The sequence below is a fragment of the Caenispirillum salinarum AK4 genome, from assembly GCF_000315795.1.
GTDB classification, from domain to species: Bacteria; Pseudomonadota; Alphaproteobacteria; order Rhodospirillales; family Rhodospirillaceae; genus Caenispirillum; species Caenispirillum salinarum.
In genome coordinates, this window is sequence record NZ_ANHY01000013.1 from 56342 (window position 1) to 171684 (window position 115343).

A 115343-nucleotide genomic window follows, 5' to 3' on the forward strand; every position below is an offset into this window, starting at 1 on the left:
CAGGATTTCCGCCTCCAGCTCGTCGGCGACGCGACGCCCGTAATCCTCCAGGCTCTCGCCCTCGGCACGGTCGCGGTACTCGTAGCAGGGGGCGATGTGGCTGACGTCCACCAGCATGGGCTCGAACTGCGCGCGGCGCCACTGGTTGCCGCCGGTCGCCAGCGCGCCGAGCGTGTTGCCGTGATAGCTCTGCCGCCGGGCGATGAGGCGCGAGCGCGCCGGCTGGCCGATCTCCAGGAAGTACTGGCGCGCCATCTTCAGCGCCGCCTCAATGGCCTCTGACCCGCCGGAGACGAAGTAAACATGGTCCAGCGGGCCGGGCGCGGCCGTGGTCAGCATGTCGGCCAGCCGTTCGAGCGGGCGGTTGGTGAAGAAGCCGGTGTGGGCGAACGGCAGCGTCTGAAGCTGCGCCACCACGGCGTCGATCACATGGCGGTCGCTGTGGCCCAGGCACGACACGGCGGCGCCGCCGCTGGCATCCAGGTAGCGCCTGCCGTCCGCGTCGACGATATAGCAGCCGTCGCCGGCGACGGCCGTGGGATAGTCGGCATGGATCTGCCGGTGGAACACATGGGTCATCAGGTTTTCCGTCTGCGCCGGGGTTCCTGCCAATAGGCGTTGAATTTCGCGAGTTGCTCCTCGGCCTCGCTGATGGTGTCGAGCGCCTTGTCGCCGCCGTCGGCGATGACCGCCGCCACCAGGGCCTGCACCAGCCCCATGGCCGGCACGATCGAGTTGAAGAAGCTGGGGCTCGCGTTCTCCACCGCCAGAACGTGCCTCGCCCGCAATGCGATCGGCGACACGACGCTGTCGCTGATGGCGATGATGGAGGCGCCGGCATCGGCGGCGACATCGGCGGCCAGCACCGTCTCGCGCGCATAGGGGCGGAAGCTGAAGCAGATCAGGGCGTCCTCGGGCCCGACGCCGCGCAGGCCGTCGAACACCGTGCCGGCATTGCCGTGGACCAGCCGGCCGTTGTCGTAGGCCATGCCGTAGGCATAGTGGAAGTAGTGCGCCAGCGAGAACATGCTGCGCAGGCCCAGAACGTAGACCCGGCGCGCGTCCACCAGCGTCTTGCGGCAGGCCAGCAGAGCCGAGACGCGGTCGTCGTCGCCCGCCATGCCGCCGATGGCGGCGGCGTCGGCCTCCATCATCTCGCGCACCAGCGACACCGCGCCCTGCTCGCCGCGGGCCTGCAGGTTGCGGGCGCGGGCCACATAGGCCCCTTCGCCGCCGCGCAGCCACTGGCGATAGGGCTCGCGCATCACCTCGAACCCGTCGAAGCCCAGCGCCCGGGCCAGCCGCACCATGGTCGAGGGCTTCACCCCCGCGTGCTGCGCCAGGCGGCGCATGGACGTCAGCGCCACCTCCTCCGGGTGGGCGAGCACATGACGGGCCGCCTGCTTGAGCTGCGGACTGAGTTCCTCGTAGAGCTGCTGGATGCGCTCCTGCACGCGGGCGACGTCCATCTGGTCGGCCGCGGGTCTGTCCTGGACGAGTTCCATGGGTTCCGGCGTCTTCTTTTTTTCTGGGCGTTTCCTGTATGAACGTTAGGCACCCGGCCGCCGGCGCGCAACATTTGATTCACCTTGGCCCAAGCCGCACCACTTCGTCCAGGGGCCAATCCCCACCCGTTCGGGCGTCCCATTCCCTTTGCCGGACGCGATTGGACGGGCTAGGATGAGCCGCGCCGGCACCGGCGCCGGACCGCCTGATTTCTTTACGAGCGAACGAAGAGGCCCCTCGTCCGATGGACATCAAGGACCACATCCGCCAGATCCCCGATTTCCCCAAGCCGGGGATCAACTTCTACGACATCTCCACCCTGCTGGCGCATCCCGATGCGTGGCAGGTGAGCATGGGCCGGCTGGCCAAGAAGGTGGCGGCGTGGCAGCCGGACGTGCTGGCCGGCATCGAGTCGCGCGGGTTCCTTGTGGCGGCGCCGCTGGCGCTCAAGCTGGGCATGGGCTTCGTCATGGTGCGCAAGCCCAACAAGCTGCCCGGCGACGTGAAGAGCCACACCTACGACCTGGAATACGGCTCCGACACCGTGGAAATCCAGGCCGACGCCGTCCAGCCCGGCCAGCGCGTGGTCATCTGCGACGACCTGCTGGCGACCGGCGGCACCGCCCTGGCCGCCATCAACCTGTTCCGCGAGGCCGGTGCCGAGGTGGTGGGCGTCGCCTCCATCATCGAGTTGTCTTTCCTCGAGGGCCGCAAGCGGCTTGACGTTCCCTTCGACGCGCTCATAACCTACGACGAGTAAGGATTCGGGCCAATCCGGCGGTGCGCCGTCGTGCGCGCCCGGACGGTGCCCGTTTCCCCCTTCCCCGCCCGTTCCGGACCCCCGCCCATGATGATGAGCCTGCCCCTCGACGCCGCCACCCTGGGCGCTGTGTTGGGTTCGGCCGTGCTCACCTTCGCCATGGCCCTGGCCCGCACCCTGCCGCAGGCGCCGCGCGCCCTGTCGTGGTGGGCGCCGGCCTTCGCCGCGCAAACAGCCGCCTTCCTGGTGCTGTTCCTGGCGCCGAACCTGGACGACAGGGTCCTGACCCTGGCCGCCGAGGCCCTGCAATCGGCCGCCGGCATTCTGGTGCTGGCCGGCGTCTGGTGCTTCACGGGCCGGCGGGTGGGTCGCCGGGCGCTGGCGCTCGGGGCGCTCGTGATTCTGGCCTGGCCCGCCGTCGCCACCACGCTTCACGGCCCCGACCAGCCGGTGCTCTTCGGGCTTCTGGGGCTGCCGCTGTTCGTCGCCGGCGGCGCCTTCCTGATCGGGCCCGAAAGCCGGGGCGAAGCCGCCTACCGTGTCACCGGGCTGCTGTTCGTCGTCGACGGCCTGCACGGGCTGGTGACGCCCTTCATGCATTCCGGCGTCCTGCTGCCGTGGCTGTTCGTGTCCCATCAGGTGCTGGCGGTGATGCTGGCGGTGGCACTGCTGGTGGTGGTGCTCCGCCGGTTGCAGATCGCCGCCGCCGCCGAGACCGACCGCGCCAACCGCGCGCAGGCGCAGCTCATCGACGCGGTGGAAAGCATCACCGAGGCCTTCAGCCTGTTCGACGCCGACGACCGCCTCGTGCTGTCCAATCGCCGCTACCGCGAGGTCATGGGCCGCGCCGGCATCACCGTTGTACCGGGCATGACCTTCCGCGACCTGTGCGAGCAGACGGCCGACCGGGGTCTCGCCACAGCCAGCCTGGGCCGCCGCGACGCCTGGATCGAAGAGCGGGTCGCCGCCCACCGCGCGCCCAAGGGACCGGTGGAGCAGGAACTGGCCGACGGCAGCGTCATGCTGCTGCGCGAATACATCACCAGCGAGGGCGGCCGCGTCTCGGTGCGGTCCGACATCACCGAGCGCAAGCAGGCCGAACGGGCCCTGCGGGAAAGCGAGCAGCGCTTCAAGGACCTGGCGGAGGCCGCCTCGGACTGGTTCTGGGAGACCGACGCCGGCCTGCGCTTCACCTTCGTCAGCCCGCGCGTGCTGACGGTCATGGGGGTGGACCCGCGCCACTTCCTGGGGCGCACGCTCATGGACCTGGCCGACGACGCGCCGGACCCCCTGCCGCTGCGCCACCAGATGGAGCGCCTGCGTGCCCGCCAGCCGTTCCGGGACGTCGGCCTGGGACAGATGCTGCCCGACGGCCGCGTCAAGCACCTGAAGCTCAGCGGCCGCCCGGTGCATGACCACCACGGCCGTTTCCAGGGCTTCCGCGGCACGGCAACGGACGTCACCGCCGAAGTGGAGGCGCGCGCCGCCGCCCAGTGGGCGCAGCACCAGTTGATGGAAGCCATCAACAGCATTTCCGACGGCTTCGCCCTGTGGGGGCCCGACGACCGGCTGGTGCTGTTCAACGAGAACTATCGCAAGCTGTTCGGACCCGCCGCCGCCAAGGTGCGCGCGGGCATGAGCTTCGAGGACCTGCTGCGCCTCCAGATCGACGCCGGCAACGTGCCGGTGACAGAGGAGGACCGCCCCCTCTGGATGGCGCAGCGCCGCGAAAGCCACCGCCGCGGCGCCAGCGGCATGGAGTTGATGCAGCGCGACGGCCGCTGGCTGCTCATTTCCGAACACCGCACGCCCGACGGCTACGTCGCCGGCGTCTACACCGACGCCACCGCCCTGCGCCGCCGCGAGGAACAGGTGGCGCTGGAAGGCCGGCGCCTGGCCGCCATCTTGGACAACATGCCCCAGGGCATTGCGGTGTTCGACTCCGACACCCGGCTGGTCGACCACAACCGCCTGTTCCGCCGCATGCTGAACCTGCCCGCCGGGCTGACCCGCGACGGCACCGACTACGCCGCGATCATCCGCCATCTGGCCGGGGCCGGCGTATTCGGCGAGTGCGACGTGGAATCCTGCGTGTCGGAAAAGACCGAGGCACTGCGACTGCTCACCCGCGACCGCGCCGAGTGGTCCATGCCCGACGGCACCGTGCTGGAGGTCCGCCGCGCCGCCATGCCCGACGGCGGGGCGCTGACCACCTACATCGACGTCACCAGCCGCAAGCGCAACGAACTGATCCTGCGCGACGCCAAGGAGGCGGCGGAGCGCGGCAATCGCGCCAAGGCCGCCTTCCTCGCCAATGTCAGCCACGAGCTGCGCACGCCGCTGAACGCCATCATCGGCTTTTCCGAAGCCATTTCCGGCGAACTGTTCGGCCCGCTGGAAAACCCCACCTACCGCGAATACGTGGCCGACATTTACGATTCCGGCACGCACCTCCTCAACCTCATCAACGACATCCTCGACATGTCCAAGGCCGAGGCCGGCCGGATCGACCTGAACGAGGAGCCGGTCAACCTGGCCGAGGCCGTCAATACCTGCGTGAAGATGGTCGGCAAGCGGGCGGACAGCGCCGACGTCGCCCTGCACGCCTCCGTGCCCGAGGACCTGCCTCGCCTGTTGGCCGACGACCGGCGCATCAAGCAGATCCTGCTCAACCTGCTGTCCAACGCCGTCAAGTTCACCGACGTCGGCGGGCGCGTCGACCTGTCGTGTCGGGTGGCGGCGGACGGCCGCCTGGCCCTGCGCGTCGCCGACACCGGCATCGGCATGACGGCCGAGGACCTGGACAAGGCCATGGAGCCCTTCGGCCAGGTCGACAGCCGCCTCGCCCGCCGCTACGAGGGAACCGGCCTGGGCCTGCCGCTGACCAAGGCGCTGGTGGAGCATCACGGCGGCGAGCTGGTGGCGGAATCCGAACCGGGCCAGGGCACGGCCATCACGGCCCTGTTCCCCGCCAGCCGGCTTCTGCCGGACGACGGCATGGACCGGCGCGATGCCGAGGACTGCCTGTCGGAACACGGCACGGCCTGACCGCCTCCTACCGGCCGGCCGCCGTGCCTCGTGGCGCGCGTGCCTGCGTGCCGGCCAAAGCCGATGGCCTGCGCGCAAGCACGCACAGCGCACCGCTGATGATGTGAACGCCGATCCAGATCCCATGCGGCATCGGCCGGCCGATCCGCAGCACGGGCCGCTCCGTACACCGGGGCACGATGATGCAACCCGATACCCTCACCGTCTTCTACGACGGCGGCTGTCCGCTCTGCCGGCGGGAGATCGCCACCTACCGCGCGCTGAAGCCGCAGGGCGTGCGATGGATCAACGTCGCCGATGCCCGCCCGGCGGCGGGCGGCGGCACGGGGAGCGCCTGCCCCCTGGACCGCGCGGCCCTGCTGGCGCGCTTCCACGTCCAGCGGCCCGACGGCCGGATGGTCTCGGGCGCGCGGGCCTTCATCCTGCTGTGGCACAGGGTGCCGCGCTTCCGCTGGCTCGGCCGTGTCGCGGGCACGCCGCCGCTGCCGGCACTGCTGGAAGGCGGCTACCGCCTGTTCCTGCGCCTGCGTCCGTGGATCGTGCGGCGCGCCGTACGGGACAAGCGGGCGGCGCCCCCGGGATGAGCGATCAGACGCCGGGCACCACGCGCCCCACGGCGGCCAGCAGCTCCTCGTCCTCGAACGGCTTGAACAGCACCTCCTGCGCGCCGTGGGCCTGCGCCAGGTGCGCCTTGACCTCCAGCGGGGCGCTGGGACCGCCACCCGATATGATGATCACCGGCAGGTCGGCATGAATGGTGCGCACCTCCTTGAGGAAGGAGATGCCATCGACCCTGGGCATCCAGATGTCGACGATCGCCAGGTCATAGGCCGCGCGGCGGGCTGCCGTCAGGCCTTCCTCTCCGTCGGCGGCCTCGGTCACCGCGAACCCGGCGTCCTCTAGCGCCCCCCGCACCGCCTTGCGGACAAGCGGCTGGTCCTCCACCAGAAGTATCTGCTTCACGACAGGATGGTCCTCGTCTGTGGTGTCTGCGTCGTCTCGCGGTCCGCGTCCGCCGTCTTAAGCAGCGGTAGGCGGATTTCAAAGACCGCACCCTCTCCCGGGGTGCTGGCCACCGATACGTCACCACCCCAGTTGCGGGCGATGCCGTAGACCACCGAAAGCCCGAGGCCGCTCCCCTCGCCGACGGGCTTGGTGGTGAAAAAGGGGTCGAACACGCGCTCGTCGACGCCGGTCTGAAGCCCCGGCCCGTTGTCGCGCACGCGCAGGATGGCGCGCGGTGCCGAGTCATCGGCGCGCGAGGGCGCCGGCTCGGCGGCGAGCGAGACCCAGATGGTGCCGCCGGGCCCGCAGGCGTCTGCGGCGTTGCTCATCAGGTTGATGACGACCTGCGACACGTCCGAGGCCGTGACGGCCGCCAGATCCTGCAGCGGCTCGATGGACCGTTCCACCCGCACCGACTGGGTCAGCAGTCCGGCCGCCGTGTCCACCGCCCTGGCGACCACCTCCGACAGCACCACCGGCCCCTGGTCGGCCATGCCCCCGCCGGAATAGGTGAGCACGCCGCCGACCACATCGCGCGCCGCCCGGCCGGCGGCGGTGATGTCGTCGAGCATGGCAAGGATGGCGTCCGGCGGTTCGGGCAGCGCCGCCAGGCGCTTGCGGGCCCGGCGCGACAGCGACACGACGGGCAGCAGCAGGTTGTTCAACTCGTGCGCCAGCCCGCCGGCCATGCGTCCCAGCGCCTCGCGCTTGTGGCGGGCGTACTGCATCTTGATCCAGTTGTGCCGCGCCGTGATGTCCGACGACGTGCCGACGAACCCCAGGAACCGGCCGTCGACGGAGAACCGCGGGTTGCCGCTGATGCGCACGATGCGGCGCGTGCCATCGGGCAGAACCTGCGGATAGACCAGGTCGCGGAAGGGCCTGCGGTCGGCCATGGCGGCATCGATGGCGGCCATGTCCTCGGGCGGCAGGGCGGTGTCGAGCAGATCGCGGCGCGTCATGCCCAGCACGCCCACATTCCGGACCCCGTCGCGCTCGAGCACCAGGTCGAAGGCCACGAAGCGGCCGGTTTCGTCGGTCTTCCAGAACCAGTCGCCCGACAGTTCCGCCAGTTCGCCGAACAGCGCCCGCTCCTGCTCCAGTTGGCTGGCGAGCGTATAGCTCTCGGTGATGTCCAGCGGCGTGCCCATGATGCGGCGGATGACGCCGTCGCCGCCCACCAGCGGGGTCAGGGTCACGCGCAGCCGTCGGCGGCCGGTCTCGGTATCTATGAAGCCCTCGTAGTCCAGCCGCCGGGCCTCGGTCAGGCACTGTTGCAGCCGCGCCGTCAGCCGCCCGGCCAGGTCGGCGGGCAGGGTTTCCGAGGGCGTGCGGCCGCGCAGGTCGGCATCGGAGACGCCGGCCAGGGCCTCAAGGTGATGGTTGAGCGCGGCGAAGCGGAAACCGCCGTCCTCCGTCACCTCGACAACGAAGACCGGTGCGCCGATGGCGTCGATGACGGCGCCCAGCGCTTCCGCCGGAAGCGTGGTGAGCATGGGTATGCGCGTCCCTTTACGTTTCGAAAAGAGTGGGCGAAAGCCCGATGGTTTGCAATGGCAAAAATTCGCGCCGGACCTGTCCTGGCGCCTTGACTGCCACGAAGCGGTTGCCAAGGCCTCCGCGCGGTTTCAAACTCCGCGGGCGCAACGGCCGGGCAGGACCGTTTTCGCCCATCAAGAACCGACCCATCGGATAGAACGAGGAGACCTCCATGTACATCGACGGCCAGTGGACCCAGGGCGAGTCGGGCGCCACCTTCGCGGTGACCAACCCGGCCACCGGCGAGGTGATCGACCGCGTGCCCGACGGGGGAGCGGCGGATGCCGCCGCCGCCATCGCCGCCGCCGAGGCCGCCTTCGCCGACTGGTCCCGCACCACGGCCTACCAGCGCTCCGCCTACCTCTACCGCGCCTGGCAGATCATGACGGAGCGCGCCGAGGACCTGGCGCGCACCATGTCCACCGAGCAGGGCAAGCCGCTGAAAGCCGCCCGCAACGAGGTCAAGTACGGCGCCGACTTCCTGCTGTGGTACGCGGAAGAAGCCAAACGCGTCTACGGCGAGACCATTCCGGCGCCGCGCGGCGACCAGCGCTTCATCGTGCTCAAGCAGGCGGTCGGCGTGGTGGCGGCGGTGACGCCGTGGAACTACCCCATCAGCATGATCACCCGCAAGGTCGGCCCGGCGCTGGCCGCCGGCTGCACCGTGGTGCTCAAGCCGGCGGAAGCGACGCCACTGTGCGCGGTGGAGATGTTCAAGGTGTTCCATGACGCCGGCCTGCCCAAGGGCGTGGTGAACCTGGTCACCGCCAGCGATCCCAAGCCCATCGGGGAAGAGTTCGTTTCCAACCCATTGGTGCGCAAGATCACCTTCACCGGCTCCACACCCGTCGGCAAGATGCTGGCGAGCCGCGCGGCGGCACAGATGAAGCGCGTCTCGCTGGAATTGGGCGGCCACGCACCGTTCATCGTGTTCGACGACGCCGACGCCGAGCACGCCGCCAAGGGGGCGAGCCTGGTGAAGTTCCTCAACACCGGGCAGGCGTGCATCTCGCCCAACCGCTTCTTCGTCCACCGCAGCAAGGTCGACCAGTTCCAGGACGTATTCGCCACCCGCGTCGCCAGGATGAAGGCGGGCTCGGGCCTGGAAGACGGCGTGCAGATCGGCCCCCTGGTCAACGAAGCCGCCGTCGCCAAGGTCGAGGATCAGGTCAACGACGCGGTCGCCAAGGGTGCGACCGCAGTCACCGGCGGCCGGCGGCTGACCGAGGGGGCGCTGGCGAAGGGCCACTTCTTCGCTCCCACCCTGCTGGCCGGTGTGACGCCCGAGATGAAGATCTACCGCGAGGAGACGTTCGGTCCGGTGGCGCCGGTCATTCCCTTCGATGACGAGGCCGAGGTGATGGCCATGGCCAACGACACGACCTACGGTCTGGCGGCCTACGTCTACACCCGCGACATCGGCCGGGCGTGGCGGGCCATGGAGGCGCTGCGGTTCGGCATCGTCGGCATCAACGACATCAACCCGACGGCCGCCGCCGCCCCCTTCGGCGGCATGAAGGAAAGCGGCCTGGGCCGCGAGGGCGGCCACGAGGGCATCGACGAGTACCTGGAGACCAAGCTCGCCGGGTTCTCGGTCTAGGTCAGCGGACCGGGAGTGCTGCCGTCGGGCGGCACTCCCACCGCCCTGCCCTGTTCAGTGCGCCGTTTCCGCCGCCGCGCCGCGGCAGGCGATGTTCAGCATTTCGCAGACCGTGCGGCCGTCGCCGCGTTCCAGGAACAGGCGGTAGCTGCCCAGCCGCGCGCCCAGTTCGCGGGCGAACTCGGCGGCCCGCTGGCGGGTGGGAAAGCGGTGGGCGTGGGGCTCGCCGTCGCGGTGGACGATCCAGTGACCCTCGAACCGGCGCACCCGCAGGACGGGGGCTTCCGGCGCGGCGGCTTCGGGGACAGTCGGCGGATCAGCAGGGGCGGGTGTGCTGTGAAGCATGACGGACACCTCGGCCAGGTTGAGCGGCACGGGTTAGTATCCGCCCCATGGGCGTAGAATTACACCCTTCGGTCAGTGTCGAAAGGCCGATTAAGAAACAGGCGTTGCACGTGCGCCACACATGGATGCAATTCGCGGAAAAGATATGGCGCCTTTGGTGGGCGTGGGGATGGACGCGACGTCAGCGGCAGGATGGCAGACGCCGGTCGCGGACTGCGGCCTGGAGTATGGAAAGACGTCGGTGACCCTTCCCCGACGGGCACGCGGCAGAATGGCCGGCATCGTACGCGGCTTCCTGCTTTCGCAGGAATGACGGGTCATTACATGTTGTAAAACGAAATCTTACAAAGGCCGTCGCCCCTGCAGAAGCGGCGGCCCACCAAAAAAATCGTCGGCCGCCCTTGCACCCCTTCAAATGGGCAAGAGCCGCCGCCGTCCCGCGTCACGCCAGCGCCTCCGACACCTCCGCCAGCCGCGCGAAGGGGCTGTCCGCACCCTCCAGCATCACCGGCGCCACTTTCTTCAGACCCTCGCGGCCGAAGCGTTCGCGGATGAACTCCTCCAGCCATTCCGTGGCCTGGGCGCGGCGGGTTTCGGCCAGCATGTGGCGGTCACGCAGGTGGGCGAGATGCCGGTCCATGGCGCCGATCACGCCGTCCACCCCCTGCTTGCGCATGCTGGAGATTTGCAGGACCGGGATCTCCCAGCCCTCCATGTCCGCCTCCGCCAGGGACAGGGCGCCGTGGACGTCGGCGGCGGCGCGCTCGGCGGCCGCGCCCATGTCCGCCTTGGTCACCAGGACGATGTGCGGAATTTCGGCGATGCCCGCCTTCATGAACTGCAGGCTGTCGCCCGAGCCCGGCTGGACGCAGAACACCACCGTGTCGGCCACGCGCACCACGTCGGTTTCCGACTGGCCGACGCCGACGGTTTCGATCAGCACCACGTCGAACAGCGCCCGCATGAGCACCATGCCGGCCACCGTCAGACCCGCCAGCCCGCCCAGACGGTCGCGCGCGGCCATGGATCGCACATAGACGCCCGTGTCCTCGGGGTCCGTCTGAAGCCGCGTGCGGTCGCCCAGCAGCGCGCCCTTGGACTTGCGCGACGACGGGTCGACGGCGATGACGCCCACCGTCCGCCCGTCCGCCCGCCAGCCGGCGATGAGCGCGTTGATGAGCGTCGATTTGCCCACGCCCGGCGGGCCGGTGATGCCGACCACATGGGCGCGCGGCGCCTTGTAGGCGTCGGAGAGCAGCTGGACAGTCTCCGGCGCGTCGGGCTTCGCCTCCACATGGGCGAGCGCGCGGGCCAATGCGGCCTTGCCGCCCGTCTGCAGGGTCTTCAGGTCCATCCGCCGTTCCCCCGGTGTGACAAGAGGTGAACCACCAAGACACCAAGGCACCAAGACGCCGTCGAGACGCCGTCCGGCCGCGCCAGCGGCACCAATCCTCCCGGTCGGCCTCGCCGATGAAAGGGAATGATGCCGCTGCGTATCAACGGGTACGGACTTCTTGGTGCCTTGGTGCCTTGGTGGTCAATAAAGCAACTAGTCCTTACGCCGTCTCGTCCTGGTGCCGGCCGAGCACCGCCTGCGCGGCGGCCAGGCGGGCGATGGGGACGCGGAAGGGCGAGCACGACACGTAGTCCAGCTTGTTCTTCTCGCAGAACCCGATGGACGCCGGATCGCCGCCGTGCTCGCCGCAGATGCCCAGCTTGATGTCGGGGCGGGTCTTGCGGCCGCGTTCGGCGGCCAGTTCCACCAGTTCGCCGACGCCGTTGATGTCCAGGCTGGCGAAGGGGTCCTTCTCGTAGATGCCCTTCTCGCGGTAGTACTGCAGGAACGGCCCGGAATCGTCGCGCGACATGCCCAGCGTGGTCTGGGTCAGGTCGTTGGTGCCGAAGCTGAAGAAGTGTGCCGTCTCGGCAATTTCGGCGGCACGCAGGGCGGCGCGCGGCAGTTCGATCATGGTGCCGACGATGTAGTCCACCGACGCGCCCGTCGCGTCGAACACCTCCTTCGCGGCGGTGTCGATGACGGCCCGCAGCAGGTCCACCTCCTTCTTGGAGCTGACCAGCGGAATCATCACTTCCGGCACCACCGTCTCGCCCGTGTCCTTGTGAACCTGGACGGCAGCCTCGAAGATGGCGCGCGCCTGCATCTCATAGATCTCGGGGAACGAGACGCCCAGCCGGCAGCCGCGCCAACCCAGCATGGGGTTGGTCTCGTGCAGTCGGGTGATGGCGGCGCGGATGGTCTCCGGCGACACCTCGGCTGCCTGGGCGACGTCGTCGATTTCCTCGTCCGTCGCGGGCAGGAACTCGTGCAGCGGCGGGTCCAGCAGGCGCACCGTCACCGGCAGGCCCTGCATGATCTCGAACAGCTCCACGAAGTCCTGGCGCTGGTAGGGCAGCAGCTTGTCCAGCGCCTTGCGGCGGCCGGCCTCGTCGTCGGCCAGGATCATCTGGCGCATGTGGATGATGCGCTTGGGATCGAAGAACATGTGTTCGGTGCGGCAGAGCCCGATGCCCTCCGCCCCGAACTTGCGGGCGGTCGCCGCGTCTTCCGGTGTTTCCGCGTTGGCGCGCACGCGCAGGCGGCGGATGCCGTCCACCCACTCCATGAGCGTGGCGAAGTCGCCGGTCAGTTCGGGCTGGATGGTGGCGACGGAGCCCAGGATCACCTCGCCCTTGGAGCCGTCGAGCGTGATGACGTCGCCCTCGCCCACCGTGCGGCCGCGGACCGTGAAGGTCTTGGCCTTGTAGTCGACGCGGATGTCGCCGGCACCGGCCACGCAGGGGCGGCCCATGCCGCGCGCCACCACGGCGGCGTGGCTGGTCATGCCGCCGCGCGTGGTCAGGATGCCCTCGGAGCAGTGCATTCCGCCGATGTCCTCCGGCGAGGTCTCCACGCGCACCAGGATCACCTTCTCGCCGCGCTTGACCCAGTCCTCGGCCTCGTCGGCGGAAAACACCACCTTGCCCGACGCGGCACCCGGCGACGCCGGCAGGCCCTTGGTCAGCACGTCCTTCTCGGCCTCGGGGTCGAGCATGGGGTGCAGAAGCTGGTCGAGCTGCGCCGGGTCGATGCGGTCGACGGCCTCGGTTTCGGAAATCAGGCCTTCGCGGCACATGTCCACGGCGATCTTGAGCGACGCCTTGGAGGTGCGCTTGCCCGTGCGGGTCTGGAGCATCCACAGCTTGCCGCTCTGGATGGTGAACTCCATGTCCTGCATGTCCTTATAGTGCGCTTCCAGCTTGGCGCGCACGTCGCACAGGCCGTTGAACAGCTCCGGCATGGTCTCTTCCATGGCCGGCAGGTCGGAGCCGTGGAGCTGCTTGCCGTGGATGGTCAGGTGCTGCGGCGTGCGGATGCCCGCCACCACGTCCTCGCCCTGGGCATTGACCAGGTACTCGCCGTAGAAGACGTTCTCGCCGGTGGACGGGTCGCGGGTGAAGCACACGCCCGTGGCGCAGTCCTCGCCCATGTTGCCGAAGACCATGGCCTGCACGTTGACCGCCGTGCCCCATTCGGCCGGGATGTCGTGGAGGCGGCGGTAGGTGACGGCGCGGTTGTTCATCCAGCTGCCGAACACCGCCCCGATGGCGCCCCACAGCTGTTCCTGCGGGTCTTCCGGGAACGGACGGCCGAGTTCTTCCTCCACGCGGGCCTTGAAGCGCGAGACTAGGTCCTTCCAATCGTCGGCGGAAAGATCGGTGTCCAGGTCGACGCCGCGATCATCCTTGAGGTCCTGGATCAGTTCCTCGAAATGGTGATGCTCCACCCCCAGCACCACGTCGCCGTACATCTGCACGAAGCGGCGGTAGCTGTCGTAGGCGAAGCGTTCGTCGTTGGACTGCCTGATGAGGCCCTTCACGGTGGTGTCGTTCAGGCCCAGGTTCAGCACCGTGTCCATCATGCCCGGCATGGACGCCCGCGCACCGGAGCGCACGGAGACCAGCAGCGGGTTGTCGGGGTCGCCGAAGCGCGCGCCCATCACCTTTTCCACCTGCGCCACGCCGTCGGCCACCTGCTCTTCCAGGCCCGCCGGATAGGTGCGGTCGTTCTGCGTGAAGTGGGTGCAGACCTCGGTGGTGATGGTGAAGCCGGCCGGGACCGGCACGCCCAGGGAGGACATTTCCGCCAGGTTGGCGCCCTTGCCGCCCAGCAGGTTCTTCATGTCGGCACGGCCCTCGGCCTTTCCGTCGCCGAAGGTGTACACCCACTTGCTCATGATCGTCGTTCCCTAGCCTTCGATCTTGCTGAAATCGGCCACCTCGCCCATCACCGCGGTAATGCGGGAGAGCAGGCGCAGACGGTTCTCACGCAGCTTGGAGTCTTCCGCGTTGACGGTGACGTCGTCGAAGAAGGCGTCCACGGGCGCGCGCAGGCGGGCGAGCGCCGCCATGGCGTTTGCGAAATCCTCCTCCGCGATCGCCTGCCGGGCGGCGGGCTCCACGCTGTCCAGTGCGGCGGCCAGCGCCTGCTCCTGGGGGAGCGCGAGCGCATCGGCATTAACCGCGCCGGAGTAGGATACGCCGTCCTTCTTTTCTTCGATGCGAAGAATATTAGAAGATCGCCGATACGCCACCAGCAGGTTGGCGCCGTCCTCGGTCTCCAGGAAGCCCGACAGCGCGTCGACGCGGGCCAGCAGGCGCACCAGATCGTCCTCCCCGCCCAGCGCGAAGACGGCGGTGACGAGGTCGTGCCGCACGCCCTGCTCGCGCAGGTGGACCTTCAGGCGGTCGGCGAAGAAGTCGAGGAAGTCGGAGACGTAACTCTTGATCTTTGCATCAAAATACTCACCAGCCCTTCCTCGCTCTCCAGCATCTTCGGAGAAAAGCCTCATCAGGTTTTCATAAAATTGCCGTAGGAGGCGAGAAGAAATGTTTTGCGCCGCTTCATATTCTTCCTCAGGAATCTCCAAAGCCCTAGATGCAACGATCAGTTGCCGCTCAAGCTCCGTCCCCTTGATCAGCACAGAGGGAGGGGTCTCAAGCCACATCTCCCCGTAGGACTCAGGAGATCCAGCTCCGATTCCAGGATTTGAAGCGTCGGTTGCAATTTCATGCAACAAGCACTCGATGTGCGCCAATAGGGCGTGCCGAGCGATCTGCCCCAAACTGATCCGAAGATTGTTTTCACGGATCAATCTAATGACACCCAACGCAGCCCGGCGAAGCGCATACGGGTCCTTCGACCCCGTCGGCTTCTGGTCAATCGCCCAGAAGCCCGCCAGGGTGTCGATCTTGTCCGCCAGCGCGACGGCCACCGACACCATCGCCTGCGGGCACTCGTCGTTCGGCCCAAGCGGCGAGTAGTGCGACGCGATGGCGTCCGCCACCGCCGGGGCCTCGCCGTCGTGCAGAGCGTAGTAGCGGCCCATGATGCCCTGAAGCTCGGGGAACTCGCCCACCATGCCCGTCGGCAGGTCCGCCTTGCACAGCGCCGCCGCCCGGTCCACCAGCTCCAGCTGGTTGGCGGAGATCATGGGGGCGGCGATCTCTCCGGCCAGCTTGCGGATGCGCTGGACCTTGTCGTACTCCGTGCCCAGCTGGGCGTGGAAGACGCGGTCCTTCAGGCCGTCGACCCGCTTTTCCAGCGGCTGCTTGCGGTCCTGGTCCCAGAAGAACTTGGCGTCCGAGAGCCGCGCGCGCAGCACGCGCTCGTTGCCCGCGATGATGGCCTGGCCGCCGTCCTCGGCGATCATGTTGGAGACCACCACGAAGCGCGGCGCCAGCGCGCCGTCCTTGGTGTTGACCGAGAAATACTTCTGGTGGCTGCGCATGGAGGTGGTCAGCACCTCCTCGGGCACGTCCATGAACTCGTCGTCGATGCGGCCCATCATGACCACCGGCCATTCGACCAGCCCCATGACCTCGCGCAGCAGGCCCTCGTCCTCCTTCAGCTTCAGGCCCTCGGACTCGCAGAGGCGCTGGGCTTCGGTGCGGATGACGCGGCGGCGCTCCTCGGGGTCGAGCATGACGTAGGCGCTGGTCAGCTTCTCGCGGTAGCTGTCAAAGTCGCCCACCGGGAAGGGCTCGGGCGCGAGGAAGCGGTGCCCCTCGGTCTCCGCCCCGGCCTTCACGCCGGCGTATTCCACGTCGATCTGGCGGCCGTTCAGCAACGCCACGATGCGGTGCAGCGGGCGCACCCAGCGCGTCGGGTTGGTGCCCCAGCGCATGGACTTGGGCCACGGCAGGTTCGCCAGAGCCTCGACGATGATCTCGGGCAGGACCTCGATGGTCTCCCGCCCCTTCTTCTCGATGACGGCGAAGTAGACCGGCCCCTTGGGCGTGTCGCGCTGTTCGCACTGGTCGAGCGTCAGGCCGGTGGCGCGCAGGAAGCCCTCGATGGCCTTTTCCGGCGCGTCGACCTTGGGGCCCTTGCGCTCTTCCTTCACGTCGGGCTGGCTGAGCGGCAGCCCCTCCATCACCACCGTCAGGCGGCGCGGGGTGACGAAGCAGCGCGGGTTCTCGGGCGTGATGCCGGCCTTCTCCAGGCCCTTGACCAGCAGGGTCTTGAGGTCCTCGGCGGCCTTGGCCTGCATGCGGGCGGGGATTTCTTCCGAGAAGACTTCCAGCAGGAATTCGGTCATCGGATCAGCCCTCCGCCACGGCATGGCCACGGCTGGCGAGCCAGCCCTCGCAGCACGCCTTCGCCAGCGCGCGGACGCGGCCGATGTAGGCGGCGCGCTCGGTGACGGAGATCACGCCGCGCGCGTCCAGCAGGTTGAAGCGGTGGCTGGCCTTGATGCACTGGTCATAGGCCGGCAGGGCCAGCTTGGCGTCGATGAGCCGCTGGCACTCGGCCTCGGCATCCTTGAAGTGCTGGAACAGCATGTCGGTGTCGGCGTGCTCGAAATTGTGCTTGGAGTATTCCACTTCCGCCTGATGGAAGATGTCGCCGTACTTCACGCCGCGGCCGTTGAAGTCCAGGTCGTAGACGTTCTCCACCCCCTGGATATACATGGCGAGGCGTTCCAGGCCGTAGGTCAGCTCCACCGCGACCGGGTCGCACTCGATGCCGCCGACCTGCTGGAAGTAGGTGAACTGGGTGACCTCCATGCCGTCGCACCAGACCTCCCACCCCAGGCCCCAGGCGCCCAGCGTCGGGCTTTCCCAGTCGTCCTCCACGAAGCGGATGTCGTGCATGTCGGGGTCGATGCCGAGCGCGCGAAGGCTGTCGAGGTACAGCTCCTGCGCATTGGCCGGCGAGGGCTTCATGATGGTCTGGAACTGGTAGTAGTGCTGAAGCCGGTTGGGGTTCTCGCCGTAGCGGCCATCGGTGGGCCGGCGCGAGGGCTGCACGTAGGCGGCGTTCCAGGTCTCGGGACCGAGCGCCCGCAGGGTGGTGGCGGGATGGAAGGTGCCCGCGCCGACCTCCATGTCGTAGGGCTGGAGGATGACACACCCCTTGTCGGCCCAGAACTGCTGGAGGGTCAGGATCAGGTCTTGGAAACTGCGGCGTTGGCTGCCGGGAACGGCCATGGGACTCGGTCTCTTCGAAGCCAGGTGGAAAAGGAGGCTAGAAGCTACCGACCGAGGGGGCGGGATGCAAGCGGGGGGTGGGGGCTTGTAGCGTAACGTTATGCCCAGCACGACTGGAACTGTCGCGCCAAAGTCTACTCGGGACTGCGGGTCAATTTCAGGCTGCAGCAAAGTAGAAGGAACATGCTTTCTCACGGAGTAGAGCGTACGTGTCGCAAAACGGAACACCAAAATCGCGGCATACGTTGGGAAGCGGCACCTTCCTTTTGGACTCAGCGTTGAACACCTCATGTGTCACAACGGAAGCTCCAGTAATAGAAGCTTTTGCTACAAGCCATGGATCAGCACCTGATAAAAAGTGCCGCTTGGCATGTGGCTTGTAACTGCTCGCATTCACAGAGGCCACCACTTGCCGAAACGCCTGCTGCGTTTTGTCGTCGGAGACATCAAGGAACCACTGCCCACCGCGACGGGCCTTAACCCAGGTCGCTAGGTCGTCGTTGCCCCCGATGAGTTCGTCCCGAACCCGGTCTATCGAGCAGACGTCGCCGCCCGTCACCACATGATCCATCCAGGCCCAGAAACCCGGACAGATATCAAAGGCATAATATCTGTTCTTGGCCTCTATGAACACATTGGCATCAAGCAGGAACATTAGGCATCCCCCACCACTTGTAAGCTATAGGCCTTTTGCAACGTCTTGGGCTTCATGTTAAGCAATGCCCCAGCATCACGCAAAAGCAAGCGGCCAGACATCGCAGAACCTAGCACCGCACGAACAAACGGCCCACCATTCCGCACATTGGAAGTTCTGTAATAGTCGCCGCCGCCTTCAGACTGGTCGCGCGCTCTGCGCCACCTCTGCATCTCAGCGCGATAAAACGCATTTACATCGTCTTGTTCGACGAGCCCAAGCCCCTTAGCTCGAATCGCCGCCACTATGCCACTTACCTTGAAGTGCTTAGCGCAAACGAAGGTGTTCTCATTCATGGAGGCTTCGAGCCTCCAAGTCTGAAGAAACTCCTCTCGAGGAGTCAAAAACTGCTCAGCCACGGAATTACAAAGCTTTTCCAGCCTTGCATGTGCCGCGCGCCCGCCACCTGCGGTGAAAGGATTGGAGATTCCGTCCTTGCCCAGCCATATATGAGCAATTTCGTGGATTAGCGTGAATACTTGCGCGCTTGGAGCATCGCGGCCGTTGATAAATACTGTAGGCAACACAGGATCGCTTACCGCAAAACCCCGGAATACCTCAGCGCTTAACGGCCGGCGGTTGTTAGCTCCCACGACGCCATTTCGCAGGACCCAAACGCCTTGATCCTCAGCCAACCGAACAAGAACACGCAGGTAATCATCAGCATTTTTTGCTTGAAGCCTGTTCGCTACCGAGTAGCCGAGTGTTTTTTTTATATCGGCCACAATGGTATCGGCCGGCGCTGTAGCGGGAAAACGGCCAACATAAGGGCGAGGCTTTGCTCCCTGCTCTAGGCGAAAATCCTTAAACCACTCAAATTTGAAAAGGACGTCACTTAACGCATCGCGGAAATCCCCATCCAAATCAGGAGGAGGAGCACCAACCGTCGTCCGAAGATCGGGAATCGGTAGCTCTTCACGGGGAGGATGATCAAGAAAAAGCGCGCCGAATGGAACATGCGTTACACTTGCGATTTTTTCAGCCTGCTTGAACGTCGGACGCGCATCCCCGCTTTCCCAAGCGAGAATTTTTTCGTCAGGAACGTTAAGCTTGGATGCAAAATCACCGCAGGAAAGCCCAGCACGCTCTCGTGCCCAACTGATCATCGCGGGGGTGATAAGAGCTTCGGCCATGAGCTTTAGCCTGAATGGGCTCCTCTAACTTGACTTTCGCCGCAAGAATGGCACCACTACAAAACAAAAGCAATATAGCTCTCGCAATAGTCGCGCATCACCCCTTCCCACAACCACACTCCGTCCCCTTCGGCACATACGCCCCACACTTCGGGCACTGCTCCAGGTCCTCGACCACCGGCCCGTTGCCGCGTTTTTCCATCGTCGCCCGCACGGCCTCGCGCGCCGAGCGGGCGGCGCGTTCGGAGACGCTTTCGCGTGGCGTGCCGGTCATCTGCTGGTGGCGGCGCTGGATGGTCTTGAACATCCACCACACGACCACGACCACCAGAATCGTGAACAGAATCTTCGTCAAGCTAAGCCCCATCATGCCAGTGTTATGACCGCCTCCGATCCGTCGCGTCCAGGAAAAGCGCCGCACCCTCGCGCAGCACCGCCTCCGCCGCATCCGTGTACTTGGTCTCCGTCCCGTGCAGCACCAGCCCGGCGTGCAGCGTGGCCGGAGACCGCACGCCCTTGCGCGCCCGCACGATCACCCGCCGCGCCGGATCGCCCGCGTGGCTCCATATAGGGATGATGGAGACCGCTCCGCAGCGCCCCGCCAGGCCGGCGATCACGTCGTCCACCCGGTCGGCCCGCTGGATGATCGTGATCCACCCCCGCGCGCGCAACAGATAAAGACACCCCCGCAGCCAGTCCTTCAGGTCCACGTCGCCCTCCATGTGGGCCGTGGCCTTGGCGGGGTCGGGCGGCGGGGTGCCTCCGGCGGCGTAGGGCGGGTTGGTGAGCACGTGGTCCACCGAGTCGGGGGGAAAGGGCGGACGGCGGACGTCGCCCGTCACCACCTCGGCGGCGATCTCGTTCAGCACGGCGTTGCGGTGGGCGATGGCGGCGATCTCGGGCCGCACCTCCAGCCCCAGGAACCGCCCCCGCCCGACCCGCCGGGCCAGCGCCAGCAGGGCCGCGCCGGTGCCCACGCCCACGTCCAGCACCGTCTGCCCCGCCATCATCGGGCAGGCGGCGGCGAGCAGGATGGGGTCGACGGCGGCGCGGTAGCCGCTGGCGGGCTGCATCAGGCGCAGGCGGCCGCCGAGCATGCGGTCCTCGGTCAGGTCGGGAATGGGCGGCGGCGGGCTCACTCCCCGGCCTCGGAGCGCAGGGCGCGCAGGATGGAGTCGGCGCGCCAGGCGTCTTCGTCGGCCACCATCAGGCGGCGCGGCAGGACACCCAGCGAGCCCTCGGCGATGCTGGTGTAGGCGTCGAACACCAGGGGCTCGATGTCCGCCTCGGCCAGCGCCGCCTGGAGCGCCGACAGCAGCACCGGATCGTTGGTCCGCAGGATTTCCTTCACCGTGCCTCCCGAAATACCCCCGGCCCGCGCAAGGAAACCGGCGCGACGCCCCGGTAGCGCTTGACCCTGTGCGAAAGCCGCTTCTATTCTCCCGGCGCGCGAGCGGCCGCGCTCAACCCCCGGACCGCGTCCCGCCGCTGACCTTATAGTATAGGAACGATCGTGGAAGAGAACCAGAAGCCGAAGGCCGCGCCCCTGGACGCCCTCGTGGCGCTGGTGAAGGACGACCTGGACGCCGTCAACCGCACCATCGTCGAGCGCATGGACAGCCCCGTGGCGCTGATCCCGCAGCTGGCCGGCCACATCGTCGCCGCCGGCGGCAAGCGTCTGCGCCCGCTGCTGACGCTCGCCAGCGCCCGGATGTGCGGCTACGACGGCGTCGCGGAAGGCCAGATGCGTCACGTCAACCTGGCGACCTGCGTGGAGTTCATCCACACCGCCACCCTGCTGCACGACGACGTGGTGGACGAAAGCGCCCTGCGGCGCGGCAAGCAGTCGGCCAACGCAGTGTGGGGCAACCAGGCCAGCGTGCTGGTGGGCGACTTCCTGTTCTCCCGCGCCTTCGAGCTGATGGTGGAGGACGGCAGCCTGAAGGTGCTGGCGATCCTGTCGCGCGCATCGTCCGTGATTGCCGAGGGCGAGGTCGCCCAGCTCATCACCACCAACGACACCGACACCGACGAGGCCGCCTATCTGGGCGTCGTCCAGGGCAAGACGGCGGAACTGTTCGCCGCCGCCTGCCAGGTGGGCGGCGTGGTGGCCGAGCAGGACGAGACGCGCGAGAAGGCTTTGCGCGACTACGGCATGGCGCTGGGCATCGCCTTCCAGTTGGTGGACGACTTCCTCGACTATTCCGCCAAGCAGGAGGCGCTGGGCAAGACGGTCGGCGACGACTTCCGCGAGGGCAAGCTGACGCTGCCGGTCATCCTGGCGTTCCAGCGGGGCTCGGAAGAGGAGAAGACCTTCTGGCGCCGCTGCCTGGAGGACATGGACCAGACCGACGCCGACCTGGCCCACGCCATGGACCTGATGCGCGCCCACGGCAGCCTGGACGAGACCCTGACGCGCGCCCGCGACTACGGCGCCCAGGCCCGCGCCGCGCTGGAGGTATTCCCCGACAGCCCGGTGCGCCAGTGCCTGCTGGACATCGTTGATTTCACGGTGGAGCGGGCTTATTAGTCGGCCCCTCAGGCGCCGGGCGCGCGCTGACCGCGGGCTTGGCTCACGTGCCTGACCGGCGCGGGGTCGCAGTCGCGACCCTATTCGCCCTTTTCGATCACCTTGATCGACAAGGGCTCCAGTCGGCCCCTCAGGCGCCGGGCGCGCGCTGACCGCGCGCTTGGCTCACGCGCCTGACCGGCGCGGGGTCGCGGTCGCGACCCTGTTCGCCCTTTTCGATCACCTTGATCGACAAGGGCTCCAGTCGGCGGCTTGAATTTGGTCCTTTCGGGCTCCCTCTCATCGCGGGGGAGCCCGCGGGGGACCCCGTTGGTCCCCCTCGGTTTTCCTTACCATTTTCCCGCAAAAAACCTCTTGCAAAGGCCCGGTCCGGGGGTCTATATACCGGGCCTCCAAGGCGAACGGAGTGTAGCTCAGCCTGGTAGAGCACTGTCTTCGGGAGGCAGGGGCCGGAGGTTCGAATCCTCTCACTCCGACCATGTAAAAGGGCGTCGATCCAAAGGGTCGGCGCCCTTTTTCCATATCGGCGCCGCCCATGCCCTTTCCCGGACCATGGCAACACGCCGTCCGGGGCCGGAAACCGGCCGAGGGCGGGGCCACATGAACCGGGCGCACGGAAATCTCGTTTCCGCTTTCATCCAATGGTTTAATCGTGCGCAGGACGCCGCTGCCGTGCATACGGCGCTTGTGCGGGGGGGCCACTTTGGCTAGCCTGAGTGCGCCACTACGGTATTGGTAAGGGGACGGGCTGTCCGTTGGGTGGACCCGCCTCGCCGCAAGATTGCTAAACGGCCGGCCAACGGCCGGCTTAACGCGACCAGGGAGGAAATACTTTATGCTCAAGCGAGTGACGAAGCACGCGCTGGCCATCGGCGTGGCCGCCGCGGTGACCGCCGGCGTGACGGCCGGCGCCCAGGCGCAGGACAAGGTGCGCTGGCAGATGACCATGGGCTTCCCGTCCACGCTGCCCGCCCTGGCCGACACCGGCCCGTGGGTCGCCGAGCAGCTGGACAAGATGTCGGGCGGCAACATCGATCTGCGCGTCTTCGAACCGGGCAAGCTGGTCAAGGGCACCGAGGTCTACGACGCCGTCAGCTCCGGCAAGGTCGACTCGGGCTACGTCTGGGCCGGCTACGAGATCGGCAAGCTGCCGGCCTCCGCCCTGTACGGCGCCGTGCCGTTCGGCATGGAACCGGCGCAGTTCGCCGCCTGGATGCTCGAAAAGGGCGGCCAGGAAATGATGGAGGAGATCTACGCGCCCCAGAACATCGTTCCGCTGTTCTGCGGCACGATCTCGCCGGAATCCGCCGGCTGGTTCACCTTCCCTCTGGAAAGCCTGGATCAGGTCGAGGGCCTGAAGATCCGCTTCGCCGGCCTGGGCGGCGAAATCCTGCAGAAGCTGGGCGCATCGGTCACCCTGCTGCCGGGATCGGAGCTGTTCGAGGCGCTGGAGAAGGGCGTCATCGACGCCACCGAATTCTCGCTGCCGGTGGTGGATGAGCAGCTCGGCTTCTACAAGGTGGCCAAGTTCTACCACCTGCCGGGCTGGCACCAGCCGTCCACCAACCAGTACCTCTACATCAACAAGGAAAAGTGGGACGCCCTGGACGACCAGACCCAGGCCATGTTCCGCACCGCCTGCACCGCCGGCGTCGCCAAGTCGATCGCCCGTGCCGAGGGCACGCAGGGCGCCGCCCTGCAGCGCCTGCAGGAAGAGCACGGCGTCGAGGCCGTCGAGGTCCCCGAAGAGGTCCTGGTCGAGCTGAAGAAGGCCGCCAACGAGGTCATGGCCGAGTACTCCGCCAAGGACGAGAACTTCAAGCGCGTCTACGACAGCATGACGGCGTTCATGGCCGAGAACGCCCAGTGGCACCGCATGGGCTACCTGCCGCGTGACTGGCGCGCCAACCACCCCGAGCTGTACGGTGACGACGCCGCCACCACCGGCAACTGATCGGGTCTCCGATCAGGGGTGAAGACGCCTGACCACCGGTGGCCGGCGCATGCGTCGGCCACCGCCTTTTCCCCTCATCCGGGCGGGGCCGGCTGCCCCGTCGCCTCTACAGCGGAGTCTCCATGAGCGCCAAGCCCGTGGACCGCCAGGACAACGCCGGCGATCACGACGCCCTGCCGGCCGACTTCAACCTGCCGCGCACGCGCGTCTCCAACGTGCTGGACAAGTTCGTGCGGGCGATCGGCCGCGCGACGGCGTGGCTTTGGGTCCTCCTGGTCCTGGTCATCGTCTTGCAGGTGGCCCTGCGCTACCTCTTCAACATGGGCTCCATCCAGTTGGAGGAGCTGCAGTGGCATATCTATGCCGTCGGGTTCATCCTGGGCCTGTCCTACTGTCTGGTGGAGGACCGGCACGTCCGCGTCGACGTCATCGCCGAGCGGCTGCGCCCCAAGACCCGCGCCTGGATCGAGATGCTGGGGCTGACATTCCTGCTGCTGCCGTTCCTGACGACGATCCTGATCCAGTCGGTGCCCTACATCTGGTCCAGCTTCATCCAGAGCGAGACGTCGGCCGCCCCCGGCGGCCTGCCGTACCGCTGGATTCTGAAGTCCTTCATGTTCTGGGGCTTCCTGCTGCTCATCATTGCCGCCCTCGCTCGCTTCCTGCGGTGTACGGCATTCATCTTCGGGCTGCCGCGCCCGATCTGGCCGCGTGACTAGGGCTGAGGCAGGGGAAGAATCGTGGAACAATTTGAAATCATCGTCATCCTCCTGCTGCTCAGCTTCATCACGCTGATCTTCACGGGGTTTCCGCTGGCGTGGGTGCTGGGCGGCGTGTCCTTCCTGTTTACCGTCATCGCCTTTGCCCTGGCGGACTGGTTCAACGTCGACACCTACTTCCTGCGCAGTTGGGACGACTTCGCGGTCATCGTCGACCGCATCTATGCGCAGATGTCGAGCTGGGTGCTGGTCGCCCTGCCCATGTTCATCTTCATGGGCCTGATGCTCGACCGGTCAGGCGTGGCCGAGCGCCTGATGAAAAGCTTCGCCAAGCTGTTCGGCGGCCTGCGCGGCGGCCTGGCCATCACCGTGATCCTCATCGGCGTGCTGCTGGCGGCGTCGACGGGCATCGTCGGGGCGTCGGTGGTGCTGCTGTCCATGCTGGCCCTGCCCATCATGCTGGAGAAGAACTACTCCAAGCCCCTGATGACGGGCGTCGTGGCGTCGTCGGGCACGCTGGGCATCCTGATCCCGCCGTCGATCATGCTGGTCATCATGGCCGACCAGTTGTCGCTGCCCGTCGGCACGCTGTTCATGGGCGCGGTCTTCCCGGGCCTGCTGCTGGGCGTGTGCTATGTGCTTTATGTGGTCGGCGTCGGCCTGTTCAATCCCAGCGCCGCCCCCGCCCCGGCCCAGCACGAGCGCATCACCTGGGCCGACGTGTGGGACACGGTGCTGGCCGTCATTCCGCCCTTCGGCCTGATCCTGGCCGTGCTGGGCACCATTTTCTTCGGCATCGCCACGCCGACGGAGGCCTCGGGCATCGGCGCCATGGGCGCGACCCTTCTGGCGGCCGCCAACAAGCGCCTGAACATGGACGTCATTCGCCAGGTGGCGCGCGAGACCTCGCTGACCACGGCGTTCATCTTCGGCATCTTCCTGGGTGCGACGGCGTTTGCGCTGGTCATGCGGTCCCTGGGCGGTGACGAGTTTATCGGCGATCTGCTCAAGGGCCTGCCCTTCCCCGACTGGGGCGTGGTGGCCTTCATCCTGTTCGTCGCCTTTATTTCCGGCTTTTTCCTGGACTGGCTGGAGATCAGCCTGATCATCCTGCCGCTGGTGGCGCCGGTGGTGGAGGCCCTGGGCTATGACCTGGCGTGGTTCACGGTGCTGTTCGCCGTGTGCCTGCAGACCAGCTTCCTGACGCCGCCCGTCGGCTTCTCGCTGTTCTACCTGAAGGGCGTGGCGCCGCCGGGGATCGAGATCCAGCACATCTACAAGGGCGTCATTCCCTTCGTGCTGATCCAGATTTTCGTGCTGGTGATGGTCTTCCTGTTCGAGGACATCGTCATGTGGCTGCCGGGACAGATGTATTAAGGTTTCAGCCCCTTAACGCCCGCAGTCAGACGCCCCGCCCGGCCTTCCGGCGCGGGGCGTCGCTTTTCCCGGCCGGTGCATGGCAGATGGCATTTTACGGTTGCTTGAGGCGGGGCGGGTTCTGTGTATATTGGCGGGCACCCTGATCAGTCCCCCTGCGAGGTGCCATGTCCTTCCCCGAAGCCCTGACGTTCGACGACGTCCTGCTGGTCCCGGCCGCCAGCGAGGTCCTGCCGGCCACCGCCGACGTCAAGACCCGCCTGACCCGCGGCGTCACCCTGAACATCCCGCTCATGTCCGCCGCCATGGACACCGTGACCGAGAACGCGCTTGCCATCGCCATGGCGCAGATGGGCGGCATCGGCGTCATCCACAAGAACATGGACATCGAGCAGCAGGCCGAGGAAGTCCGCCGCGTCAAGCGCTACGAGTCGGGCATGGTCGTCAACCCGCTGACCATCTATCCCGACGCCACGCTGTCCGACGCCCTGCAGATGATGGCCGACAACCGCATCTCCGGCATTCCGGTGGTGGAGCGCGGCTCCGACAAGCTGGTGGGCATCCTGACCAACCGCGACGTCCGCTTCGCCTCCGACATGGCGCAGCCCGTCGCCAGCCTGATGACCAGCGACAACCTGGTCACCGTGCGCGAGGGCGTCACCCAGGACGAGGCAAAGCGGCTGCTGCACAAGTACCGCATCGAGAAGCTGCTGGTGGTCGACGACGCCTACCGCTGCATCGGGCTTGTGACCGTCAAGGACATCGAGAAGTCGACCACCTACCCGCACGCCTCCAAGGACCCGTCAGGCCGCCTGCGGGTGGCCGCCGCCACCGGTGTCGGCAAGGACGGCCTGGCCCGCGCCGAGGCCCTGCTGGCCGCCGGCGTCGACGTCATCACGGTCGACACGGCCCACGGCCACTCCGCCGGCGTCATGACGGCGGTGCGCGAGATCAAGCGCATCTCCAACGAGGCCCAGGTCATCGCCGGCAACATCGCCACGCCCGAGGCCGCCAAGGCCTTGATCGAGGCGGGCGCCGATGCCGTGAAGGTGGGCATCGGCCCCGGTTCCATCTGCACCACGCGCATCGTGGCCGGTGTCGGCGTGCCGCAGCTGACGGCCATCATGGAAGTGGTGCAAGAGGCCCGCAAGCACGGCGTGCCGGTCATCGGCGACGGCGGCATCAAGTTCTCGGGCGATTTCGCCAAGGCCATCGCCGCGGGGGCGGATTGCGTCATGGTCGGCAGCCTGCTGGCCGGCACCGACGAGGCCCCCGGCGAGGTGGTCCTGTTCCAGGGCCGCAGCTACAAGGCCTACCGCGGCATGGGGTCGGTCGGCGCCATGGCGCGCGGCTCGGCCGACCGCTATTTCCAGCAGGAAGTCAGCGACAACCTCAAGCTGGTGCCGGAAGGCATCGAGGGCCGCGTCCCCTACAAGGGTCCGGCCGGCGGCGTCGTCCACCAGCTGGTCGGCGGCCTGAAGGCGGCCATGGGCTACACCGGCAACGCCACCATCGCCGACATGCAGCGCAACTGCCAGTTCCGCCGCATCTCCAACGCGGGCCTGAGCGAGAGCCACGTCCACGACGTCTCCATCACCGCCGAGGCGCCGAACTACCGCATCAGCCGGTAAGCGCCGCGCTCAAGCTTGCACCGAAGGGAGGGTGTCCGGACCACGTCCGGGCACCCTTTTTCGTGGCCGGTGCCCCAGGGGGTAACACGCCTGCCCGCCGCCGCCCCGCCGCCTGGAGCAATGATCGGGCCGGCGCCCCGTGTTACCTGGAGAGACACGGGGAAAGACATGCCAGGGGCCGCCCCGCGCGGGGCGGAAACCTAGCGGGCACGGCATGGCATCATATCTCATCACCGGCGGCGCCGGCTTTATCGGCTCCCACCTGGCCGACGCGCTATTGGCCGCCGGCCACCGGGTCCATGTGCTGGACGACCTGTCCACGGGGCGGCGCGGGAACCTTCCGGCGGACGCCTGCCTGACGGTGGCGGACGTGAACGACGACGCCGCGCTGGATGCCATCGCGGCCGACGGGCTGGACGGCTGTTTTCACCTGGCCGCCGTGGCGTCGGTGCAGCGCTGCAACGAGGAGTGGGTCGCGACCCACGACGTGAATCTTCGCGGCACGATTTCGGTGCTGGAGGCCGCGCGACGCTTCGGCTTTCCCGTCGTCTACGCCTCGTCCGCCGCCGTCTACGGCGACTGCGACCGGCTGCCCCTGCGCGAGGACGACGCCCCCACCCGTCCGCTGACGGCCTACGGCGCCGACAAGCTGGGATCGGAATTACATGCCCGCGTCGCCGGCGTCGTGCACGGCGTGTCCACCTTCGGGCTGCGGTTCTTCAACGTTTTCGGGCCGCGCCAGGACCCCGCATCGCCTTACTCCGGCGTCGTCAGCATCTTCGCCGACCGCCTGGCCCGCAACGAGCCGGTGACCATCCACGGCGACGGCGGCCAGTCGCGGGACTTCGTGTATGTGGGAGACGTGGTCCGCGCCCTTGTGGCGGCCCTGCGCAAGGCGGACGTCAGCGCCCCCGTCGCCAACGTCTGCACCGGCCGCGCCACCACCGTGCGGACCCTGGCGGAGACACTGGCGACCCTGACCGCCAGCACCGCCGCCATCTCAACGGGGCCGGCGCGGACCGGCGACATCCGCCATTCCCTGGGCGACCCGGGGGTGATGGCGCACGCACTGGGCGTAACCGCCGACGTTTCGCTGGCCGACGGCCTGGGCGCCCTGTTGAGCCACGCCTCTCCCGGCCGCCCGCCGATTCCCGCCGAGTAGGGTTTGGGTTGGGGGCGCTCCGTTCGCCTACTGGGTGGCGGGCTGTCCGGCATCGGCCGACGGGCGGATGCGGGAGACGACCTCGCAGGCCCCCTTGCCCTGAGCCGGGATCACGCTGCCCATGTCCACCACGTGCCGGCTGTGCACCGCCCGCAGCGACGGTCGAAGAATGGTGGTGAAGGTGATCGGCGTGCCCGCACGGTCGTTCTCGATCACTACCAGCGCCGCGTCCGTACGCACCAGCGTCCCCCGGTTGCCGATGCCCGGCGCCAGTCCGACGCGCACGCGATCGGGCTCGGACATGCGGATATACAGGTCCGGCAGGGTGTCGAAGGAACAGCGGTATTCGGTGACGGCAGCGTCCGCGGCGGCGGGCGCGAGAACAAGGCCAAGAGCAACAGCGGCGGCGGCACGACGGAACATCAAGATTCTCCGCAACGAAACAGGTCGACCAGAACCGCTTCATTATCGGAGGCGCAAGAGACTCCGCCCATTCCCCTGCCGTCGGCCATGCCCTGCCGAAAGGATTACATTCAGGTTACCGGATACCGTTTCATGTGAGTTTTGCGAGAAGCCGCATGAAGTGTGCCTTTTCTTCCGCCGACAGCGGGTCCAGCGTGCGGCCGGAAATGTCCAGCGCCGCCGGAAACAGGCGCTCGACCAGGGCCCGCCCCGCCTCGGTCAGGGCGACCAGGTGCATGCGCCGGTCGGCGGGGCTGTCGGTCTTGTCGACCAGCCCGCGCGCCTTCAGCCGTGTGACCACGCCCTTGATGGTGGCGACGTCCATGGCCGTCTGCCGCCCCAGGCTGTTCTGCGAGCACGGCCCCACCTGGTGCAGCTTCGCCAGGGCGGCGAACTGCATGGGCGTCAGGTCTTCGGACATGTGCGCGGAAAAGATGGTCAGGTGCCGCTGCTGGGCCTTGCGCAGCAGGAACCCCACCTGGACGTCCAGGCTGTAACCGGCCGGCGCCTCGGGCGCGTCGGTAAGGGTTTCGGTATCATCGTCCCGGATCGTCATGGCCACTCACATTCACACCGCAAGGTAGGCGTCCCGCACCTGCGGGTTCGCCTCCAGTTCGTCCATGGTGCCTTCATAGCGGATGCGGCCTTTCTCGATGATGTACGCCCGGTCGGAGATCAGCCGCGCGAAATGGAGGTTTTGTTCCGACAGGATGATGGTCAGGCCCTGGCGCTTCATTTCCGTCAGGGCCTCCGCCATCTGCTCGACGATCTTGGGGGCGAGACCCTCGGACGGTTCGTCCAGCAGCACCAGCGACGGGTTGCCCATGAGGGTGCGCGCGATGGTGAGCATCTGCTGCTCCCCGCCCGACATCTGCCCGCCGGGGCGCTTGCGCATCTCGGCCAGGTTGGGAAACAGGGTATAGAGCATGTCGGGCGTCCAGGTGGGCGCGCCCTCGCGCGGGGGCTGGCGGCCGACCATCAGGTTTTCCTCCACCGTCAGGTCGGTGAAGATGCGCCGGTCCTCTGGCACGTAGCCGAGGCCGAGCCGCACGATCTCGTGCGCCTTCCTGCCGCTGACCGTGGTGCCGTCGAACACGATGTCGCCGGTGATGCCCGGCACCAGCCCGACGATGCTGGCGAAGGTGGTCGTCTTCCCCGCCCCGTTGCGGCCGAGGAACGCCACCACCTCGCCGTGGCCGACTCGGGCGTGGACGTCGAACAGGATGTGGGCACGGCCGTACCAGGTGTTCAGGTGATGGATTTCCAGCTTCATTCGCCAGCCTCCGCCCGCGGGGTTGCGTCCGCGCCCTTTTCCTTGCCGTAGACCGCACCGGTGCCCAGGTAGACCGCCTGGACGTCGGGGTTGTTGCGCACCTCCGCCGGGGTGCCTTCCACGATCAGCCTGCCGCGATCGAGCACCATCACCCGGTCGGCGTGGCCGAAGACGACGTCCATGTCGTGCTCGGTGAACAGCACCGAGACGCCGCGCGACTGCACCACGCGGGCGACCAGCTCCATGAGCTGCACGCGCTCCTGCGGGGCCATGCCAGCCGCCGGCTCGTCCATGAGCAGCACGCGCGGATCGTTGGCGAGCGCGATGGCAAGCTCCATGCGCTTGAGGTCGCCATAGGCCAGCATCCCGCAGGCACGCCCCGACTGGTCCTCCATGCCCACCAGTTCCAGCAGGTCATAGGCCTCGTCCTTGTAGAGTGCGCCGGCGAAGGGAAGCATGGCGCGCAGGCGCCGGTGGTGGGAGATCAGCGCCATCTGGACGTTCTCGATCACCGTCATGGAGGTGAAAGTGGCGGTGATCTGAAACGTCCGCCCCACCCCCAGCCGCCAAACCTTGCGCGGCGGCAGGCCCAGGATTTCCGCCCCGAAAAGGCGGATGGAGCCGCCGTCGGGCTTCAATTGCCCGTTCAGCATGTTGAAACAGGTGCTCTTGCCCGCGCCGTTGGGGCCGATGAGCGCCAGCATTTCCCGTTCGCGCAGGGCGAACGACACGCCGTCGACGGCCTTCACGCCGCCGAAGGCCTTGGCGAGGTCGCGGACTTCCAGTGCGTCCGTCATGCCGTGCCCTCCCGCGCCGGTTCCTCGTCACGGCCGTCCCGGTCGGAGAGCAGCGGCTGCACGCGGCGCTGCCAGAAGCCGACGATGCCCTCGGGGAAGGCCACCACCAGCACCACGATCAGGCCGCCCAGGATCAGCTTCCACAGGTCGGTCTCGCTGGTCATGTAGATGGACAGCGCCTCATAGACCGCCGCCCCCACCACCGGGCCGGCGACCGTCTGGATGCCGCCCAGCAGCACCATCACCAGCCCGTCGACGGATGTGGGGATCGCCAGCACGTCGGGGAACACGCTGCCTTTCAGGTAGGCGTAGAGCACGCCCGCGAACCCGGCGAAGGACCCTGCGAGCGTGAAGCATAGCCATTGCAGCGACATGCGGTTCATGCCGATGCTTTCCGCCCGCAGCACCGAATCCCGACAGCCGCGCACGGCATAGCCGAAGGGCGCGAAGACGATGCGGCGGATGGCGAGGATGCCCAGCGTCACGATGCCGAGCGTCAGGTAGTAGAACACCATGGGATCGCTCGCCCAACTGCTCGGCCAGATACCCAGGATACCGTTGTCGCCGCCCGTCACCTCGTACCATTGGAAGACGATGGACCAGACGATCTGGGCGAAGGCGAGCGTCAGCATCGCGAGATACACCCCCGACAACCGCACGCAGAACCACCCGAACAGCGCCGCCCCGGCCACCGCCAGCAGCGGCCCGGCCCAAAGCCCCACCTCCATGGGCGCGCCGGTGAAGCGCACCAGCAGGGCGGCGCCGTAGGCTCCGAGTCCGAAGTACGCCGCGTGGCCGAAGCTCACCATGCCGCCGACGCCCATCATCAGGTGCAGGCTCGCGGCGAACAGGACGAAGATCAGGATTTCGGTGGAGACCGCCAGCAGGTAGTTGCCCGCGAACACCGGCAGCAGGGCCAGCACCAGCAAAAGCCCCAGCGACAGGTTCCGCCCCCGCGCGCCCAGGCGCTTCCAGGGCTGGAGCGCGGTGCCGACGGCCGCCCGCGCCGCCCCCTCGGGCTTGCCAAGCAGTCCCCAGGGGCGCACCACGAGGACGACCGCCATCACCAGGAACACCAGCACGAGGCTGATCTTGGGGAAGAGCAGGATGCCGAAGGCGTTCAGCTCGGCAATGATGAAGGCGGCCAGGAAGGCGCCGAACACGTTGCCGAGGCCGCCGATCACCACGATCACGAAGGCTTCCACGATGATCTGAAGGTCCATCATGTGGTGCACCGCCTCGCGCGGGATCTGCACTGCGCCGCCGAGCGCCGCCAGGAAGATGCCCAGCGTGAAGACCGACGTGAACAGCCACGCCTGATTCACGCCCAGCGCCGCGACCATGGTGCGGTCCTGCGTGGCGGCGCGCACCAGCACGCCCCAGCGCGTCTTGTGGAACAAGAGCCACAGCCCCGCCAGCACGATGGGGCCGAGGGCAATGAGCATCAGGTCATAGGCAGGGAACAGCTGCCCGAAGATGTTCACCGCCCCCTCCAGCCCCGGCGCGCGGGGGCCGAGCAGGTCCTCCGGCCCCCAGATCAGCACCACCAGGTCCTCGACCATCAGCGTCAGGCCGAAGGTGGCGAGCAGCTGGAACAGCTCCGGCGCCTCGTAGATGCGGCGGAGCAGCGTCATTTCCACCAGCGCGCCGAGTGCTGCGACGATGACGGCCGCCAGCGGCAGCGCCACCCAGAAGCCGAGCGGCCCGGTGAGCGTCGTCGTCAGCGTGTAGGCGACGTAGGCGCCCAGCATGTAGAAGGCGCCGTGGGCGAAGTTCACGATGCGGGTGACGCCGAAGATGATCGACAACCCGCTCGCCACCAGGAACAGCGCCGAGGCGCTGGCGAGCCCGTTGAGGAACTGGACGAACAGGAAATCCACCGGCGGGTCCTTTTCACGCTGAGAGCAAGGCGGCAAGGTGGTGCGGCAAGCGGCAGGGTGGCTGGCAGCGGAGGTGGATTCCTGCTTTCGCAGGAATGACGGGTGTTTTCTTTCTCTAGAACAGTTACTTAGGAAAACCCGTCACCCCTGCGAAGGCAGGGGTCCACACATGCCGTCAGCCGCCCTTGCAATACCTCTGCTGGGCAAATTCAGCCCATCAAGACCCCGGCCGCATCGCCTTCGCCTCGTCCGGCGACGGCAGGTAGTTGGCGCCGTCGCGGTAGCCGAAGTCCACCATCACGCCCTTGCCGTCCTGCACGGCCGTGCGGCCAACGTAGGCGCCCAGCGTGCTCTGGTGGTCGGCGGCGCGGTAGGTGATGGGGCCGAGCGGCGTGTCCACCCCAATGCCCTCGGCGGCCGCGATCAGGTCCTCGGTCTCCAGACTCTCGGCCTTTTCCAGGATTTCGGCCACCGAATACATGGTGGCGTAGCCGACGATGGAGCCGAGCCGCGGGTAGTCGTCGAACTTCGCCTGGTAGGCCTCAAGGAACGTGTTGTGCTCGGGCGTGTCGATCTGGTCCCACGGGTAGCCGGTGACGATCCAGCCTTCCGGCGTCTCGGCGCCCAGCGGGTCCATGTACTCGGGCTCGCCGGTCAGCAGGCTGACCACCTCGCGGTCCTGGAACAGGCCGCGCGTGGTGCCCTCGCGCACGAACTTGGTCAGGTCGGGGCCGAAGGTGACGTTGAAGATGGCGTCCGGCTCCGACTGCGCCAGCGCCTGGACGGTGGAGCCCGCGTCGATCTTGCCGAACGGCGGCCATTGCTCGTTCACCCATTCGATGTCGTCGCGGCGGCGGTTCATCGCTTCCTTGAACGCCTCCACGGCCGAGGTGCCGTATTCATAGTTCGGTGCCACCGTGGCCCAGCGCGTCGCGTCCAGTTTGGCCGCTTCCTCGGCCAGCATCTCGGCCTGCATGGTGACGCTGGGGCGCAGGCGGAAGGTGTAGTCGTTGCCCTTGGACCAGACCAGCGCGTCGGTCAGCGGCTCGGCGGCCAGGAAGAACACCTCGCGCTGCTTGGCGTAGTCCGACACCGCCAGCCCGACGTGCGAGAAGAACGTGCCCATCAGAAGCGCCACGTCCTCGCGCTGGGTCAGTTCGTTTGCGGCGGTGACGGCGTCACCGGGCTTGCCGGCGTCGTCCTTGGAGATGACCTCAAGCGGACGCCCGTCGACGCCGCCGGCGGCGTTGATCTCCTCCAGCGCCAGTTGCCAGCCCATGCGGTAGGGCTCGGTGAAGGCCGGCAGGGCCGTGTAACTGTTGATCTCGCCGATCTTGATGGGGTCCTGCGCGAGCGCGCTTCCACCGGCCCCGAGGCCGCTCGCCGCCAGCGCCGCGATGCCGGCCACCGCCGATACCGCCCCGTGCGTCAGTCGCTTGGTCCAAGCCATGGTGATGCCTCCTGTTGTCCCTGTTGCACCGCCGGAAACAGTTCGTCTGTCTTGTTGTGGCGGATCGGCCGGCGGATGGAAAGTCCTTATCTCAGGCCGTCTTCCCCCTTGGCCTCGTTCATTGTCAGCCCGCCGACGCGCGGCAGCGGCCGTCCGCTGTCGGTCACGGCGATGGCGACCATGATCTCGTCGGCGCGCGGGGCGTCATTGATGGACACCTCCATGCCGTCGAAGTGACTGCGGACATACGCCGCGTCCTTGTGGCCGAGCGGAATGTCCAGCACCTGCCCCGGCCCGCCGCGCTTTTTCGACGACGGCACCAGCGCCGCGCCCTTTTCCACTTCCTTGCGCAGCGGCGCGCCCATCTTCGGGTGCAGCAGCGCGGCGGCGTGCTCAAGCTCGCCGTTCTCGCCGACCAGCGCGGCCTTGCCGTAGCTTTCCGCCTGGTCGGGCCGGATGCCCAGCGCCTCCACGCAGCGCCGGCCGAGCAGCGCGCCCAGCTCCGCGCCCGTTTCGATGAGCGGCGTCAGGTCCTCCTCGTACCGCCCGGCGAAGGGATTCCGAATGACCGCCACGGCGGCGGCGCGGCGGGTGGGCGGATCGATAGGCTTGCCCATTTCCTGGTGGATCTCGTCGACCACGACCATCAGTTTGCGGATGTCGGCACTCATCGCAGACCGTCCTCCCCCTTGATGTCCGCCGCCGCCAGGCCGCCGACGCGGGCATGGACGCGCGGGCCGGTGGTCATCACCAGCGCCACCAGCATTTCATCGGCGCGCGGGGCGTCGTTGATCCAGACCTCCATGGCGTCGAAGTGGCTGCGGACGTAGGAGGCGTCGATGTGGGTGACCGGCACGTCCAGCCGCGTGCCCGGCCCGCCCACCTTCTTGGTGGACGGCACGATGGCCTTGGCCCCGCCCAGCGCCTCGCGCATGGCATAGCCGCCGGGAACGTGCCACAGGGCGCCATGCTCAAGCTCTCCGTTCGTGCCCACGATGGCGCCCTTTCCATAGCCTTCGACGGCCTTCGCGTCGCCGCCCAGCGCCTCGATCAGCCGGTTGGCCATGGACAGGCCCAGCGGCTTCAGGTCTTCCATGAAGCCGGCGATCTCCGGCTCATAGCGACCGGCAAAGGGGTTGGCGATGACGCTGAGCATGGCCGCCTTCCTCAGCGGCACATCCGGCGGCGGGCCGCCTTCGTGGAAGATCTCCTCCACGATCAGTTGCTGCTTGCGCACGACCACCTCAGGCATCGGCTGGTTCCTCCCTTGTTTCGTCGCGCTCCGGCGCCGTCAGAACGCCGTCGGGCTGGCCCACGACCCGCATGCGCGCCCCCAGCACCAGGAAGGCGGCCTTGATGAGGCCCTGACGCACCATGCGCGCCGCGACCTGCGTGCCGGCGTCGAGCGCCTTTTCCTCTTCCGCCTCGGTCAGCGGCCCCACCGATACGGTGACCGGCCGGTCGCACAGGTCGCTGTCGGGCGCAAGCTCGCGGGCCGGTACCCGCGTGATACCCGGATGACCCGGCAGGTCCACGGCGTTGGCCACCAGCGTCGCCGCCGCATCGGCCGTCGCGGCATCGCCCGCCAGAACGGTCACCGAATCGGCGATGCCCAGCGTGTGGCTCCGCCCGCCGCGCCCGCTGGTGGCGATGCCGCGCGGGCGCATGGCGTGGGTGATCTCCAGCCCCGCGGGGCGGCGGGGGTTGAGCGGGTCCACCACCACGCCGACGCGCCAGCTCTGCCCCGGTGCGATATACAGCGCCATGTCGCCGCCGTTGTTCACCGCCGCGCGCTCAAGCCGCCGCCCCGCCACCAGGGCGGCCAGGATTTCGTCGGCCACCGCGCCGGCCACCGCCGCCATGGGCGTGATGAAGGTGGGCACATGGGGCACCGCCGCCGCCCACATGCGCCGCGCCACGGGCCCGGCCAGCGGGCACGGCCCGGCGGCGACCATGGTCCGCAGCAGCGGCAGTTCCTCGCACAGTTCCGGCAACAGGTGCCGGAAGCGGGCGGCCGCCTGCTCGTGCGCCGCCGCCACCTCGTCGGGCGCGCCGTCGGCCTGGATGATCAGGTCGATGGGGCCGTGCGACAGGTGCATCCGGTGGCCGTCGGGCAGCATGCTGCGGGTGGGCTGTTCCATATCCTTCCCTATCCGCGCCAGCGGAAGTTGAGGCGGTCCGTGGGCCACGGATTGTCCGTGCTGGCCGCCAGGTTGCGCTTGCGGGCGAGGTCGCGGACCTTTTCCAGCCGCACCACCGCCTCCATGTGCCCGCCGAGCGCCTGATAGTCGGCGAGCCGCATGGTGAATTCGATGGGGGCCACGATGGCAGGAGTCGGCACGTAGCCAAAGGACCGTTCCGGCATTCTGGTGACGTCCACCATGAAGGTGATGCCGCCGCCCGGCCAGACGAACACCGGCGCGCCGCCGCTGGACACATATGTCAGCGTGTCCTTGACGGAGCGCGTCAACTTGACCGGGTTTTCCGTCACGCCCGCCCGCAGCGACCCGCCCGCCCCGCCGATGAACATGACCGAGCACAGCGCCGGCTCGCAGTTCTCCTGAATGCGCTCAACGGAAAACCGCATGGCGTCGGGCAGGTCGCGGCGCCGGGGCTTCAGGTCGTCGTCCAGGACGTAGTAGGCGTAATGGTCGCCGGTGGTGGAGACCATGAGCATGGTCAGCCCCGGCCACGCCTGCTTGGGGTTGAAGTCGCCCAGGATTGTCAGCGGGTCGGTGATGTTGGTTCCGCCCCAGCCGGTGCCGGGCTCGGCCACCTGGAAATAGCGGCCGGGTGTGGAGCGGCGCCCCTTGATCTTGATGCCCGTCGGCGGCACGTCCAGCACCTTGCCCGCCTGATGCTCCGACAGCACGCCGGTGATGTGATCGTCGACCACCACCACCTCGTCCACATGATCGCGCCACTGGCGGGCGAACATGCCGATGGTGGCTGAGCCGCAGCCCACCCGCATCCGGTTCTCGCGCTCGCCGTCCACCACGGGCGCGTGGCCCGCCTGGACGGTGACGGCCGCCCCGCCGTCGATGGTCAGGTCGACGGCTTCCCGGTTGCAGAGGTCCATGATGGCATCGCAGGTGACGCGGCCTTCCTTCTTGCCGCCGCCGGTCAGGTGGTTCACCCCGCCGATGGACAGCATCTGGGAGCCGTACTCGCCCGTCGTCACATGGCCCACGGGCTCCCCGTCCCGGCGCACCAGCGCGCGTTCGGGGCCGAGGTGGCGGTCGGTGTCGATCTTCACCTTGGCGCCGCAGTAGCTGAAGATGCCCTCCGTCACCACGGTCACCATGTCCACGCCCTCGACCTCGCTCGCGACGATGAAGGGGGCGGGCTTGTAGTCGGGGTAGGTGGTGCCGGCGCCGACGGCGGTGACGAAGCGTGCCGCCGTGTTCAGCATGTCGCCGTCCCACTCGGCGTCGGATACCAGGAAGGGCACCACGGCGCGGTCCTCGCCGGCTTCCTCCAGGATCACCAGCGGGTCGACGCGGGTCAGATCGCCGCCGACGTTGGCGTAGCGGTCGCAGGCGCCGGCCTTGCCCTCGGCGATGTAGCACATGACCGGGCAGGCATCGCAGCGGATCTTGCCGTCGGCGGTGGTGGGGCCGGTGTCGGGCATGGTCACCCCCTCCCCTTGATGGCGGCCCGCACACGGTCCGGCGTCGCCGGCAGGTCGCGGATCAAGACCCCGGTGGCGTGACGGATGGCGTTGAGGATCGCCGGTGCCGTCGGGATCAGCACCTGCTCGCCGATGCCCTTGGCGCCATAGGGGCCGTGGGCGTCCGGGTCCTCCACCAGGATGGTCTCCACCTCGGGCATGTCGCCGACGGTGGGGATCAGGTAGTCGTGCAGGTTTTCCGTGCGGCCGGGGATGAACTCCTCCATCAGCGCAAGGCCGAGACCCTGCGCCGAGCCGCCTTCCACCTGCCCCTCGATGAGCGTCGGGTTGACGGCACGACCGACATCGTGGGCGCAGGTGAGCTTGCGGACGAAGACGCGGCCAAGTTCCGTGTCCACCTCCACCTCCGCCACATGGGCGCCCCAGCCGAAGGCGGCGTAGGGCTCGCCCTGGCCGTTCTCGTCGAGCGGGGCGGTGGGCGGATCGAAGGTTTCCTCCGCCTTCAGCACGAAACCGTTTGCGTCGGCTTCCAGGGTAGTGAGGTCCAGTTCCCGGTCGCCGGCGCGCAGGCATGTGCCGTCCAGGTCCAGGCGCGAGTCGTCGCGGGCGTTGAGGCGCTGGAGGATCGCCGCCCGCAGCGCCCGCCCGGCCAGGAACGCCGCCTTGCCGGTGACGAAGGTCTGGCGGCTGGCGGACGTCTTGCCGGCGTCGGGTGTTGCGTCGGTGTCCGCACCCACCAGCGTGAAGCGCTCCACCGGCAGGCCCAGGGCATCGGCGCAGATTTGCGTGATGACGGTGTTGGAGCCCTGGCCGATGTCCACCGCGCCCTGATGCAGCACCAGCGTCCCGTCCGCCTTCAGTCCGACCCGGATGGTCGACGGGTTGGGCAGCGAGGTGTTGCCGCAGCCGTACCACATGCCGGCAACACCGACGCCGCGCCTGGTCCGCCCGTCGGAGGCCGCGTTGAACGCGTCCGCCGCCGCCCGCGCCTTCTCCCAAGCCGGGCGCAGGGCCTCGAAGCAGGCACGGATGCCGACCCCTTGGGCGAACACCTGCCCCGTCACGGTGGGCTGGCCGTTGGTGAGCGCGTTGCGCAGGCGGAACTCCAGCGGGTCGAGGCCGACCGCATCGGCCAGTTCATCGAACAGCGTTTCCTGCGCCACCGCCGACTGCGGCACGCCGAAGCCCCGGAAGGCGCCGGCCGGCGCGCAGTGGGTGTGAACGGCCACCGACCGGCACTCGTAGGCCGGATGCAGGTAGGGGCCGGAGGCATGGACCGGCACGCGGTTCGCCACCGTCGGCCCCCAGGAGGCATAGGCGCCGGTGTTGAAGGTGCCGTGAAACGTCATCCCCGCCAGCTTGCCGTCGCGCGTCGCGACGACGGTGGCGGTGATGCGGGCGGGGTGGCGCTTGGTGGTGGTCGCCATGCTTTCCGGCCGGGTGTAGGCCATGCGCGCCGGCTTGCCCGTCACCCAGGCCGCCAAGGCGAGGTACGGCTGAACCGACAGGTCCAGCTTCGACCCGAAGCCGCCGCCGACGCTTGTGGGCAGGATGCGGACGGCCTCCGGCGCCAGCCCCATGATGGCGGCGGTGTCGTCGCGGTCCATGTAGGGGGCCTGGGTGCAGGCGGCGATCTCCAGCCGGTCGCCGATCCGCCGCGCCCACCCCGCTTCCGGCTCGATGTAGGCGTGTTCGATGAAGCCGGTTGAGTAGGTGCCGGACACCGTCACCACATCGTCGGCCGCCAGCGCGGTTTCCGGCTCCCCCCGCCGGACAAGCCCGCGCACCAGCACGTTGCCCGGCCGCTCCGGGTGGACGGCCTCCGCCCCCTCGGCCAGCGCGGCCTCGGGCGTCAGCAGGGCCGGCTTTTCGGTCCAGGTGACGGGGAAGTCCGACAGGTCCAGCGCCTCCACCACCGCCGCCGGGCCGACGATGGCCGCCACCGCCTCGCCCTTGAAGCGGCAGCGGGTGCGGGCGAAGACGGGCTGGTCGGCCAGCGGCGGGATGACGCCGAAGCAGTTGCGGCCGGGAATGTCGTCGGCGGTCAGCACCGCCTCCACCCCCGGATGGGCGCGGCGCCAGCTTTCCACGTCGCCCAGCTTTACCGCGCAATGATGATGGGGGCTGCGCACCACGCGGACCGTCAGGGCGTCTGCGGGCGGAAAGTCGTCGCCGAACAGGTCCGTGCCCAGCACCTTGGGCAGGCCGTCCACACGGTCCAGACGCGCGCCCACGGCCTGCCCGGCCTCCGCCCGCGCCGCCTCGGGCAGCGCGCCGCCGGCGGCCATGACGGCCTGGACGATCTTGGAATAGCCCGTACAGCGGCAGAGCACTCCGCCGAGCGCGTCCTTGACTTCGGCCTCCGTCGGCCGGGCGTTGCGGCGCAGGAGGGCGCTCGCGCTCATGAGCATTCCCGGCGTGCAGATGCCGCACTGCGCCGCGCCCAGCCGCAGGAAGGCCGATTGCAGGGCGTCGGGCACGCCGTCGCGCGCCAGCCCCTCCACCGTTTCCACCGTCGCGCCGTCCAGCCGGCCGGCGTGGACCATGCAGGCGCAGACGGGCTCGCCGTCCAGCAACACCGTGCAGGCCCCGCAGTCGCCGGCATCGCAGCCGACCTTGGTGCCGCGCAGGCCCAGGTCTTCCCGCAGCACTTGCGTCAGGCGCCGCAGCGGCTGGGTCACAACGCGGGCTGGCCGGCCGTTGAGCGTGAAGGCGACGGTGACGGCGGGGCTGTCAAAGGTCATGCCAGCGCCTCCCGGCAGGTGGACAGCGCCCGGCGCACCAGCGTCCGTGCGGCCTCGCGCCGGTAGCCGGCGGTAGCGCGCACATCGTCGATGGGCGAGAGCGGCGCGAAGTGGTTCTCCTGCGCCAGATCCTCCAGCGGCGCACCGGCATCGGCCTCGCACAGCACGGCCTCCAGCCCGCGCAGGCGGCGGGCGACCGGAGAGCACGACCCCACCGCCACGCCCGCGCGAACGATCCGCCGCGACTCCGGGGCTCGATGCAGCACGACGGCGACCATGGCAATGGAGATCACCAGGTAATGCCGCGCGCCCAGCTTCAGGAAATCCGACACCCCCGGCGCGCCGGCATCGGGGATCAGCAGCGCCGTCACCAGTTCCCCCGGCTGGCGGGTGGTCCGGCGCGGGCCGGTGATGAAGGCATCCAGCGGCTCCACCCGCGTGCCGTCGGCGCCGGAGACCTCCACCGCCGCATCCATGGCCATGAGCGGCACCACGCCGTCGGCGGCGGGGCTGGCGTTGCAGACGTTGCCGGCCACCGTGCCGGCGGTCTGGATCTGCACGCCGCCGACCTCCCGCGCGGCCAGCTTCAGCCCGTCGAACCAGGGTGGCAGGTCGGCGCGCAGAACGTCCGTCCAGGTGGTCAGCGCACCGATGCGCCAGTATCCGTCCGCCTCCCGCGTGATGCCGCGCAACGCAGACAGGCCGGAGATATCCAGGATGGGGTCGCGGATGGGGCCGCCGACGGCCGCCGGATAGACATCGGTCCCGCCCGCCAGGATGCGGAACGGCTTGCGCGCCAGCGCCTCCAGCGCTTCGTCAACCGTTCGGGCACGCAGATACTCGGCCATCCGAAGGCTCCTCGGGACCAGAAAAGAAAAGACGGGGACGCCGGGGCGGGGCGGCTCAGGGCGCCCCCGTCAGGTCCGGGCCGGGGCTGGGAGGGAGTGTGGAGGAGCAGCACCCGGCGCGGGATGGGAAACGGTTTCGGCGGCGGCTATCCGGGCGCAACCACCTCCGCCAGCCGTTCCGCCGGCGGGGTGTTGCGCGACCGGCCGGTGCGCACCACGCCGTCGATGATGGTCATGCTGATGCCCGGCAGGTCGCCGAGCCGCACGCTGTCCAGGATATCCTTGCCGGCGGTGTGCTGGGCGCGGTCCATGATGACGAAGTCCGCCGCCCGGCCGGGCTCGATCAGCCCGCAATCCAGGTCGCGCATGCGGGCGGTGTTGCCGGTGGCGAAGCAGAACGCCACCTCTGCCGGCACGTCCCCCAGGCTGGACAGCATGGAGACCATGCGCAGGATGCCCAGCGGCTGCACGCCCGAGCCCGCCGGGCTGTCGGTGCCCAGGATCACCCGCTCCGGCGCGCCCAGTTCGAAGGCCGTGCGCATGGCGAACAGGGCCATCTTCTCGTTGCCGTTATGCACGATCTCGATCCCGCGCGAGCAGCTTTCGCACAGGCACCGCACCTGATCCTGCGGCAGCGCGGTGTGGCCGCCGTTGATGTGGCCGATGATGTCGGCGTCGGCCTCCAGCACCACGTCGGCGTCAATCAGCCCCGACCCGGGGATGGAGGGGCCGCCGGTGTGGATGGTCGACTGGATGCCGTATTTCCGCGCCCAGGCGACCATCTGGCGGGCTTCCTCGCCCTGCTTGACGCCGCCCAAGCCCACCTCGCCCAGCAGCTTGACGCCCGCGTCGGCGAGGTCCTTGAAGTCCTGCTCCGTCATGCCCTGTTCGATGACCGGCGCGCCGGCGTGCACCTTCACGCCCGCCGGGCGGGCGTTGAGGAAGGAGCGCTGGGCGAAGATCGCCATGGCTTTCAGGCCGGGAATGTCCTTGGGGCGGCCGGGCGTGTGCACCTCCCCGGCGGAGACCATGGTGGTCACCCCGCCATTGAGGAAGCTGTCGATCCAGTTGAACTGGCTCTGGCGCGGGGTCCAGTCGCCCAGCACCGGGTGCACGTGGCTGTCGATGAGGCCCGGCGCGACGGTGGTGCCTTGGGCGTCCACCACCCGGTCGGCGCGGTCGGTGTCCAGGTCCCGCTCCCGACCGACCGCCCGGATGCGGCCGTCGACGCAGACGATGCAGTCGGCGTCCAGGATGGGGTTCGCCAGATCGCCCGACAGCAGCAGTCCGATATTGCGGATCACCAGCGTGCCGGCGGTGGAGGCTTGCGCGGGGGCGGCCATGGGCTGGGGCTCCTGGTTCCGTCCGGCCGGTCATCCCGGAAGAATGCCGCCGGATCGTTAGTACACCCTCATTTACCCGAGAAGTCTCACAGGCTTTTGCAGCCTGCGCAAGCCCCTCCGAAAGGCGTAGACATGCTGCTGCTGTCAGCGCGCCGTGCCCTTCAGCGGCGTCATGAGCGGCCCGCCGCCGCGCCATTGCGCCATGCGGGCGTTGATGCGGTCCTGGTTCTCGGCCCACCAGTCCTCGTCCGCCCACAGGGCGTGGCGGGCATTCTGGGGCGCTGTCGGCAGGTCGGCGCGCTCGTCCTCCGACAGCATGGCCAAGGCCGACTCGCGCACAGGGCCATAGGCGATGTGGCGGGCCTGTTCCGCCATGCGCGCGGGCTGCGAGGCGAAGGCGATGAAGGCCAGGGCGTCCTGCTTGTCGCGGCTGCCCTTGGGAATGCCCCACAGCTCCACGTCGCGCACCGCGCCGTCCCACAGGATTTCGTAGTCGGCGCCGCGGTCCATGGCGTCCTGGACACGCCCGTTGTAGGTCTGGGTCATCACCACCCGGCCGCGGTCCAGCAGGTCCACCGCCTCGTCCGGCGCATCCCACCAGACGATGTTGCCGCGCAGGGACTCCAGCCGATCGAAGGCGCGCTCCAGCCCTTCGTCGGTGCCGAGCGTCGCATAGACGTCTTCCGGCGCCACCCCGTCGGCCAGCAGCGCCCATTCCAGCACCACCCGCGGATTGGAGCGCACGCCGCGCTTGCCGGGATAGTCGTCGGTATTGAAGAACGCGGCCACCGATTCGGGCCGCTGCGGCAGGCGATTGGGGTCGTATCCGATGACCGTGGCGAACACGTTCTGCCCGACGGCGCAGTCCTGAAGCGCGGCCTCCATGAAATCCTCCGCCGCCGGCGTGCCGTCGGGCGCGGGCGGCAGGATTTCGGCGGGGATGGTTTCCAGCAGCCCCTCTCGGCAGCCGCGCACGGCATCGGACAGGTTGAGGTCCACCACGTCCCAGGTGACGTTCAGCGACGCCACCTGGCGGCGCACCTCGTCCAGGCCGCCGGCGTAGGTTTCCACCGTCACCCAGCGGTCGGTGGTGTCGCGGAAGGGGTTCACGTAGGCGCGCATCTGGCTGGCGGTGTAGGCGCCGCCCCAGCTGACGATGGTCAGCGGCCCGCGCGCATCCTGGGCGGCGGCCGGGGCGGCGGTGAGGGCGGCCAGGCCGACAGCGGCAGCGGCGGCGGTAACGGAACGGAACATGGCGGGCTCCCCTCGGCGGTGGTGGTGTCCATGCCGTCAACGCCCGAAACTGGCATCCTGTGCCGCCGGCCCTTGCGAAATGGCCCTTTGCGCCGGCGGCGCGGCATCCCACCTGAGGCCCCTGATCCCGTAGCCAAGGAGGTCCGGATGACCGTGAAGAACCGGCGCATCGTGCTCGCCAGCCGCCCGCAGGGCGCGCCGACCCACGAGAACTTCCGCCTGGAAGAGGTCGATGTCCCCTCGCCCGGCCCCGGCGAGATGCTTCTGCGCACGCTGTGGCTGTCGCTCGACCCCTACATGCGCGGGCGCATGAGCGATGCGCCATCCTACACGCCGCCGGTGGAGGTGGACGCCGTTATGTGCGGCGGCACCGTCTGCCGGGTGGAGGAAAGCAACCTGGACGGTTTCACCGCCGGCGACCTGGTGCTGGCCTACACGGGCTGGCAGGACTATGCGGTGTCCGACAGCACAATGGTGCAGAAGCTGGACCGCGACATGGCACGGCCGTCCTATGCGCTGGGCGTGCTGGGGATGCCGGGGTTCACGGCCTACACGGGACTGCTCGACATCGGCCGGCCCCAGCCGGGCGAGACGGTGGCCGTCGCCGCCGCCACCGGCGCCGTGGGATCGGTGGTCGGACAGATCGCGAAAATGAAGGGCTGTCGCGTCATCGGCATCGCGGGCGGCGCGGAAAAATGCCGCTACGCCACCGAGACGCTCGGCTTCGACGCCTGCGTCGACCACCGCGCCAAGGACTTTGCGAAGACGCTGAAGGACACGGCCGGAGAGGCCGGCATCGACGTCTACTTCGAGAACGTGGGCGGCAAGGTGCTGGACGCCATCCTGCCCTGCCTCAACACGGGTGCGCGCATTCCCCTGTGCGGGCTGATCGCCAACTACAACCTGACCGGCCTGCCGGAGGGCCCGGACCGCACGCCCATCTTCCTGCGCAACGTGCTGGTCAAACGGCTGAAGGTGCAAGGCTTCATCATTTTCGACTACCAGCCGCGCTACCCCGAGTTCCTCAAGGAGATGACACCCTGGGTCGCCAGCGGCGACATCACCTACCGCGAGGACGTGGCCGAGGGGCTGGAGAGCGCGCCCGAGGCCTTCATGGGCCTGCTGGAGGGCAGGAACTTCGGCAAGCTGGTGGTCAAGGTGGCCGACTGACGCCGGCACGCCTGACGGAAAAGGCCCGCCGGAGCACCTCCGGCGGGCCGTCCCAGCACCCCGTGCGGGTATGCGCTGCGGGGTTTACTGCGCCTCGTACTCGGGCATCTCCGCGATCTGCGCATCGGTCATGTTGACCATCAGGCGGTCCTGCTGCATCTGGAGCTTGTCCATCTCGATGGCGATTTCTTTCTCGCCGATGCCCAGGAAGCCGCCCTGGTCGATGACCACGCGCTCGGCATTGCCCTGCGGGTCCATCAGAACCTCGGAGACCTCGCCGATCTCCTCGTTGTTCTGGCCGTAGACGGACATGCCGATGATGCCTTCCAGGTTGGGCAGGCTGGCGGTCTGTTCGGTATCGGTCACCGCCTGCTCGGTGGTCTGCATGGCCTGTTCGCCGGCCTGCTCCATCTCCTGGCCGGCCTGCTCGGCGGTCTGTTCGATCTCCTGGCCGGCCTGCTCCATCTCCTGCTCGGCCTCGCCCATGGCGGTCTGCTGCTGGTCCTGCTGACGCTGCTGCTGATCGCCCTGAGCCTGCTGCTGCTCGATCTCGGTGGTGTCGCGCTCGACCATGCGCACGTCTGCGTCCTCGGCCTGATCCACCGTGACCTTGGGCTCGGCCTGCTCGACCGTCACGTCGGGCTTGGGCTGGTTGACGGTGACCTCGGGCTTGGGCGTCTCGACCTTCACCTTGGGCTCGGGGTCGATGACGGTGACGTCCGGGCTCGGCTGGTCGACGCCGACCTTGGGCTGCGCCTGCTCGACGATCACGTCGGCGCCTTCAGCCTCGGCGGTCTGCTGACCCTGCTGCTGCTGACCCTGCTGCTGACCCTGGCCGCCCGCCTGCGCCATGGCGCCGATCTGCTGGCTGATCTGCTGAGCCTTCTGCAGATGCTGCTCCAGCGTCGAAACGGTGTCCTGGGCGTAGGACTTCAGCTCCTGGTTCTGAAGCTGCTCGGCATTCTTCTTATACAGGTCCACGGCCTTCTGGTGCTCGTCGACCATGGCCTGCATGTAGGCCTTGTCGAACTCCTGGCCCTGCTTCTGCTTCATCTGATCGACCATCTGCTGCTTGTCCTGCGGCAGCTGGGTCGGGGCCTGGATGCCCAGGTTCTCGATGATGGGATTGAGCTTCTTGTTCGCAGCGCCATGGTCCTGGACCATCTGCTGGCCGAAGTCCTTCACCTGCTGGTTCTGCGCCTGCTGCTGGGCCGCCTCGCCCAGGGCGATCTCAAGCCGGTTGCCGACATAGGCGTCCTCGGCGAACTTCTTGGCCTGCTGGGCCACCTGGCCCTGCTGCTGGCCCTGCTGCTGGGCCTGCTGCTGTTGCTGCTGCTCGGCGCCCTGCTGCTGGGCCATGGCCGGCATGGCAACGAACAGGGCGGCAATGGCAGTCGCGGTCGCGAAATGACGCATGGTGGTGTTCTCCTTGGACGGTTGACCGCCACCGCTGCGCCCGTCCGTCAAGGGAAAGGGGCGCCGGCGGTGGCTCCGTGCTGAAGAAACGTCACACGCAATAGTCGGTTCACAGTATCGGAAGTCTTGGTCATATTTTTATTTTTGTCGCGAAAAACTAAAGACGTGCCTTTCACGCTGTTTACATGAAGTAATGAGAGTTACATTTTGCGGCGCGGAAACATCTTTTTGTCTGTTCTAGCTTTGCGGAAAACTCTGTGCCGGCACCCCTCGGGGCGTCACTCCGTATCCGGCAAGGCCTCCAGCGCGGCGCGGGTGCGGCCGGGGAAGTCGGTGAACAGCCCGTCTACGCCCGCCTCCAGCACCAGCAGCCGGACCAGCGCAGCCAGGTCCGGCACCCCCGGCGGCAGGCGGTCGGCGCGGAGGGTGTAGGCGTGCACCACCAGCCCGGCGGCGTGGGCGTCTGCGACCAGCGGCGTCACGCCGGCGCCCGTCGCCACATGCCGGATCCACGGGCCAATGCCGTCGGCGACCTGCGCCACCTCGGCCAGTCCCGCGGGCGTGCGGAGGTGGTCGAAGTCGGTGCCTGGCGCAATCCCCCACCGGTTCTCTCCGATCAACTGCACAAGCCGCCCCTGCCACCCGAGGTCCCGCCTGAGCCGATTGAGCTCCTGGAAATCGAAGGTCTGGAGGAAGACGGGATCGCCATCGTCGGCATATCCATGATCGCGGAGCACCGCCAGCGTGGCGGCGGAGACGTCCAGCCCCTCCGCCCGATGGAACGCCGGCGCCTTGATCTCGGGGTAGACGCAGGTGGTCCGCCCCGTCGCCGCATCCATGCCCTGGATGAGCTGCAACTCCTCCGCCAGGGTCGGCACGAAGAACCGCGCCTGCCCCACCGGAAACCGGCCGGGAAAGGCCGCCGCGCCGGTTTCAAGGTCGCGCCGCTCGGTCACGGACAGGCGGCGCACCTCCGCCAGGGTGAAGTCGGCGGCGTAGTACCGGCCGTCGTCGCGCGCGCGGTCGGGGAAAACGGCCGCCACGTCCGTCGTCGTGTCCAGGTGGATGTCGTGCAGGACGATCGGCACCCCATCGGCGGTCAGCACCACGTCCTGCTCTATGCAATCCGCCCCCAGCGCATGGGCGGCGGCCTTGGCCGCCAGCGTGTGCTCCGGCAGCATACCAGAGGCCCCGCGATGGGCGATCACCAGGGCCTCGGCCGCCAAAGCGCCTGCCGCCGGCACAGCCGCCAGAGCGGCGGCCAGGGCCAGCCGCGCCATTCTCAGTCTGATCCCCACGCGTCATCCTCCGGTGATTGCGCTCCAAGAATGGCCGCGCGGGCCGGCCGGCACAAGCCGCGCCTCCTGCCGAAGATTTGTGCAGGACCACGAACCAACCGCCCCTTGCCCATCAGAGCGGCAACGGCTACGGTTGTCGGCAATTGTCGACAATCTGGCTCAGGATCGTCACCACATGACCGCCGCCCCTTCGGCCGAGACCATCCTCGCGCGCTGCGATGCCCTCGCCGCCCATACGGAGGAACCGGGCCGCCTGACCCGCACCTTCCTCACCCCCGTCCACGCGGCGGCGGCGGCCGAGGTGCGCCGCTGGATGGAGGCCGCCGGCATGACCGTCCGCATGGACGGCATGGCGAACCTCATCGGCCGCTACGAGGGCAAAGAGCCGGACGCTCCGGCGGTGCTCATCGGCAGCCACCTGGACACCGTGCGCGACGCCGGGCGGTACGACGGCATGCTGGGCGTGCTGCTGGGCATCGATGCCGTGGCACGGCTCAACGCCGCCGGCCGCCGCCTGCCCTTCGCGGTGGAGGTGGTGGGCTTCGGCGACGAGGAAGGCGTGCGCTTCGCCCGCACCCTGCTGGGCAGCCGGGCCCTGGCCGGCACGCTGGACGCCGCCGCGCTGGACGCCGCCGATACTGACGGCACCACGCTTGCCCAGGCGCTGGAGGCTTTCGGGCTGGCGCCTGATGCATGGCGCGCCGCCGCGCTCGACCCCGCGCGGGTGCGGGCCTACCTGGAGGTTCACATCGAGCAGGGGCCGGTGCTGGAGCACCTCAGCCTGCCGGTGGGGGTGGTCACCGCCATCGCCGGGGCCACCCGCCTTGCCTTCGCCCTGGGCGGCGAGGCCGGACACGCCGGCACCGTGCCCATGGAAGCCCGGCGCGACGCTCTGGCCGGCGCCGCCGAGGCCGTGCTGGCGGTGGAGACGGTGGCGCAGGAACACGGCGTGGTGGCTACCGTCGGCGCGCTGGAGGTTGCGCCCGGCGCGGTGAACGTGGTGCCCGGCCGGGTGCGCTTCACCGTCGACCTGCGGGCCGCCGAGGACGCCGCCCGCGAGAGCGCCCTGGAGGACCTGCGCGGACGGCTTCAGATGATCGCCGCCCGGCGCGGCCTGACGCTGGCCGCCGAGACCCTGCACGAGAACGCCGCCTGTCCGTGTTCCCCGTCCCTGACCGACCTGCTGGCCGAGGCGGTGGAGGATCAGGGCCTGCCCGCCCACCGCCTGATGAGCGGCGCCGGTCACGACGCCATGGCCATGGCGGACCTGTGCGACGTCGCCATGCTGTTCGTGCGCTGCGCCGGCGGGGTTTCCCACAATCCGGCGGAAAGCGTAACCGCCGAAGACGTGGCCGTGGCCGCCGACGTGCTGTCCGACGCCCTTGTCCTGCTGGCCGAGCGGCCGCCCTTCCATCTTCAGGAGCCTCGCCCATGACCGACACCGCCGCCCGCCGCGCCGCCCTGACCCGCGCCGTGGACGACCTGCATGCCGAGCAGACCCGGTTCCTGGCGGAGCTGGTCAAGGTGCCCTCCGACAACCCGCCGGGCGACTGCCTGCCCCACGCCGAGCGTGCCGCCGAACTGCTGGAGGCCATGGGCTTCACGGTGGAGCGCCACGCCGTGCCCGACGACCTGGTGAAGGCCAACGGCATGATCCGCGCAACCAACCTGGTGGTGCGCAAGCGGTTCGGCGGCGACGGCGATGGCGGGCCGGTGATCGCCCTCAACGCCCACGGCGACGTGGTGGCGCCGGGCGACGGCTGGACCCGCGACCCCTACGGTGCGGCGGTGGAGAACGGCGTCATGTACGGGCGCGGCGTCGCCGTCTCCAAATCCGACTTCGCCACCTACGCCTACGCCCTGAAGGCGCTGGAGCAGACGGGCGCGGAGGGCTTGCGCGGCACGGTGGAACTGCACCTGACCTACGACGAGGAGGCGGGCGGCGCCATCGGTCCCAAGTGGCTGCTGGACGAGGGAATCTCCCGGCCCGACTATGCCGTGTCGGCCGGTTTCTCCTATCAGGTGGTCACCGCCCACAACGGCTGCCTGCACCTGGAAGTGACGGTGCGCGGCCGCTCCGCCCATGCCGCCCAGCCGGACTCGGGCGTCGATGCCATGGAGGCGGCGACGGGCATTCTGTCGGCCCTCTATGCCGGGCGGGCGCGGCTGGCGGAGCGCAAGAGCGCGGTGCCGGGCATCGGGTCGCCGACGCTGGTGGTGGGGCTGATCTCGGGCGGCATCAACACCAACGTGGTGCCCGACAAGGTGACCCTGCGCATCGATCGCCGCATGATCCCCGAGGAAACGGCCGAGGCGGCGCAGGGCGAGATCGAGTCGCTGATCCGCGAGGCGGCGGAAGTGTTCCCAGAGGTGTCGGTGGACGTGCGCCGCATCATGCTGGCCGAGCCGTTCGGCCCGGTGCAGGGCTCCGACCGGCTGGCCGTCGCGTTTGCCGAGGCGGCGACGGCGGCCTTCGGCACGGCGATCGGCACCACCGGCATTCCGCTGTACACCGATGCCCGCCATTACGCGGCGGCGGGGGTGCCGACCGTCCTCTACGGCGCCGGCCCGCGAACGCTGCTGGACGCCAATGCGCACCGCGCCGACGAGAAGCTGGTGCTGGATGATCTGAAGCGCGCCACGGTGGCGGTGGCCGATGCGCTGGCGGTGCTGCTGGGATAAAGCAGATGCCGGGATGAAGGGGCGCGTCGGCGCCCCGTTCTTCCTTACCCCCGCAGGGCGGCGATGTTCGGCGCGTAGGCGTCGGGGCCGCCCTTGAACACCGCCGAGCCCGCCACCAGCGCGGTGGCGCCGGCCGCGACGCAGCGCTTGGCCGTCTCGGGGTTCACGCCGCCGTCGACTTCCAGTTCGATGGGGCGGTCGCCGATCATCTGCTTGATGCGGCGGATCTTCTCCACCTGGCTCTCGATGAAGGACTGGCCGCCGAAGCCCGGGTTGACGCTCATGACCAGCACCAGGTCCAGGCGGTCGAGCACGTACTCCAGGCAGCTTTCATGGGTGCCCGGGTTCAGCGACACGCCGGCCTTCTTGCCATGGCTGCGGATCAGTTGCAGCGTGCGGTCCAGATGAACGCCGGCCTCGGCGTGCACCGTGATGTAGTCGGCGCCGGCCTTGGCGAAGGCTTCGATGTAGGGGTCCACCGGATCGATCATCAGGTGGACGTCGAACACCTTCTCCGAGTGCGGGCGCAGGGCCTTCACGACGTCGGGGCCGATGGTGATGTTGGGGACGAAGTGGCCGTCCATGACGTCCACATGGACCCAGTCGGCCCCGGCGGCGTCGATGGCGCGAACCTCCTCGCCCAGCTTGGCGAAGTCGGCGGACAGGATGGACGGGGCGATCTTCACGGACATGGCGGGGGCTCTGTGCTCTGGGGGAGGTTATTTTTAACCACCAAGACACAAAGACACCAAGAGACCGGGTGAACGCGCGTCATCGGCAAAAGCGCGCGCGGCAGGAGCGCGGCTTCGCCGCAATCTCTCCCTTTGCCGGGCACTGATGCGCGGCGCCACCGCCAGCACATCCTCTTGGTGTCTTGGTGCCTTGGTGGTTCAACACCAAATAAACACCGCCCACCCCGAAGCACGAACTCCGAGGCGGGCGGGCAACAACGGACGTTACTCGGCGGCGGCCGGAGCACCGGCCTTGACCTTCGGGTCCAGGTCGCCAGCGGCGTAGCGCTTGGCCATCTCGGACAGCGGGATCGCCTTGATCTTGCTGGCCATGCCGGCGGCACCGAAAGCCTCGTAGCGGTCCTCGCAGACCTTCTGCATGGCGTCCATGGCCGGCTTCAGGTACTTGCGCGGGTCGAACTCGGCCGGCTTTTCCTGGAACACCTTGCGGATGGTGCCGGTGATCGCCATGCGGCAGTCGGTGTCGATGTTGACCTTGCGCACACCGTACTTGATGCCCTCGACCACCTCTTCGACCGGCACGCCGTAGGTCTGCGGCATGGCACCGCCGTGGGCGTTGATCAGGTCCTGCAGGTCCTGCGGAACGGCCGAGGAGCCGTGCATCACCAGGTGGGTGTCCGGCAGGCGCTCGTGGATCTTGCGCACCGTGTCCATGGCCAGGATGTCGCCGGTGGGCTTGCGGGTGAACTTGTAGGCGCCGTGGCTGGTGCCGATGGCGACGGCCAGCGCGTCCACCTTCGTGCGGGCGACGAAATCGGCGGCCTGCTCGGGGTCGGTCAGCAGGGCCTCGCGGTCGAGCTTGCCCTCGAAGCCGTGGCCGTCTTCCTTCTCGCCGGAGCCGGTCTCCAGCGAGCCCAGGCAGCCCAGCTCGCCCTCGACGGAGACGCCGACCATGTGGGCCATCTCGGCCACCTTGCGCGAAACGTCGACGTTGTATTCATAAGACGCCGGCGTTTTGGCGTCTTCCTCAAGCGAGCCGTCCATCATCACCGAGGTGAAGTTGGCCGAGATCGCCGACAGGCAGGTCGCGGCGCTGTTGCCGTGATCCTGGTGCATGCAGACGGGGATGTCGGGGTACATCTCGGCGACGGCCAGGATCATGTGCTTGATCATGATGTCGCCGGCATAGCCGCGGGCGCCACGGCTGGCCTGCAGGATCACCGGCGCGTCCACCTTCTTGGCGGCGTTCATGATCGCCAGCACCTGCTCCATGTTGTTCACGTTGAAGGCCGGCATGCCGTAGCTGTGCTCGGCGGCGTGGTCGAGAAGCTGGCGCAGGGAAATGAGGGCCATGATTTCTTTCTCCCGATAAATCACCTAACGAGTAAAGCACCACGGCCGCCCCCGGGGTCCCGGAGGCGGCCGTGAAAGCGGATCAGCGCTTCAGCCGGGCGGTGACCACGTCGGCGACGGCCTCCGCGGTGATGCCGAAGAACTGATAGAGCTGATCGGCCGGGCCGCTGGCGCCGAACTGGCGCATGCCGATGACCGCGCCCTCGTCACCCACGTACTTCTCCCAGCCATAGGTGGACAGGGCTTCGATGGCGACGCGGAAGACGCCCTTGCCCAGCACCTGCTGGCGGTAGTCGGTGGGCTGCTGGTCGAACAGCTCCTGGCAGGGCATGGAGACGACGGCGGCCTTGATGCCGACGTTGTTCAGCATGACCTGCGCCGTCAGCGCCAACTGCACCTCCGAGCCGGTGGCGATGATGGTGCAGTCGCGCGTGCCGTCCTCGGGCTCGCTGAGGACGTAGCCGCCGCGCGCGCACAGGTTTTCAGCCGTGTACTGGCGGATGGTCGGCAGGTTCTGGCGCGACAGGGCCAGCACGCTCGGCTGATCGTCGGTGTGCAGGGCGATCTGCCAGCACTCCGCGGTCTCGATGGCGTCGGCCGGGCGCATGACCAGCACGTTGGGCATGGCGCGCAGGGATGCCAGGTGCTCGACCGGCTGGTGGGTCGGACCGTCCTCGCCGAGGCCGATGGAGTCGTGGGTCATCACGTAGACGACGCGCTGGTTCATGATCGCCGACATGCGCAGGGCCGGGCGCAGGTAGTCGGTGAAGACCAGGAAGGTGCCGCCGTAGGGGATGAAGCCGCCGTGCAGGGCCAGGCCGTTCATCATGGCGGCCATGCCGTGCTCGCGCACGCCCCAGTAGACATAGTTGCCGGCGTAGTGGCCGGCCTCGACGCCGCTCATCTGCTTGGTGTTGGTGAGGTTGGAGCCCGTCAGGTCGGCGGAGCCGCCGACGATCTGCGGCAGGGCCGGCACGATGTGCTCCAGGCACTGCTGGCTGGCCTTGCGGGTGGCGACCTTCACCTGGTCCTCGGCGCACTTCTTCTTGTAGTCGTCCAGGCCGCGCTCCCAGCCCTTGGGCAGCTTGCCGGCGACGAAATCGAAGAAGGCCTCGCGCTTGTCGGCGGGCTCGGCGTCCACCGTCTGCTCCCAGGCGCGGCGGGCGGCGGTGCCGCGTTCGGCGGCGGCGCGCCAGGCGTTCAGCACGTCGTCGGGCACCTCGAAGGGCGCGTGCGGCCAGTCGAGCGCCTCGCGGGTGGCGTTGATCTCGGCCTCGCCCAGCGGCGCGCCGTGGGTCTTGGCGGTGCCGGCCAGCGACGGCGCGCCATAGCCGATGACGGTGCGGCAGGCGATCAGGCTCGGGCGCGGGTCGCTCTTGGCCTTTTCGATGGCGGCGGCGACGGCGTCCGGGTCATGGCCGTCGACGGCCTGGGTGTGCCAGTGCGCGGCCTCGAAGCGCTTGAGCTGGTCCTCGCTGGTAGCCTTGGAGGTCTCGCCGTCGATGGTGATCTGGTTGTCGTCCCAGAACACCACCAGCTTGCCCAGCTTCTGGTGGCCGGCAAACGAGACGACTTCCTGGCTGATGCCCTCCATGAGGCAGCCGTCGCCGGCGATGACCCAGGTGTAGTGGTCGACCAGGTCGGAGCCGAAGCGGGCGTTCATCATGCGCTCGCCCAGCGCCATGCCGACGGCGTTGGCGATGCCCTGGCCCAGCGGACCGGTGGTGGTTTCGGCGAAGTCGACGTGGCCGTATTCCGGGTGGCCCGCGGTGCGGGCGCCCAGCTGGCGGAAGTTCTGGATCTGCTCGATGTCCACGTCCTTGTAGCCCAGCAGGTAGGCCAGGGAGTAGAGCAGCATGGAACCGTGACCGGCCGACAGCACGAAACGGTCGCGGTCCGGCCAGCGCGGCGCGGTGGGGTCGACCTTGGCGAAGCGGGTGAACAGAACGGCCGCGACGTCGGCCATGCCCATGGGCATGCCGGGGTGGCCGCTGTTCGCCTTCTGCACGGCGTCCATGGACAGGAAGCGAATGGCGTTGGCCATCTTCCGGATGTCGACGGGGCTCTTGGTGGCGGTATCGGTCATTCTCTCACTTTCCGTGGTGCGGTGCAGGTCGGCGCGATGTGCTGAAACGACGGGTCGGTGCCTGGGTCGGATGGCTCAGATGGCATAGTGACCCATGGCGGCCTTGACCAGGTGGTAGGTAATCATCAACTGCGACAGCGCCAGCGGGTGGCTCATCTTGGCGCGGTGCTCGCGGTCGTCCATGTACTGGCCCAGGTTGGCGCGCAGGTGGCTGGCCTCCGGAATCAGGTTCCACAACAGGTCCTCGATCGCCTTGGCCCGCTTGTCATCCAGATCGCCGGAGATTTCAAGTTCGTCGACGGGCTTGCCGTCGATATCCCGCGCCAGCGTCAGGGACACCTTGTCCTTGGAGCCCTCCAGGATGGGCGAAAGATCGGGGTGCGGCAACGTCGGGCGCAGGGTGTGGCGGACGTTGAGGTGCGGCCCCGTCTCGTCGAACCGACCCTCGGGGCGGACGAACTTCACCACCATGTCGGCGAACGTGCGCTGCGGCAGGATATAAAGGTCGCTGTCCGACGCCCGGGTCTGCAGCGATTCGCGCACCTCGGACTCGTCATAGCCGCGCTGGCTGGTGTCGCGGTCGATCTTCCAGCGCACGCGCAGGTCCTCTTCCGGCTCCAGGTAGACCTTGACGTCATAGCAGTCGCGCATGGCCCGCGTGGTGTAGCCGTGCAGGCCCTCCACGATGACGTAATCCCCCGGCCGCACGTACTCCGGCGCCTTCAGGCTGCCGTCGGAATGGTCGTAGACGGGCTTGAGGATGGGCTGCCCCTGGCGCAGCAGGCGCAGGTGCTGCTCCATGATGTCCATGTGGTTGGCGCGCGGGTCCAGCGCCGACAGGCCCAGCGCCTTGCGCTCGGCGCGGTCGTGGCGGTGGTAGTCGTCCAGCGAGATGACCGTGACCCGCTCGGCCCCCAGAATCTGCGCCACACCGGCGGCGAAGGTGGACTTGCCGGCCGCGCTGTCGCCGACGATGCCCAGGATGATGGGCCGGTCGAGCACCGCGGCCGACTGCGTCATGCCGGGAAAGGGCACGGCCGTCGCGCTCATCGCCCCGCCCCCGGATTGCGCACCCACGATGTCAGCACCTGCCGTCCGGGCAGGCCGCCGCCCACCAGCAGGGTTTGCAGGCACAGGCCTTCCGGCGTTTCCGCCGGTCCGTTGAGCAGCAGCCCGTCGGCGATGCCGGTGGCGCAGAAATGCAGGGAATGCGCCGGGGCGGCCACCATGTCGTCCAGGCTCATCCACCGCTCGGTGTCCATGCCGGCGGCGGCGACGGCCATGCGCTCGGTGTTGAGCTGCGGGTTGATGCGGCCGTGGAAGGACCCGCCCAGGGCCTTGACGGCGCAGGCGGTGATGACGCCTTCGGGTGTGCCGCCGGTGCCCATCATGGCATCGACGCCCGACCCCGGAATGGCCGCCATCAGCGCGCCCGCCACATCACCGGCGGCGTGCAGGGCGACTCGGGCGCCGGTCGCCTGAATGGCCTCCACCAGACGGCGGTGGCGCGGCTTTTCCTGAACGTAGACGACCAGATCGCGCACGGGCTTGTCCAGGGCCTCGGCCAGGCAGCGCAGGCGCTCGGCCACGGGCGCGGCCGGGTCGATGCGTCCCACCACGGCGGGCGGACCGGCCATCTTTTCCATGTAGAAGGCGGGGCCGGGGCGGAACAGGCTGCCGGCGGGCGCCAGCGCCAGCACGGACAGGGCATTGTTCAGCCCGCCCTGGGCCAGATAGGACGTCCCCTCCACGGGATCGACGGCGATATCGAAGGCGTCCGCCGCATCCGCCTGGCCGAGCACGAGGCCCGGCGGCAGGACGGGGCCCGCGACATCGGCCTCGTCGCCCACCACCAGCGTGCCGTTCAGCGCCAGCGTGCCGAGCGCCCGGCGCATGGCCTCGGCGCTTGCGCGGGCGGCGCCGGGGCGGTCGCCCTCGGCCAGCCATGCGCGCGCGGCCACGGCCGCCGCCTCGGTGGCGGCGCGCAGGGCGTAGGTGAACGCACTTCGGAATGGCGGCGGATCGGCCGGAGCCGCCGCCGAGGAGCCATGATACATCGTCGGTTCCCTGTCCCCGCGCCGCCCTGGCATGCGGCGCGGGCGATGGTCCGCCGGTCGCTGACCCTACCCGGCAGAGTGGTCGCGCGCACGCGCGGGAAGTCGGTCGGGACTTAGCCCCCGACGCCCCCGAATGCAACACCTAAATCCGCGACCGGGCCATGCATCCGGGTGGGGCGGCGGGCTACAGCCGCCGCGCCAGGGCATTCTCGGCGCCCGGCTTCCACACACCCTTGGCGATGGCGTCCCCGCCCCGGAAGGCGAGCCAGCTCTCGCGGCCGTAGTGCGGCAGCGGACGGACCAGCGCCGCCAGGGACTCGGCATCGCGCACCGCCACCACCAGCGTCGGAAAGGGGGTCTCGCGGGCCGACCAGACGACGGCCGATGCGTCCTCGGGCACGTCCGGCGGGGCGGCGATGCCCAGCCGATCGGCCACCGCGTGCGGCGCCCCCTGTGCGACGACCAGGGCCGGGCGGTCGCGGTCCCAGTCCTCCGCCAGGTCCACCGACCGCGCGCCCAGCATGCGGGCGGCGAGCGTGGCGGCTGTCTCTTCCGCAGCCTCCGGCAGGGCTCGGACTACCACCTGCGCGTCCGGGGCCAGGCTGACGTCGCGCAGCGTGGCCGTGCGCTCGCCTTCGGCCAGGTGGCGGAACAGGTGATGGTCGGGATCGACCCGCACTGCCCGGACCGCGGCCTCCGTGTCCAGCACGACCGTCCGCCGCCGGGCCGACAGGGGCACAAGATGCTGCTCCGTCCCCGCCGCCGTCTCGACCGCCACCGGCACGCGCAGGGCATAGGGTTCGCCGCCCTGCGCCAGGGTGACGCGCACACCGCCGTCCACGGCCTCCGCCGCCTCCAGGGCCAGTGTGGGCGCGCCGGTGCGGGCCAGCCACTGGTCGAAAAAGGCCGACAGGTCCATGTCCGACGCCGCCTCGAACGCCTCGCGGAAGTCGCTCCAGCCCGCCGTGCCGCCGCGGTGGTCGGCGTAGACGGCAGCGACGCCGTCGCGGAAGGCCTCGTCCCCGATGCGGCGCTCCAGCATGTGAAAGACGAAGGCGCCCTTGCCATAGCCGGTCACCTGGTCGCGGGCGTGCAGCTTGCCGCGGAAGGCGGTCAGCGGCTTATCTTCTCCGGCCGGCAGGGCGGCGTAGTCGCGCAGCCAGTCCCGGCGCATCGCATCCTGGCGGGCGGGGTCGGCCAGGGCGTAATCGGCCATGTAGGTGGTCAGCCCCTCGGCCCAGTTGCCGCTGCCCGGCGCCACACACACGGCATTGCCCCACCACACGTGCAGCACCTCGTGCGGCAGGGACTGGGCGCGCATGAACGGCAGATGCAGGATGCGCCGGGAAACATAGGTCATGCCGGGATAGCCGAGCCCCACCGGATGCGGCGCCGACACCACGGCGAAACCGTCGTAGGGGTAAGGCCCGATGACGTCGGCATAATGGTCGATGTGCCGCGCCACGTCGTCCAGGTAGGCACCGGCCAGCCGGCCGGGCACGTCGTTGTGGAAGTAGGTGCGCAGGCGGATGCCCTCGTGCATGCGCTCCGTCACGCCGTAGGGGCCGGCGAACAGGGTCGGCGGCTCCCCGGCATAGGCGCGGAAGGTGGTGCGCATGCCCCCGTCGGGCGTTTCCTCCTCCGCCACCAGGGCGCCGGTCATGGCAGCACGCTGGCCGGGCGGGAGGGTCACGGTGACCTCCAGCCGGTCGGCGTCGGTGGCCTGCGGGAACCAGGCATAGCCGCCCGGCAGCCAGCTTCCCTCCGGCGCCAGGCCGGGAGGCTCCGGGGCGGCCAGCGTGCCGGCATAGGTAATCGCCGCCGCCTCCGCCCCCGCCGGCACGGGCAGGCGCAGCGTCTCGCCGTCGCGCCGCACCTCGACGGGCTCGCCGCCGACCGTCGCGGCCTCGACCGCCAGACCCTCGCCCAGCCTCAGGGTCAGGGGGCCGGTGTGGCCGGGCGGCAGAGTCAGGCGATCGGTGCCCTTCAGCAGGCCGGTGGTCGGATCCAGGCTGAGGGTCAGGTCGTGGGCCACCTGGGCCAGGGCGGCGCCGGCCGGCGCGCAGACCAGCGCCAGCAGCAGGACCAGCAGCAGCGGCAGGCGCGGCGACGGCGACAACGGGCGGCGGATCATGGGAGACCTCCTTGCGGACATGCGCCCATCCTGCCAGCCCGCCGCCGCCGCGTCAGCCGTCACGCCACCGCGGCGTCGTCCCAGGTCTGAAGGTTCTCGAAGGTCACCATGCCGTCGTCGCGCACCGCGATGGTCAGCGGATCGCCCGAGCCCGACACGACGGAAACGCCCTCGGTGCTTTCCACCCAGTCCTTGAGCTGCTTTTCGTTGCCGATCTCGGCGCCGTAGCCGGGGTCGGTGAACGACAGCGTCTCGCCGTTGCGCCAGTCGGCGATGACGTCGTGCCCGAAGACGCCGTCCAGGACGAAGGCATCCTTGCCGCCGCCGCCCTCCAGCCGGTCATTGCCCGCCTCGCCGTTCAGGATGTCCGAGCCGCCGTTGCCCTTGAGCACGTCGTTGCCCTCGCCGCCCCACATGCGGTCGTCGCCCTGCCTGCCCTTGAGGATGTCGTCGCCCTCGCGGCCGTCCATGAGGTCGGTCTTGCCCGAGCCCACCAGCACGTCGTCGATGTCGTCGCCCATCATGCCGACCACGTCGGCGGCCGCCACCATCTCGGCCGCGGCGGGCGAAAGGGTGGTGATCGCATCCACCGACACCGCGTAATCGAAGTTGTCGATGATCAGAAAGTCGTCGGCGCCCAGGTCCTCGTAGATGGGCGATTTCAGCAGTTCGGGGAAGGACTCGGTGAAGCGCGTGATGTCGTGCTCCGGCGTGGTCGACGCCTGGAACAGCTGCGCCGCATACGACAGCGGGTTGGTGGGATCGTATTCGGGCGCCACGGCGCTGGGGTTGACGGCATACCAGATGTTGTTGATGACGTTGGCCGCGTCCTGGCCGACGATCTCGCCGATCAGGTCGTTGGTGAAGGCCAGTTCCACCATGGGCTTGTCGGGGTGGTAGCCGGTGACCGGCGAGTTGAAGGTGATGCCCTCGATGGTCAGGGCATCGTAGGTGCTGCCGGTGGTTTCCAGCCAGTCGAAGGTGCCGGTGGTGGCCGCGCCGCCCAGGCTGTGGCCGGTCAGCAGGATATCGGAGATGCCGTTGTCCATGGCGTAGTCGAACACCGTCTTCACCAGGCCCTTGAGGTCGTTGAAGTACTGCGACCGCAGCCGGTCGGCGTCCAGTGTCCAGTATTCCAGCATGTCGTACCACGGCTCCTCCGACGAGGTGCCGGCGAAGCTGATGGCGAGCGTGCCGTCGTCGCTCATCATCACCACGGCCGACGCATTGCCGTTGATGTAGAAGCCGGTGGTCGGGTCGAAGGTGCCGGGATCGCCGTCCGGCAGCGTCAGGTCCTCGAGCAGCGGCGACCAGCCCTCCACGGTGGCCGGGCCCGACCCGGGGCGGTCGTAGACGGCCAGCGACAGGCGGCTGGCGTCGATGATTTCGGCGTCGGTGAACCCGTTGACGTTCAGGATACCGGTTTCGGCGGTGGTTTGCGCAGGCATGGTCTGGGGGCTCCGTTTCGTCTCTCGCGCGGCAACTGTCGCAAGGGACGCGCTTGGAACGAACCGCAATAAGGGTGATCGCCGGCCGACGAAGGTCGGACGCCATACCAGACCGAAGAACCGTTGCGGTATCAGGATGCCTGCATCCTGCACGTCTTTCGGGCTTTCGTGCCGGAAGAGGAACGGACGTCGCACCCCGGCGTTCTTCCCCCGTCGGGTCGCCCGAACCGACCGTGAACTGACCGCGCCGCGCCGCGCCTACCGACGCCGACGGAGCCCTGCATGACCCGCGCCCTGCTCGCCGAGCCGCGCGACACCGCCGACACGCCCACCACCTTCCGCCTGTACCACGAGGTTGCCGAGGCATGGGAGGCCGTCGCCGACGATTTGGCGGCGGCGCAGCGCTCCATCGACTTCGAGCAGTACATCGTGGGCGACGACGCCATCGGCCGGCGCATCCTGGGCATCATGGCCGAGCGGGCGCGGGCGGGCGTGAGGGTGCGCGTGCTGCTGGACTGGTTCGGCAGCCTGGCGCTGAAGGACTCGGACGCGGCGCGCGACCTGCACGAGGCCGGCGGCACCGTGCGCTTCTACAACCCGCTGACGGCGCGCGCCGTGCTCATGGCGCCCACCCGCATCCACCGCGACCACCGCAAGACCATCCTCATCGACGGGGAAACCGCCTGGGCGGGCGGCATCTGCTTTACCGACCGCATGTGCGACTGGCGCGACACCTTCATGCGCGTCGGCGGCACCGTTCCCATTCCGATGGCAGAGATGTTCGACCTGTCCTGGCGCCGCGCCGAACACCCGACCGCCAAGCGCCGCATGACGCGCGAGGAGGCGGAACGCGACGTCTACCACCGGCAGGACGGGCCGTTCCGCTACATGGTCAACAGCCCGGAAAAACCCATCCGCCGCGACCTGTTCCGCTGCGTCCTGAAGCGCATCGACGGCGCGACGCACACCCTGCGGCTGACCACGCCCTATTTCGTGCCCGAACACCGGCTGCTGCGCCACCTGACCGCCGCCGCCCGGCGCGGCGTGGATGTGACGCTGCTGCTGCCAGAGGTGAGCGACCATCCGCCGCTGGACATCCTTGGCCGCGCCTTCGCCGAACGGCTGGTGCGGGCGGGATGCACGGTCCAGTTCTTCCGTCACCGCATGATGCACGCCAAGGTCGCCATCGTGGACGACGCCTGGGCCTGCGTCTCCAGCCATAACCTGGACCGCCTGAGCAGCCGCCTCAACCTGGAGAACGGCGTGACGTCCGAGGCTCCCTCCTTCATCGCGGCGTTGAACGACCAGTTCGACCGCGACCTGGAGAACAGCATCACCGAGCCGCCGGCGCTGGAAAGCTGGAAGCCGATGCTCGACCCGCTGCTGCGCCTGTTCGGCCGGGTATTCTAGCGCAGTTTGCGCTCTGACGCGGTCACGTCAGAGCTGCGTTCAGGCGCCACGCAGGCTCACGCGCCTGACCGGCGCGGGGTCGCAGTCGCGACCCTCTTCGCAATTCCCGGTTCTATTCGATCGGGAACTGTTCTAGCCCTCAAAGCCGTCAAGGAAGCTGGACAGGTTCGCCGCCAGGTGGTCGACGGCATAGCCGCCCTCCTGGATCAGCACTGTCGGCAGGCCGGCGCCCGCGATGGCCCGGCCCAGGCGCGCGAAACCGGGCGTGGTGACGGCGAAGGCGGCCAGCGGGTCGTCCTTGAAGGTGTCGAACCCCAGCGACAGCACCAGCACCGATGGCGCGAAGCGGGCCACCGCCGCCAGGCTCTCCTCCACCGCGCGCAGGACGGCGTCCTCGGACGATCCCAGGGGCAGCGGCAGGTTGAGCGTCGCGCCCAGGCCCGCACCGGCGCCGCGCTCGTGCGCATGGCCGGCCATGAAGGGGTAGAACTCCGCCGGGTCGCCGTGGACGGAGGCGAAGAACACGTCGTCGCGCCGCCAGAAGATGCCCTGCGTGCCGTTGCCGTGGTGCACGTCCACGTCCAGCACCGCCACCCGCGGCGGCCGCCCCCGGGCGGCGAGCAGCCGGCGCGCTTCCTCGGCGGCGATGGCGGCGTGGTTGAGGTAGCAGAAGCCCCCCGCCATGTCGCGGCCGGCATGATGCCCCGGCGGCCGGCAGAGGGCATAGGCCGCCCCCTCGCCGCCCGTCGCCACCGCCCGCGCCGCCGCCACGGCGCAGTCGGCCGCGGCGACGGTGGCGCGCCAGGTGCCCTCGGCGATGGGACAGGCGGTGTCGCTCATGTGGAACCCCGCCTGCCCGACCACGCTCGAGGGATAGGACAGCATGTCCGGCCCGCGATGGACGTTGGGAATGACCACCGGTGCCGCGTCGGGAAGCGCCGACCACCGCGCGAAGGCTGTTTCCAGAAAGGCCAGGTATTCCGGCGTGTGGACGGCTGCGCGCGCGGCGGGACCGGCGGCCGGCGCGTCCTCCACGCGGTCGCCGCGCGCCCGCAGCGCCTCCAGCACCGCCGCCACCCGCTCCGGCCGCTCCGGCACCGGCCGGGGCTGGCCGCGCACCAGGAATTGCGGCGGCTGGTGCAGGGCGGTGTCTGGGAGGTGGAAGCAGAGCATGGGGCGCGGGTCCTCGGGCTTTGGGTGTATCGCTCCATTGAGCGGCGGAAGAACCCGACCCGGCAAATAGGAAATCCCCATTCAGACCATAGCGCCACGCTATGGCGGACGGCCTCCGGCATTCCCGATCAGTACATGCTGGCGATATCTTCCAGTTCCCGCGCGCGCTCGGCGGTTTCCGACATCATGCAGTCACTGGCCAGGACACCGGCCAGCGTTCCGCCCATCGGGTCAGCGAAGAAGCCGCAGTTGGCATCGCGGTAGGCGATCCATGCCCGCTGCGCCGTCCGCAGGGCCGCCTTCCGGTCGTCGCTCAGCAGGCCCATGACGTGCTTGTAGGCCGCATTCAGGCGCGCATCCTGCCGTTCGTGCTCTGCCCAGATGCACTCCTTCATGTTGATGGTGACGCCGCCGGAAGCATCCATGCAGGCGCCGTATTTTTCCGTAAGCCCGTCGTCCTGGGCCACCGCGCCCGCCGGTACCGCCAATGCCGCAAGCACGGCAAAGCCCCCCGCCAGCGCCACCATCTTCCACTGTCGCATCGCCGTTCCCCTCCCGCGTTCTCGAACAGGCCCCGATGGTACGTAATGCCACAGCACACGCGCAAGTTACCGATGAGACATGGTGACGCGAGGTACCCGGCATCCTCCGCCGGACAACCGAGTCGGCGGAAACCGGGAGCGAGACGGCCGCCCCCATGCCTGGGTGCGTTCGTCCCCGCCGGTGCCCGCGCCGCCAAGCCCGAAGACGCCGGAAACAGCGGCCCAGGGGCGGCTTCGCGCATGCTTCCGGCACGGTCGTATGTTGCACAAAAATTAATCCGTGCCTCAAAAATGGCATGGCTGGGTTGGATCGGACGCAACCTTCTTGTATGATCCGGTCATTCCAGAGGATGACGCCGCCCCGAATCGGCGGGCGGCGCGCCCAGACCGACCGGAGCCGGCCACGCGCTCCGGACCCACATCGGCGCGAGTTCCAGATCCGATCCGGCACCACCGCAAGGGGGCCACGCGTCAGGAACAAACACAGCACGTTCGCACCGCGAACGGCAACCGGCACGCCTGCGCGACCGCCGGAGGAAGCCTCGCGTCCGACGACAACGCCATGTGCCCGAGGGCGGCACGGGCCCGTGCGGCAGACACCGCACGGCCGCCCGCCCCCGCGCCTGACAGAGGGAGCAAGAGAGCCTTGACGGACTCCTACATCTTCACGTCCGAATCCGTGGGCGCCGGCCACCCGGACAAGCTGGCCGACAACGTCTCCGACGCCGTTCTGGACGCGATCCTGGAGCAGGACCCCAAGGCCCGCGTGGCCTGCGAAACCATGGTGAACACCGGCATGTGCATCCTGTCGGGCGAAATCACCACCACCGCCAACGTCGACTACACCCAGGTCGCGCGCGACACCATCCTGGACGTCGGCTACGACGACCCCCGGTTCGGCTTCGACGGTCGCTCCTGTGCCGTGCTGGTGGCGCTGGACAAGCAGTCTCCCGACATCGCGCAGGGCGTCGACGAGGGCGCCGGCCTGGACCTCGACCAGGGTGCGGGCGACCAGGGCCTGATGTTCGGCTACGCCTGCCGCGAGACCGACGAACTGATGCCCATGCCCATCGAACTGGCCCACCGCATGACCGAGCGCCAGCGCGAGGTGCGCAAGGCCGGCACGCTCAAGTGGCTGCGCCCCGATGTGAAAAGCCAGGTGTCCGTGCGCTACGAGGGCGGCAAGCCCACCGGCATCGATGCCGTCGTGCTGTCCACCCAGCATGACGAGGAGGTCGATCACGCCACCCTGCGCGAGGCCGTCATCGAGGAAATCGTCCGCCCCTGCCTGCCCAAGGGCTTCCTGAACGACGACACCGCCTTCCACATCAACCCGACCGGCCGTTTCGTCATCGGCGGTCCTGTCGGCGACTGCGGCCTGACCGGGCGCAAGATCATCGTCGACACCTACGGCGGCATGGGCCGTCACGGTGGCGGCGCCTTCTCGGGCAAGGACCCGTCGAAGGTGGACCGCTCCGCCGCCTACGCCGCGCGCTACGTGGCCAAGAACATCGTCGCCGCCGGGCTGGCCGAGCGTTGCGAGGTCCAGGTGGCCTATGCCATCGGCGTCGCCCAGCCGGTGTCCATCCGCGTCGACTCCTTCGGCACGTCGAAGGTGCCGGAAGCCCGGATCGAGGCCATGGTGCGCGAGCACTTCGACCTGCGGCCCAAGGGCATCGTCGCGATGCTCGACCTGCTCAAGCCCATCTACCGCCCCACCGCCTCCGGCGGGCACTTCGGCCGGTCCGACTTCCCCTGGGAGAAGACCGACAAGGCCGAGGCCCTGATGGCCGAGGCCGGCAAGCTGGTGCCCGCGGAATAAGAGGAGCCGACCCATGGCGACCATCGACACCAAGGAACCGAACGCCGAACTGGTGACCAAGACCCAGCACTACGGCGACGATCCGCTTGCGGTGCGCGACAGCGACCATTACCGCAACGAGTACGTGAAGACCTTCGTGGAGAAGTGGGACGAGCTGATCGACTGGGACGCCCGCGCCGAAAGCGAGGGCCAATTCTTCATCGACATCCTCAAGGCCCGCGGCAAGAAGAAGATCCTGGACGTGGCGACCGGCACCGGCTTCCACTCGGTGCAGCTGATGAAGGCGGGCTTCGACGTCACCTCCGTCGACGGCTCGGCGGCCATGCTGGCCAAGGCCTTCGAAAACGCCAAGGACCGCCGCATCATCCTGCGCACCTGCCAGGCGGACTGGCGGTTCCTCAACCGCGACCTGCACGGCAAGTTCGACGCCATCATCTGCCTGGGCAACAGCTTCACGCACCTGCACGACGAACACGACCGCCGCCGCGCCCTGGCGGAGTTCTATGCCGCGCTGAAGCATGACGGCGTGCTGATCATCGACCAGCGCAACTACGACGCCATCCTGGACAATGGTTATTCGTCCAAGCACAAATATTATTACTGCGGCGACAAGGTGACGGCCGAGCCGGCGCACATGGACGAGGGCCTGGCGCGCTTCCGCTACGCCTTCCCCGACGGCTCGGAATACACGCTGAACATGTTCCCGCTGCGCAAGAACTACACGCGCCGCCTGCTGTCGGAGGCCGGCTTCCAGTACGTGCGCACCTTCGGCGACTTCCAGGAAACCTACCAGGAGGACGACCCCGACTTCTTCATCCACGTCGCCGAGAAGACCCACGAGCGGGGCCGCAGCGACCACGACCGCGAGAAGATCGCGTCGGTGGCCGAGACCTATTACGACAGCGGCGACGCCGACAACTTCTACTTCACCATCTGGGGCGGCGAGGACATCCACATCGGCCTGTACTCCGACAAGGCCGGGGAGACCATCAAGGAGGCCAGCCGCCGCACGGTGGACACCATGGCCGAGCAGGTCTCGCTGGACGAGACCTCCCGCGTGCTCGACATCGGCGCGGGCTACGGCGGCGCGGCGCGGCGCCTGGCGGCGACGCGCGGCTGCACGGTGCACTGTCTCAACATTTCCGAGACGCAGAACGCCACCAACCGCCGACTGACCGAAGAACAGGGCCTGTCGGACAAGGTGACCGTGGTGCACGGCAGCTTCGAGGACATCCCCGAGCCCGACAACCGCTTCGACGTGGTGTGGTCGCAGGACGCCATCCTGCACTCGGGCGATCGCGAGCGGGTGCTGGAGGAAGCCTTCCGGGTGCTCAAGCCCGGCGGCCACCTGATCTTCACCGATCCGATGGAAGCCGACGACGTGCCCGAGGGCGTGCTGCAGCCGGTCTACGACCGCATCCACCTGGAGAACCTGGGCTCCATCGGCTTTTACAAGGACGCGGCGACCCGCGTCGGCTTCGACGTGGTGTCGGTCACCGATTACACCGGCCACCTGCCCACCCACTACGGTCGGGTCGCAGAGGTGCTGCGCGAGGAGTACAACCAGGTCGCCAAGGTGTGCAGCCGCGGCTACATGGACCGCATGCTGGTCGGCCTGGACAACTGGGTGAAGGCCGGCAGCGCCGGTCATCTGGCCTGGGGCATCCTGCACTTCCGCAAGCCGGAGTAACGGTGTTTGATGCGAGGGAGGTCCGGCCTCCCTCGCGCTCCCGCGGTGAGTGAGGCGGGTGGCTGATGGTGTGCGGTCGGCCATGCGGCGCGGCGGGGTGGTCGGCACCGTATGTGGATTCCTGCTTTCGCAGGAATGACGGTCATTTTCATGTTGTACGCCTCGATGATTGAAATCATCGAGGCTGCGTTCAAGCGGCACGCAGCCTCACGCGCCAAAAGGCGCGGCGGCCAGTCGGCCTTGCCGGGCGACGAGTGTACGGTTTCATGTGTCGCCCGGTATTATAGAACAATAGCTTAGAAAAACCCCGTCACCCCTGCGAAAGCAGGAGCCCACAGACGCCGTAAGCCGCCCTTGCGATACCGCACCCACTCCCCCTAATCAGAAAAAGTGGAGGACTGGAGGCTTCCGCCTCCAGCGGGGTTTGGGGCTGGCCCAAGCGGCGCCAGCCGCTCATCCCCCCTCAAGGCGCCGGCAGCGTGGCGATCAGCGCCGTCAGGGTCACCACCGACAGCACGGTGGACAGTAGCACCACCGCCGTCGCCCGGTTGACGTAGATGTCGAACTTGCGCGCGAAGACGTAGACGTTCGCCCCCGCCGGCATGGCGCCGGCCAGCACGGCGACTGTCACCCATTCGGGCCGCAGGTCGAAGACCAGGGCGGCGAAGACCCACACCAGCACCGGCAGCACCAGAAGCTTCAGGGCCGTCATCACCAGCGCCTCGCGCAGGTCGCCGGCGATGCGGCACGTCGCCAGCGTCGCCCCCACCGCGAACAGCGCCACCGGCGCGGCACCCCGGCCGATGAGCGCCAGCGTCTCGTCCACCACGCCCGGCAGGCGCAGGCCGAGCATGCCGAACACCAGCCCCGACAGCGCCGCGATGACGATGGGGTTGAGGAACACCGACTTGAGCGTCCCGCCCAGGCGCCGCACCCAGCTGCCGCCGCCGCTGCGCCCGGCCTCGATGGCAAGCGTCGTGGCGGTGAACAGGATGGCCGAGTGCACCATGATGATGAGCATCAAGGGCACCAGCCCGGCATCACCATAGGCCCGCTGGACCAGCGGCAGCCCCACCAGCACCAGATTGCCGAAACCGCCCGACATGGCGGCCAGTCCGCAGGCCTCCGTGCTGTTGCGGAAGACGAAGCGCGACACCAGCCAGCCCAGCGCGAAATGCAGCAGGGCGGCCGAGAAGAACCCGGCGATCAGGCGGGCGTCGAAGCGCCCCTCCACCGCGCCGTTGGCAAGGGTGCGGAACAGAAGCGCCGGGATTGCCAGATAGAAGACGAAGTTGACGATGCCGGATACGCCGGCCTCGGAAATGAGCGACCGGCGGGCGAAGATCCACCCCAGCGCCATGACGCCGAAGATGGGCAGGACGATGCCGAGGGTTTCCGCCACCGCGTCAGTCCGCGCCGGCCAGCAGACCGCGCAGGATGATGCGCGTCAGCGTCTCGGCCGCCGTCTCGAAATCAGCGTCCTCCAGGTCGTCCTTGCCGAGCACGGCAGCGACCTGCACGCCGAAGTCGGCGTAGGTCTGCGTCGTCGCCCAGATCATCACCAGCAGGTGGTGCGGGTCGACGGGGCGGATGCGGCCCTGCGCGATCCACTGCTCGATCACCCGTGCCTTGGCGTCCGTCCAGTCCTTCAGCGTGGTCCGCAAATACCCGATCAGGTTGGGCGCGCCGTGGATGATCTCGTTGGCGAAGACCTTGCTGCCCAGCGGCCGCTCCCGCGACAGGCGCAGCTTCAGCCGCACGTAGTGGGAAATGGCCTCTTCCGGGTCTTCGATCGAATCGAACTCGGCCGCCGCCGCGAACCAGGTGTTGACGATGTCTTCCAGCACCTGGTGGTACAGGTTCTCCTTGGTCTTGAAATAGTAGTGCAGATTGGCCTTCGGCACGCCGGCCAGTTCCGCGATGCGGCCGGTGGTCGCGCCCTTGTAGCCGAATTCGGCGAACACCTGCTCGGCGGCGCTGAGTATAAGCGCCTGAGTTTCCTCACGGTTACCGGATTTACTGGACTTCAATGCGGGTTTTCGCGCCGAGGCCATGTCAATTTCCCAGAAAATTGCTCGAATACCAACTTGACCAATCGGTCAAGCGATGGCTAGCATGAATGTGTCGGAAGCGGACTCGACCCACAAAAACCATAAGGGCGCGTCCGTGTCCACCGGAGCTAGGGAGGCGCCGATGGACGCACCGACGGAAACGTCTCGGGAAAGGTGAGCCGCGGGCTGGTGCCCGGAGGACTCGACACGCCACCCGATACACCCGCCCATCCTGCGCGCACGGGATGGCGAAAACTGGGAGATCACCATGCGCGACATCATCCTCAGTACCCCCGATACCACCTGACGACGGACCGCCGCGGCCGCGTCAGCGCCGTCGACCGTCTACACGATTAGCGCATCACCTGTGCCCAAGCCGCCGGCCGCACCCGACCTGCGCGGCGGCTGACGGGAAAGGTGTATCCGCACGCGGATGATCCTCCGCCTCTTCGCCCGTGATCGCGGGGGAAGACGCTCGCGCCTTGCCGCATTGCCGGCGGGGCGCGGCGCCGGGAGAGGTCTGTCCGCACCGACCATGACCGCCGCGTCCGGCTCCCCCGCCGGCCGCGAACGCCTCCGGCTTGCCCGACGCCAGCGGCCCGGAGGCACCCCCGACCCAGGGAGCACACGATGACCGCGCTTCAGAACCTGAAAATCAACGGCGAGCGCCTGTGGGACAGCCTGATGGAGATGGCGAAGATCGGCGCCACCCCCAAGGGCGGCGTCTGCCGCCTGGCGCTGACCGACCTGGACAAGCAGGGCCGCGACCTGTTCGTGCAGTGGTGCAAGGACGCCGGCTGCACCATCCGCGTCGACAAGATGGGCAACATCTTCGCCCGCCGCGAGGGCAGGAACCCCGCCCTGCCGCCCATCGTCACCGGCAGCCACCTGGACAGCCAGCCGACGGGCGGGCGCTTCGACGGCGTCTACGGCGTGCTGGCGGGGCTGGAGGTGATCCGCACGCTGAATGACCTGAACTACGAGACCGAAGCCCCGGTCGAGGTCGCGGTCTGGACCAACGAGGAAGGTTCGCGCTTCGCGCCGGCCATGGTGTCCTCGGGCGTCTTCGCGGGCGTGTTCGACCTGGACTACGGCCTGTCGCGCAAGGACCAGGACGGCAGGACCATGGGCGAGGAGCTGGAACGCATCGGCTACTCCGGCCCCGACGACGCCAGCCACGCCGCCCACCCCGTCGGCGCCTACTTCGAGGCCCACATCGAGCAGGGGCCGATCCTGGAAGCCGAGGACAAGACCATCGGCGTGGTCACCGACGCGCAAGGGCAGCGGTGGTACGAGGTCACCTTCACGGGCGTGGAAAGCCACGCCGGCCCCACCCCCATGAACCGCCGCAAGGACGCGCTGCTGGGCGCGGCGCGGGTGGTGGACGCGGTCAACCGCATCGGCCTCAAGCACGCGCCCACCGCCTGCGCGACGGTGGGCATGATGACGGTCTACCCCAACTCGCGTAACGTCATTCCCGGCAACGTCTTCTTCACCATCGACTTCCGCCACCCGTCCGACGACGTGCTGGCGGAGATGGACCGCGAGATGCGGGCCGAGGTCGACCGTATCGCCGCCGAGATCGGCCTGGACTGCCAGCTTGAGCAGATCTTCTACTACAAGCCCGTGAAGTTCGAGGAAAGCTGCGTCGCCGCCGTCCGCAAGGGCGTGGAGGAAGGCGGGTTCAGCGTCCGCGACATGGTCTCGGGCGCCGGGCACGACGCCTGCTATCTGGCCCGTGTCGCGCCCGCCGGCATGATCTTCGTGCCCTGCATCGACGGCATCAGCCACAACGAGGTGGAAGACGCCAAGCCCGAATGGATCGCGGCGGGCTGCGAGGTGCTGCTGCACGCCATGCTCCAGAAGGCCAACGAAACCGCCAAGGCGACACCGGAGCCGGCCGAGTAAGGCCGCCTGCCCGCCTGTCCCAACGATCACAGAAGAACGGGGAGCACCATGGGAACCATGGGAGACATCAAGGCCGGCCGCCTGGACGCGGCGGCCCTGGCGGACAACTTCGCCGACGCCCACCCGCCGCTGGACGACAAGAACGCCGTCATCGAGGCCAGCCGCTGCTACTACTGCTATGACGCGCCGTGCATCAAGGCCTGCCCGACGGGCATCGACATCCCCAGCTTCATCAAGAAGATCACCACGGGGAACCTGAAGGGCTCGGCGGCCGATATTCTTTCCGCCAACATCATGGGCGGCATGTGCGCCCGCGTCTGCCCGACGGAAATCCTCTGCGAGGACAAGTGCGTCCGCAACGCCGAGGGCCACAAGCCGGTCGAGATCGGCAACCTGCAGCGCTACGCCACCGACAAGCTGTTCGCCGCCGGCACACAGTTGTTCGAGCGCGACGCGCCGACCGGCAAGCGCATCGCCGTGGTCGGCGGCGGCCCCGCCGGCCTGTCCTGCGCCCACCGCCTGGCCGTGCTGGGCCATGACGTGACGGTGTTCGAGGCCCGCGAGAAGCTGGGCGGGCTGAACGAATACGGTATCGCCGCCTACAAGACCGTCGACGACTACGCGGCGCGGGAAGTGGACTACATCCTGTCCATCGGCGGCATCACCGTGCAGACGGGCAAGGCCTTGGGGCGCGACTTCAGCCTCGCCGACCTGCGCGCCCAGTACGACGCCGTGTTCCTGGGCCTGGGCCTGGGGGCGGTGAACGCGCTCCGCTGCGACGGCGAGGACCTGAACGGCGTCTACAACGCCGTGGACTTCATCGCCGATATCCGCCAGGCACAAGACCTGTCCGCCCTGCCCGTCGGCCGCCGCGTGGTGGTGATCGGCGGCGGCAACACCGCCGTCGACGCCGCCGTGCAGACCAGGAAGCTGGGGGCGGAAGACGTCACCCTCGTCTACCGCCGCGGCAAGAACACCATGTCCGCCACCTGGGTGGAGCAGGAGTTCGCGCAAGTAAACGGCGTCACCGTCAAGCACTGGCTCGCTCCCAAGCGCGTCATCGCCGAGGACGGCACGGTCACGGGCGTGGAGTTCGCCTACACCGCCACCGGCCCCGACGGCAAACTGACCGAAACCGGCGAGACCGCCGTCATCCCCTGCGACACGGTGCTCAAGGCCATCGGCCAGATGTTCGTGCCCGCCACCATCTCCGACGACGGCGCGGCGGTGCTGGACCTGGACGGCGGCCGCATCGCGGTGGATGAAACCCGCCGCACCTCGGTGGACGGTGTGTGGGCCGGCGGCGACTGCGTGGCCGGCGGCCAGGACCTGACGGTGCAGGGCGTCGAGGACGGCAAGATCGCCGCCCACGCCATCGACGCCTGGCTGCGCGCCGGCATCGCCACCGGCACGGCCGCCGAGCCCGGCGCCGGCGCCACCGCTTCCCAGCCCGCCTGACGCGCGCCCTGACAAGCTAAAAGGAACCGAGACATGGCGGACCTTTCCTGCACCATCGCCGGCATCAAGTCGCCCAACCCCTTCTGGCTGGCGAGCGCGCCGCCAACCGACAAGCAGTACAACGTCGAGCGCGCCTTCCGCGCCGGCTGGGGCGGCGTCGTGTGGAAGACGCTGGGCATCGACCCGCCGGTGGTCAACGTGTCGTCGCGCTACGGCGCCATCGACTACAACGGCACCCGCATGGCGGGGCTCAACAACATCGAGCTGATTACCGACCGGCCGCTGGCCGTCAACCTGGCGGAAATCGCCGACGTCAAGAAGAAGTGGCCCGACCGCGCCGTCATCGTCAGCCTCATGGTCCCGTGCAATGAGGAAGACTGGAAATACATCCTGCCGCTGGTGGAGGAAACCGGCGCCGACGGCGTGGAGTTGAACTTCGGCTGCCCCCACGGCATGTCCGAGCGCGGCATGGGCGCGGCCGTCGGGCAGGTGCCCGAATACGTCCAGATGGTCACCGGCTGGGTGAAGAAGTATTCCAGCCTGCCCTGCCTGGTGAAGCTGACGCCGAACATCACCGACGTCCGCCACCCCGCCCGCGCGGCCAAGAACGGCGGAGCGGACGGCGTGTCGCTCATCAACACCATCAACTCCATCGTCTCGGTGGACCTGGACGTCATGGCGCCCACCCCCACCGTCGACGGCAAGGGCACCCACGGGGGCTACTGCGGCCCGGCGGTCAAGCCCATCGCGCTGAACATGGTGGCGGAAATCGCCCGTGACCCGGCCACCCACGGCCTGCCCATGTCGGGCATCGGCGGCATCTCCACCTGGCGCGACGCGGCGGAATACATCGCGCTGGGCTGCGGCTCGGTCCAGGTGTGCACGGCGGCCATGCACCACGGCTTCCGCATCGTCGAAGACATGATCGACGGGCTGAGCAACTGGATGGACGCCAAGGGCTACCGCACCATCGAGGACTTCCGCGGCATGGCGGTCGGCAACGTGACCGACTGGAACCAGCTGAACATGAATTACGACATCAAGGCCCGCATCGACGATGACAAGTGCATCAAGTGCGGCCTGTGCCACATCGCCTGCGAGGACACGAGCCACCAGGCGATCCGCTTCCACCAGGGAGCGGAGCCCGACGACCGCAAGTTCGAGGTCGTCGACGAGGACTGCGTCGGCTGCAACCTGTGCATGCTCGCCTGCCCCGTGCCGGACTGCATCACCATGGAGCGCGTCGACGACGGGGAGACGTACCGGAACTGGACCCAGCACCCCAACAATCCGATGCGCAAGGAACCCGCCTGAGCCCCCAAAAGGGGCTCTGAAGAAGCGGGAGCGCCCCTCCCCCACGGGATAAACAGGGAGCTTCTCTCATGACTGAGACCAACTATACGGAAGTCCGGGACGAATTCGGCGTCGCGCACGAGCGCTTCGCCGGCGCCGATCCCGGGCTGTACAACGAGGATCTCGCCCCCTCCACCCCGGAGGCACGGACATGGCAGTGGTCGTCCATCGCCGCCCTTTGGGTCGGCATGGTGGTCTGCGTGCCCACCTACATGCTGTCGGCGGGCCTGGTGTCGGAGGGCATGGCCTGGTGGCAGGCGGTGCTGACGGTGCTGGCCGGCAACGTCATCGTGCTCATTCCCATGATGCTGATCGGCCATGCGGGCGCGAAGCACGGCATCCCCTTTCCGGTGCTGCTGCGGTCCTCCTTCGGCACGCGCGGCGCCAAGCTGCCGGCGCTGATGCGCGGACTGGTCGCCTGCGGCTGGTTCGGCATCAACACCTGGGTCGGCGGCATGGCGATCTACGTCATCCTCAACACCCTGACCGGCGACGTCTTCAAGGGCGATCCGCTGCCGTTCCTCGGCATCGACATCGCGCAGACCCTGTGCTTCCTGGCCTTCTGGGCGCTGCACGTCTGGTTCATCCGCCACGGCACGGAAAGCATCCGCTGGCTTGAGAACCTGGCCGCGCCCTTCCTGCTGCTGATGGGCCTGGCGCTGCTGGGCTGGGCCTACATCCAGGCCGGCGGCTTCGGCGAGATGCTCTCCACCCCCTCGGCCTTCGTGGAAGGCGGCGACAAGGAGGGCCAGTTCTGGAGCGTGTTCTGGCCGGGGCTGACGGCCATGGTCGGGTTCTGGGCCACCATGGCGCTGAACATCCCCGACTTCACCCGCTTCGCCCGCAGCCAGAAGGACCAGGTGGTCGGCCAGATGATCGGCCTGCCGCTGCCCATGGCGCTGTTCGCCTTCATCGGCGTGGCCGTCACGTCGGCCACCGTCGTCATCTTCGGCGAGCCCATCTGGGACCCGGTCGCGCTGGCCGGCAAGATGGGCGGTGTCGGCATCATCGTGGCGCTGGCCGCCCTGATGGTCGCGACGCTGACCACCAACCTGGCCGCCAACGTGGTGGCGCCGGCCTACGGGTTCTCCAACCTCGCGCCCAACAAGATCAGCTTCAAGATGGGCGGCTACATCACCGCCGGCATCGGCATCGCCATGTTCCCCTGGAAGCTGCTGGAGACGGCGGGGAGCTACCTGTTCACCTGGCTGGTGGGCTACTCGGCGCTGCTGGGTCCTATCGCCGGCATCCTGATCGTCGACTACTTCCTGATCCGCAAGACCGCGCCCAAGGTGTCGGACATGTTCCGCGCCCACGGCCGCTACACCTACACCAACGGCTGGAACTGGGTCGCCATCTTTGCGTTCGCGGTGGGTGTCCTGCCCAACCTGCCGGGCTTCCTGGATGCCGCCGGCCTGATCGAGGGCGTCGGTCCCTTCTGGAAGACCCTCTACGGCTATGCCTGGTTCGTCGGCCTGTTCATCGCCGGCCTGCTCTACGGCGGCCTGATGTGGGGCAAGCGGCACGCCGAGGCCGCGCAGATGGAAACCGAGGCGGCCCCCACCGCCTGACCATGCCGCAACGGGGGAGCCCCAAGCGGTTCCCCCACCCTCCCCCAAAGCCACAACAAGACGGCCAAAACGAAACCTGGGAGACTTTACCGATGGCACTTCTCATCAAGGGCGGCACCGTCGTCACCGCCGAGACCACCACCCGCGCCGACGTGCTGTGCGAGGACGGCAAGATCGTCGCGGTGGGCGAGAATCTGGATGCGCCGGCGGGCGCGGAAATCGTGGATGCCGACGGCGCCTACGTCATGCCGGGCGGCATCGACCCGCACACCCACATGCAGCTGCCCTTCATGGGCACGGTCGCCAGCGAGGACTTCTACACCGGCACCGCGGCGGGCCTCGCGGGCGGCACCACCATGATCATCGACTTCGTGATCCCGGCCCCGCAGCAGCGCCTCATGGACGCCTGGAAGCAGTGGCGCGAGTGGTCGGAAAAAGCCTGCGCCGACTACGCCTTCCACGTCGCCATTACGTGGTGGGATGAAACGGTGCACGCCGACATGGAGACGCTGGTCAAGGAGCACGGCGTCAACAGCTTCAAGCACTTCATGGCGTACAAGAACGCCATCATGGCCGACGACGAAATCCTGGCCAACAGCTTCAGCCGATCGCTGGAACTGGGCGCCATTCCCACCGTCCACGCGGAAAACGGCGAGTTGGTCTTCCGTCTCCAGCAGAAGATGAAGGACCTGGGCATCATGGGGCCGGAGGCGCACCCCATGTCCCGCCCGCCGCAGGTGGAGGGCGAGGCCGCCCAGCGCGCCATCCGCATCGCCGAGGTGCTGGGCACGCCGCTCTACATCGTCCACAACTCCTGCAAAGAAGCGCTGGAGGCCATCACCCGCGCCCGCGCCGACGGCCAGCGCGTCTATGGCGAGGTTCTGGCCGGGCACCTGCTGATCGACGACAGCGTCTACCGCCACCCCGATTTCGACCATGCCGCCGCCCACGTCATGAGCCCGCCGTTCCGCAGCAAGGAACACCAGGAGGCGCTGTGGAAGGGGCTCCAGTCCGGCAACCTCCAGACCACGGCGACCGACCACTGCTGCTTCTGCTCCGAGCAGAAGGCCATGGGCAAGGATGATTTCTCCAAGATTCCCAACGGCACGGCGGGCATCGAGGACCGCATGGCCGCGCTCTGGACCCACGGTGTGGGCGCCGGGCGGCTGACCATGAACGAGTTCGTGGCCGTCACATCGACCAACACGGCGAAGATCTTCAACATCCACCCGCGCAAGGGCACCATCGCGCCGGGCGCCGATGCCGACATCGTGGTGTGGGACCCGGCGGCGACCAAGACCATCTCCGCCAAGACCCACCACCAGAACATCGACTTCAACATCTTCGAGGGCATGGAGGTCACCGGCCTTCCGGTGGTGACCGTCAGCCAAGGCAAGGTGGTGTGGAAGGACGGCCAGCTGAACGTCGAGCGCGGCGCCGGCCGCTACATCGAGCGCCCGGCCTTCCAGCCCGTGTTCGACGTGCTGAAGAAGACCGCCGACCGCACCCGCCCGACGGCGGTGGATCGGACGACGGCCACCGCCGCCGAATAACCAACGCAGCTCCCAGGCCGACCGCGTACACGGGTCAACGGCCTAGACTGGGGGAGGTCCCGACACCGGGGCTTCCCCCTTTTTTTGTGTCGACCGACGGTACGCCGTCAGCTTTCGCGGAAGCTGCGGCGGACGCTTTCGGCCAGCGGCTGGATCAGGTAGTCCAGCATGGTGCGGGTGCCCGTCAGGATCATCACATCGGCCGGCATCCCCGCCATCAGGCGGACGTCTTCACCGCCGGCGGTTTCAAGGGCCTCGGGATCAACCTCGACCCGCGCCAGGAAATAGGGCTCGCCGGAGGCCTCGTCCGTCAGCCGGTCGGCGGAAATCGACCGCAGCGTGCCGACGATCTGCGGCATGGACCGCTGGCGGTAGGCCGTCAGCACCACCCGCGCCGCCATGCCGGGGCGCACCGTGTCGATGTCCACCGGCTTGACGCGCGCCTCCACCACCAGCCGCGCCGCCTCGGGCACGATATCGAGGATGGGCTCTCCCGCGCCGAGGACGCCGCCGGCTTCGGTGGTGACGCGCACGTTCATCACGCGCCCGTCGATCGGCGCGCGGACCAGCCGGCGCGCAAGGACGTCGGCCCGCGACGGCGCCTGGCTGCGCAGCCGCGCGAGTTCCGCCCGCACGCGCGTCAACTCTTCGCTCACCCGTTCGTGATCCTGCTGGCGCAGCGTCAGGCGCTCCATCTCCGTCTCGCCGATCTTCTGCCCGTTGCGGGCGATGGAGGCGCGGTTCGCCGCCATCTCCGCCCGGATGTCCGCCTGCTGCCGCTTGAGCGCCAGAAGCCGCGGCAGCCGTTCCAAGCCGCTGCGGTAGAGCTGCTCCACATTGGCGATCTCCTCCGCGATGAGGGCGACCTGCTCCTCCTGCGCCGCGATCACCTGGCGCAGGCCGGTGATCTCCTCGTCCAACTGCGCGACCCGGCGCGACAGGATGCGCTCGCGCCCCTGCCGCGCGGCGCGGCGGCTGTCGAACAGCGCCTTCTCTCCGGCCCTGGCGGTCGTGGCTGTAGCAGCGTCGTCCTCGGCCGGCGGCGACGCCAGGGCGTCCGGCCAGGCGATGGCCGCCGCGTCCGCCTGCTCGGCCGTCAGCCGTGCCTCGGTCGCCGTCAGGTGGAGGATGCGCTCGCGCAGTTCGCGGTATTCGGCCAGCGCGCGGGTATCCTCCAGGGTCACCAGCGGTTCTCCGGCCTGCACGGCCTGGCCCTCGCGCACATGGATGGCGCGCAGGATGCCGCCTTCCAGGTGCTGGACCGTCTTGCGGTGGCCGTCGGGGCTGACGACGCCCGGCGCCACCGCCGCACCGGCCAGCGGCGCCACCGCCGCCCAGGTCCCCAGGCCGCCGAAGAAGACGATGGCGACACCGTACCCCAGACGCCGCGATCCCCGCGTCAGGCGCGACAGCGAGGCCGCGGGCCGTTCGCCCGCGGCCCTGGCTTCGTCGTCCGGGGGGCGCCCCATGAGGACCTTCAAGCGGTCGATCATGGCCCTACTCCGCCGCCTTGGGGTGAACCGGAGAGGCGGCGGCCGCCACCGGTGCCGGCCGAGCCCCGGCACGGCGGCCGAGTGCCGCCTTGAGCACCTCGTCGCGCGGACCGAAGGCGGCCACCAGCCCCTCGCGCAGCACCAGCACGACGTCGGCGGAGCGCAGCATGGCCGGGTGGTGCGCCACCAGCACGATGGTGCGGCCTGTCTCCTTCAGGTGCTCCAGGGTGCGCAGCAGGGCGCGGTCTCCGTCCGCGTCGAGGTTGCTGTTGGGCTCGTCGAGCACGATCAGCGCCGGGTCGCCGAACAGGGCGCGCGCCAGCCCGATACGCTGGCGCTGCCCGCCCGACAACCGGGCGCCGTGGACCCCGACGTCGGTGGCATAGCCGTCCGGCAGGCGCAGGATCATCTCGTGCACGTCGGCCAGTTGCGCGGCGGCGATGATCTCGGCGTCGTCGGCGTCGCACATGCGGGCGATGTTGTCGGCCACTGTGCCGGGAAACAGCTCCACCTGCTGCGGCAGGTATCCGAGATGCCGGCCCAGATCGTCGGAGTCCCAGCGGCCGACATCGGCGCCGTCCAGGCGGATATGCCCGTGGGTGGGGCGCCATGCCCCGACGATCAGCCGGCACAGCGTCGATTTGCCAGACCCCGAGGGCCCGACGACGCCGCAGGTCTGGCCGGGCGTCAGCGCGAAGTCGATCTTGCGCAGGATGGGTTCGGCCGATCCGGGCGGGGTGAAGCGCACGGCCTCGGCCGTCAGGCGCCCTTCCGGGCGGGGCAGCGAGACCGCGGCGGCGGCGTCCCGGTCCGTTCCCTCGAACAGTGCGGCCAGGTTGCGGCGCGCGGCGCGGTACGAGACATAGCCCCGCCAGGCGGAAATGGACCGCTCCACCGGCGACAGCGCGCGGCTGAGGATGATGGAGGACGCGATCATGGCGCCGGCGGTGACGGCCCCCTGGAGAACCAGCCAGGCGCCGGTCCCCAGGATGGCGACCTGGAGGGCAAGACGCACCGACCGCGAGATGTTGAACAGGCCTGCGGTGGTGTCGGAAACGGCGAGGCTCTGGCCGTGGGCCTCCTGGTGGGCGCGGCGCCAGCGATCCAGCAGCGGCCGCGTCATGCCCAGCGCCGCGACGGTTTCGGCGCTGTCCACATAGCGGCCCGCCGCGGCCGCCGCCTGGCGCACGCGAGTGGCAGCGCTCTGCTGCGGGCCGCGCGTCAGCCGGTCGTTGAAAACGGCGCAGAGGAACAGCACCACCGCCCCGCCCAGCGCGATGCCGCCCAGCACGGGATGGATCAGCCAGATGATGGCGATGAACACCGGCGTCCACGGCGCATCCAGGAAGGCCAGCACCGACTCGCCGCCGACGAAGCCGCGCACGTCCGCCACGTCCGACAGGCCGGCGTCAGGCGCGGTGGTGGAGGCCGGGCCGCGCGTCAACCGCCGCTCGATGGCGCGGCGGATCACCGGGGCGCTGAGTTCGGTATCCAGCCAGGCGCCGATCCGCGCGAGCAGCCGCCGGCGCGCCTGCTCCAGCAGGCCGTAGACCGCGATGGCCGCCAGGGTGATGACCGTCAGCCACACCAGCGTGTCCAGCGACCCGCTGGACAGCACCCGGTCGAACACCTGAAGCATGTAGATGGAGCTGGCCAGCAGCAACAGGTTTGCCAGGAAGCTGAACAGAAACAGCGCAGGCATCTGCCGGCGCACGTCGGCGCTGACACGATCGAACAACGTGGATGTCATGATGCTCCCCCTGACGGCGGCCAGACCGTTCGGGAGCATCTTGATGGGACGGAGAGCCCACCGTCACGGGCGCAGGGGTGGTGCCCCGCTACCTAAATCTATACAGGGAGGATCATGACGCGGCCGACGTCGGCGGGAGTCAGCCCTGGGCGTTGGCCGAGGCCGGCTCCTGCGCCTTGGGCGCCGCACCGCTTTCCGGCGCGTCGGTCCAGTCCACCTCGAATCGGCGGGCGGTGGCCGGCGGGTTTTCCAGCGTCAGGCGGAAACCGGCCGTCGATTCGGAGGCCACCGTTTCCTGCGGCGGGCGCGAAACCATGGACTGCACCGGATTGTCCTCGGCATCGTAGAGGGTCAGGCGCAGGTGCGGCACCGGCCGCTCGCCGCCCGCCACGTTGGCGATGAAGCCGCGCACGATCAGCGTGTCGACGCCGTCTTCCACCACGCGCTCGCCGGCGACGTTCTGGAAGCGCAGGCCCATGCCAAGCGTCTGCACCGGTGCGCCCAGCGCGGCGTAGAGCGGCGCCGTCTGCGGCACCCAGGCCACCACCTGCTGCCGCCCGTACCAGGCGCCGGCCCCCAGGCCGCCGACCACGACCAGCAGCAGGACCAGCACCACGGGCCAGCGCCGCTTGGGCTTATCGTCTTCATCGTCGGGCGAGCCGAACATGGAGGGGATGGGATCGGGCTCGTCGGCGTCGAGCAGGCGTCCCAGGTCCTGGCGCTCCGCCTCGTCGTCCAGGTCGTCGTCGCCGCCCAGGTCGTTGTTGTCGAGCATGGCGGCGATGGCGCTGAGGTCCGTGGTGTCGTCATCCGCCTCCGGCCGCCGACCGCCGGGCCCCGACTCCATGGGGATGTCGCCGCCGTCCGGCTCCGTCGCCGGGCGCGGGGCCGGGGTGCCGGGGTCCATCTCCAGCGGCACGTCGGCGCCGCCGCCGGCGGTGGCCGGCTCGGGCGCCGCACCAGCGGGAACATCGCCCGCCGCCGCCTCTTCCATGGGAGCGGACGCGGCCTCGGCCTCGTTGTCCTCCGGCATCTGGTGCCACTTGTGCCCGCACTTGGCACACTTCATCTTGCGACCGGATGCACCGATGGCACCGTCGGGAAGCGTGAAGCGGGTCTCGCAGTTCGGGCAGCTGACGATCATTCGTTCTGCTTGTCTCGCAAAAAAGCTCTGATACTTATAGGACTTGCGCTTTATCAACACAAGCTTCACCGGTCCGGCTGGACGGATCGGCGCCGGCCATGTAAACCTGCGGCCCGGTGAAGGTGAGGAAACCGTGCGGACTTCCCCGAATACCCAGGACGCCGTCGTGCGCTTCGAGAACGTCGGTCTGCGTTACGGCAACGGCCCCGAAGTGCTGCAGGACGTGACCTTCGCCCTGGGCCCGGGCTCGTTCCATTTCCTGACCGGTGCCTCGGGCACGGGCAAGACGTCGCTTTTGTCGCTGCTCTATCTGGCGCGGCGGCCGTCGCGCGGGCTGATCGGCATTTTCGGCCGCGACATCACCGCCATGAAACGCGACGACCTGCCGCCCATCCGCCGCCGCCTGGGCGTGGTCTTCCAGGATTTCCGCCTGCTCGACCACCTGAGCGCGCTCGACAACGTGGCCCTGCCGCTGCGTGTGGCGGGCGTGTCCGAATCCGACATCCAGAAGCACGTGCCGGAGCTGCTGACCTGGGTGGGCCTGGCCGACCACATCAACGCCAAGCCGCCGACGCTGTCGGGCGGGCAGAAGCAGCGCGTCGCCATCGCGCGGGCCGTCATCAACCGGCCCGACGTGCTGGTCGCCGACGAACCCACCGGCAACGTCGACGACCGCATCGCCTTTCGCTTGCTGCACCTGTTCGCCGAGCTGAACCGCCTGGGCACCACCGTCGTCATCGCCACCCACAACGAAACCCTGGTGCGCCGTTTCCGCTTCCCGCGCCTGAACCTGGCCGGCGGCGGCCGGCTGGAGGTGCTGCCGCCACTGGCCGACGTGGAGGAAGGCGCCGCCGAGGGCGGCAGCCCCGCCGCGCCCGGCGCCATGGCCGGCGTCGGACCTGTTCCCCCGGCTTCGCTGGCGGCGCGGAGCGACGGCTGATGATCCCCTTCTTCGCTCCGCGCGCCAACCTGCCGATCAGCGCCGACTCGACCGGCCGCTACCTGCCGTGGCTGGTGGCCATGATGGTGTTCCTGGCCGTGCTGGCGCTGGCCGGCGCGCTGGCCGTCGGCGGCGTGCTGGACGAGTGGCGCCGCGACGTGGCCGGCACGGTGACCGTGCAGATCGTGCCGGCGACCGGCGTCGATCCCGCCAGCGCGCGGGCCGAAACGGACCGGCGGGTGGCCCAGGCCTTGGCCGTTCTGCGCGACCGTCCCTTCGTCGCCAGCGCCGAGCCGCTGGAAGAGCCGCGCCTGGTCGCCCTGCTGGAACCCTGGCTCGGGGCGTCGGACCTTGTGCGCGACCTGCCGCTGCCGCGCCTGATCGACGTGCGCATCGCCGCCGACGCCCGGCCCGACCTCAAGGCCCTGGGGGAAACCCTGCGCGAGGCGGTGCCCGGCGTCTCGCTGGACGACCATCAGGTCTGGCTGGCCGGCATCATCGACCTGGCGGAGGGGCTGTCGCTGCTGGGCGTGCTGGTGGTGGGGCTGGTCGCCGCCGCCACTGCCGCCACCGTCGTCCATGCCACGCGGCTGGGGCTGGAGGTGCACCGCGAACAGATCGAGGTGCTGCACCTGATCGGCGCGCACGACCGCTACATCGCCCAGCAGTTCGCCGCCCGCATGGTGGGCTGGACGCTGGAGGGCGGGCTGATCGGCCTGCTGGTCGCCATGCCGACACTCATGCTGGTCAGTTGGCTGGCGGCCGACATGGAGCAGGGCCTGCTGCCGCCGTTCTCGCTGTCGTTCTGGGACTGGATGGCGCTCGCCCTGGTGCCGGCCGGTGCCGCCCTGCTGGCGCTGGTGACCGCGCGCATGACCGTGCGCCGGGCCCTGCGCCGCATGGTTTAGGCGAAGGACCGCCGCCATGGCCGACGACTCCCGCTCCCGCTCCGCCTCCGGCCACGGCAGCCGCGGCGCCCGTCCGCTGTGGCGCCGCATGCTGCGCTGGCTGTGGAGCGGCGCCGGCATCGCCCTCGTGCTGGCGCTGGCCTGGGCGGCGGGACTGGTGTGGTATGCCGCCGACATTCCCGACGAGGTCGCCGATCCAGACACCCGCACCGACGCCATCGTCGTGCTGACCGGCGGGTCGGAGCGGCTGCAGACCGGCCTGTCCCTGCTGCTGGCCGACCGCGCCGACATGCTGTTCATCTCGGGCGTGCATCCCTCGCTGGACCTGTCGGCGGTGCTCAAGGGCACGCCCGACCTGCCCGACGACCTGCCCGACTCCCTGCGCCGCCGCATCCGGCTGGGGACGGTGGCCGGCGACACCATCGGCAACGCCGTGGAAACGGCCGTGTTCGTGCGCGACCGGGGGCTGCGGTCGCTGCGGCTGGTCACCGCGGGCTACCACATGCGCCGCAGCCTGCTGGAGTTCGAGCGCGCCATGCCGCAGGTGGCCATCGTGCCGCACCCGGTCTTCCCCGAGCGCGTGCGCCAGAACGACTGGTGGCGCTGGCCGGGCACGACCCTGTTGATCGCCACCGAATACACCAAGTATCTCCTGGCGAGCCTGCGCCACTTTCTGACCGGCGCCGGCCCCGCCGCCGCCCTTCCGCCCATCTCTTCCTGAGCATTCTGGGATTTCCGCCGCCGTGACCTTCCTGCGCTCGCTTCTGTTCAATGTCGCCTGGCTGTCGTGGACGGTCGTCTGCTGCCTGATGTTCATTCCCCTGCTGGTGCTGCCCAAGGGCGCCATGAAGGCGGCGGCACGGCTGTGGACACGCGGCATCCTCACACTCGCCCGGTGGATGGTCGGCCTGCGCTACGAGATCCGGGGGCTGGAGAACCTGCCGGCGGACGGGCGCTGCATCGTCGCCGCCAAGCACCAGTCGGCGTGGGACACCTTCTTCTTTCATGGGGTGCTGGCCGACCCTGTCTACATCCTGAAGAAGGAGCTTCTGCACATTCCCTTCGTCGGCTGGTACATGGCCCGCACACAGCAGATCGGCATCGACCGGTCGACCGGCGCCAAGGCGCTGAAGTTCATGGTCAAGGCTGCCAACCAGGCCGCCGAGGAACAGCGCCAGCTCGTCATCTTCCCGGAAGGCACGCGCACGCCACCGGGCGATTCGCGCCCCTACAAGCCCGGCATCACCGCGCTCTACGGCCGGCTCGACCTGCCTGTCGTGCCGGTGGCCCTGAACTCGGGCCTGTTCTGGGCGCGGCAGTCGTTCATCAAGTACCCCGGCACCATCGTGGTCGAGTTCCTGGAGCCGATCCCGCCGGGGCAGGACAAGCGCGTCTTCATGAAAACCCTGCACGAGCGCATCGAAGACGCCTGCGCCCGTCTCAACCGCGAGGCCGGCTTCACCGCCACCGGCGCCGATGCCTCTGGCATGCCGGCGGAGTAGAGCCGTCTTGTCCACGCCGCATGCGCCCGCGCCTGTGGATAACCTGGTGGACAGTTTTTGATCCACAGGGTGTGGATGACTGTGGAAAACCGCCGAATCCCTGGTTTCACCGGGAGTCGCTACGTTGCGGCACCTGTGGATGACGTGCGGCCGTGGCGCTTGACGCACGGGTTGCGCGCGCCCATCGTTGTCTTCGGGAAAGCATTGAAATTCCTCGGAGTCGGCCGCGCATGCACGAGCCCACCGGCATCGCCCAGCAGATCTGGGACATGAAGTACCGGCTGAAGCAGGCCGACGGCACCGCCATCGACCGCACGGTGGAAGACACCTGGGCCCGCGTCGCCCGCGCCCTGGCCGCGCCGGAAGCAGAGCCGGCGGCATGGGAGCCGCGGTTCCTGGAAGCCCTGCGCGACTTCGTGGTGCTGCCCGCCGGACGCATCCTGGCGGGCGCCGGCACGCGGCGGCGGGTGACGCTGTTCAACTGCTTCGTCATGGGACGGATCGAGGACGACATGGCCTCGATCTTCGAACACCTGAAGGAGGCCGCCCTGACCATGCAGCAGGGCGGCGGCATCGGGTACGACTTTTCCACCCTGCGCCCGCGGGGGGCGCCGGTGCAGGGCGTGCAGTCCGACGCCTCCGGCCCGATCAGCTTCATGGACGTGTGGGACGCCATGTGCCGCACCATCATGTCCGCCGGCAGCCGGCGCGGCGCCATGATGGGCGTCCTGCGCTGCGACCACCCCGACATCGAGGAATTCATCGACGCCAAGCGCGATCCCGGCCGCCTGCGCATGTTCAACGTCTCGGTTCTGGTGACCGACGCCTTCATGGATGCGGTGCGCGAGGACGCCGACTGGCCGCTGGTCTTCGGCGGCGTCACCTACCGCACCATCCGCGCCCGTGCCCTGTGGGACCGCATCATGCGCGCCACCTACGACGTGGCGGAACCGGGCGTCATCTTCATCGACCGCATCAACGAACGCAACACCCTGCGCTACTGCGAGGAGATCAGCAGCACCAACCCGTGCGTCACCGCCGACACCTGGATTCATACCGCCGAGGGGCCGCGCCAGGTGGCCGAGCTGATCAAGCGGCCGTTCACCGCGCTGGTGGACGGCGTGCCGCACGCCTCGACGCCGCAGGGCTTCTTCGCGACCGGGACGCGGCCGGTCCTGCGGCTGGAAACCCGCGAGGGTCCGACGCTGACCCTGACGCCCAACCACCGGGTGCGCCTGGCGGACGGCACATGGCGCCCGGCCGGCGACCTGCGGCCCGGCGACCGGGTCCTGCTGCACGACCACGCCGCCGCCCCCGCCTGGACCGGCCCCGGCCAGGAACCCGAGGGCTACCTCATGGGCCTGCTGATTGGCGGCGGCCGGCTGGAGGCGGACACGGCCGTTCTTTGCCTGCCCGCCGACGGCACGGCGGCCGACGTGGCGGAGGCGGCGGCGCGGGCGGCACGCGGCCTGCCCGGCGCCACCGGAGCGACCGACGGCGTCGAGCACCTGGAGGACGAGGACGGCCGGCGCATGCTGGTCCACGACGGCGTCCGTGCCCTCGCCCGCTCGCTGGGGCTGGGGCCCGAGGCCGACGCGCCCATCATCACACCGGCCATGGAGTCGGCCTCCACCGCTTTTCAGGTGGGCCTGCTGCGGGGTCTGGCCGACGGGGCCGGAACCCTCGACGACGCCGGTCCCGACGCCGCCCGCCTGCGCATCGCCCACGCCAGCCCGGGCGTGCTGGCGGCGGCGCAGCGCCTGTGCCTGCGCCTCGGGCTGCCGGCGATGCGGGGCGACACCGAAGGCAGCGACCCGGCGTCCGTCCTGACGCTGGCGGGGCCGGGCCTGCGCCGCTTCGCGTGGCTGGTGGGAAGCCACGACGCCACCCGCACCGGCCGGCTGGAGGCCCTGACGGCCGCCGGGAGCCGGCCACCGCCGGCGCCCCGCCCCACCGCGACGGTGGCGGGCCTGACCGAAGACGGCAGCCGCGCCGTCTTCGACTGCAGCATTCCCGGTGCCAACGCCTTCGACGCCAACGGCCTGTACGTCCACAACTGCGGCGAACAGCCGCTGCCGCCCTACGGCACCTGCCTGCTGGGGTCGGTGAACCTGGCGAAGATGGTGGACCGGCCGTTCGAAGAGGGGGCGGCGCTCGACCTGGACCTTCTGGAGGCGCGCGTCGCGGTGGCGGTACGCATGCTCGACAACGTCATCGACGTCTCGGGCTATCCGCTCGACGCCCAGCGGCAGGAGGCGCTGGCCAAGCGGCGGATCGGGCTGGGCGTGACGGGACTGGCCGACGCCCTGGTGATGTGCGGCGCCCGATACGGCAGTGCCGACGCGGTGCGGCTGACGGAGGCATGGCTCGCGCGGCTGCAGCGGGCGGCGTACCTGACCTCTGCCGCCCTGGCCGCCGAGAAGGGGCCGTTTCCGCTCTACGACCGCGACGCCTACATGGCCTCGCCCACCATCCAGGCGCTGGACGGCGACGTGCGCGAGGCCATCGCCGCCACGGGGATGCGCAACGGGCTGGTGACCTCCATCGCGCCGACGGGCACCATCTCGCTCTATGCCGACAACGTGTCATCGGGGCTGGAGCCCGTGTTTTCCTACACCTATACCCGCCGCGTGCTCATGCCCGACGGCAGCCGGCGCGAGGAGACGGTGGCCGACTTCGCCTATGCCCTGTTCCGCGAGCGTTTCGGCCGCGACGCGCCCCTGCCGCCAGCCTTCGTGTCGGCCATGGAACTCAGTCCGCGGGACCATCTGGTCATGCAGGCGGCCGTGCAGAAATACATCGACAGCGGCATCTCCAAGACCATCAACGTGCCCGAGGACATCGACTTCGAGGCCTTCCAGGACGTCTACCGCCAGGCCTACGACCTGGGCTGCAAGGGATGCACCACCTATCGGCCCAACGCGGTCACGGGGGCGGTGCTGGAACTGGCGCGCGAGGAAGGCAACGCCGCCGCCGGCCTGCCCACCGACACCCTGCCGCCCGAACCCGGCGCGCCCGAGCCACCCCACCCCGGCCCGCGCGTGCCCGAGACCATTACCGCCCCGCCGGACCGGCCGGAAACCCTGCCCGGCTATACCTATAAGCTGCGCTGGCCCGAGAGCGACCACGCCACCTACATCACCATCAACGACGTGGTGGAACACGGCCGCCGCCGGCCGTTCGAGGTCTTCATCAACTCCAAGAACATGGAGCACTACGCCTGGACGGTGGCGCTGACGCGCATGATCTCGGCGGTGTTCCGGCGCGGCGGCGACATAGGGTTCGTGGTCGAGGAACTGAAAGCCGTGTTCGACCCGCGCGGCGGGCAGTGGATGAACGGCCGCTATGTCCCCTCCATCCTGGCCGCCATCGGCGGGGTGATCGAGCAGCACATGATCCGCATCGGCTTCCTGAAAGAGGACGACCTGCCGCGCCTCGGGCGCTCCAACGGCAACGGCGCCGGTCCGGGCGGGGCCGACGAACCCGGCGGCCCGGCGCGCCTGCGCACCTGCCCCAAGTGCGGCCAGCCGGCGCTGGTGCGCCAGGAAGGCTGCGACACCTGCACCGCCTGCGGCTACTCGCGCTGTTCCTGACCGCCGCCCGCCGGCGCGGACGCGGCATAGGCGCTGAGCATGACGCGCACCGCTTCGTCCACCACCACGTCGCGGCAGCGCGCCGTGTTGGGCAGGCCGAAAACGGCGCGATAGAAGGCCACGCGCAGCATGCCCAGGAACATCTCCGCCGCCAGCCCCGGATCGGGCACCGCCAGCGCGCCGCGCGCATCCAGCGCCCGCAGGTATTCCTCCATGATGCCCGCCACCCGCGCCGGGCCGCTTTCATAGAAGGTCTGCGCCAATTCCGGGAAGTTGTGACCCTCGGCGGCGATGGCGCGGTGCATGGCCAGCGCCTCCGCCCCGGTCACCATGTCCAGGTACATCTGGCCGACCGCCCGGATGCCCTTTTCAGCCGGAAGGGACATGACTTCGCATGTGTGACCGGTAAAGGCATCGGCCTGCGCCTGCACGGCGGCGGCGAACAGGTCGTCCTTGCTCTTGAAATGGCCATAGACGGTGGGCTTGGAGACGCCGGCACGCTCCACCACCATGTCGATGCTGGTGGCGGCATAGCCATGGTCGGCGAACAGGGCGCGGGCGGCTTCAAGGATGCAGCGGCGCTTGCGCTCGCTGCGGGTTTCGGACTTCGCCGGCGCGGGCGCGGCGGTGGAGCGGGAGGAGTCGGGCATGGAACCTCTGGCGCGGTGGTCGAGTGTTGGCGCATCAACGTCCACCATACTAAACCGTTCAGTTTCTATTTGCCAGCACCAGGGCCAGCACCAGGAAAGCGTCGCAGCGCCGCCTGCCCGGCACTGGCGCGCGCTTGGTGAACTTTTCTCCTAATCGTCGCGAAAACCTTCCGAACCTCTCCCGCGGGGCAGTCGTTGGGTGGGCATAGAGACCTTGCGGCGGCGGCGCCGCACCCTTGAAACCGGGCGCCGCTTCCGTGACCTGAAGAAAAAAGGAGGAGATCACCGATGGGTATGCATCGCAATCTCATGCTCGCCGCCGCCATGACCGCCGTCGCGGGCTTTGCTGCCACGCCGTCGCTGGCCGCCGAAGGCTTCGAAACCGAAATTCTGCGCAGCGACACCTGGAAGCCCGGGTACACCAAGACCGACCAGGGCGACTACCGCATGATCGTCCCGGAAACGCAGGAGGAAGCCGAAGGCTACCCCATGCAGATCGTCCGCAGCGAGACGTGGAAGCCGGGTTACGTCAAGTCCGACCAGGGCGACTACGTGCTGCTGGCCCCGGCCGAAGAGCCCAAGGGCGAAACCATCTCCATCATCCGCAGCGACACGTGGGAGCCGGGCTTCATGAAGTCGTCCAACGGCGACTACATCAAGATCGTGCCGGGCCCGGAAGAGGCCTACAAGGAGTAAGCCTCCGCACGGTCTGACCGATGGAAGGGGCGGCTCCGCCAGGAGCCGCCCTTTTCGTGCGTGCACAGCGTCAGTCGCCCAGGGCGCCCTGCACCACCTCCTCGTGGTCGACGACGCGCAGAAGGGCGGCAAGCTGGCCGTCGTGGATGCCCAGGTCCTCGAGCTGCGCCAGGGTTTCGGCGATATAATCGCGCGACCGGCCCTTCTTCCCCACGCCCTGGCGGATGACGGCGACTTTCTCCGCCGTCGTATAGCGGCCGGCGTACTGGCGGTGGCCGGGATCGGCGACAAAACTGTAGGCCGCCACGCGGCGGCCGTCGTCCAGGGTGCAGGTCAGGTTGCGGCGCTTGTAGACGCCGGTGACCAGTTCTCGGTTGTCCAGGTACGAAACCACCTCCGCCCGGTTCGCGCCATCCACAAGATAGGCCCTTCCCCGGCAGGCGCCGCCCCGGTCCAGGCCCAGCACCAGACCCGGAACCTCGGGCGTGCCGCGATAGCGGATGGACAGGATGCAGGCGGCGCGATGGTAGCCGCGCACGACGCCCGGGATCATTTCCTTGTACGGAAAGTCCGGCCGCCACATGAGTGAACCGTAGGCGAACACCCAGAAATCCCCCTCAGGCGCGCCTCCGGGATGGAAGCCGGGGTCCGGCGGCGGGACAAGGGTCGTCATGGGCCTCGGGTCCTTTCGAAAAGTGCCTCGGCTGCAGAGCGGCGGCAGGTCTGGGCGCCGGCGTGACGGGCGGCACAGCCCCGGTCCGCCCACCTTGCGAAAATGGCTTCCCCAAACCACGCCTTTCGGATCATGGTGCGGGAAGCCCATCGTCGCCATCCGGCCCCACTCTGGCAAGACCGACCGTCATGACATCCCGTTTCGCCCCCCTCTTCGCCGGCCTCGCGCTGCTCACCGTCCTTGCCGGGGGCTACGGCGCGGCGTGGCTTCTGGCCGCCGACACCGCCCGCGACGCCGTGCGCGACTGGGCGGAGGAGCGGCGCGAGACGGGCTACGGCGTCATGTGGTCGGCGCTGGAGACGTCGGGATTTCCGGGTGCGGTGACGGTCACCCTGCGCGACCCGCAGGTGCGCTTCCCCGAGGACGAGGGCGGCGGCGGCTGGGCCGCGCCCGTCGTGACCATCTCCGCCCGCCCCTGGAACCCGAGCCTGCTGACGGTCGACGGCACCGGTGAGCACTTCGTCAACTTCGTCGCCGACGGCCGGGTCTTCACCACCCGCACCACCGCCGCGCGCGCCGTCGTCCAGGTGGACCTGGCCGACGACGGCGGCCTGTCCTACGGCCGCGTCGACCTCAAGGATGTGCGGACCGAGGGGCTGGCCCTGGACGCTGCGGTGGTGGAACTGGGCTCGCTGACCGCAGCCTTCGAGCACAATCCCGGCGGCCGCGCCAGCCTGTTCGAGCGCACCGAGGCGCACGACACCGGCATCTTCGGCGCCCTGTCCATCGACCTGCGCGGCCTGCACCTGCCGCCCGAAGCCGCCCTGCCCACCGGCCGGATGCTGCAGGAGGTCACGCTCAAGGCCGTGGTGACCGAGGACCTGCCGCCCGGCCCCAACCTCAAGGCCCGGCTGCGCGCCTGGCAGGAGAACGGCGGCACCATGGAGGTCGACCGCCTGACGCTCGCCGCCGGCCCCATGCGCATCGGTGCCGTCGGCACGCTGACCCTGGACGACTGGTTGCAGCCCCAGGCGGCCCTGACGGCGCAGATTCGCGGATTTTTCGAGGCGCTGGAGCAGTTGGAGGACCAGGGCGTCATCCGCCCGCGCGACGCCAGCGTTGCAAAGGTCGTGCTGGGCGTGATGGCCAGGCAGCCGCCCGACGGCGGACCGGCCGCGCTGGACCTGCCCATCACCATCCAGGACCGGATGTTCTACCTGGGCCCCGTGGCGCTGGCGGAGCTGCCACCCCTGCGCTGGGGCTTCCAGGCGCCACCCGGCCCCGGCGAGATCAAGCCCGGTTTCGAGATCGACGAGGACGGCCGGGTCGTGCGGGAGGAATAAGCCCGCGCCTTTGCGCAAGTCCCGACACGGTGTAGGGTCAGCCCATGGACCTCATGCTCTACGTCATCAAGTTCGGCATTCTCTTCGCGGTCGCGTCCGCCGCGATCTGGGCGCTGTCGGGGTTTCGTGCCGAGAAGACCGACGAAAAGACCAACCACCTGCGCGGCTGGTTCCTGGTGGGCATCATGACGGTGGCCGCCATTGCGGTGGCCTTCCTGGGGTACGTCTGACCGCCCGCGACGGGACGGAACAGAACGACTTCAGTCCGCCCCGGCACGCTCCTTGAGGTTTTCGCGGCACTGGCGCTCCAGATCGTCCATTTCCGCAAGCGTCAGGTCGATGTCGCGGCGGTGGGCCTCCAGGGCGCGGCGGCGTTCCTCGATCTTGTCCAGCAGCAGCTCCAACTGGCGGCTCTCGCCCATGTCGGTGTCGTAGAGGTCCAGGATGTCCTTGATTTCCGACAGCGAGAAGCCCAGGCGCTTGCCGCGCAGGATGAGCTTCAGACGCACCCGGTCTCGCGCGGTGTAGATCCGCCGCTGCCCCTCCCGCATGGGCTGGATGAGGTCCTTGTCCTCGTAGAAACGGATCGCGCGCGCGGTCACGTCGAACTCGCGCGACAGGTCGCTGATGGAATAGGTGCGCTCGGTCATCATAAGGCCTTAGTTTACGTGAACGTAAACGTAAAGCAAGCGCAGTTTCCGTTACGGCAGCCCCGGCAGGGTCTGGAACAGGCCTTCGCGGCTGATCCGCTCGCCGTCCACCGTCAGGCCGGCCACCGCCGCCCGGCCGCGGCGGTCGACGGCGACGATGACGCCGAGGCGACCGCCCTCCGCCGCCAGGGCCTCCAGCCGCCCGCCGGTGTCCTCGGGCACGAAATAGCTCTCGATGCCGTAGTCGATGCCCATGACCATGCACCCCTCCGCGCCGCACGAGGGCGGCAGGCGCGGCTCGGGCTCGCCGGCGGGTGCGGGCACGGGCGGATTGCGGTGAACCGTCGCCACCCGCCCCTCCAGGTACAGAATCGGACCGATGGGCCGCTGCGTCATCACGCCCGCCGCGCGCCAGCCGCCGCCGGGCTCGGTGGGGCCGGCCAGGGGCACGTAGACGGTCTGGCCCGGCGCCACGTCCGGCAGCGGCATTTCCGCCTGGGTCAGGATCGAGGCCTCGTAGGTCAGGTCCACGTAGTCGCCGCGGAACAGGCTGCGCGGGTCCACGGGCTCGGTCTCCAGCACGATCTCGCGGCCGGTCATCAGGGGCCACTGGCGCCAGGCGATCATGGCGACCAGGACGCCCATCATCGCCGCTGCCACCAGCGCCACACGCGCACCGCGAGAAAGCCGCCACCTCATGCCCGCTTCTCCAGCCGCAGGGCCGATACCACCAGGGCGGCCCCGGCCAGCGTGAAGAACACGAACAAGGACAACAGCGACACGTCGCCGCGATAGTACAGCCCGACGATGTCGACCGCGAAGGCACCATAGGCCACGCGCCGCGCCAGCGGGCTGCCGCTGCGCCCGCCGTGAACCGCCAGGGCCACCACCAGCAGCAGGAAGCCGGCGATCATGCCCCAGTCGGCGGCGACGGCCCCGCTCCAGCTTTCCAGCCCGACCCGCAGGGGCGCCAGCAGACCCGCCAGAGCGACCAGGCCCAGGCGCTCCCACAGGCCGCCGCCGTCGCGCCCGCGCGCCCGCACCGCCAGGGCCGCCAGCACCGCCAACCCGACACCGGCTCCGGCCGCGCCCAGCGCCACTTCGGCGGCGGGGGCCTCAAGGTCGGGCTGGGTGACGATGTAGGCGCACAGCACCGTCCCCAGCAGCCCCAGGGCGTGCAGCAGCCAGCCGACGCGGGGCACGGCCTCCCCCGCCACCCAGGCGGCCAGGGCCGGCACCATTAGCACCGCCGCCGCTCCCGTCCCGGACATGTCCGCCACCTCCAGGGCGAACCGGGTGCCGGCGAGCGCGTACCAGCCGGCCAGCACCAGCACGCTGAAGTCCAGGCAGGTCCACCAACGGTGCCGCACGGCCACCGCCGCCAGCACCGCCCAGGCGGGCAGGAAGGGCCAGTGCGGAAGGGCATCGAAGGCCAGGGTCTCCTGCACCGACCACAGGCCGGCCAGGCCGAAGGCCAGCCACAGCGAGCCCTGGCTGGGGATCAGCACGGCCGCCGCCAGGGCGCCCGCGCCCCACAGCAGGATGCCGTCGGGAAAATGCGCCTGGATGTGGTATATCTGCGCCACCAGCATGATGCCGGCGCCGAACAGCACCGATCCCAGCAGGATCAGCCCCTGCCCCACGCGCGGCCGGCCGCCGCGCCCCTCGAACCACCAGCCGCCGGCGAAGGCGGCCGTCAGGGCGGCGAACAGCACGGCCAGGCGGTCGGCGCGGCCCATCTCGTCCCAGTTGGCGGCGACGAAGGCCAGCGCCCCGGCCGCCAGCAGCAGCGCCCCCAGCATGGCCAGAAGTGCCGCCGTCTGGGGCTTTCCGTCACGCGCCGCAGCCTCGGCGGCGTCGTTCAGGATGGCATCGCGGCGGATGGAGACCACCCAGCCCTTGTCGATCCAGCGGTCGAGGTCCTTTTCCAGGCGGCTGAGGTAGCGGCGGCGGAACAGCATGAACCGGGCGGGGCTCCCCTGCGGTGGATCGGGCGCGGCGGCGGGAAGGCCGCGGGTCTATAGAAGAAAGATGGTGGCGAGCCCCAGAAAGGCGAAGAAGCCCACCACGTCCGTCACCGTCGTAAGGAAAACGCCCGAGGCGACGGCGGGATCGATCTTCAACCGCTCCAGCCCCAGGGGGATCAGCAGGCCCACCAGGGCGGCAATGACCAGGTTGATGACCATGGCCATGGCGATGACCGCGCCGATCATGGGCTCGTCGAACCACGCCCAGGCCACCGCGCCGGTCAGCACCGCGAAGGCGAGCCCGTTGATGCCGCCCACCAGCAGTTCCTTGCCGAGAATGCGCATGGCGTTGGACGGCGTGAGTTCCTTCATGGCCAGGCCGCGCACGGCGATGGTCAGCGTCTGTGTGCCGGCGTTGCCGCCCATGCTGGCGACGATGGGCATGAGGACGGCCAGCGCCACCACCTTGGTCAGCATGTCCTCGAACAGGCCGATGACCAGCGAGGCCAGGATGGCCGTGCCCAGGTTGACCAGCAGCCAGGTGAAGCGATTGCGCACCGTTTCCCACGTGCTGACGTAGATGGAGCTTTCCGACAGGCCGGCCAGGCGCAGGATGTCGTCCTCGGCCTCTTCGTCGATGACGTCGACGATGTCGTCGATGGTGATGCGCCCCACCAGCCGGCCCGACGCATCGGTGACCGGCGCCGACAGCAGGTCCTTGCGGCGGAACAGGAAGGCGACGTCCTCCTGGTCCATGTCCACGGGCAGGATGTCCATCTCGGTGGACATCACGTCGCGCAGCTTGACCGGGCGCTTGGCGCGCAGAAGCCGGTTCAGGCGCACCACGCCGACCGGCCGGTGGCGCGGGTCGACCACGAACAGGACGTAGAAATCCTCCGGCAGGACGGCATTGGAGCGCAGGTAGTCGATGGCCTCGCCGACCGTCCAGTAGTTCGGCACGGCCACCAGCTCGCGCTGCATGATGCGGCCGGCGGAGTATTCCGGATAGTTCAGGCCCTGCTCGATGATGGTGCGCGTCTCGATGGGCAGGCGCGCCAGCACATGGGCCTGCTCCGCCTCGTCCAGGCGGTCGAGGATGTAGACGGCGTCGTCGGAATCCAGTTCCTCGATGATGGCCGCGAAATCGGCGAAGCCATAGGTCTCGACGATCTGGTCGCGGATGTCGTCGGGCAGTTCCGGCAGGACTTCCGGGTTGAAGTCCGGACGCAGCAGTTCGATCAGCCGCTGGCGGTGCTCGCCGTGCAGGCTTTCGATCAGGTCGGCGCAGTCGGCGTAGTGCAGCGGCACCACCAGCTCGCGCACCACGTCCTCGTGCCCGTCTTCCAGGGCATCGTCGATTTCCGCCACGAAATCGGGGTCCAGGCCGAAGATTTCCTCCGGCTGACCCGATTCCTCGCGCGGCAGGCTGCGTACCCGGTTCTCCATGGCGGACGTCCCCCTTGTGCCCGAGGTCTTGCCCATCTCCGGGACGCCTGCATGACGGGAGCGGCGGGGGGAAGCCCTCTCCCGTCATGTACGCGTTCCGGTGCGCCCGTTAAAGCACGGGTGGCGGGCTTTTTCCAGTTTTTCCAAGGCTGAAACGGCAACCGGGGCCGCCGCGTGCACGCGGACGGCCCCGGTTGGAAACCTGGTGCGGTCGAGAAGACTCGAACTTCCACCCCCTTTCGGGGACAGCGACCTCAACGCTGCGCGTCTACCAATTCCGCCACGACCGCACGGTAGACCGGCTTGGGACTGACCAGGGCCACCGGACCGATCCGGAGGCGTCCCGCGCCGTTCGAGGATGCGTGACTTAACAAATCGGACGCGCTAAATCAAGGGACATGACGAGCGATCCGAAAAATATCCTGCCCGAGCCGGAGTGGCGCATCAGCGACGGATACGTCGCCTATCCCGACGCCGTCGCCACCATGGAGGAGCGCGTGCGGGCCATCCGCGAGGACGGCGCGCCGGAACTGGTATGGCTGCTGGAGCATCCGCCGCTGTATACCGCCGGCACCTCGGCCAATGCGGGGGACCTGCTGACGCCCGACCGTTTTCCGGTCTACCAGACGGGGCGCGGCGGCCAGTACACCTACCACGGCCCCGGCCAGCGCGTGGGGTATGTGATGCTGGACCTCAAGCAGCGCGGGGCCGACGTGCGGTGCTACGTCCACGACCTTGAGGAATGGATCATCCGCACGCTGGACCGCTTCACCATCAAGGGCGAGCGGCGCGAGGGCCGGGTCGGCATCTGGGTGGACCGGGGCATGGGGCGCGAGGACAAGATCGCCGCCATCGGCGTGCGCGTGCGCCGCTGGGTGAGCTTTCACGGCATCGCGCTGAACGTGGAGCCCGACCTGTCGCATTTCACCGGCATCGTCCCCTGCGGCATCCGCGAGCACGGCGTGACCAGCCTGTGGGACCTGGGCATCACGGCCACCATGGAAGAGGTGGACATGGCCCTGGAAGACGCCTTCGAGGAGGTGTTCCAGCGCGACGGCAAGACCGCGCGGGCCTGCCGGACGGGCTGAGGCCGCCGGCAGACGGGGCGCCGGCCGGCCCGGGCCGTCGCCGTCATCATGTCCCTTCCGCCGTGGCGACGGACAGCGCAGCAGACAAGAAGACGGCGCGGCCCCTTTCCGGAGCCGCGCCGCCTTTCATTCCGCGTCTGGCGGAGCGCCTAGCTTAGCGCACCTTGCCGGACACCACGCACTCGGCGATCTGGACCGCGTTCAGGGCAGCGCCCTTCAGCAGCTGGTCGCCGCAGACGAAGATGTCGAGGCCGTGGTCGCCGAAGACGATGCTCTGGCGGATGCGGCCCACTTCCACGTCGTAGTGGCCGCTGGCGTTCAGCGGCATGGGGTAGGCGTTGTTTTCCGGGTCATCGACGATCTTCACGCCCGGCGCGCCGGACAGGGCCTCGCGGGCGGCCTCGGGCGTGACGGGCTTGTCGAATTCCAGGGTCGCGGCCTCGGCGTGGGCGCGCAGGGTCGGGATGCGCACCGCCGTGCAGGACAGCGGCAGGTCGGGGATGCGCATGATCTTGCGCGTCTCCCAGGTGACCTTCATCTCTTCCTTGGTGTAGCCGTTGTCCTGGAACTTGTCGATGTGCGGGATCACGTTGAACGGCAGCGGGTGGACGAAGACCTTGTTGCTGCTCTGGCCACCCTGGAGGATGTTGCGGGTTTCCTCCTCCAGTTCCTTCATGCCCGGCGCGCCGGAACCCGACGCCGCCTGATAGGTGGAGACGATGGCGCGCTTCAGGCCGAACTTGGCGTGCAGCGGCTGCAGGGCCACGGCCAGGATGGCGGTGGTGCAGTTGGGGTTGGCGATGATCTTCGCGTCGCCGATGGCGTCGGCGTTGATCTCGGGCACCACCAGCGGCTTGTCGTCGTCGTAGCGGAAGGCCGACGAGTTGTCGATCACGGTCACGCCGCGCTCAGCCAGCTGCGGGGCATATTCCTTGGAGAAATCACCCGAAACGGCGAGCAGCGCCACGTCGCACTCGGCAACCGAGTCGACCGTGAACTCCTCGATGGTCTTGCTGCCGAAGGGAGTCTCCAGGGTTTTGCCGGCGCTGCGCGCGGACGCGAACAGCCGCAGGTCGGTCAGCGGGAAGTTCCGGTCGTGCAGCACCGAGACCATTTCGGTCCCGACGGCACCCGTGACACCCACGACGGCAACCTTCACCCCGGGAACCATATCCTTCGTCATAATCAAAAGCTCCTGTTGTTCCTTTTGTAAGGAGGAGGCGCCTTATAACAGATTCCAGAACAGATTTGAACCGGGTTCGGATCGGACCCCGCCGGAACCCCGTGCGCTCTCTCCTTGGCCGCATCAAGTAGTGCGCGATTCCTGTTCCGGTAGAGGGCTTTACGATTTCTTGGGAAATGGCGCGTAAACCGGACGGCGTCGTTCCATCCCAAAGTCCCGGCGCCTCGGCCGGGCCACGCCCGGAGCCCGCCGCCGCCATGCCCATTCTCGCCGAAGCCGCCTTGCGCCTGCCGGGACTCGAGACCGGCCCGCTGCCCCTGCTGATCGCAGCCGGCGGGCTGACCCTGGCGCTGGTCATCCTCCACCAGGGCCTCGCCCCGCTGGAGCCCATTCTGGGCGCGCGCGTCCACCGCATGCTGGGCGGCGCGGCGCTGGGCCTGTTCGCCGCCTGGGCGGTGCTGACGGCGGCGTGGCTGCTTGGGATGGGGTGAAGGGGGGCATGGGCTTGACGCGCCACAGACTCTGTACAAATATCCGTACAGGTATTGCCGGGAGGGCATCATGAGCACCATGGACATCATCAGCTATTCGGAACTGCGTCAGAACCTGGCCTCGGTCATGGACGAGGTGACCGGCTCCAACGGGTCGGTCGTCGTCACCCGTCAGAAGGCACGGCCGGTGGTCCTGATGTCCTACGACGAGTTCCGCAGTTGGCAGGAAACGCTCCACCTGATGCGCAGCCCGGCGAACGCGACCCGCCTGCTGCGGTCGATCGCCAGCGCCGACAAGGCCAGCCTGCAAAGTCACGACCTGATCGAGCCCGATGAGCCGGAGGACGAGGCGGGCGACGACGCATGAACCTGCTGTGGACCCAGGACGCCTGGGAGGAATACCTCTACTGGCAGAAGACCGACAAACGTGTCGTCAAGAAGATCAACGCCCTGATCAAGGACGCGGCGCGCTCGCCGTTCAAGGGCCTCGGCAAGCCAGAGCCACTGAAGGAAAACCTCTCAGGCTGGTGGTCGCGCCACATCACCGGCGAACACCGCTTGGTCTATCGGGTCCAGGGCGAGGACGGCGACCGCGTTCTAACGGTCGCCCAATGCCGCTACCATTACTGAATCCGCTTCACCCCGTCTGCTGGAATCCCTGCCCGGGATCGCCGTCGTAGGGTTCCGCCGAGACCTGCTCCACCCGCGCGGCCGTCGGCCCGTCGTGGCAGCGCCGCAGCATGTCGTCCACTGCCTCCGCCGGGCCGTGGAACACCGCCTCGACGCTGCCGTCGGACTTGTTGCGCACCCAGCCGGACAGGCCCAGGCCTTGCGCCTGTTCCTCGGTCCAGCCGCGGTAGAACACACCCTGCACCCGGCCGGTGATGATCGCGCGAACGGTTTTCATGGCAGTGTTCTCCCCTGTGTCTGCAACCACTCGTGACCGAGCAACGCCCCGCCTACTCGGCCGGGTCCAGGGTCGGCGGCGGGGCGCTGGGGCGCGGTGGCACGACGGGCGCCGGCGTGTGAAGCTGCGCGTCCACCACCGTCAGCGCCGTCATGTTCACCAGCCCCCGCACCGTCACCGACGGCGTCACGATGTGCGCCGGCTGCGCCACGCCCAGCAGGATGGGGCCGATGTTCAGGCCGTCGCCCAGCACCTTCAGCATGTTGAAGGCGATGTTGGCGGCATCCTGGTTGGGCATGACCAGCAGGTTGGCCTCGCCCGACAGCCGGCTGCCGGGGAAGATGCGCTCGCGGATGATCGCCGACAGGGCGGCGTCGGAGTGCATCTCGCCTTCCACCTCCAGGTCCGGCGCGCGGTGCCAGACGGCCTCCACCGCACGGCGCATCTTGGCCGCCGAGGCATCATCGTGGCTGCCGAAGTTGGAGTGCGACAGCAGCGCCGCCTTGGGCTCGATGCCGAAGCGCCGCACCTCCTCGGCCGCCAGCAGGGTGATTTCGCTCAGCTGGTCGGCCGTCGGGTCGGGGTTCACGTAGGTATCGGTCAGGAAATACGTGCCCTTCTGCAGGATCAGAAGGTTCATGGCGGCGATGGTGTTCACGCCGGGCTGCACGCCCAGCACGTCCACGATGTACTGCAGGTGCGACGCATAACGGCCGGTGGAGCCGCAGATCATGCCGTCGGCCTCGCCCCGCTGGACCATGAGTGCGGCGAACACCGTGTTGCGGCTGCGCACGATGGTCCGCGCGTAGTCCGGCGACACGCCGCGCCGGCGCATCAGCCGGTGATAGGCATCGGAATAGCTGTGGTAGCGGATGTCGCGGATGATCTCGACGACCTCCACCTCCTCGTCCAGGTCCAGGCGCAGGCCCATCTGCTTGCAGCGCTCGGCGATGACGTCGCGGCGGCCGATGAGGATGGGCTTGGCCATGCCCTCGTCCACAACCGTGCGGGCGGCGCGCAGCACGCGCTCGTCCTCGCCCTCGGCATAGACGATCCGCTTGGGGTGCGCCTGGGCGCGTTCGAACACCGGCTTCATCACGAGGCCCGAGCGGAACACGTACTGCGCCAGACGCTCGCGGTAGGCGCGGAAGTCCTCGATGGGCCGGGTGGCGACGCCGGTATCCATGGCCGCCCTGGCGACGGCCGGCGCGATCTCCAGGATCAGGCGCGGATCGAAGGGTTTCGGCAGGATGTAGTCGGGGCCGAAGCGCAGCTTTTCCCCGCCGTAGGCCGAGGCGACCACATCCGACGGCTCCGCCTGCGTCAGCCGGGCGATGGCCTCCACGCAGGCCAGCTTCATGGCCTCGTTGATCTGGGTCGCGCCGACGTCCAGCGCGCCCCGGAAGATGAAGGGGAAGCACAGCACGTTGTTGACCTGGTTGGGGAAGTCCGACCGGCCGGTGGCGATGATGGCGTCGGGACGGGCCTCCTTCGCCACGTCGGGCATGATTTCCGGCGTCGGGTTGGCGAGCGCCAGGATCAGGGGCGACTCGGCCATGCCCTTGACGTGCTCGGGCGTCAGCACGTTGGGGCCCGACAGGCCGAGGAACACGTCGGCGCCGGGCATGACGTCGTCCAGCGTGCGCAGGTCGGTGGCCTGGGCGTAGGCGTCCTTGAAGCCGTTCATGCCGATCTGGCGGCCCTCGTAGACCAGCCCGTCGCGGTCCACCAGCCAGACGTTCTCGCGCTTCACGCCCATTTCCACCAGCAGGTCCAGGCAGGCGATGCCCGCCGCGCCGCCGCCGGTCGACACCACCTTGACGTCCTTGGCCTTCTTGCCGGCGATGGTCAGGCCGTTGCGCACCGCGGCGGCCACCACGATGGCCGTGCCGTGCTGGTCGTCGTGGAAGACGGGGATGGACATGCTCTCGCGGCAGCGGCGCTCCACCTCGAAGCATTCGGGCGCGCGGATGTCCTCCAGGTTGATGGCGCCGAAGGTGGGCTCCAGCGCCTTGACGATCTCGACGAGCTTGTCGGGGTCCTTCTCGTTCAGCTCGATATCGAAGACGTCGATGCCGGCGAACTTCTTGAACAGGACCGCCTTGCCCTCCATCACGGGCTTGGAGGCCAGCGGGCCGATGTCGCCCAGGCCCAGAACGGCGGTGCCGTTGGAGACCACGGCGACCAGGTTCTGGCGCGCCGTGACCTCGGCCGCCTGGGCGGGATCGGCGACGATGGCCTCGCACGCCGCCGCCACGCCGGGGCTGTAGGCCAGCGCCAGGTCGCGCTGGTTCGCCATGGGCTTGGTGGGCGTGATCGCGAGCTTTCCGGGGGTCGGCCAGCGATGGTACGTGAGTGCCAGTTCGTTGAAATCGCGAGTCATGCGCCCTGCCTTAACTGAATTTCGGTTAATCGTCCGAAAGCGGCGGCTTCCTTGGGCTTTATACGCGTCTTGAGCCCGTTTCCCAAGCGCCGGACATGCGGCGGCGCAGCATGGGGGCCATACCCAGCCGGAAGACCGGCGCCGCGCTCCGCCCTTCGATACCAACGCCCGGCCACGAAAAACGGCGGCCCCAACCGGAGCCGCCGTTCCTCGTTCGCCGGGTGACGCCGAAGCCTCACTCGAACTCGATGATGATCTCGTCCACCGAGAGCGAGGCGCCGGGTGCTGCGTGAATCTTCTTCACGGTGCCGTCCATTTCGGCCTTCAGCACGTTCTCCATCTTCATGGCCTCGACCACCGCCAGCGTCTCGCCGGACTTGACCTCCTGGCCCTCGGACACCGCCACCGAGACCAGCAGGCCCGGCATCGGCGAGAGCAGGAACTTGGACAGGTCGGGCGGCTCCTTCTTGGGCATGACCCTGGCCAGCTCGGCCCCGCGCGGCGTGTAGACCGTGGCAAGAGCCTGCGCACCATTGTTGAAAAGGCGGTAGCCGATGCCCAGGCCGTCCACCTGCACGGTGACTTCCTTGCCCTTCACGGTGCCCACGAACAGGGGCTCGCCGAAGGTCCAGTCGGTCACCACCGGGTAGGACTCGCCCTCGATCTCCACGGCGTAGTGCTCGCCGTTGCCGGCGCGCTCCACGCGGACGGGGTAGTAGTCGTCGTTCAGACGCACCACCCAGTCGGTGCGGATGTGCATCTCGTGGCCGGGAAGCTGGCCCGAGACCGACGCGGCACGGTCGGCATACAACCGGTTGATGACCGCCGCCACCGCCACCAGCACCGACGGGTCCTCGGCCGGCAGGTCGTCGGCGGAGAAGCCGTCGGCGTACTCCTCGGCGATGAAGTTGGTGGTCAGGTTGCCGTCCACGAAGCGCTTCTTGCTCATCAGCGACGCCAGGAACGGGATGTTGTGGCTGATGCCGCGGATGTAGAACTCGTCCAGCGCCTTGCGCATCTCGGTGATGGCGGCGTTGCGGTCAGCCCCGTAGGTGATCAGCTTGGCGACCATGGGGTCGTAGAACATGCTGATCTCGCCGCCGTCATACACGCCGGTGTCGACGCGCACGGTGTCGCTTTCCTTGGGCGGGCGGTAGTACACCAGGCGGCCGGTGGACGGCAGGAAGTTGCGGTAGGGGTCTTCCGCGTAGATGCGGGACTCCATGGCCCAGCCGGTCAGCTTGATGTCGTCCTGGGTCAGCGTCAGCTTTTCGCCGGCGGCGATGCGGATCATCCACTCCACCAGGTCCAGCCCCGTGACCAGTTCGGTCACCGGATGCTCCACCTGCAGGCGGGTGTTCATCTCCAGGAAGTAGAAGTTCCGGTTGGCGTCGACGATGAATTCCACCGTGCCGGCGGACTTGTAGTCCACCGCCTTGGACAGCGCCACGGCCTGCTCGCCCATCGCCTTGCGGGTTTCCGGGTCGATGAACGGCGACGGCGCTTCCTCGATGACCTTCTGGTGGCGGCGCTGGATGGAGCACTCGCGCTCGCCGACATAGAGGCAGGTCTCGCCGTCGGACAGGACCTGGATCTCGATGTGGCGCGGCTGCTCGATGAACTTCTCGATGAAGACGCGGTCGTCACCGAAGGAGGAGCGCGCCTCATTGGTGGCGGATTCGAAACCCTCGCGGGCCTCTTCCACGTTCCAGGCCAGACGCATGCCCTTGCCGCCGCCGCCGGCCGACGCCTTGATCATGACCGGGAAGCCGATCTCCTCGGCGATCTTCACCGCTTCCTCGGTGTCCTTGATGACGCCCATGTAGCCGGGAACGGTGTTCACGCCGGCTTCCTTGGCGAGCTTCTTGGACTCGATCTTGTCGCCCATGGCGCTGATGGCCCAGGCATCGGGGCCGATGAAGGCGATGCCCTTCTCCGCCAGCGCCTTCTGGAAGGCCTGGTTCTCGGACAGGAAGCCGTAGCCCGGGTGAACCGCTTCCGCGCCGGTGTCCACGCAGGCCTGCACGATCTTGTCGATCAGCAGGTAGGACTGGTTGGACGGCGGCGGGCCCAGCAGCACGCCCTCGTCGGCCATCTGCACATGCAGGGCGTCGCGGTCGGCCTCGGAATACACGGCGACCGTGGCAATGCCCATCTTCTTCGCCGTCTTGATGACGCGGCAGGCAATCTCACCGCGGTTGGCGATCAGGATTTTCTTGAACATGATTTCTGCCGTCCCCTTCGCTTACAGCGGAATGTTGCCGTGCTTGCGCCACGGGTTTTCCAGCTGCTTGTCGCGCAGCATGGCCAGCGAGCGGCAGATGCGCTTGCGGGTGTTGTGCGGCATGATCACGTCGTCGATGTACCCGCGCGAGCCGGCCACGAACGGGTTGGCGAACTTCTGGCGGTATTCCTCGGTGCGCTCGGCGATCTTTTCCTCGTTGCCGAGGTCGCCGCGGAAGATGATCTCCACCGCGCCCTTGGGGCCCATCACAGCGATTTCCGCCGTCGGCCAGGCGTAGTTCACGTCGCCGCGCAGGTGCTTGGACGCCATGACGTCATACGCCCCGCCATAGGCCTTGCGCGTGATCACCGTCACCTTCGGCACGGTGGCCTCGGCGTAGGCGTAGAGCAGCTTGGCGCCGTGCTTGATGATGCCGCCGTACTCCTGCGTCGTGCCCGGCATGAAGCCCGGAACGTCGACGAAGGTCACCACGGGAATGTTGAAGCAGTCGCAGTAGCGCACGAAGCGCGCGGCCTTGCGGCTGGAATCGATGTCCAGGCAGCCTGCCAGAACCATGGGCTGGTTGGCGACGATGCCCACCGTGCGGCCCTCGAAGCGGGCGAAGCCGGTGATGATGTTCTTGGCGTATTCCGGCTGGACCTCGAAGAAGTCCTGCTCATCGGCGACCTTGGTGATCAACTCCTTCATGTCGTAGGGCATGTTGGGGTTGTCGGGGATGAGCGTGTCCAGCGAGTACTCGGCGCGGTCCGACGGATCGTCGGTCGGGCGCTGCGGCGGGTCCTCGCGGTTCGACGACGGCATGAAGTCCATGAAGCGGCGCAACTGCGCGATGGCCTGCACGTCGTCGTCGAACGCCAGGTCGGCCACGCCGGACTTGCCGGTGTGGGTGATGGCACCGCCCAGTTCCTCGGCCGTCACCTGCTCGTGCGTCACCGTCTTCACCACGTCGGGGCCGGTGACGAACATGTAGGAACTGTCCTTCACCATGAAGATGAAGTCCGTCATGGCCGGGGAGTACACGGCACCGCCGGCGCAGGGGCCCATGATCATCGACACCTGCGGGATCACGCCCGACGCCATGACGTTGCGCTGGAAGACCTCCGCATAGCCGCCGAGAGACGCGACGCCTTCCTGGATGCGCGCGCCGCCCGAGTCGTTCAGGCCGATCACGGGGGCGCCGACCTTCATGGCCTGGTCCATGATCTTGCAGATCTTCTCGGCGTGCGCTTCCGACAGCGAACCGCCGAAGACCGTGAAATCCTGGCTGAACACGAACACCAGGCGGCCGTTGATGGTGCCGTAGCCGGTCACCACGCCGTCGCCGGGCGTCTTGTTCTCCTGCATGCCGAAGTCACTGCAGCGGTGTTCGACGAACATGTCCCATTCTTCGAACGAGCCTTCGTCGAGCAGCAGTTCCAGGCGCTCGCGCGCGGTCAGCTTGCCCTTGCCGTGCTGCGCGTCAATGCGCCGCTGACCACCGCCAGCGCGGGCCTGGGCGCGTTTCTCCTCGAGCAGACGAATGATCTCTTGCATTGGCTCCCTCAACTTGGCGGAGGTCCCACCCGATTTGGTGGGGAGTTGGAATAGCACCTTGCGCGTCGTGTTGCCATAGAAAAGGCGCCCCGAACCCGCGGGACGCCTTCACTTTTCGCAATAAAGCCAATCCGTTTGTCGGACTTACGAACCCAAAAGAGCAAGGAAACGGGCTGCGTCGGCAATATCCTTGCGCTGACGCTCCAGTCGCGCCTGGGCCTCGGCATCCGCGCCCCAGTGCTCCATCTGGAACAATTCATCCAAATAGGCGGCCCGGTACGCCGCCTCGGCGTCGAGACGCCCCTCCAGCAGGGCGAGCGCCAGCACCAGCGAGCCCAGCGGCGCGGCGGCGGCCTGCAGCGCGGTCAGGCGCCAGTCGTCCAGATCCGCCACGGCCGCGCGCAGGGCCCGCAGCGCCTCCGGCGGCTGGTCCACCGGCATCAGGCCCGCCGTGTGGCAGAGCGCGGCGTCATAGCGCTGCCGCGCCCAGTCCAGCAGCGGCTGCCACGTCGACGCCTGGCGTGCGGCCAGGGCGGCGTCCTCGGCCTCGGCCACGCGGTAGCACAGCAGCTCCGTCTCGGCGAAGCGCAGCACCTCCTCGATCATGGTGTCGCGCAGGGGCGCGACGCGGTCGATGGCGCTGTTGGCGAGCTGGGTGAGCGGCATGTTGTCGAGCACCAGCGTCTCGCCCTGCTCGTTCCACTCCGCCGCGATGGCCTCGGCCAGCGCCGGGAACGGCACCGCCAGCGCCGCCTTGGACGGCGTGCGCACCGGGCGGCCGTCCAGGTGCACGGCGTGCAGGCCGCCCTCGGCCGGCACGGCCTCGGCGGTCTTGTAGAAGCGCTTCATGGGGCGATTGACGAGCGAACTCATGTCCTAAGGCACCTTGTGCGAATGATCCGAAACAGCGACGGCGGAGGCACGGGGAGCCTGTCCCCGGCGCCTCCGCCGCCCGCCATACGATGGTGGTTCAGCGGCCGAACAGGCCCTTCAGGCCCTCCCCCAGATTTTCGCCCATGCCCTTGACGGCGTCGAGGGGGTTGTCGGGCGCGGGGGCCTGGGACGGTGCCGCCTGCTGATCCTGCGGCGGCTGGGATGCGCGCGCCGGCGCCTGGCCCAGCGCGACGGCGCAGACGTCCTCGGGCTCGGCCGTGCGCTCGATGACCTGCTCGGCCAGCAGCGACAGCCCGCCGGAAGCGATGGCCGCACCGGCAGAGACGGCCGTGCGCGCCGCCCCCAGCGGATCGACCGCGAGGCTCGGATCGGTCAGCGGTCCGCGCAGGCGCACCAGGTTCGCCAGGTTTGCGGTGGCCAGCCCCGCACCCTCGCGCACGCCGGTCTTCACGGCCATGTCCAGCGTTTCGGTGCCCAGGTTGACCGTGCCCGAGCCGGTGACGTGGAACTTGGGCGTCTGCACCGCAATGCCCCGGTCGCTCGTGGCGACGCCGTTCTGAAGGCTGAGATTCACCACGCCGCACTGCAGGACCGTGTACTTGTCCTTGGAGGCGAAGGGATTGAGGCTGTCGATCAGGCGCAGCGCGATATCCTGCGTCCACGAGCGCACGGCATCGTTGTTGATGGTGCCCTGCCCGACGCTGACGACGGCCCCGCCGTCGAGGCTGCCCATGATGGCGGCGACACTCGCACCCCGGCCGGTCAGGTCGAGCCGCACGTCGGTTGGGCCTTTCTGGATCAGGTCGCCCTGGCCGACTTCCGCCAGAACCTGGCCCAGCTTCACGTCCTCGGTCCGCAGCGTCAGCGCCACGGCGGGCGCGGCTTCCGACGACGCATCGAGCGTTACCTCGGCGCGCACCGTGCCGCCGCCGGCCCGCGCCGAGGCCGGCGCCACCATCAGCCGGCCGTTGGACAGCGAAACCTTGCCGGTAACGTCGGCCAATGCCATGCCGTCGGGCAGAACCAGACGGGAGACGGCCAGTTCCACGTTGGCGTCGGCGGCCTTCAGCCCCGCCAGCGGCAGCGGCGTGTCGGGGAACAGGCGGCTGGGCGTGTCGGCCGACTGGCCGGCACCGGCCGCGTCACCCTCTCCGCCCTTCGACGGCAGAAGCGCCGCCAGGTCGATGAGTGGCGAAGACAGGGTGCCCGTCACCTTCGGACGGGGGCCGTCCAGCGTCACCGTCAGCGCGCCCGCCAGCGACGTATCGCCCAGCGAGGCGGCCAGGTTCCGCACCGCCCAGCCGCCCTGGGTGTCCGAGAGGCGGCCGTCGAGGCGCAGCGCGGGCAGGTCGGCGGGCGCCGTCGCATTGAAGGCCTGCGCCGTGGCCGTCGGCTCGGGCACCGAGACGGCGATACCCAGGTCGATCCCGCGCGCCTCTTCCGGCGCCTCGATCCTGCCGTCGACGTTGACGGTGGCGCCGGCGGCCTCGACCTTCATCACCACCGGATAGACCGTGGCCTGGTTCACCAGGTCCGACAGCGGACCCAGCGTGCCCGCCAGGCTGAAGGACAGGTCATCCAGTTGCCCCGAGCCCTGCACGGCCAGGGGCGCGTTCCAGCCCTGCGCGGCGGCCTCCAGCGCGGCCAGCGACAGGGACCGCTTCTCGCCGGTGGACTGGTCGCTGTAGACCACCACGGCATCCTCCACCCGCACCAGCTGCAGGTCCGGCAGAGCCTGACGGCCGGCGGTCGCGGCCTCGTCGGCCGCGGTCTCGGCGGCGGTCTCGGCGGCGGCGGTCTCGGCGGCCCCGTCGGAGGCCGGCAGGTCGAGCGCCCAGTTGCCGACGCCGTCCTCGTTGACCTCCAGCAGCACGTCGGGGCCGACCAGGACGAGGCGCTTGACCTTGATCTCGCCCGACAGCAGCGGCAGCAGCTCCACCTGCGCCTCCAGGCGCCGTGCGGTGACCATCTCCGGCCGCGATCCCCAGGGCGCATTGGCGAACGCCACGTCCTGAAGCACCACGGCCGGACTGAGCGAGATCGACAGCTCGATCGGGCCGCCGATGCTGAGGTCGCGGCCGGTGGCGGCCTCCGCCTGCTCCTCGATCACGCCGCGGTACTGGTTGACGTCCACCGACATGAGGATGGCGGCGACGGCGACCACCGCCGCCACCACAGCAATCCCGAGTCCCTTGAGAACCGTCCTCACGCGCATTGCCCCGTCCCCCCAATCTGAGTCCACACGCCCGCCGCCGCGTCCGTCAGCGTCGCATAGGCGTCGATGACGACGTGAGCGCCGGCTTCCTTCAGTTCGACAACCGGATGATACCCCCAGGCGACGCCCAGCGCACCCGTGCCGGCGGCGCGCGCCATCTTCATGTCAAAGCTGGTGTCGCCGACCATGACCGTGTTCCCCGGTTCCGCACCCACCTCCACCATGGCGCGCTGGAGCATGCCGGGATGCGGCTTGCCGGGATTGTCGTCGGCGGTCTGGATGGTGAGAAAGCGGCCTTCCAGCCCGTGCCGCTCGATCATCGCCGCGACGCCGCGCCGGCTCTTGCCCGTGGCGATACCCAGGATGACGCCGGCCTCCTCCAGCGCATCCAGGGCCTCCAGCGCTCCGGGATAGAGGTGTTCCACATGGTCGGGCCGGGCGCGCAGGGTCTGGAACGCCTGCTTGTAGCTTTCGGCGACGCGCCGGTGCAGTGCGTCCTCGTGCTCGGGGAACAGGGTGGCTACGGCCTCCACCAACTCCAGCCCGACGACACGCCGGCAGCGCTCCGGCGGCGGGCAGACGATGCCGTGAACGCCGGAGGCCATCTCCATGGCGGCGACGATGTTGTGGATGCTGTCGACCAGCGTGCCATCCACGTCCAGGACGCAGAGGCGAAGGGGGGTGTGGGTCATTGAGCCGAATTCTTGCTTCAGAAAAGGTGGTGAATCGTGCCGCCATTCAATCACATGAGGCGGAGAACGACACCCTTTCCGTCATGACCGCTTCGCAACCGCCGCGAACTCGGCCAAAGCGCAGATGAGACTAACCCGAGGCTCGGCGCTTCCCGCCGTCGCGATTATCGAAATGATGATCGTCCGCGCTGCCGGCCGAGAGCCGCATGAGCGCCTCGCGATAGGATGCACGACCCGACCACCGCCGCGCGTGCCGCTCATGGCGCTCGGGCGTCTCTTCGATCAGCGTCTTGCGGTCAGCTTCGGCGGTCATCGCATCCATCTCCTAGCCTTCAATATGGTAGCGAAGTCGGCGCTTCGCCACATACACCACCTCGCCGCCTTCTGAAAGAAGAGCGGGTTGGCTGTTCGGTTTCGGGAGCAGGAACGGCATCTCGCAGCCGGTGGCAGGAAGGAAGGAGCCGCACGGCGGTGTACAGCGCAATCAACCTGCCCTGATCCGTCGGCCCGCGCAACCAGAACGTGCTTCACCCCTCCCCGAACGCATCCCCCGCCTCCGCCACATCAAAGGCGAAGAACTCGAAGGTTTCCGCCATGTGTTCCGGCAGTTCCGCCTTCACGTCCAGCATCCCGCCGTGCGGGTGCGGCAGCCGGAGGGCGCGGGCGTGGAGGTGGAGCTTGCGGGAAACGCCGCGGCCCGACAGATGCGCCTCGGCCCCGCCGTACTTGCCGTCGCCCAGGATCGGCGTGCCCATGGCGGCGGCGTGGACGCGCAGCTGGTGCGTGCGGCCGGTCAGGGGCTCCATCTCCAGCCACGCCGCCTTGCCGGCGACGGCCTCAACGGTGCGGAACACCGTCACCGCCGGCTTGCCCCAGTCCTCGTCCACCTCCATGCGCTCGCCGGCCTTGCCGGGGGCCTTGGCGAGGGGGGCGGATAATCTGCCCTCCGACGGCTTGGGCGCGCCGACCACGACCGCCCAGTACACCTTGCGGGCATCCCGGCTCTTGAAGGCTGCCGCCAGTACCGAGGCCGCCTTGGCCGTGCGCCCGACCACCAGAACGCCCGAGGTGTCGCGGTCCAGCCGGTGCACCAGGCGCGGCTTGTCGGGGTAGTCGTAGCGCAGGGCCTCCAGCATGCCGTCGATGTGCCGGTTGGTGCCCGTGCCGCCCTGGGTCGCCAGCCCCGGCGGCTTGTTGAGCACGATCACGTCGTCGTCCATGTGGATGACGCAGGCGCGGATCATCGCCGCGTCGGCCTGCGAGACCCTGGGCTCGTCGTCCGGCGGCAGGTCCGGCTGCTCGCCCAGCGGGGGGACGCGCACGGCCTGGCCGGCCTCCAGCCGCTGGTTGCTCTTGGCGCGCTTGCCGTCGACGCGGATCTGGCCCGTGCGCAGAAGCTTCTCCAGCCGGCCGTGCTTGAGGTCCGGGAAGTGGCGCTTGAACCAGCGGTCGACGCGCAGCTCGTGCTCGTCGTCGGTGACGGAAAGGGTTTGCACGCCGCTCATGTCAGAAGGGTCCTCGCGGTGTAAAGTCCGATGAACAGGGCCGCCACGCCCACGATGATGGTCGCCGTCACATAGGCCGCCGCCGGGGCCAGCGCACCCCGTTCCACCAGCGCCGCCACGTCCAGCGAAAAGCTGGAGAAGGTGGTGAAGCCGCCCAGCACGCCGATGAACACGAAGGCCCGCGCCTCCTGGCTCATCACCCCGCGCAGGGCCGCCCACTCGATCAGCGCCCCCATGAGAAAGCTGCCGACGATGTTCACCGTCAGCGTCCCCCAGGGAAAGCCCATGCCCAGCAGACGCCCCATGAGCACGCCGGTGGCATAGCGCCCCACCGAGCCCAGCGCCCCGCCGGCGGCGACGGCCAGCAGCATCTTAAGGCTCACGCGCCGTCCTCCCCCTCGTCCTCGGCGCGGCGGCGGGCGCGCAGGCGGTCCCAGAAGTCGATGCGCTTGCGGAGTTCCCGCTCGAAGCCGCGCTCCGGCGGATCGTAGAAGCGCTGGCGCTCCATTTCCTCTGGGAAATAGCTCTGGCCGGAGAACGCCTCCGGTGCGTCGTGATCGTAGCGGTAGCCTTTGCCGTAGCCCAGGTCCTTCATCATGCGCGTCGGCGCATTCAGGATATGCTTGGGCGGCATCAGGCTGCCGGTCTGCTTGGCCGCCCGCCGCGCCGCCTTGAACGCGGAATAGCCGGCGTTGCTCTTGGGCGCGGTGCCGAGATAGATCACAAGCTGCGCGATCGCCAGGTCCCCTTCCGGGCTGCCGAGCCGGTCATAGGTCTCCCACGCCGCGATGGCCTGGGTGACCGCCCCCGGATCGGCCAGGCCGATGTCCTCCACGGCGAACCGCGTCAGGCGGCGGAGGATGTAGATGGGGTCCTCGCCGCCTTCCAGCATGCGGTTCATCCAGTAGAGCGCGGCGTCGGTATCCGACCCCCGCAAGGATTTGTGAAGGGCGGAAATGAGGTTGTAGTGGCCCTCGCGGTCCTTGTCGTAGACCGGCGCCCGGCGCTGGACGATGCCCGCCAGCCCCGCCGCGTCCAGAGGCTCGGATATTCCGGCGTTGGCGATGTCCTCCGCCATGCCCAGCAGGAACCGCCCGTCGCCGTCCGCCAGCGCCTTGAGCGCCTGGCGGGCCTCCTCGGTCAGCGGCAACGGCGCGCCGAGTTCGGCCTCCGCGCGGGCCAGGAGCTTTTCCAGCGCGGGCTCGTCCAGGCGATTGAGCACCAGCACCCGGCAGCGCGACAGAAGCGCGGCGTTCAGCTCGAAGCTGGGGTTCTCCGTCGTCGCCCCCACCAGCACCACCGTGCCGTCTTCCACATAGGGCAGGAATCCGTCCTGCTGGCTGCGGTTGAAGCGGTGGATTTCATCGACGAACAACAGCGTCCCCTGCCCCGCCTCGCGCCGCTTGCGAGCGGCCTCGAACACCTTGCGCAGGTCGGCCACACCCGAGAACACCGCCGACAGGGGCTCGAAGTGCAGGTCGGTGCCGTCGGCCAGAAGGCGCGCGATGGTGGTCTTGCCGCAGCCGGGCGGGCCCCACAGCACGATGGATTGCAGCTTGCCCGCGCGCACCATGCGCCCCAGCGGCCCGTCGGGTCCGATCAGGTGATCCTGCCCGACCACCTCGTCCAGCGTTTTCGGACGCAGGCGGTCGGCGAGCGGGCGCGGGGCTTGCGCGTCGAAGAGTGAGGGGCCGGCCAAGAGAGCGCGATCCTTCCTTGCCTACTGCGACAACGTGGTGGTCAGCGAGCGGCCGTCACGCAGCAGCGTGATGGTCCACCGGACGGTGGGGCGCACGGCGCGCTGCAGGTCCTTGATGGTGGGCGTATCGCGGTCATTGACGCGGGTGATGATGTCGCCCGGCCGGAAGCCCAGTCGTGCCGCCGTGCCGCCCCGCTTGAGCGCAAGAACCACCACGCCGCGCTGCAGGCTGTCCAGCCCCATCTCCTCGGCCAGCGCCGGGTTCAGGTTGGCCACCTCCGCTCCCTCGAAGGGGCCGTCGAAGCGCTCCAGCCGCGTGACGTTGCGCGGCGGGTCCTCCGGCGGCGGGATCAGCGCGACGCGCACGACCCGCTCGCCGTCCGCCCGCCGGACGGTCAGGTCAAGGCCCTCCCCCAGCGGGGCGGTGACGATGCGATACCGCAGGTCCGCCGGCCCGACCACGGGCAGGCCGCCCGCGGCCACCACCACGTCGCCGACCTTCAGTCCGGCGCGGTCGGCGGGACCGCCGGGATAGATCTCGTTGATGAGCACGCCCACCGGCCGCTCCATCCCCAGCGACTGCGCAATGTCGTTGGTTACGCCCTGCCCGCCGGCGCCGAACCACGGACGCACCGCCCGCCCCTCGGAGATCAGGCTGTCCACGGTCACCCGCACCATGTTCGACGGGATGGCGAAGCCGATGCCCACGTTGCCGCCGTCGCGCGAATAGATCGCGGTGTTGATGCCCACCAGACGCCCCGCGCCATCCACCAGGGCGCCGCCGGAGTTGCCGGGGTTGATGGCGGCGTCGGTCTGAATGAAGGAACGGAAGTCGTGCTGGCTGTCGCCGCCGCCGGTGGTCCGCCCCAGCGCCGACACGATGCCCATGGTGGTCGTCTGCCCGACGCCGAAGGGGTTGCCGACGGCCAGAACCAGGTCCCCCACCTCCAGCGCGTCCGAATCGGTCAGCGGCAGGGTCGGCAGGGTCTCACCGTCCGTCTCCAGCCGCAACACGGCAAGGTCCGTGCGCTCGTCGGTGCCCAGCACCTCGGCCTCGAACTCCCGGCGGTCGGCCAGGATGACGGTGATCTCCGACGCGCCGGCGATGACGTGGTCGTTGGTGACGACGATGCCGTCCTCGCGCACGATCACGCCCGACCCCAGGCTGGTCTCCACCCGCTCCCGCGTGCCGCCGCGCGGCACCTGGTCGCCGAAGAAGCGGCGGAAGAAGGGGTCGTTGAACAGCGGCGACAGCGGCGAGCGGGTCTTTACCACCGTCTTGGTGTAGATGTTGACCACCGCCGGCGTCACCTGCTTCACAACCGGCGAGAAAGACAGCAGCGCCTCGGCCTTGCTGTCGGGCACCACGCGCTGCTGGGCGACGGTGGGGGCGGCCGGGCCGACAAGGCCCAGGGTCGTCAACATCAGGCAGGCGATCAGGCGCCGCATGTCATCCTCGTCATTGTCCAGGCGTTGGTCGTGACGCCGGTATACACCGCCCCGCACGGCGGCGCAAAAGGCGCACGCCGAGCGGCTCAGGCAATGGCGATCAGCGCGCCGGAGCGCCGATAGCGCTTTTCGATGCGCAAGGTCACCAGGGCCAGAGTGATCCAGGCGCCATGGAACAGAAGCCCGCCGCCGAGTACGGCAAGGCCGGGCACCGGCCCGACCGCCGCACGGTCAAGCAACGCCGCCCAGCTGTCGAGCGCGGTCGGATGCACCGAGAGCTTGCCGGCATAGGCGACGGCCTGCACCGTCAGGATGTAGGCGTAGTTCTTGCGCAGCCGGCGCCCCAGGGCCCGCCCATAGCTGATGTGGAAGTGCGGCCGCAGGTAATCGCTGGACAGAAGCGTGTTCCATCTGCCGTCCAGGGTGACGCCCTCGCCGCGGAGCATAGGGGCGTAGATGTCGGTCTCCATCAACCGGCAGCGCGCCCGCCAGACGTTGAAATAGCGGTAGCGCCGCGCCTCGAACGCCAGGAACGCCGCCACCAGAAGCCCCACCAGGATCAACGGCAACGCCGAGGCCTGAGGGCTTGCGAACGCGATGGACAGGGCGACACCCGTCGTCAGGACCGCCCAGTTCGTGGTGTTGTCCAGGCGCGATCGCCAGATGGTCGAACGGTAGACCTCGCCCCTGTAAAGGTGTGCGATCGCCCCGAGTTCCGGGCCGCTGAACGTGGACGAACCGTCCTGGTCGCGTGTCTTGGTCGTGGCGGTGGCCATGGCGGGCGCCTCCCGGTGCGAAATGCCTCTTGCGTGCGCATTCGGACAAGGGTAGCGCCCGCAGCCATGGCCTGCACGCATGCGAACGGTGGTGCCGCCGATGGCGGCCGCAAACCGGCGACCGGGGGAACTTTAGGGTTATCCTGGTGATCCGAAAGGATCATACATCCCGTATCAAACGTAACGCATCCGATTTACACAATGGGCCAGGACAACCCCAGCCTGGCTCTCCCCCAGGAGCACCCCAGACCATGGCACAACTGACGACCGGCCGGAGGTCGCCCGGCCTGACCATCGGCAAGAAACTTGCGCTGGCCTTCGGCGCGGTCCTGGCCCTGACGATCATACTCGGCGCGGTGGGCCTGGCCGCCCTGACGAACGTCACCGACCGCGTCGACAAGGCCGACGACGCCAACCGCATCGTCAAGTTCGTCCTCGACCTGCGCGGCGAGGAAAAGAACTACATGCTGCGCGGCAATCCCGAC

The 115343-nt window shown here is 68.8% G+C and carries 98 protein-coding genes and 2 tRNA genes (2 of these 100 running past the window's edge); 35 read left to right on the forward strand and 65 right to left on the reverse strand.

Features of this window, described 5'->3' with window-relative positions:
• Positions 1-579, reverse strand: partial view of an aspartate aminotransferase family protein gene (locus tag C882_RS13360; RefSeq protein ID WP_009541151.1) — the 5' end (the start) only. Its footprint begins 759 nt before the window's first position; the window shows 579 of its 1338 coding nt (coding positions 1-579); its start codon is at positions 577-579; its stop codon lies beyond the left edge, outside the window.
• Positions 579-1505, reverse strand: coding sequence for a MurR/RpiR family transcriptional regulator (locus C882_RS13365; protein ID WP_009541152.1), 927 nt, complete (start codon positions 1503-1505; stop codon positions 579-581). Before C882_RS13365 ends, C882_RS13360 begins: the two co-directional genes overlap by 1 nt.
• A gap of 245 nt (positions 1506-1750) precedes the next feature.
• Between C882_RS13365 and C882_RS13370 the strand changes: the two genes are divergently transcribed.
• The 3 genes from C882_RS13370 (at position 1751) to C882_RS13380 (ending at position 5898) form a co-directional block, all read left to right on the forward strand.
• A complete protein-coding gene (locus C882_RS13370; RefSeq protein WP_009541153.1) occupies positions 1751-2266 on the forward strand; it encodes an adenine phosphoribosyltransferase in 516 nt (171 codons plus the stop codon).
• 87 nt (positions 2267-2353) lie between these two features.
• Complete coding sequence (locus tag C882_RS23320; RefSeq protein ID WP_009541154.1) at positions 2354-5314, forward strand: PAS-domain containing protein; 2961 nt, start codon at positions 2354-2356, stop codon at positions 5312-5314.
• A gap of 179 nt (positions 5315-5493) precedes the next feature.
• The gene (locus tag C882_RS13380) at positions 5494-5898 is read left to right on the forward strand and encodes a thiol-disulfide oxidoreductase DCC family protein (RefSeq protein ID WP_009541155.1); all 405 of its coding nucleotides are present in this window, start codon (positions 5494-5496) and stop codon (positions 5896-5898) included.
• A gap of 4 nt (positions 5899-5902) precedes the next feature.
• On the opposite strand, the gene C882_RS13385 is transcribed toward C882_RS13380, so the two are convergent.
• A complete protein-coding gene (locus tag C882_RS13385) occupies positions 5903-6277 on the reverse strand; it encodes a response regulator (RefSeq protein ID WP_009541156.1) in 375 nt (124 codons plus the stop codon).
• A complete protein-coding gene (locus C882_RS13390) occupies positions 6274-7815 on the reverse strand; it encodes a PAS domain-containing sensor histidine kinase (RefSeq protein WP_009541157.1) in 1542 nt (513 codons plus the stop codon). Before C882_RS13390 ends, C882_RS13385 begins: the two co-directional genes overlap by 4 nt.
• A gap of 215 nt (positions 7816-8030) precedes the next feature.
• Here C882_RS13390 and C882_RS13395 point away from each other — a divergent pair, with 215 nt between their 5' ends.
• Positions 8031-9458, forward strand: coding sequence for an NAD-dependent succinate-semialdehyde dehydrogenase (locus tag C882_RS13395; protein WP_009541158.1), 1428 nt, complete (start codon positions 8031-8033; stop codon positions 9456-9458).
• 54 nt (positions 9459-9512) lie between these two features.
• Here the strand turns inward: C882_RS13395 and C882_RS13400 are convergent, their stop codons facing one another.
• The 10 genes from C882_RS13400 to C882_RS13435 form a co-directional block, all read right to left on the reverse strand.
• Entirely contained in the window at positions 9513-9833 is a 321-nt protein-coding gene (locus C882_RS13400; RefSeq protein WP_009541159.1) for a hypothetical protein, read from the reverse strand.
• Positions 9834-10245: 412 nt separating this feature from the next.
• Positions 10246-11157, reverse strand: a complete 912-nt coding sequence (meaB, locus tag C882_RS13405) for a methylmalonyl Co-A mutase-associated GTPase MeaB (RefSeq protein ID WP_009541160.1) — start codon at positions 11155-11157, stop codon at positions 10246-10248.
• 202 nt (positions 11158-11359) lie between these two features.
• Positions 11360-14038, reverse strand: a complete 2679-nt coding sequence (gene ppdK / locus C882_RS13410; protein ID WP_009541161.1) for a pyruvate, phosphate dikinase — start codon at positions 14036-14038, stop codon at positions 11360-11362.
• A 12-nt stretch (positions 14039-14050) separates the two neighbouring features.
• Positions 14051-16402 carry a glycine--tRNA ligase subunit beta gene (gene glyS, locus C882_RS13415; RefSeq protein WP_009541162.1) on the reverse strand — a complete coding sequence of 784 codons (2352 nt, stop codon included), beginning with the start codon at positions 16400-16402 and terminating at the stop codon, positions 14051-14053.
• Between the two features lie 4 nt (positions 16403-16406).
• Complete coding sequence (locus C882_RS13420; protein WP_009541163.1) at positions 16407-17294, reverse strand: glycine--tRNA ligase subunit alpha; 888 nt, start codon at positions 17292-17294, stop codon at positions 16407-16409.
• 157 nt (positions 17295-17451) lie between these two features.
• A complete protein-coding gene (locus tag C882_RS24000; RefSeq protein ID WP_083875876.1) occupies positions 17452-17949 on the reverse strand; it encodes a DUF4411 family protein in 498 nt (165 codons plus the stop codon).
• Complete coding sequence (locus tag C882_RS24005) at positions 17949-19121, reverse strand: ImmA/IrrE family metallo-endopeptidase (RefSeq protein WP_083875878.1); 1173 nt, start codon at positions 19119-19121, stop codon at positions 17949-17951. The genes C882_RS24000 and C882_RS24005 overlap by 1 nt, the downstream gene beginning before the upstream one ends.
• A gap of 97 nt (positions 19122-19218) precedes the next feature.
• The gene (locus tag C882_RS13425) at positions 19219-19476 is read right to left on the reverse strand and encodes a hypothetical protein (RefSeq protein WP_009541164.1); all 258 of its coding nucleotides are present in this window, start codon (positions 19474-19476) and stop codon (positions 19219-19221) included.
• A 22-nt stretch (positions 19477-19498) separates the two neighbouring features.
• Positions 19499-20260 carry a tRNA1(Val) (adenine(37)-N6)-methyltransferase gene (locus tag C882_RS13430; protein WP_009541165.1) on the reverse strand — a complete coding sequence of 254 codons (762 nt, stop codon included), beginning with the start codon at positions 20258-20260 and terminating at the stop codon, positions 19499-19501.
• Entirely contained in the window at positions 20257-20472 is a 216-nt protein-coding gene (locus tag C882_RS13435; RefSeq protein WP_009541166.1) for a putative signal transducing protein, read from the reverse strand. The genes C882_RS13430 and C882_RS13435 overlap by 4 nt, the downstream gene beginning before the upstream one ends.
• A gap of 162 nt (positions 20473-20634) precedes the next feature.
• On the opposite strand from C882_RS13435, the gene C882_RS13440 reads away from it, so the two are divergent.
• From C882_RS13440 to C882_RS13470, 7 genes are all read left to right on the forward strand, one after another.
• Entirely contained in the window at positions 20635-21651 is a 1017-nt protein-coding gene (locus tag C882_RS13440) for a polyprenyl synthetase family protein (protein WP_009541167.1), read from the forward strand.
• 402 nt (positions 21652-22053) lie between these two features.
• Positions 22054-22130: transfer RNA gene (locus tag C882_RS13445), tRNA-Pro, on the forward strand.
• Positions 22131-22486: 356 nt separating this feature from the next.
• Positions 22487-23605, forward strand: coding sequence for a TRAP transporter substrate-binding protein (locus C882_RS13450; RefSeq protein ID WP_009541168.1), 1119 nt, complete (start codon positions 22487-22489; stop codon positions 23603-23605).
• 122 nt (positions 23606-23727) lie between these two features.
• Positions 23728-24324 (forward strand): TRAP transporter small permease subunit, encoded by a 597-nt coding sequence (locus tag C882_RS13455; RefSeq protein WP_009541169.1) that lies wholly within the window; start codon positions 23728-23730, stop codon positions 24322-24324.
• A gap of 21 nt (positions 24325-24345) precedes the next feature.
• On the forward strand, positions 24346-25701 hold the full coding sequence (locus tag C882_RS13460) for a TRAP transporter large permease (RefSeq protein ID WP_009541170.1): 1356 nt from the start codon (positions 24346-24348) through the stop codon (positions 25699-25701).
• Positions 25702-25868: 167 nt separating this feature from the next.
• A complete protein-coding gene (guaB, locus tag C882_RS13465) occupies positions 25869-27332 on the forward strand; it encodes an IMP dehydrogenase (RefSeq protein ID WP_009541171.1) in 1464 nt (487 codons plus the stop codon).
• 214 nt (positions 27333-27546) lie between these two features.
• Entirely contained in the window at positions 27547-28494 is a 948-nt protein-coding gene (locus tag C882_RS13470) for an NAD-dependent epimerase/dehydratase family protein (protein WP_009541172.1), read from the forward strand.
• Positions 28495-28521: 27 nt separating this feature from the next.
• Here C882_RS13470 and C882_RS13475 read toward each other — a convergent pair whose 3' ends face one another.
• From C882_RS13475 to C882_RS13540, 14 genes are all read right to left on the reverse strand, one after another.
• Positions 28522-28917 (reverse strand): hypothetical protein, encoded by a 396-nt coding sequence (locus tag C882_RS13475; RefSeq protein WP_009541173.1) that lies wholly within the window; start codon positions 28915-28917, stop codon positions 28522-28524.
• A gap of 130 nt (positions 28918-29047) precedes the next feature.
• Entirely contained in the window at positions 29048-29512 is a 465-nt protein-coding gene (locus tag C882_RS13480; protein WP_052000158.1) for a MarR family winged helix-turn-helix transcriptional regulator, read from the reverse strand.
• Positions 29513-29524: 12 nt separating this feature from the next.
• Complete coding sequence (locus tag C882_RS13485) at positions 29525-30229, reverse strand: ABC transporter ATP-binding protein (protein WP_009541175.1); 705 nt, start codon at positions 30227-30229, stop codon at positions 29525-29527.
• On the reverse strand, positions 30226-31026 hold the full coding sequence (locus tag C882_RS13490) for an ABC transporter ATP-binding protein (RefSeq protein WP_009541176.1): 801 nt from the start codon (positions 31024-31026) through the stop codon (positions 30226-30228). The genes C882_RS13485 and C882_RS13490 overlap by 4 nt, the downstream gene beginning before the upstream one ends.
• Positions 31023-32906 carry an ABC transporter permease gene (locus C882_RS13495; RefSeq protein WP_009541177.1) on the reverse strand — a complete coding sequence of 628 codons (1884 nt, stop codon included), beginning with the start codon at positions 32904-32906 and terminating at the stop codon, positions 31023-31025. The genes C882_RS13490 and C882_RS13495 overlap by 4 nt, the downstream gene beginning before the upstream one ends.
• 217 nt (positions 32907-33123) lie before the next feature.
• Positions 33124-34356 (reverse strand): ABC transporter substrate-binding protein, encoded by a 1233-nt coding sequence (locus C882_RS13500; protein ID WP_009541178.1) that lies wholly within the window; start codon positions 34354-34356, stop codon positions 33124-33126.
• A gap of 86 nt (positions 34357-34442) precedes the next feature.
• The gene (locus C882_RS13505; RefSeq protein WP_009541179.1) at positions 34443-35027 is read right to left on the reverse strand and encodes an amino acid synthesis family protein; all 585 of its coding nucleotides are present in this window, start codon (positions 35025-35027) and stop codon (positions 34443-34445) included.
• Entirely contained in the window at positions 35024-35608 is a 585-nt protein-coding gene (locus C882_RS13510; RefSeq protein ID WP_009541180.1) for an amino acid synthesis family protein, read from the reverse strand. Before C882_RS13510 ends, C882_RS13505 begins: the two co-directional genes overlap by 4 nt.
• The gene (locus C882_RS13515) at positions 35601-36497 is read right to left on the reverse strand and encodes a UPF0280 family protein (protein WP_009541181.1); all 897 of its coding nucleotides are present in this window, start codon (positions 36495-36497) and stop codon (positions 35601-35603) included. Before C882_RS13515 ends, C882_RS13510 begins: the two co-directional genes overlap by 8 nt.
• Before the next feature lie 8 nt (positions 36498-36505).
• On the reverse strand, positions 36506-37987 hold the full coding sequence (locus C882_RS13520; protein WP_009541182.1) for a hypothetical protein: 1482 nt from the start codon (positions 37985-37987) through the stop codon (positions 36506-36508).
• Between the two features lie 2 nt (positions 37988-37989).
• Positions 37990-40731 (reverse strand): molybdopterin-dependent oxidoreductase, encoded by a 2742-nt coding sequence (locus C882_RS13525; RefSeq protein ID WP_009541183.1) that lies wholly within the window; start codon positions 40729-40731, stop codon positions 37990-37992.
• Entirely contained in the window at positions 40728-41579 is an 852-nt protein-coding gene (locus C882_RS13530; protein WP_009541184.1) for an FAD binding domain-containing protein, read from the reverse strand. Before C882_RS13530 ends, C882_RS13525 begins: the two co-directional genes overlap by 4 nt.
• A 146-nt stretch (positions 41580-41725) precedes the next feature.
• Positions 41726-42922: an amidohydrolase family protein gene (locus C882_RS13535; RefSeq protein WP_009541185.1), complete on the reverse strand. Its 1197-nt coding sequence runs from the start codon at positions 42920-42922 to the stop codon at positions 41726-41728.
• A gap of 144 nt (positions 42923-43066) precedes the next feature.
• Positions 43067-44176 (reverse strand): ABC transporter substrate-binding protein, encoded by a 1110-nt coding sequence (locus tag C882_RS13540; protein WP_009541186.1) that lies wholly within the window; start codon positions 44174-44176, stop codon positions 43067-43069.
• Positions 44177-44323: 147 nt separating this feature from the next.
• On the opposite strand from C882_RS13540, the gene C882_RS13545 reads away from it, so the two are divergent.
• Positions 44324-45346, forward strand: a complete 1023-nt coding sequence (locus C882_RS13545) for an NADP-dependent oxidoreductase (protein WP_009541187.1) — start codon at positions 44324-44326, stop codon at positions 45344-45346.
• 84 nt (positions 45347-45430) lie between these two features.
• Here C882_RS13545 and C882_RS13550 read toward each other — a convergent pair whose 3' ends face one another.
• Together C882_RS13550 and glpQ are read right to left on the reverse strand one after the other, a co-directional pair.
• The gene (locus C882_RS13550; RefSeq protein ID WP_009541188.1) at positions 45431-46762 is read right to left on the reverse strand and encodes a DUF4142 domain-containing protein; all 1332 of its coding nucleotides are present in this window, start codon (positions 46760-46762) and stop codon (positions 45431-45433) included.
• 278 nt (positions 46763-47040) lie between these two features.
• Positions 47041-48060, reverse strand: coding sequence for a glycerophosphodiester phosphodiesterase (gene glpQ / locus C882_RS13555; RefSeq protein ID WP_236262688.1), 1020 nt, complete (start codon positions 48058-48060; stop codon positions 47041-47043).
• A gap of 175 nt (positions 48061-48235) precedes the next feature.
• Between glpQ and C882_RS13560 the strand changes: the two genes are divergently transcribed.
• Together C882_RS13560 and C882_RS13565 are read left to right on the forward strand one after the other, a co-directional pair.
• On the forward strand, positions 48236-49495 hold the full coding sequence (locus C882_RS13560; RefSeq protein WP_009541190.1) for an allantoate amidohydrolase: 1260 nt from the start codon (positions 48236-48238) through the stop codon (positions 49493-49495).
• Positions 49492-50742 carry a M20/M25/M40 family metallo-hydrolase gene (locus tag C882_RS13565; protein WP_009541191.1) on the forward strand — a complete coding sequence of 417 codons (1251 nt, stop codon included), beginning with the start codon at positions 49492-49494 and terminating at the stop codon, positions 50740-50742. The genes C882_RS13560 and C882_RS13565 overlap by 4 nt, the downstream gene beginning before the upstream one ends.
• A 44-nt stretch (positions 50743-50786) precedes the next feature.
• On the opposite strand, the gene rpe is transcribed toward C882_RS13565, so the two are convergent.
• The 7 genes from rpe to C882_RS23325 form a co-directional block, all read right to left on the reverse strand.
• A complete protein-coding gene (gene rpe, locus C882_RS13570; RefSeq protein ID WP_009541192.1) occupies positions 50787-51434 on the reverse strand; it encodes a ribulose-phosphate 3-epimerase in 648 nt (215 codons plus the stop codon).
• A 264-nt stretch (positions 51435-51698) separates the two neighbouring features.
• The gene (gene fba, locus C882_RS13575) at positions 51699-52787 is read right to left on the reverse strand and encodes a class II fructose-bisphosphate aldolase (protein WP_009541193.1); all 1089 of its coding nucleotides are present in this window, start codon (positions 52785-52787) and stop codon (positions 51699-51701) included.
• Between the two features lie 82 nt (positions 52788-52869).
• Entirely contained in the window at positions 52870-54873 is a 2004-nt protein-coding gene (gene tkt, locus C882_RS13580) for a transketolase (protein ID WP_009541194.1), read from the reverse strand.
• Positions 54874-54948: 75 nt separating this feature from the next.
• Positions 54949-55923 carry a phosphoribulokinase gene (locus tag C882_RS13585; protein ID WP_009541195.1) on the reverse strand — a complete coding sequence of 325 codons (975 nt, stop codon included), beginning with the start codon at positions 55921-55923 and terminating at the stop codon, positions 54949-54951.
• Entirely contained in the window at positions 55920-56930 is a 1011-nt protein-coding gene (locus C882_RS13590) for a fructose-bisphosphatase class II (RefSeq protein WP_009541196.1), read from the reverse strand. The genes C882_RS13585 and C882_RS13590 overlap by 4 nt, the downstream gene beginning before the upstream one ends.
• A gap of 184 nt (positions 56931-57114) precedes the next feature.
• Positions 57115-59064 (reverse strand): M1 family metallopeptidase, encoded by a 1950-nt coding sequence (locus tag C882_RS13595; RefSeq protein ID WP_009541197.1) that lies wholly within the window; start codon positions 59062-59064, stop codon positions 57115-57117.
• A gap of 59 nt (positions 59065-59123) precedes the next feature.
• The gene (locus tag C882_RS23325) at positions 59124-60512 is read right to left on the reverse strand and encodes a peptidase S1 and S6, chymotrypsin/Hap (protein ID WP_009541198.1); all 1389 of its coding nucleotides are present in this window, start codon (positions 60510-60512) and stop codon (positions 59124-59126) included.
• A gap of 282 nt (positions 60513-60794) precedes the next feature.
• On the opposite strand from C882_RS23325, the gene C882_RS13605 reads away from it, so the two are divergent.
• Positions 60795-61922 (forward strand): phospholipase D-like domain-containing protein, encoded by a 1128-nt coding sequence (locus C882_RS13605; protein ID WP_009541199.1) that lies wholly within the window; start codon positions 60795-60797, stop codon positions 61920-61922.
• Between the two features lie 132 nt (positions 61923-62054).
• Here C882_RS13605 and C882_RS13610 read toward each other — a convergent pair whose 3' ends face one another.
• Positions 62055-63095 carry a histone deacetylase family protein gene (locus C882_RS13610; protein WP_009541200.1) on the reverse strand — a complete coding sequence of 347 codons (1041 nt, stop codon included), beginning with the start codon at positions 63093-63095 and terminating at the stop codon, positions 62055-62057.
• 128 nt (positions 63096-63223) lie between these two features.
• Positions 63224-63637, reverse strand: coding sequence for a lysozyme inhibitor LprI family protein (locus C882_RS13615; RefSeq protein WP_009541201.1), 414 nt, complete (start codon positions 63635-63637; stop codon positions 63224-63226).
• A 646-nt stretch (positions 63638-64283) separates the two neighbouring features.
• Between C882_RS13615 and metK the strand changes: the two genes are divergently transcribed.
• Together metK and C882_RS13625 are read left to right on the forward strand one after the other, a co-directional pair.
• Entirely contained in the window at positions 64284-65459 is a 1176-nt protein-coding gene (metK, locus tag C882_RS13620) for a methionine adenosyltransferase (protein ID WP_009541202.1), read from the forward strand.
• A gap of 13 nt (positions 65460-65472) precedes the next feature.
• The gene (locus C882_RS13625; protein WP_009541203.1) at positions 65473-67149 is read left to right on the forward strand and encodes a glycine/sarcosine N-methyltransferase; all 1677 of its coding nucleotides are present in this window, start codon (positions 65473-65475) and stop codon (positions 67147-67149) included.
• A gap of 463 nt (positions 67150-67612) precedes the next feature.
• Here the strand turns inward: C882_RS13625 and C882_RS13630 are convergent, their stop codons facing one another.
• Together C882_RS13630 and C882_RS13635 are read right to left on the reverse strand one after the other, a co-directional pair.
• Positions 67613-68551 (reverse strand): AEC family transporter, encoded by a 939-nt coding sequence (locus C882_RS13630; protein WP_009541204.1) that lies wholly within the window; start codon positions 68549-68551, stop codon positions 67613-67615.
• 4 nt (positions 68552-68555) lie between these two features.
• Positions 68556-69179: a TetR/AcrR family transcriptional regulator gene (locus tag C882_RS13635; RefSeq protein ID WP_236262689.1), complete on the reverse strand. Its 624-nt coding sequence runs from the start codon at positions 69177-69179 to the stop codon at positions 68556-68558.
• A 651-nt stretch (positions 69180-69830) separates the two neighbouring features.
• Here C882_RS13635 and C882_RS13645 point away from each other — a divergent pair.
• The 5 genes from C882_RS13645 to hydA all read left to right on the forward strand — a co-directional run bounded on the left by C882_RS13645 (position 69831) and on the right by hydA (position 77043).
• Positions 69831-71108, forward strand: a complete 1278-nt coding sequence (locus C882_RS13645) for a Zn-dependent hydrolase (protein ID WP_009541207.1) — start codon at positions 69831-69833, stop codon at positions 71106-71108.
• A 57-nt stretch (positions 71109-71165) separates the two neighbouring features.
• A complete protein-coding gene (locus C882_RS13650; protein WP_009541208.1) occupies positions 71166-72566 on the forward strand; it encodes an NAD(P)-dependent oxidoreductase in 1401 nt (466 codons plus the stop codon).
• 33 nt (positions 72567-72599) lie between these two features.
• Positions 72600-73880 (forward strand): NAD-dependent dihydropyrimidine dehydrogenase subunit PreA, encoded by a 1281-nt coding sequence (gene preA, locus C882_RS13655; protein ID WP_009541209.1) that lies wholly within the window; start codon positions 72600-72602, stop codon positions 73878-73880.
• A gap of 68 nt (positions 73881-73948) precedes the next feature.
• Entirely contained in the window at positions 73949-75490 is a 1542-nt protein-coding gene (locus C882_RS13660; protein ID WP_009541210.1) for an NCS1 family nucleobase:cation symporter-1, read from the forward strand.
• A gap of 92 nt (positions 75491-75582) precedes the next feature.
• Complete coding sequence (gene hydA, locus C882_RS13665) at positions 75583-77043, forward strand: dihydropyrimidinase (RefSeq protein ID WP_009541211.1); 1461 nt, start codon at positions 75583-75585, stop codon at positions 77041-77043.
• 107 nt (positions 77044-77150) lie between these two features.
• Here hydA and C882_RS13670 read toward each other — a convergent pair whose 3' ends face one another.
• From C882_RS13670 to C882_RS13680, 3 genes are all read right to left on the reverse strand, one after another.
• The gene (locus C882_RS13670; protein WP_009541212.1) at positions 77151-78536 is read right to left on the reverse strand and encodes an HlyD family type I secretion periplasmic adaptor subunit; all 1386 of its coding nucleotides are present in this window, start codon (positions 78534-78536) and stop codon (positions 77151-77153) included.
• 4 nt (positions 78537-78540) lie between these two features.
• Complete coding sequence (locus C882_RS13675; protein ID WP_009541213.1) at positions 78541-80286, reverse strand: type I secretion system permease/ATPase; 1746 nt, start codon at positions 80284-80286, stop codon at positions 78541-78543.
• Positions 80287-80425: 139 nt separating this feature from the next.
• Positions 80426-81430, reverse strand: a complete 1005-nt coding sequence (locus C882_RS13680; RefSeq protein WP_043645540.1) for a DUF3426 domain-containing protein — start codon at positions 81428-81430, stop codon at positions 80426-80428.
• Between the two features lie 133 nt (positions 81431-81563).
• Here C882_RS13680 and ftsE point away from each other — a divergent pair, with 133 nt between their 5' ends.
• From ftsE to C882_RS13705, 5 genes are all read left to right on the forward strand, one after another.
• Positions 81564-82370: a cell division ATP-binding protein FtsE gene (ftsE, locus tag C882_RS13685; RefSeq protein ID WP_322090749.1), complete on the forward strand. Its 807-nt coding sequence runs from the start codon at positions 81564-81566 to the stop codon at positions 82368-82370.
• Positions 82370-83278 carry a cell division protein FtsX gene (locus C882_RS13690; protein ID WP_009541216.1) on the forward strand — a complete coding sequence of 303 codons (909 nt, stop codon included), beginning with the start codon at positions 82370-82372 and terminating at the stop codon, positions 83276-83278. Before ftsE ends, C882_RS13690 begins: the two co-directional genes overlap by 1 nt.
• A 16-nt stretch (positions 83279-83294) precedes the next feature.
• Positions 83295-83999 (forward strand): YdcF family protein, encoded by a 705-nt coding sequence (locus C882_RS13695; protein WP_009541217.1) that lies wholly within the window; start codon positions 83295-83297, stop codon positions 83997-83999.
• A 22-nt stretch (positions 84000-84021) separates the two neighbouring features.
• Positions 84022-84780 (forward strand): lysophospholipid acyltransferase family protein, encoded by a 759-nt coding sequence (locus C882_RS13700; RefSeq protein WP_009541218.1) that lies wholly within the window; start codon positions 84022-84024, stop codon positions 84778-84780.
• A gap of 230 nt (positions 84781-85010) precedes the next feature.
• Positions 85011-88373, forward strand: coding sequence for a ribonucleotide reductase N-terminal alpha domain-containing protein (locus C882_RS13705; RefSeq protein WP_009541220.1), 3363 nt, complete (start codon positions 85011-85013; stop codon positions 88371-88373).
• On the opposite strand, the gene C882_RS13710 is transcribed toward C882_RS13705, so the two are convergent.
• Positions 88355-89023: a TetR/AcrR family transcriptional regulator gene (locus C882_RS13710; RefSeq protein WP_052000160.1), complete on the reverse strand. Its 669-nt coding sequence runs from the start codon at positions 89021-89023 to the stop codon at positions 88355-88357. The genes C882_RS13705 and C882_RS13710 overlap by 19 nt on opposite strands.
• A gap of 288 nt (positions 89024-89311) precedes the next feature.
• Between C882_RS13710 and C882_RS13715 the strand changes: the two genes are divergently transcribed.
• Complete coding sequence (locus C882_RS13715) at positions 89312-89719, forward strand: hypothetical protein (protein WP_043645541.1); 408 nt, start codon at positions 89312-89314, stop codon at positions 89717-89719.
• A 70-nt stretch (positions 89720-89789) separates the two neighbouring features.
• Here the strand turns inward: C882_RS13715 and C882_RS13720 are convergent, their stop codons facing one another.
• Positions 89790-90392: a gamma-glutamylcyclotransferase gene (locus tag C882_RS13720; protein ID WP_052000161.1), complete on the reverse strand. Its 603-nt coding sequence runs from the start codon at positions 90390-90392 to the stop codon at positions 89790-89792.
• A gap of 188 nt (positions 90393-90580) precedes the next feature.
• Here C882_RS13720 and C882_RS23330 point away from each other — a divergent pair, with 188 nt between their 5' ends.
• Together C882_RS23330 and C882_RS13730 are read left to right on the forward strand one after the other, a co-directional pair.
• Positions 90581-91735 (forward strand): DUF2125 domain-containing protein, encoded by a 1155-nt coding sequence (locus C882_RS23330; RefSeq protein ID WP_009541224.1) that lies wholly within the window; start codon positions 90581-90583, stop codon positions 91733-91735.
• A gap of 44 nt (positions 91736-91779) precedes the next feature.
• Positions 91780-91965, forward strand: coding sequence for a hypothetical protein (locus C882_RS13730; protein WP_009541225.1), 186 nt, complete (start codon positions 91780-91782; stop codon positions 91963-91965).
• A gap of 30 nt (positions 91966-91995) precedes the next feature.
• Here the strand turns inward: C882_RS13730 and C882_RS13735 are convergent, their stop codons facing one another.
• The 5 genes from C882_RS13735 to C882_RS13755 all read right to left on the reverse strand — a co-directional run bounded on the left by C882_RS13735 (position 91996) and on the right by C882_RS13755 (position 96088).
• Complete coding sequence (locus C882_RS13735) at positions 91996-92388, reverse strand: MerR family transcriptional regulator (protein ID WP_009541226.1); 393 nt, start codon at positions 92386-92388, stop codon at positions 91996-91998.
• A 48-nt stretch (positions 92389-92436) separates the two neighbouring features.
• A complete protein-coding gene (locus C882_RS13740; protein ID WP_083875882.1) occupies positions 92437-93084 on the reverse strand; it encodes a GDYXXLXY domain-containing protein in 648 nt (215 codons plus the stop codon).
• Entirely contained in the window at positions 93081-94346 is a 1266-nt protein-coding gene (locus tag C882_RS23335) for a DUF2157 domain-containing protein (RefSeq protein ID WP_009541228.1), read from the reverse strand. The genes C882_RS13740 and C882_RS23335 overlap by 4 nt, the downstream gene beginning before the upstream one ends.
• A gap of 57 nt (positions 94347-94403) precedes the next feature.
• Complete coding sequence (mgtE, locus tag C882_RS13750; RefSeq protein WP_043645542.1) at positions 94404-95798, reverse strand: magnesium transporter; 1395 nt, start codon at positions 95796-95798, stop codon at positions 94404-94406.
• 203 nt (positions 95799-96001) lie between these two features.
• A tRNA-Leu gene (locus tag C882_RS13755) sits at positions 96002-96088 on the reverse strand.
• Between the two features lie 108 nt (positions 96089-96196).
• On the opposite strand from C882_RS13755, the gene lipB reads away from it, so the two are divergent.
• Positions 96197-96886, forward strand: coding sequence for a lipoyl(octanoyl) transferase LipB (lipB, locus tag C882_RS13760; RefSeq protein WP_009541230.1), 690 nt, complete (start codon positions 96197-96199; stop codon positions 96884-96886).
• Positions 96887-97040: 154 nt separating this feature from the next.
• Here the strand turns inward: lipB and C882_RS13765 are convergent, their stop codons facing one another.
• Positions 97041-98069, reverse strand: a complete 1029-nt coding sequence (locus tag C882_RS13765) for an aspartate-semialdehyde dehydrogenase (RefSeq protein ID WP_009541231.1) — start codon at positions 98067-98069, stop codon at positions 97041-97043.
• 257 nt (positions 98070-98326) lie between these two features.
• On the opposite strand from C882_RS13765, the gene C882_RS13770 reads away from it, so the two are divergent.
• The 3 genes from C882_RS13770 (at position 98327) to C882_RS13780 (ending at position 99190) form a co-directional block, all read left to right on the forward strand.
• Positions 98327-98560: a hypothetical protein gene (locus C882_RS13770; RefSeq protein WP_009541232.1), complete on the forward strand. Its 234-nt coding sequence runs from the start codon at positions 98327-98329 to the stop codon at positions 98558-98560.
• A 70-nt stretch (positions 98561-98630) separates the two neighbouring features.
• Positions 98631-98927 carry a type II toxin-antitoxin system Phd/YefM family antitoxin gene (locus tag C882_RS13775; RefSeq protein WP_009541233.1) on the forward strand — a complete coding sequence of 99 codons (297 nt, stop codon included), beginning with the start codon at positions 98631-98633 and terminating at the stop codon, positions 98925-98927.
• Positions 98924-99190, forward strand: a complete 267-nt coding sequence (locus C882_RS13780) for a Txe/YoeB family addiction module toxin (RefSeq protein ID WP_009541234.1) — start codon at positions 98924-98926, stop codon at positions 99188-99190. Before C882_RS13775 ends, C882_RS13780 begins: the two co-directional genes overlap by 4 nt.
• 7 nt (positions 99191-99197) lie before the next feature.
• On the opposite strand, the gene C882_RS13785 is transcribed toward C882_RS13780, so the two are convergent.
• The 13 genes from C882_RS13785 to C882_RS13845 form a co-directional block, all read right to left on the reverse strand.
• Complete coding sequence (locus C882_RS13785; protein WP_009541235.1) at positions 99198-99467, reverse strand: acylphosphatase; 270 nt, start codon at positions 99465-99467, stop codon at positions 99198-99200.
• Between the two features lie 52 nt (positions 99468-99519).
• Positions 99520-101850, reverse strand: coding sequence for an NADP-dependent malic enzyme (locus C882_RS13790; RefSeq protein ID WP_009541236.1), 2331 nt, complete (start codon positions 101848-101850; stop codon positions 99520-99522).
• A gap of 235 nt (positions 101851-102085) precedes the next feature.
• Positions 102086-104074 (reverse strand): acetyl-CoA carboxylase biotin carboxylase subunit, encoded by a 1989-nt coding sequence (locus C882_RS13795; RefSeq protein ID WP_009541237.1) that lies wholly within the window; start codon positions 104072-104074, stop codon positions 102086-102088.
• Positions 104075-104095: 21 nt separating this feature from the next.
• On the reverse strand, positions 104096-105628 hold the full coding sequence (locus C882_RS13800) for an acyl-CoA carboxylase subunit beta (protein WP_009541238.1): 1533 nt from the start codon (positions 105626-105628) through the stop codon (positions 104096-104098).
• Positions 105629-105772: 144 nt separating this feature from the next.
• The gene (locus C882_RS13805; RefSeq protein WP_009541239.1) at positions 105773-106501 is read right to left on the reverse strand and encodes an ATP12 family chaperone protein; all 729 of its coding nucleotides are present in this window, start codon (positions 106499-106501) and stop codon (positions 105773-105775) included.
• Between the two features lie 97 nt (positions 106502-106598).
• Complete coding sequence (locus C882_RS13810) at positions 106599-108737, reverse strand: AsmA family protein (RefSeq protein ID WP_083875884.1); 2139 nt, start codon at positions 108735-108737, stop codon at positions 106599-106601.
• The gene (locus tag C882_RS13815) at positions 108728-109429 is read right to left on the reverse strand and encodes an HAD-IA family hydrolase (RefSeq protein WP_009541241.1); all 702 of its coding nucleotides are present in this window, start codon (positions 109427-109429) and stop codon (positions 108728-108730) included. The genes C882_RS13810 and C882_RS13815 overlap by 10 nt, the downstream gene beginning before the upstream one ends.
• Before the next feature lie 130 nt (positions 109430-109559).
• Positions 109560-109742, reverse strand: coding sequence for a hypothetical protein (locus C882_RS13820; protein ID WP_009541242.1), 183 nt, complete (start codon positions 109740-109742; stop codon positions 109560-109562).
• Between the two features lie 214 nt (positions 109743-109956).
• A complete protein-coding gene (locus C882_RS13825) occupies positions 109957-110934 on the reverse strand; it encodes an RluA family pseudouridine synthase (protein WP_009541243.1) in 978 nt (325 codons plus the stop codon).
• Complete coding sequence (gene crcB / locus C882_RS13830; RefSeq protein ID WP_009541244.1) at positions 110931-111317, reverse strand: fluoride efflux transporter CrcB; 387 nt, start codon at positions 111315-111317, stop codon at positions 110931-110933. The genes C882_RS13825 and crcB overlap by 4 nt, the downstream gene beginning before the upstream one ends.
• Entirely contained in the window at positions 111314-112633 is a 1320-nt protein-coding gene (locus C882_RS13835) for a replication-associated recombination protein A (protein ID WP_009541245.1), read from the reverse strand. The genes crcB and C882_RS13835 overlap by 4 nt, the downstream gene beginning before the upstream one ends.
• Positions 112634-112654: 21 nt before the next feature.
• Positions 112655-114082, reverse strand: coding sequence for a DegQ family serine endoprotease (locus C882_RS13840; RefSeq protein ID WP_009541246.1), 1428 nt, complete (start codon positions 114080-114082; stop codon positions 112655-112657).
• Between the two features lie 86 nt (positions 114083-114168).
• Complete coding sequence (locus tag C882_RS13845; protein WP_009541247.1) at positions 114169-114858, reverse strand: DUF2270 domain-containing protein; 690 nt, start codon at positions 114856-114858, stop codon at positions 114169-114171.
• Between the two features lie 251 nt (positions 114859-115109).
• Here C882_RS13845 and C882_RS23340 point away from each other — a divergent pair, with 251 nt between their 5' ends.
• On the forward strand, positions 115110-115343 hold the 5' end (the start) of the coding sequence (locus C882_RS23340) for a HAMP domain-containing methyl-accepting chemotaxis protein (RefSeq protein ID WP_009541248.1). 1797 nt of this gene lie beyond the right edge of the window; only the first 234 of its 2031 coding nucleotides appear in the window; it begins with the start codon at positions 115110-115112; its stop codon lies off the right edge, out of view.

Excerpts from the sequence above, each read along its gene's own strand:
- C882_RS13365 (WP_009541152.1), bottom strand. The coding sequence starts at position 1,505 with ATGGAACTCGTCCAGGACAGACCCGCGGCCGACCAGATGGACGTCGCC.
- C882_RS13370 (WP_009541153.1), top strand. The coding sequence starts at position 1,751 with ATGGACATCAAGGACCACATCCGCCAGATCCCCGATTTCCCCAAGCCG.
- C882_RS23320 (WP_009541154.1), top strand. The coding sequence starts at position 2,354 with ATGATGATGAGCCTGCCCCTCGACGCCGCCACCCTGGGCGCTGTGTTG.
- C882_RS13380 (WP_009541155.1), top strand. The coding sequence starts at position 5,494 with ATGATGCAACCCGATACCCTCACCGTCTTCTACGACGGCGGCTGTCCG.
- C882_RS13390 (WP_009541157.1), bottom strand. The coding sequence starts at position 7,815 with ATGCTCACCACGCTTCCGGCGGAAGCGCTGGGCGCCGTCATCGACGCC.
- C882_RS13395 (WP_009541158.1), top strand. The coding sequence starts at position 8,031 with ATGTACATCGACGGCCAGTGGACCCAGGGCGAGTCGGGCGCCACCTTC.
- meaB (WP_009541160.1), bottom strand. The coding sequence starts at position 11,157 with ATGGACCTGAAGACCCTGCAGACGGGCGGCAAGGCCGCATTGGCCCGC.
- ppdK (WP_009541161.1), bottom strand. The coding sequence starts at position 14,038 with ATGAGCAAGTGGGTGTACACCTTCGGCGACGGAAAGGCCGAGGGCCGT.
- glyS (WP_009541162.1), bottom strand. The coding sequence starts at position 16,402 with ATGACCGAATTCCTGCTGGAAGTCTTCTCGGAAGAAATCCCCGCCCGC.
- C882_RS13420 (WP_009541163.1), bottom strand. The coding sequence starts at position 17,294 with ATGGCCGTTCCCGGCAGCCAACGCCGCAGTTTCCAAGACCTGATCCTG.
- C882_RS24000 (WP_083875876.1), bottom strand. The coding sequence starts at position 17,949 with ATGTTCCTGCTTGATGCCAATGTGTTCATAGAGGCCAAGAACAGATAT.
- C882_RS24005 (WP_083875878.1), bottom strand. The coding sequence starts at position 19,121 with ATGGCCGAAGCTCTTATCACCCCCGCGATGATCAGTTGGGCACGAGAG.
- C882_RS13450 (WP_009541168.1), top strand. The coding sequence starts at position 22,487 with ATGCTCAAGCGAGTGACGAAGCACGCGCTGGCCATCGGCGTGGCCGCC.
- C882_RS13455 (WP_009541169.1), top strand. The coding sequence starts at position 23,728 with ATGAGCGCCAAGCCCGTGGACCGCCAGGACAACGCCGGCGATCACGAC.
- guaB (WP_009541171.1), top strand. The coding sequence starts at position 25,869 with ATGTCCTTCCCCGAAGCCCTGACGTTCGACGACGTCCTGCTGGTCCCG.
- C882_RS13470 (WP_009541172.1), top strand. The coding sequence starts at position 27,547 with ATGGCATCATATCTCATCACCGGCGGCGCCGGCTTTATCGGCTCCCAC.
- C882_RS13475 (WP_009541173.1), bottom strand. The coding sequence starts at position 28,917 with ATGTTCCGTCGTGCCGCCGCCGCTGTTGCTCTTGGCCTTGTTCTCGCG.
- C882_RS13480 (WP_052000158.1), bottom strand. The coding sequence starts at position 29,512 with ATGACGATCCGGGACGATGATACCGAAACCCTTACCGACGCGCCCGAG.
- C882_RS13485 (WP_009541175.1), bottom strand. The coding sequence starts at position 30,229 with ATGAAGCTGGAAATCCATCACCTGAACACCTGGTACGGCCGTGCCCAC.
- C882_RS13490 (WP_009541176.1), bottom strand. The coding sequence starts at position 31,026 with ATGACGGACGCACTGGAAGTCCGCGACCTCGCCAAGGCCTTCGGCGGC.
- C882_RS13500 (WP_009541178.1), bottom strand. The coding sequence starts at position 34,356 with ATGGCTTGGACCAAGCGACTGACGCACGGGGCGGTATCGGCGGTGGCC.
- C882_RS13505 (WP_009541179.1), bottom strand. The coding sequence starts at position 35,027 with ATGAGTGCCGACATCCGCAAACTGATGGTCGTGGTCGACGAGATCCAC.
- C882_RS13510 (WP_009541180.1), bottom strand. The coding sequence starts at position 35,608 with ATGCCTGAGGTGGTCGTGCGCAAGCAGCAACTGATCGTGGAGGAGATC.
- C882_RS13515 (WP_009541181.1), bottom strand. The coding sequence starts at position 36,497 with ATGGAACAGCCCACCCGCAGCATGCTGCCCGACGGCCACCGGATGCAC.
- C882_RS13520 (WP_009541182.1), bottom strand. The coding sequence starts at position 37,987 with ATGCCCGACACCGGCCCCACCACCGCCGACGGCAAGATCCGCTGCGAT.
- C882_RS13525 (WP_009541183.1), bottom strand. The coding sequence starts at position 40,731 with ATGACCTTTGACAGCCCCGCCGTCACCGTCGCCTTCACGCTCAACGGC.
- C882_RS13530 (WP_009541184.1), bottom strand. The coding sequence starts at position 41,579 with ATGGCCGAGTATCTGCGTGCCCGAACGGTTGACGAAGCGCTGGAGGCG.
- C882_RS13535 (WP_009541185.1), bottom strand. The coding sequence starts at position 42,922 with ATGGCCGCCCCCGCGCAAGCCTCCACCGCCGGCACGCTGGTGATCCGC.
- C882_RS13540 (WP_009541186.1), bottom strand. The coding sequence starts at position 44,176 with ATGTTCCGTTCCGTTACCGCCGCCGCTGCCGCTGTCGGCCTGGCCGCC.
- C882_RS13545 (WP_009541187.1), top strand. The coding sequence starts at position 44,324 with ATGACCGTGAAGAACCGGCGCATCGTGCTCGCCAGCCGCCCGCAGGGC.
- C882_RS13550 (WP_009541188.1), bottom strand. The coding sequence starts at position 46,762 with ATGCGTCATTTCGCGACCGCGACTGCCATTGCCGCCCTGTTCGTTGCC.
- C882_RS13560 (WP_009541190.1), top strand. The coding sequence starts at position 48,236 with ATGACCGCCGCCCCTTCGGCCGAGACCATCCTCGCGCGCTGCGATGCC.
- C882_RS13565 (WP_009541191.1), top strand. The coding sequence starts at position 49,492 with ATGACCGACACCGCCGCCCGCCGCGCCGCCCTGACCCGCGCCGTGGAC.
- rpe (WP_009541192.1), bottom strand. The coding sequence starts at position 51,434 with ATGTCCGTGAAGATCGCCCCGTCCATCCTGTCCGCCGACTTCGCCAAG.
- fba (WP_009541193.1), bottom strand. The coding sequence starts at position 52,787 with ATGGCCCTCATTTCCCTGCGCCAGCTTCTCGACCACGCCGCCGAGCAC.
- tkt (WP_009541194.1), bottom strand. The coding sequence starts at position 54,873 with ATGACCGATACCGCCACCAAGAGCCCCGTCGACATCCGGAAGATGGCC.
- C882_RS13585 (WP_009541195.1), bottom strand. The coding sequence starts at position 55,923 with ATGAGCGCGACGGCCGTGCCCTTTCCCGGCATGACGCAGTCGGCCGCG.
- C882_RS13590 (WP_009541196.1), bottom strand. The coding sequence starts at position 56,930 with ATGTATCATGGCTCCTCGGCGGCGGCTCCGGCCGATCCGCCGCCATTC.
- C882_RS13595 (WP_009541197.1), bottom strand. The coding sequence starts at position 59,064 with ATGATCCGCCGCCCGTTGTCGCCGTCGCCGCGCCTGCCGCTGCTGCTG.
- C882_RS23325 (WP_009541198.1), bottom strand. The coding sequence starts at position 60,512 with ATGCCTGCGCAAACCACCGCCGAAACCGGTATCCTGAACGTCAACGGG.
- C882_RS13605 (WP_009541199.1), top strand. The coding sequence starts at position 60,795 with ATGACCCGCGCCCTGCTCGCCGAGCCGCGCGACACCGCCGACACGCCC.
- C882_RS13610 (WP_009541200.1), bottom strand. The coding sequence starts at position 63,095 with ATGCTCTGCTTCCACCTCCCAGACACCGCCCTGCACCAGCCGCCGCAA.
- C882_RS13615 (WP_009541201.1), bottom strand. The coding sequence starts at position 63,637 with ATGCGACAGTGGAAGATGGTGGCGCTGGCGGGGGGCTTTGCCGTGCTT.
- C882_RS13625 (WP_009541203.1), top strand. The coding sequence starts at position 65,473 with ATGGCGACCATCGACACCAAGGAACCGAACGCCGAACTGGTGACCAAG.
- C882_RS13645 (WP_009541207.1), top strand. The coding sequence starts at position 69,831 with ATGACCGCGCTTCAGAACCTGAAAATCAACGGCGAGCGCCTGTGGGAC.
- C882_RS13650 (WP_009541208.1), top strand. The coding sequence starts at position 71,166 with ATGGGAGACATCAAGGCCGGCCGCCTGGACGCGGCGGCCCTGGCGGAC.
- preA (WP_009541209.1), top strand. The coding sequence starts at position 72,600 with ATGGCGGACCTTTCCTGCACCATCGCCGGCATCAAGTCGCCCAACCCC.
- C882_RS13660 (WP_009541210.1), top strand. The coding sequence starts at position 73,949 with ATGACTGAGACCAACTATACGGAAGTCCGGGACGAATTCGGCGTCGCG.
- hydA (WP_009541211.1), top strand. The coding sequence starts at position 75,583 with ATGGCACTTCTCATCAAGGGCGGCACCGTCGTCACCGCCGAGACCACC.
- C882_RS13670 (WP_009541212.1), bottom strand. The coding sequence starts at position 78,536 with ATGATCGACCGCTTGAAGGTCCTCATGGGGCGCCCCCCGGACGACGAA.
- C882_RS13675 (WP_009541213.1), bottom strand. The coding sequence starts at position 80,286 with ATGACATCCACGTTGTTCGATCGTGTCAGCGCCGACGTGCGCCGGCAG.
- C882_RS13680 (WP_043645540.1), bottom strand. The coding sequence starts at position 81,430 with ATGATCGTCAGCTGCCCGAACTGCGAGACCCGCTTCACGCTTCCCGAC.
- C882_RS13690 (WP_009541216.1), top strand. The coding sequence starts at position 82,370 with ATGATCCCCTTCTTCGCTCCGCGCGCCAACCTGCCGATCAGCGCCGAC.
- C882_RS13695 (WP_009541217.1), top strand. The coding sequence starts at position 83,295 with ATGGCCGACGACTCCCGCTCCCGCTCCGCCTCCGGCCACGGCAGCCGC.
- C882_RS13705 (WP_009541220.1), top strand. The coding sequence starts at position 85,011 with ATGCACGAGCCCACCGGCATCGCCCAGCAGATCTGGGACATGAAGTAC.
- C882_RS13710 (WP_052000160.1), bottom strand. The coding sequence starts at position 89,023 with ATGCCCGACTCCTCCCGCTCCACCGCCGCGCCCGCGCCGGCGAAGTCC.
- C882_RS13715 (WP_043645541.1), top strand. The coding sequence starts at position 89,312 with ATGGGTATGCATCGCAATCTCATGCTCGCCGCCGCCATGACCGCCGTC.
- C882_RS13720 (WP_052000161.1), bottom strand. The coding sequence starts at position 90,392 with ATGACGACCCTTGTCCCGCCGCCGGACCCCGGCTTCCATCCCGGAGGC.
- C882_RS23330 (WP_009541224.1), top strand. The coding sequence starts at position 90,581 with ATGACATCCCGTTTCGCCCCCCTCTTCGCCGGCCTCGCGCTGCTCACC.
- C882_RS13730 (WP_009541225.1), top strand. The coding sequence starts at position 91,780 with ATGGACCTCATGCTCTACGTCATCAAGTTCGGCATTCTCTTCGCGGTC.
- C882_RS13735 (WP_009541226.1), bottom strand. The coding sequence starts at position 92,388 with ATGATGACCGAGCGCACCTATTCCATCAGCGACCTGTCGCGCGAGTTC.
- C882_RS13740 (WP_083875882.1), bottom strand. The coding sequence starts at position 93,084 with ATGAGGTGGCGGCTTTCTCGCGGTGCGCGTGTGGCGCTGGTGGCAGCG.
- C882_RS23335 (WP_009541228.1), bottom strand. The coding sequence starts at position 94,346 with ATGCTGTTCCGCCGCCGCTACCTCAGCCGCCTGGAAAAGGACCTCGAC.
- mgtE (WP_043645542.1), bottom strand. The coding sequence starts at position 95,798 with ATGGAGAACCGGGTACGCAGCCTGCCGCGCGAGGAATCGGGTCAGCCG.
- lipB (WP_009541230.1), top strand. The coding sequence starts at position 96,197 with ATGACGAGCGATCCGAAAAATATCCTGCCCGAGCCGGAGTGGCGCATC.
- C882_RS13765 (WP_009541231.1), bottom strand. The coding sequence starts at position 98,069 with ATGACGAAGGATATGGTTCCCGGGGTGAAGGTTGCCGTCGTGGGTGTC.
- C882_RS13770 (WP_009541232.1), top strand. The coding sequence starts at position 98,327 with ATGCCCATTCTCGCCGAAGCCGCCTTGCGCCTGCCGGGACTCGAGACC.
- C882_RS13775 (WP_009541233.1), top strand. The coding sequence starts at position 98,631 with ATGAGCACCATGGACATCATCAGCTATTCGGAACTGCGTCAGAACCTG.
- C882_RS13780 (WP_009541234.1), top strand. The coding sequence starts at position 98,924 with ATGAACCTGCTGTGGACCCAGGACGCCTGGGAGGAATACCTCTACTGG.
- C882_RS13785 (WP_009541235.1), bottom strand. The coding sequence starts at position 99,467 with ATGAAAACCGTTCGCGCGATCATCACCGGCCGGGTGCAGGGTGTGTTC.
- C882_RS13790 (WP_009541236.1), bottom strand. The coding sequence starts at position 101,850 with ATGACTCGCGATTTCAACGAACTGGCACTCACGTACCATCGCTGGCCG.
- C882_RS13795 (WP_009541237.1), bottom strand. The coding sequence starts at position 104,074 with ATGTTCAAGAAAATCCTGATCGCCAACCGCGGTGAGATTGCCTGCCGC.
- C882_RS13800 (WP_009541238.1), bottom strand. The coding sequence starts at position 105,628 with ATGCAAGAGATCATTCGTCTGCTCGAGGAGAAACGCGCCCAGGCCCGC.
- C882_RS13805 (WP_009541239.1), bottom strand. The coding sequence starts at position 106,501 with ATGAGTTCGCTCGTCAATCGCCCCATGAAGCGCTTCTACAAGACCGCC.
- C882_RS13810 (WP_083875884.1), bottom strand. The coding sequence starts at position 108,737 with ATGCGCGTGAGGACGGTTCTCAAGGGACTCGGGATTGCTGTGGTGGCG.
- C882_RS13815 (WP_009541241.1), bottom strand. The coding sequence starts at position 109,429 with ATGACCCACACCCCCCTTCGCCTCTGCGTCCTGGACGTGGATGGCACG.
- C882_RS13820 (WP_009541242.1), bottom strand. The coding sequence starts at position 109,742 with ATGACCGCCGAAGCTGACCGCAAGACGCTGATCGAAGAGACGCCCGAG.
- C882_RS13825 (WP_009541243.1), bottom strand. The coding sequence starts at position 110,934 with ATGAGCGGCGTGCAAACCCTTTCCGTCACCGACGACGAGCACGAGCTG.
- C882_RS13840 (WP_009541246.1), bottom strand. The coding sequence starts at position 114,082 with ATGCGGCGCCTGATCGCCTGCCTGATGTTGACGACCCTGGGCCTTGTC.
- C882_RS13845 (WP_009541247.1), bottom strand. The coding sequence starts at position 114,858 with ATGGCCACCGCCACGACCAAGACACGCGACCAGGACGGTTCGTCCACG.